Raw genomic sequence first — 111,402 nt, forward strand, 5'->3', positions numbered from 1 at the left:
TTGAAAGAAAAACAATTTTGGAATCGTATATTAGAATTTGCTCAAGAAAGACTGACTCGATCCATGTATGATTTCTATGCTATTCAAGCTGAACTCATCAAGGTAGAGGAAAATGTTGCCACTATATTTTTACCACGATCTGAAATGGAAATGGTCTGGGAAAAACAACTAAAAGATATTATTGTAGTTGCCGGATTTGAAATTTATGATGCTGAGATAACTCCCCACTATATTTTCACTAAACCTCAAGATACGGCTAGCTCACAAGTTGAAGAAGCTACAAATTTAACTCTTTATGACTATAGTCCAAAGTTAGTATCTATTCCTTATTCAGATACGGGATTAAAAGAAAAGTATACCTTTGATAACTTTATTCAAGGGGATGGAAACGTTTGGGCTGTATCAGCTGCTTTGGCTGTCTCTGAAGATTTGGCTCTGACCTATAACCCTCTTTTTATCTATGGAGGACCTGGGCTTGGTAAGACTCACCTGTTAAACGCTATTGGAAATGAAATTCTAAAAAATATTCCAAATGCGCGTGTTAAATACATTCCTGCAGAAAGCTTTATCAATGACTTTCTGGATCACCTAAGACTTGGGGAAATGGAAAAGTTTAAAAAAACCTATCGTAGTCTTGATCTTTTGTTAATCGATGATATCCAGTCACTCAGCGGAAAAAAAGTTGCAACTCAGGAAGAATTTTTCAATACCTTTAACGCCCTTCATGACAAGCAAAAACAGATTGTCCTAACCAGTGATCGTAGTCCAAAGCATTTAGAAGGGCTCGAAGAAAGGCTTGTCACGCGCTTTAGTTGGGGATTGACACAAACTATCACCCCCCCTGACTTTGAAACACGTATTGCCATTTTACAAAGTAAAACGGAACATTTAGACTACAATTTCCAAAGTGATACTCTAGAATACCTAGCTGGGCAATTTGATTCAAATGTTCGAGATCTTGAGGGAGCTATCAACGACATCACTTTAATTGCCAGAGTAAAAAACATCAAGGATATCACTATTGATATTGCTGCAGAAGCTATTAGAGCTCGAAAACAAGATGTTAGCCAAATTCTCGTCATCCCAATTGACAAAATCCAAAATGAAGTTGGTAACTTTTATGGTGTCAGCGTCAAAGAAATGAAGGGAAGTAGACGCCTTCAAAATATTGTGTTAGCCCGTCAAGTAGCCATGTATTTATCTAGAGAACTAACAGATAATAGTCTTCCAAAAATTGGTAAGGAATTTGGTGGTAAAGATCACACAACAGTTATTCATGCCTATGCTAAAATTAAATCTTTGATTGATGAAGACGATAATTTACGCTTAGAAATTGAATCAATCAAAAAGAAAATCAAATAAGTTGTGGATAACTTTTACTTTATTATCTTTTTTATCCACATTTTTTAAACAAGCCCAAAAACTTGATATGACTTGTTTAAAGTCTGTTTTCCACAGATTTCACAGACTCTATTATTACTATTATCCTTCTAATACTAAAAATAAATAAAGGAGAATCCATGATTCATTTTTCAATTAATAAAAATTTATTTCTACAAGCATTAAATATTACTAAGAGAGCTATTAGTTCTAAAAATGCCATTCCTATTTTATCAACTGTCAAAATTGACGTGACCAACGAAGGTGTTACTTTAATTGGTTCAAATGGTCAGATTTCAATTGAAAATTTTATTTCTCAAAAAAATGAAGATGCTGGTTTGTTAATTACTTCTTTAGGTTCTATCCTTCTTGAAGCTTCTTTCTTTATCAATGTGGTATCTAGCCTACCTGATGTAACTCTTGATTTTAAAGAAATTGAACAAAATCAAATTGTTTTAACCAGTGGAAAATCAGAAATTACCCTAAAAGGAAAAGATAGCGAACAGTACCCACGAATCCAAGAAATTTCAGCAAGTACTCCTTTAATTCTTGAAACAAAATTACTCAAGAAAATTATCAATGAAACAGCTTTTGCTGCAAGTACACAAGAGAGTCGTCCAATTTTGACAGGTGTTCATTTTGTATTGAATCAACACAAGGAGCTAAAAACAGTTGCAACAGACTCTCATCGCCTAAGCCAGAAAAAATTAACGCTTGAGAAAAATAGTGATGATTTTGATGTCGTAATTCCTAGCCGTTCTCTACGCGAATTTTCAGCGGTATTTACAGATGATATCGAAACTGTAGAGATTTTCTTTGCCAATAACCAAATCCTCTTTAGAAGCGAAAATATTAGCTTCTATACTCGTCTCCTAGAAGGAAACTATCCTGATACAGATCGCTTGATTCCAACAGACTTTAACACTACTATTACTTTTGATGTGGTAAACTTACGCCAGTCAATGGAACGTGCTCGTCTTTTATCAAGTGCTACTCAAAATGGTACTGTGAAACTTGAAATTAAAGATGGGGTTGTTAGCGCCCATGTTCACTCTCCAGAAGTTGGTAAAGTAAACGAAGAAATCGATACTGATCAGGTTACTGGTGAAGATTTGACTATTAGTTTCAACCCAACTTACTTGATTGATTCACTCAAGGCTTTAAATAGCGAAAAGGTGACCATTAGCTTTATCTCAGCTGTTCGTCCATTTACTCTTGTTCCAGCAGATACTGATGAAGACTTCATGCAGCTCATTACACCAGTTCGTACAAATTAAGTTAAAGAGGTTGAGCCTGGCTCGCCTCTTTTATGATATAATCGAAAAAGAAAAGGAGAGTAGTATGTATCAAGTTGGAAATTTTGTTGAAATGAAAAAACCACATGCTTGTACTATCAAGTCAACTGGTAAAAAAGCAAATCGTTGGGAAATTACACGTATAGGGGCAGATATCAAAATCCAATGCAGTAATTGTGACCATGTTGTCATGATGGGACGCTATGATTTTGATCGAAAAATGAATAAAATCATTGACTGAGAACCCTTAGTTAGGGGGTTAGCAAGTTTTACCTTTTTGTGTTATAATATTAGGGATTGAAATGAAAACGGAGAATGAGAAATATGGCTTTGACAGCAGGTATCGTTGGTTTGCCAAACGTTGGTAAATCAACACTATTTAATGCAATTACAAAAGCAGGAGCAGAGGCAGCAAACTACCCATTTGCGACGATTGATCCAAACGTTGGAATGGTTGAAGTTCCAGATGAACGCCTACAAAAACTAACTGAAATGATTACTCCTAAAAAGACAGTGCCAACAACATTTGAATTTACAGATATTGCAGGGATTGTAAAAGGAGCTTCAAAAGGAGAAGGGCTAGGGAATAAATTCTTGGCCAATATTCGTGAAGTAGATGCGATTGTTCACGTAGTTCGTGCTTTTGATGATGAAAATGTGATGCGCGAGCAAGGACGTGAAGACGCCTTTGTAGATCCACTTGCCGATATTGACACCATTAACCTAGAATTGATTCTTGCTGACTTAGAATCGGTGAACAAACGATATGCGCGTGTAGAAAAGATGGCACGTACGCAAAAAGATAAAGAATCAGTAGCTGAGTTTAATGTTCTTCAAAAGATTAAACCAGTCCTTGAAGATGGGAAATCAGCTCGAACTATTGAATTTACAGATGAGGAACAAAAGGTTGTAAAAGGTCTTTTCCTTTTGACGACTAAACCAGTGCTCTATGTTGCTAATGTTGACGAGGATGTGGTTTCAGAACCTGACTCTATCGACTATGTCAAACAAATTCGTGAATTTGCAGCGACAGAAAATGCTGAAGTAGTCGTCATTTCTGCGCGTGCTGAGGAAGAAATTTCTGAATTGGACGATGAAGATAAAAAAGAGTTTCTTGAAGCCATTGGTTTGACAGAATCAGGTGTAGATAAGTTGACGCGTGCAGCTTACCACTTGCTTGGATTGGGAACTTACTTCACAGCTGGTGAAAAAGAAGTTCGCGCTTGGACTTTCAAACGTAGTATGAAGGCTCCTCAAGCAGCTGGGATTATCCACTCAGACTTTGAAAAAGGATTTATTCGTGCAGTAACCATGTCATATGAGGATTTAGTGAAATACGGATCTGAAAAGGCCGTAAAAGAAGCTGGACGCTTGCGTGAAGAAGGAAAAGAATATATCGTTCAAGATGGCGATATCATGGAATTCCGCTTTAATGTCTAAAAAATTAATAAATGGTGTCAATTAGGTTGGAAAAAAATTCCAACCCTTTTGGCTTTTGAAAGGAAAAATAAATGACCAAATTACTTGTAGGCTTGGGAAATCCAGGAGATAAATATTTTGAAACAAAACACAATGTTGGATTTATGTTGATTGACCAACTAGCGAAAAAACAAAATGTCACTTTTACACATGATAAGATATTTCAAGCTGACCTAGCATCCTTTTTCCTAAATGGAGAAAAAATTTATCTTGTCAAACCAACGACATTTATGAATGAAAGTGGAAAAGCGGTTCATGCTTTATTGACTTATTATGGTTTGGATATTGAAGATTTACTCATCATTTACGATGATCTTGACATGGAAGTTGGAAAGATTCGTTTAAGAGCAAAAGGTTCAGCAGGTGGTCATAATGGTATCAAGTCTATTATTCAACATATTGGAACCCAAACCTTTAATCGTGTTAAGATTGGAATCGGAAGACCTAAAAATGGCATGTCAGTTGTTAACCATGTTTTGAGTACCTTTGACAAGGATGATTATATCGGTATTTTACAGTCTATTGACAAAGTTGACGACTCTGTAAACTACTATTTACAAGAGAAAAACTTTGAAAAAACGATGCAGAGGTATAACGGATAAATGGTGACCTTATTAGATTTATTCTCAGAAAATGATCAGATAAAAAAATGGCATCAAAATCTGACAGATAAGAAAAGACAATTAATGTTAGGTTTGTCAACTTCTACAAAAGCTTTAGCAATAGCTAGTAGTTTGAGACAGGAAGATAAGATTGTGTTATTGACGTCAACTTATGGAGAAGCAGAAGGACTTGTTAGTGATCTTCTATCTATCTTGGGTGAGGAATTTGTCTATCCATTTTTGGTAGATGACTCCCCTATGGTAGAATTTTTGATGTCTTCACAAGAAAAAATCATTTCACGGGTTGAAGCCTTGCGTTTTTTGACTGATTCATCTAAGAAAGGGATTTTAGTTTGTAATATCGCAGCAAGTCGATTGATTTTACCGTCTCCAAATGTATTCAAAGATAGTATTGTAAAAATCTCAATCGGTGAAGAATATGATCAACACGCGATTATCCATCAGTTGAAGGAAATTGGCTATCGAAAAGTTACACAAGTACAAACTCAAGGCGAATTTAGTCTTCGAGGAGATATTTTAGATATTTTTGAAATATCCCAGTTAGAACCTTGCCGAATTGAGTTTTTTGGTGATGAAATTGATGGTATCAGGTCATTTGAAGTAGAAACACAATTATCGAAAGAAAATAAGACAGAACTCACCATATTTCCAGCTAGCGACATAATTTTGAGAGAAAAGGATTATCAACGAGGTCAGTCAGCTTTAGAAAAACAGATTTCAAAAACGTTATCACCTATTTTAAAATCATACTTAGAAGAAATTCTTTCAAGTTTTCACCAAAAACAAATGCATTCTGATTCACGGAAATTTTTATCTTTATGCTATGATAAGACATGGACTGTATTTGATTATATTGAAAAAAACATACCAATATTCTTTGATGATTATCAAAAATTGATGAATCAGTATGAAGTCTTTGAAAGAGAATTAGCGCAGTACTTTACAGAAGAATTACAGAATAGTAAAGCATTTTCTGATATGCAGTATTTTGCTGATATTGAACAAATCTATAAAAAACAAAGTCCGGTGACTTTTTTCTCTAATCTTCAAAAGGGACTAGGAAATCTCAAGTTTGACCAAATTTATCAATTTAATCAATATCCTATGCAGGAGTTTTTCAATCAATTTTCTTTTTTAAAAGAAGAAATTGAACGATACAAAAAAATGGATTACACTATTATCCTGCAATCTAGCAATTCAATGGGAAGTAAAACATTGGAGGATATGTTAGAGGAATATCAGATTAAATTGGATTCCAGAGATAAGTCAAGAATCTATCAACAATCTGTAAACTTAATTGAGAGTAACCTAAGACATGGTTTTCATTTTGTAGATGAAAAGATTTTATTGATAACTGAACATGAGATTTTTCAAAAGAAATTGAAACGTCGTTTTCGAAGACAGCATGTTTCAAACGCAGAGAGATTAAAAGATTACAATGAACTTGAAAAAGGAGATTACGTTGTTCACCATATTCATGGGATTGGTCAATATCTAGGAATTGAAACAATTGAAATCAAGGGGATTCACCGTGATTATGTTAGTGTTCAATACCAAAACGGGGATCAAATCTCTATCCCAGTAGAACAGATTCATCTACTGTCTAAATATGTTTCAAGTGATGGGAAAGCTCCAAAGCTCAATAAATTAAATGACGGTCATTTTAAAAAGGCCAAGCAAAAGGTTAAGAACCAGGTAGAGGATATAGCTGACGATTTAATTAAACTCTACTCTGAACGTAACCAGTTGAAGGGTTTTGCTTTTTCAGCTGATAATGAAGATCAAGATGCCTTTGATGATGCTTTCCCTTATGTTGAAACGGATGATCAACTTCGTAGTATTGAGGAAATCAAGAGAGATATGCAGGCTTCTCAGCCAATGGATAGACTTTTAGTTGGGGATGTTGGTTTTGGAAAGACTGAAGTTGCTATGCGTGCAGCCTTTAAGGCAGTCAATGATCACAAACAGGCTGTCGTCTTAGTTCCGACGACGGTTTTAGCGCAACAGCACTATACAAATTTTAAGGAACGATTCCAAAATTTTGCAGTTAATATTGATGTATTGAGTCGCTTTAGAAGTAAAAAAGAGCAGACTGAAACACTTGAAAAATTAAAAAACGGTCAAGTTGATATTTTGATTGGAACCCATCGTGTTTTGTCAAAAGATGTTGTGTTTGCTGATTTGGGCTTGATGATTATTGATGAAGAACAACGATTTGGTGTCAAGCACAAGGAAACCTTGAAAGAGTTGAAGAAACAAGTGGATGTCCTAACTTTGACCGCTACTCCAATCCCTCGTACCCTCCATATGTCTATGTTGGGAATCAGAGATTTGTCTGTTATTGAAACTCCGCCGACTAATCGTTATCCTGTTCAGACATATGTTTTGGAAAAGAATGATAGTGTCATTCGTGATGCTGTTTTGCGTGAAATGGAGCGTGGAGGTCAAGTTTACTACCTTTACAACAAAGTTGACACGATTGACCAGAAGGTTTCAGAATTACAGGAGTTGATTCCAGAGGCTTCGATTGGTTATGTTCATGGTAGAATGAGTGAAATCCAGTTGGAAAATACTCTACTAGACTTTATTGAGGGACAATACGATATCTTGGTGACGACTACCATTATTGAGACAGGGGTGGACATTCCAAATGCCAATACTTTGTTTATTGAAAATGCGGACCATATGGGTTTGTCAACCTTGTATCAGTTAAGAGGAAGAGTCGGTCGTAGTAATCGTATTGCTTATGCCTATCTCATGTATCGTCCAGAAAAATCAATCAGTGAAGTCTCTGAAAAGAGATTAGAGGCAATCAAAGGATTTACAGAATTGGGCTCTGGATTTAAGATTGCTATGCGAGATCTTTCGATTCGTGGAGCAGGGAATCTCCTAGGAAAATCCCAGTCTGGTTTCATTGATTCTGTTGGTTTTGAATTGTATTCACAGTTACTAGAGGAAGCTATTGCTAAACGAAACGGTAATGCTAACGCTAACACAAGAACCAAAGGGAATGCTGAGTTGATTTTGCAAATTGATGCCTATCTTCCTGATACTTATATTTCTGACCAACGACATAAGATTGAAATTTACAAGAAAATTCGTCAAATTGACAGCTGTGTCAATTATGAAGAGTTACAAGAGGAGTTGATAGACCGTTTTGGAGAATACCCAGATGTAGTTGCTTATCTTTTAGAGATTGGTTTAGTCAAGTCATATTTGGACAAGGTCTTTGTTCAACGTGTGGAAAGAAAAGATAATAAAATTACAATTCAATTTGAAAAAGTCACTCAACGACTGTTTTTAGCTCAAGATTATTTTAAATCTTTATCCGCAACGAACTTAAAAGCAGGCATCGCTGAGAATAAGGGATCAATGGAGCTTGTATTTGATGTCCGAAATAAGAAAGATTATGAAATTTTAGAAGGTCTGCTGATTTTTGGAGAAAGTTTATTAGAGATAAAAGAGTCTAAGAAAGAAAATTCCATTTGATATTTTTCTTCTATAAAGTAGATAAAAATGGTACAATAATAAGTTGAGGTAATAAGGATGAGATTAGACAAATATTTAAAAGTATCACGAATTATCAAGCGTCGTACAGTCGCAAAGGAAGTAGCAGATAAAGGCAGAATTAAGGTTAATGGAATCTTGGCCAAAAGTTCAACGGATTTGAAAGTTAATGACCAAGTTGAAATTCGCTTTGGCAATAAGTTGCTACTTGTAAAAGTACTGGAGATGAAAGATAGTACAAAAAAAGAAGATGCAGCAGGCATGTATGAAATTATCAGTGAAACACGGGTAGAAGAAAATGTCTAAAAATATTGTACAATTGAATAATTCTTTTATTCAAAATGAACACCAACGTCGTCGCTACCTGATGAAAGAACGACAAAAACGGAATCGTTTTATGGGGTGGGTATTGATTTTGATTATGCTATTATTTATCTTGCCAACTTTTAATTTAGCGCAGAGCTATCAGCAATTACTCCAAAGACGTCAGCAATTAGCAGACTTGCAAACTCAGTATCAAACCTTGAGTGATGAAAAGGATAAGGAGACAGCATTTGCTACCAAGTTGAAAGATGAGGATTATGCTGCCAAATATACACGAGCGAAGTACTATTATTCTAAGTCGAGGGAAATAGTTTATACGATTCCTGACTTGCTTCAAAGGTGATAAAATGGAAAATTTATTAGATGTAATTGAGCAATTTTTGAGTTTATCAGATGAAAAGCTGGAAGAATTGGCTGATAAAAATCAATTATTGCGTTTACAAGAAGAAAAGGAAAGGAAGAATGCGTAAATTCTTAATTATTTTGTTGCTACCGAGTTTTTTGACCATCTCAAAAGTCGTTAGCACAGAAAAAGAAGTCGTCTATACTTCGAAAGAAATTTATTACCTTTCACAATCTGACTTTGGTATTTATTTTAGAGAAAAGCTAAGTTCTCCTATGGTTTATGGAGAAGTTCCTGTCTATGCGAATGAAGATTTAGTAGTGGAATCTGGAAAATTGACTCCTAAAACAAGTTTTCAAATAACCGAGTGGCGCTTAAATAAACAAGGAATTCCGGTATTTAAGCTATCAAATCATCAATTTATAGCTGCGGACAAACGATTTTTATATGATCAGTCAGAGGTAACTTCAACAATAAAAAAAGTATGGTTAGAATCTGACTTTAAACTGTATAATAGCCCTTATGATTTAAAAGAAGTGAAATCATCCTTATCAGCTTATTCGCAAGTATCAATCGACAAAACCATGTTTGTAGAAGGAAGAGAATTTCTACATATTGATCAGGTTGGATGGGTAGCTAAAGAATCAACTTCTGAAGAAGATAATCGGATGAGTAAAGTCCAAGAAATGTTATCGGAAAAATATCAGAAGGATTCATTCTCTATTTATGTTAAGCAACTGACTACTGGAAAAGAAGCAGGTATCAATCAAGATGAAAAGATGTATGCAGCTAGCGTTTTGAAACTCCCTTATCTCTATTATGCGCAAGAAAAAATAAATGATGGTCTTTATCAGTTAGATACGACTGTAAAATACGTATCTGCAGTCAATGATTTTCCAGGTTCTTATAAACCAGAGGGAAGTGGTAGTCTTCCTAAAAAAGAGGATAATAAAGAGTATTCTCTCAAGGACTTAATCACAAAAGTATCTAAAGAATCTGATAATGTAGCTCATAATCTATTGGGTTATTACATTTCAAACCAATCTGATGCCACATTCAAATCCAAGATGTCTGCCATTATGGGAGATGATTGGAATCCAAAAGAAAAATTGATTTCTTCCAAGATGGCCGGGAAGGTCATGGAAGCTATTTATAATCAAAATGGATTTGTGCTAGAGTCTTTGACTAAAACAGATTTTGATAATCAGCGAATTGCCAAAGGTGTTTCTGTGAAGGTAGCTCATAAAATTGGGGATGCGGACGAATTTAAGCATGATACGGGTGTTATCTACGCAGATTTTCCATTTATTCTTTCTATTTTCACTAAGAATTCTGATTATGATACGATTTCTCAGATAGCCAAGGATGTTTATGAGGTTCTAAAATGAGAGAACAAGATTTTTTAAATCATTTTCTCAAGAGAGGATATTTTAAAAAGCATACTAAGGTGGTGCTAGCTCTTTCTGGTGGATTAGATTCTATGTTTCTATTTAAGGTATTGTTTACTTATCAAAAAGAGTTAGAGATTGAATTGATTCTGGCTCATGTGAATCATAAGCAGAGAATTGAATCAGATTGGGAAGAACAGGAATTAAGGAAGTTGGCTGCTGAATTTGGACTTCCTATTTATGTCAGCAATTTTTCAGGAGAATTTTCAGAAGCGCGTGCACGAAATTTTCGCTATGATTTTTTTCAAGAGGTCATGAAAAAGACAGGTGCGACAGCCTTAGTCACTGCCCACCATGCGGATGACCAGGTGGAAACGATTTTGATGCGCTTGATTCGAGGTACTCGCTTGCGCTATCTATCAGGAATTAAGGAGAAGCAAGTAGTCGGAGAGATAGAAATCATTCGTCCCTTCTTGCATTTTCAGAAAAAAGACTTTCCATCAATTTTTCACTTTGAAGATACATCAAATCAGGAGAATCATTATTTTCGAAATCGTATTCGAAACTCTTACTTACCAGAATTGGAAAAAGAAAATCCTCGATTTAGGGATGCAATCTTAGGCATTGGCAATGAAATTTTAGATTATGATTTGGCAATAGCTGAATTATCTAACAATATTAATGTGGAAGATTTACAGCAGTTATTTTCTTACTCTGAGTCTACACAAAGAGTTTTACTTCAAACTTATCTGAATCGTTTTCCAGATTTGAATCTTACAAAAGCTCAGTTTGCTGAAGTTCAGCAGATTTTAAAATCTAAAAGCCAGTATCGTCATCCGATTAAAAATGGCTATGAATTGATAAAAGAGTACCAACAGTTTCAGATTTGTAAAATCAGTCCGCAGGCTGATGAAAAGGAAGATGAACTTGTGTTACACTATCAAAATCAGGTAGCTTATCAAGGATATTTATTTTCTTTTGGACTTCCATTAGAAGGTGAATCAATTCAACAAATACCTGTTTCACGTGAAACATCCATACACATTCGTCATCGAAAAACAGGAGATGTTTTGATTCAAAATGGGCATAGAAAAAAACTCAGACGTTTATTTATTGATTTGAAAATCCCTATGGAAAAGCGAAAATCTGCTCTGATTATTGAGCAATTTGGTGAAATTGTCTCAATTTTGGGAATTGCGACCAGTAATTTGAGTAAAAACACGAAAAATGATATAATGAACACTGTACTTTATATAGAAAAAATAGATAGGTAAAAAAATGTTAGAAAACGATATTAAAAAAATTCTCGTTTCACACGATGAAATTACAGAAGCTGCTAAAAAATTAGGTGCTCAACTCACTAAAGACTATGCAGGAAAAAATCCAATCTTAGTCGGGATTTTAAAAGGATCTATTCCTTTTATGGCTGAATTGGTTAAACATATTGATACACATATTGAAATGGACTTCATGATGGTTTCTAGCTACCATGGTGGAACAGCAAGTAGTGGTGTTATCAATATTAAACAAGATGTGACTCAAGATATCAAAGGAAGACATGTTCTATTTGTAGAAGATATCATTGATACAGGTCAAACTTTGAAGAATTTGCGAGATATGTTTATTGCAAGAGAAGCAGCTTCTGTTAAGATTGCAACCTTGTTGGATAAACCAGAAGGACGTGTTGTAGAAATTGAGGCAGACTATACCTGCTTTACTATCCCAAATGAGTTTGTAGTAGGTTATGGTTTAGACTACAAAGAAAATTATCGTAATCTTCCTTATGTTGGAGTATTGAAAGAAGAAGTGTATTCAAATTAGAAAGAATAATTTTTAATGAAAAAACAAAATAATGGTTTAATTAAAAATCCATTTCTATGGTTATTACTTATTTTTTTCCTAGTTACAGCTTACCAGTATTTTAGTACAGGTAGTGTTGCAGGGAAAAGTGAGCAAATTAATTATACAGAATTGGTAAAAGAAATTACCGATGACAATGTAAAAGAATTAACCTACCAACCAAATGGCAGTGTTATCGAAGTTTCGGGTGTTTATAAAAATCCTAAAACAAGTAGAGAAGAAACAGGCATTCAGTTTTTCACGCCATCTGTTACTAAGGTAGAGAAATTTACCAGCACTATTCTTCCTGCAGATACTACCGTATCAGAATTGCAAAAACTTGCTACTGACCATAAAGCAGAAGTAACTGTTAAGCATGAAAGTTCAAGTGGTATGTGGATTAATCTACTCGTATCCATTGTGCCATTTGGAATTCTATTCTTCTTCCTATTCTCTATGATGGGAAATATGGGAGGAGGAAATGGCCGTAATCCAATGAGTTTTGGACGTAGTAAGGCTAAAGCTGCAAATAAAGAAGATATTAAAGTAAGATTTTCAGATGTTGCTGGAGCTGAGGAAGAAAAACAAGAACTAGTTGAAGTTGTTGAATTCTTAAAAGATCCAAAACGATTTACAAAACTTGGGGCTCGTATTCCAGCAGGTGTCCTTCTGGAGGGACCTCCGGGAACAGGTAAAACTTTGCTTGCTAAAGCAGTCGCCGGAGAAGCAGGTGTTCCATTCTTGAGTATCTCAGGTTCTGATTTTGTAGAAATGTTTGTCGGAGTTGGAGCTAGTCGTGTTCGTTCTCTTTTTGAAGATGCCAAAAAAGCAGCGCCAGCTATCATCTTTATCGATGAAATTGATGCTGTTGGTCGCCAACGTGGTGTCGGCCTCGGTGGAGGAAATGATGAACGTGAGCAAACCTTGAACCAACTCTTGATTGAGATGGATGGTTTTGAGGGAAATGAAGGGATTATCGTCATTGCTGCGACAAACCGTTCAGATGTACTAGACCCTGCCCTTTTACGTCCAGGACGTTTTGATAGAAAAGTATTGGTTGGTCGCCCTGATGTTAAAGGTCGTGAAGCAATCTTGAAAGTTCATGCTAAGAACAAGCCTTTAGCAGAAGATGTTGATTTGAAATTAGTGGCTCAACAAACTCCAGGCTTTGTTGGTGCTGATTTAGAGAATGTCTTGAATGAAGCAGCCTTGGTTGCTGCTCGTCGCAATAAATCGATAATTGATGCTTCAGATATTGATGAAGCAGAAGATAGAGTGATTGCTGGACCTTCTAAGAAAGATAAGACAGTTTCACAAAAAGAACGTGAATTGGTTGCCTACCATGAGGCAGGACATACCATTGTTGGCCTAGTCTTATCGAATGCCCGCGTTGTTCATAAGGTTACAATTGTACCAAGAGGCCGTGCAGGCGGATACATGATTGCACTTCCTAAAGAAGATCAAATGCTTCTATCTAAAGAAGATATGAAAGAGCAATTGGCTGGCTTAATGGGTGGACGTGTAGCTGAAGAAATTATCTTTAATGTCCAAACTACAGGAGCTTCAAACGACTTTGAACAGGCGACACAAATGGCGCGTGCAATGGTTACAGAGTACGGTATGAGTGAAAAACTTGGCCCAGTACAATATGAAGGAAATCATGCTATGTTTGGTGCACAGAGTCCTCAAAAATCAATTTCAGAACAAACAGCTTATGAAATTGACGAAGAGGTTCGTTTATTATTGAATGAAGCACGAAATAAAGCTGCTGAAATTATTCAGTCAAATCGTGAAACTCACAAGTTGATTGCAGAAGCACTATTGAAATACGAAACATTGGATAGTACACAAATTAAATCTCTCTATGAAACAGGAAAGATGCCTGAAGCAGTAGAAGAGGAATCTCATGCATTATCTTATGATGAAGTAAAGTCAAAAATGAATGATGAAAAATAACCCAAAGAGAGGCAAGACCTCTCTTTTTTGTGCAGTTGAGGAGCTAAAGGGTGCAGAATGGATGAAATGTACCAAAAGTGTTTCTAATCTGTTAGACTGTATCTAGAAAGGGGAAAATTATGATTAAAGAATTGTATGAAGAAGTCCAAGGGACTGTGTATAAGTGTAGAAATGAATATTACCTTCATTTATGGGAATTGTCGGATTGGGACCAAGAGGGAATGATATGTCTATATGAATTGATTAGTAAAGAAGAAGGATTAGTAGAAGATATCTCTCGTTTAAGGAAATATTTTAAGACTAAGTTTCGGAATCGAATTCTAGACTATATCCGTAAACAAGAAAGCTACAAACGAAGATATAATAAAGAACCATATGAAGAAGTAGGTGAGATTAGTCATCGTATAAGCGAGGGAGGTCTGTGGATAGATGACTATTATCTCTTTTATGAAACACTAAGAGATTATAGAAACAAACAAAGTAAAGAGAAACAAGAAGAGCTAGAACGCATTTTAAGAAATGAACGATTCCGAGGGCGTCAAAGAGTGTTAAGAGACTTACGTATTGTGTTTAAAGAGTTTGACATCCGTAGCCGGTAAGAAGCAATGCAAAAAAATGAAAAAAATAGGAAAAGGTGTGTCAATCGAAAGTGATGATGCCCCAAAAAATGGTGAGATTGAGGGCAATTATTTTGCTTTCATTTGACACGAGGAACCCTTGAAGCTGTTTTTTCAGCTAAACCAAGGCTAGTCTTAGCCTTGGCTCTCTAGCCTCACAACTCCAAGCCTCTTATCAAATGAAATGCTTGTCTTAGACTCCTTACTTTCTCTCTCCTAAATGTAAGGGATAGAGTGATTTCCTTTAAGGAACAGCTTCCCATTTAGCGAGAAATAGATTATACTTGTAGCTGAGGAGAATGAAGCTCCTCACTAGTAAACTCTTCATAATCCTTTTTATTTTTCTGAAGATATTGTTTGAAAGATGTGAGTTTCCACGGATGGGTTTGTGGAGGGACGTGGAGTGATGAGCCTTACGCTAAATAGCACAATTCGAGACTTAGTTTTGGCAATCGGAGAAGTTATCGTGGGTTCTGATGGTAAAACCACTACAGCGATACTGGAGATACCTGATCAAAGCTTTTACTTAGAGATTGAGCTTAAATTGAAGGAGGAGGTCATAGATTGAAACGATTCATAGCAATCTGGATTCTGGTATCTGCTGGACTAAACATCTGGCAGATGGACAGGATTCGAGATTTGGAAGAGAAGAAGCCGCTGGTTATCTATAAGGCGGATAACGCAGGCGCTGAGATTTTTGGTAAGGTCGTCGAGAAAGGACGACACGGCAAGCTATATACGCTTACTATTCGTGACTACGGCATTTTCGTAGTTACTAAGGACGTGTATGAGAAGATTAGAGTAGGGGATGAGGTACTACTATGAACACACTAGAAAAAGTCAAACAATGGTTTATTGACCGTGATTTAGAAAACGGTGGACGACTAGACAAGCAGTCATTAAAACTTAGCGAAGAGTTCGGTGAGTTGTGCGCAGGCTATCTCAAGAAGAATGAGAAGCTGACCAAGGATAGCATTGGAGATTGCGCAGTCGTGATTGTCGGTCTGGGATTGTTGAGCAAAGTGGATTTGGATAGTATTTTTGAAGAGTCGAAGAATGTTAGAAAGAACGATATTATGACATCATTCGCGTACGCAAATACATGTATTAGCAACATTCAAACAGAACAACATCTGAAACTTATGACCTTACGTATAAAATCATTGACTCTATTGATTGGTCATCTAAAATCAATCAGCAAGTCGCTAGGTTATGATTTTGAAGAGTGTTTTGAACTGGCATACCAAGAAATCAAAGATCGCAAGGGTCGTTGGATTGATGGCAGCTTTGTGAAGGAGGAGGATTTGGCATGACACCAAAATTTAGAGTGTGGGATAGCGTAGAAAAGAAATTCGTAGAACATTTTTTTATCACAGATAACGGCTTGATTTGCAACATGGAAAAACCAACATCGGACTCCAAACTTCTTATTCCTATCGAAAAGTCAGAATTGATCCTCATGCAATCAACAGGACTCAAGGATAAGAACGGGGTGGAGATTTTCGAGGAGGATGTGGTTTCTAGGAATAGTGGAATGCCCAGCGTAGTCAAATTTGGTAAATGGATTTATGAGGAAGATTTTGGATATAAAATAAAAAATATCGGGTTTCACCTTAATTCTAGTTATGATGATGAATGGTTTCAAGCTATGGACTATGAAGATATTCGCAAGAATTATGAAGTCATTGGCAATATCTACGAAAACCCAGAACTTTTGGAGGATAAGGAATGAACCCAGAAATAATTGACAATATAAACAAACCAAGCCACTACCAAGGTGCAAACGGTCTTGAGGCTATCGATGTTGTGCATAACTTCGTTGGGAGCCTTTCCGGAGCGTCTGCTTTCTTTTGGGGCAACGCAATCAAGTATATGCTACGGTTTCAAAAGAAAAACGGTCTGGAAGACCTGAAGAAAGCACGTAAGAACCTTGATTGGTTGATTGAGGAATTAGAGAAGAACTAAAAAAGCCCAATCCATAAGGACTAGGCTTCGAAGATGAAGTTGTAGAGTTGGACAACCTTCTGAAAACTGGTTGTATCCATGGTTGTGATTTTTTGAGCCTTGCGCTCTCTAAAGTCAAAAGTATAGAGTTGGAGTGGATTGACAGAGCCATCTACCTTATTGGAACGCACAGGAACGAGCAGGCCTTGTTCTTCTAGTCTGCTTTGACCGTGTGTAATAGGGCATACAGCAACAAATCCCGTCCGCTCCGAATATTCTCTACGCGAGACGACAATAGCAGGACGGCGTTTCTGAATCTCACGTCCAACAGACGGGTCGAAGTCAATCCAGATGATGTCCTGTTTTTCTGGAATGTAATCATATTTCGCTGTCAAGGAATTTTACCCCTTCAAAGTCATCTTCCATGCGTAGGTCTGCATCGCCGCTAAATGGGTCTGGAATTTTTGGAGCTAGGACAATGACATTATCTACACCCTTGTAGACAAACATTTCCTGACCTTCTGGAACATTGAGTGTTTTGGGAATGGTCACAGTGACAGAGTTCCCAACCTTACGAGTTTTAACAGTATTCATTTGTTTCTCCTTTATTTTGTATACATACAGTATACACCTAAAAAGGGAGCAAGGCAAGAAAAAAGCCAGCACAGCTGACTTCTTTGTGATATGTTCGCTAAAAATATTATATCATAAAGGAGCGATGTTGTGAGGTTATTAAAAAGCGTTGACGTGCAATTTACCAAAAAAAATGTATATGACGTTCTAGAGAGTTATCGCTCGTATGTCCGAATGGCAGGCGCTGAGTATTTGCCTAAAATTACAACGACCTACTCATTTGAACCAAAGACATTTACTGGTAAGAACACAGCTACTGAGAATATGGTTATCGAACATGTGGATGCAGAGGCAGAGGTTTTGGAGATTGAAAGAGCAGTGAATTGCATCATGGATCCATACGTTCGGCAGGTTATCGCAAAGAAGTACATGGATATGAAAATCCAATTATCAGACAAGGCTATCTATATGGACTTAGGCTATTCTGAAAGTGAGTTCTACCGCATGCTTAGCAGAGGTGCTTTGGAATTTGCGGAAGCCTATCGAAAAGGTAAGCTGATTGTCTTTCGTAAATTTTTGGGAGATATTTGCAAGTAAATTGCTAGGAAATGGCTTATTTTACATGGTAGAATAGTATTGTCAAGTGATAGGTCAATTGACGTCTCCTTTATAATTTATTATATTTTTCCGAGGTTTCGGCCTCTTAGACAGTAAGGACAGGTTAGCAGGTTGTTTGGGTCTCCTTGAAACTTTTACCAAACGTGCGTTTTACTGCTAGACCAGTTGGTTCGATTCCAGCTGCTGTCATTTGAGTGTTTGTGTCCCAGAATGGGGTAGGCAGTAGGCTTAGCATTCATATATCACTCATTAATTTACAAATGGTTGCGGAGCGACTAGACCTTGCATGATTGCGTAGCTAATTATACTCCGGATAAGTTATAAGCTAGAGGGTTTGATTCCTTCAGAGGTTGTAAAGACTACAAAAAATAAAAAAGAAGTCAAAATTTAATACACACGCAAGGTAGTAGTCGTCTTGCATTTAAAAAAAGGCTTTTAGTGTAGCGGTAACACAACAGTCTCCAAAACTGTTATCGCGGGTTCGATTCCTGCAAAGCCTGTGAGAGGTCTTGAAAAGGTCGCACATCGTGTGGCTTTTTTTGATTGTTTGAAAGGTGGTGATGGACATTGGGTTAAACCAAAGACAAAAGATGTTTGCAAGCGAGTATTTGAGGACTGGTAATGTCTATCAATCCGCAATATTCGCTGGTTATAGTGAAGCGTATGCTAAAACAACTGCTAGTAAATTGCTAGAAAATGCAAGCATTAAAACGTTTATACAAACCGAAACTGAAAAAATGCATGATGAAAATATTTTGAGTGCTAAAGAGGCTCTTTCAATTCTCTCAGACATCGCAAGAGGCCAGCGACTTGAGGAAGTTTTGATGATGAACCCTGTCACTGGTGAGGTGGATAGAGTTACGAAAAAGGCAGATAATAACACAGTTATTAAAGCGATAGCTGAAATATTGAAGCGTTATCCGACTGCTAAACAAGCTGAGAAACTAGAACTTGAAATCGAAAAACTTAAATCACAAATCGGTGTGGATAATGAACAAGACGATAAATTGATAGACTTCGCCAAGGCTTTGAGAGGTGCTTTTGATGACAAATAAATTTACAAAGCGACAAGAAGAAGTGCTTACACGAGTATTGAATGATGATTTTTTTATCTGTGGTCTCCATGGTGCAAAACGTTCAGGTAAAACTGTTCTAAACAACATGGTCTTCATGAATGAGATTGCACGAGTGAGAGAAACAGCGGATAGATTAAACATAGATGAGCCGATGTATATCTTAGCTGGAACATCTTCAACATCGATACAAAACAATATCATTCAGGAGCTGTATAACATGTTTGATATTGAACCTAAATACGATAAGCACGGAGCTTTTACCCTTTGCGGTGTCAAGGTAGTTCAAGTCTACACCGGTTCTATATCTGGTTTAAAACGCGCCCGTGGTTTTACTGCTTTTGGAGCTTATGTAAACGAGGCATCTCTTGCTAACGAACAAGTATTCAAGGAAATCATCTCACGTTGCTCAGGAGAGGGTGCTAGGATTGTTTGGGATAGCAACCCAGACATCCCGACACACTGGCTCAGACGGGATTATATCAACTCTGGAGACGATATGATCATCGACTTTCATTTTAAGTTAGATGATAATACATTCATGTCTGACAGATACCGAGAGAATATCAAGAATGCGACACCAGCTGGTGTATTTTATGACCGAGATATTCTTGGTCTGTGGGTGACTGGTGAGGGCGTCGTCTATCGTGATTTTAGCGAGAATATGGTTGTAGATAACGTACCAGAAGATATCACTAAAGTCTATGCTGGTGTTGACTGGGGATATGAACACTTTGGCTCTATTGTTGTCATTGGAGAAACATCTGGCGGTTCAGCTTATCTGTTAGAGGAACACGCTCATCAGTACAAAGAGATAGATTTTTGGGTAGACCTCGCTAAGAATATCAAGGAACGATACGGGAATATTACGTTCTGGGCAGACAGTGCACGACCTGAACACGTTGCTAGATTTCAAAGAGAGCAATTAAGAACATTCAACGCTAATAAAGCGGTATTGTCTGGTATTGAAGAAGTAGCCAAGCTGATGAAAGCTGGGCGTTTTTTTGTTGTATCAAACAAGGTCAGCAAGTTCAAAGATGAAGTCTACCAATACATCTGGAACGAAAAGACAGGCGAACCAGTGAAAGAGAATGACGACGTACTAGATGCGGTGCGTTATGCGATTTACTCGCAACATTCGCAACCAAAAGCAACCGTCCGCAGACGTTCTGATTATGGTCTATAGAGAGGAAAGACATGTACCAATATTTAACCTATCCACGGGATGGATATGATGAGGGTTCTTTGAAGAAAGACCTGATTTACAAATTGATAACGATGCATAACACTGAAAGCTCACATTTGAAGAAGCTTAAAAGCTACTATTTGGGTGAGCATGCTATCTTAGAACACACGAGACGCAACGTGAACGCACCTAATTACAAGACGGTAGCCAATCATGCCAAGGATATCGCAGACACGGCTACGGGCTATTTTATGGGCAATCCTATCAAGTATAACAATACTGCTGACGGTGATATCGATGAACTACTTACAGCCTTTGATGGTGCTGAAATTGACCAAGTAGATGCTCAGAATGCTTTGAACATGGCTATCTATGGTCGTGCTTACGAGTACATCTATGCTAAAGAGGGTATGGCTGAGTTGGATTCAACTAGTATTGATCCGGAGAATACTTTCATGGTCTACGATGATAGTATTGAGCGGAAGCCTTTGTTTGCGGTCTATTACTATGAAGTAAAAGACGATACGAAAGACACTACCAAGTACCAGGCTGAGGTTTTTACCGAAAATCTGCACTATCACATGGTGCTGAGAAGTACAGATTCAGGAACAACTCAGAATGAGCAGGTAACCCCTCACAACCTTGGGCAAATCCCAATTATCGAATATCGCAACAATCACTTTGCAATTGGTGACTATGAGCAACAAATTAGCTTGATAGACGCTTATAATTCCTTGATGGGGAATCGTGTCAATGATAAGGAACAGGCTGTAGAGTCTATACTTGTCTTGTATGGCACGCAGTTAGCAGACACTCCAGAAGACGCTAAGGTAGCAATGAAGATTCTTTCTGAAGAAGGTCTTTTGGAATTGCCGGGCGATAGTGCAAGGGCTGAGTTCTTGAAGAATACGCTGGACGAAAGTGCTACTGAAATCTTGCGTACAGCTCTTAAAGAGGACATCTACACATTTAGCCATGTGCCTAATTTGACTGATGAGAATTTCGCAGGGAATACTTCGGGGGTGAAATAGTTGCCCTCCTCAAAGGTAACTTTGAGGTAATAAATCGGGTTAAAATTGGAAGGCGCAAAACAGTAATAACCTAGATATTTATATTCTGTTATGGTATAATAAGAGTATAATAATCTAGGAGAAGATGAATGATAAAAGATAAAATGCACAAACATCTAAATCAAGTTTATTACTCTATGTTAGCAAGGTGTTATGATGAAAAACATTGGGCTTATAAATGGTATGGGAAACGTGGAATAGGTGTTTCTGATGAATTTAGTGATGTAGCTAAGTTCAGAAGTTGGGCAATGCAAAACGGAGTAGAATTTGGTTTGCAATTAGATAGGATAGATAATGACAAAGACTACTCACCAAGTAATTGTAGGTGGGTTCCTGAACATACAAATAAACGTAATCGTTCTGATAACGTTAAGTATAAGGGATATATCTTGAGAGACTATCTAAAAAAATTATCTGAAGAAAACAACATTTCTTTTTCAACTCTTGTCTACAGATATTATCGTTCCATAAAACGAGATGATATAATCGTTAATGATGAAACAATAGATGATATCTTATTGAATTATAAAAAATACGATTTAAGACAATTTTCAAAAGGTGTGGACATGTCTGGTAAGACAATTGTTCGAGATGAAAAAGGGAGATTTGTGACATATTACTGAAGCTAATCAATTACCACTGCTGGTAGAAATATCAGTAAGGTTTAACGACTAGATAGAGTAAGCTAAGTGAGAAACGGTACATAGTATCGTTTTTTTTATATGCAGAAATATCCACGAAATCCGACACCCTGATAAGGGTGAAGAGATAGTCTGAACTTACGGGAAACCGTAAGAAGTAGAGGATAAAGAGCCTCTACGGTAACAAAATTGAGCTATGGAATTCAAGCTAATGGGCCTTGAGATGATTACCAAGACCAAGGAAGCGAACTACAAGCGTGGATTAAGACAGCGTATTGCGATTTTTGCTCATTACTTGGGTATGAAACAGATTGCACTAGAGTCTCATTCAATCGTTCCACAATTCAGCCGTGGTTTGCCTAAAAACTTGCTGGAAATCTCTCAGATTGTGAACAATTTGGAAGGTAAAGTGACCAATAGGCAGCTTATTTCTCTCTTGCCGTTTGTGGAAGACCCTGACGCTGAACTGGAAGCCTTGGAAGAAGAAAAAAAAGAACATGGAAGACATGCCGATGTTCAACAAAGACAACACGAAACCCGAAGACGAGGTAGAGGATGAAGAATCAGGAGTATTGGGCGAAGAGGAAAGCCAATCTGATTTACCAGCAGATGGACAAGGCCGAAAAGCAGGCAGACCAGTTCGATAAGGTCTATCAGGAAGCCAAGACTTACTTGGATAAGGAAGTCAATAAGATTTTTGATAAGTTCCAACGTGATTATGGTCTAAGTCAGGTAGATGCTAGACAAGTCTTGAAGAACATGAAAGACAAGAAAAATCTGAATGAACTTCGTAAAGTACTTGAAGCAAGACCGAATGACCCGAACATCCAAAGATTACTAGCTGACTTAGACAGCCCAGCTTATTCTTTTCGTATGAAGCGCCTAGAGCGTTTGAGTGATGATTTAGATCGTATGCGTGAATCTATCTATCATTCAGAGAAGACAGGCTCAGACGCCTTTTATAGCGACTTGATGAAGGATAGTTACTACAAGGCTACCTTTGACCTGCAGCAGCAGACAGGACTAGCATACGGCTTTTCTGGGCTTCCTGAGAGCGAGATTAAACATCTACAGTCTTTTAGTTGGGTAGGAGATGGAAGTACCTACTCAACAAACATCTGGAAGAATACGGGGAAGCTTACTTCTAGCATAAAAGATGAACTACTCATGAGCCTCATGACAGGAAGAGGAACACGAGAAACGGCACAAGCAATTGCTGAGAGGTTCAATGTAGGTCAGAATGATGCAAGACGTTTGGTTCGGACAGAATCAGCCTTTTTTCACAACCAAATGGAACTACTCAGCTATGAGGAAGCAGACATAGAAAAGTATATCTTTGTGGCCGTCTTAGACAAGCGTACATCACGCATTTGTCAGGAGCATGACAATCAGGTCTATGATAGGGATAAGGCTGTCCCTGGTGTCAATTGTCCGCCTATGCACCCTTGGTGTAGGTCTACTACTGTCGCATACGACGAGGACGCAGACTACAGCAAGTTGAAGCGCAGAGCAAGGAATCCAGAGACAGGTAAGACCGAGCTAGTACCTGCTGATATGACTTATAAAGAGTGGTATAGCAAGTATGTTGCGAAAGATGTAAAAAATGAAATACAAGATTACAAGAAAAGTGACCAAACCGTTTCAAGATATAATACCCAAAAATTGTTTTCTGATGTTAGTAACGCATGGGATGAAATTGGGAAGGGTGGATTATCGAAAGAACAACTCGTAGGCTTACTAAAATCTGAATATGAATTAGGTAATTTTTCGAGTGATATAACCAAATTGATAGGAGTAAGTTCTGCTTATATAGATGTTAGCAGTTTAGCTACTTCATTAGTGAGACATGGACAACAGTATTCCTTAGATGAGTTTATGTTAATAAAAGAGGCAGTTCAAAAACCTTATTTGATTCTAGATAATTCAGAGAGGGTTGAAAAATCAATTATTTCATATGTAAAAATACCTAACAAAGATAAGGTCATTATGGAAGCGGTGATGGTGCCACGAGATGAAATGCTAGTCATTCACTTTAACAAGGTGGGGATTCGTCAAGTTAAAAAGAATGGAAAAAATATGTTGACGCTTTACAAAAAGGAAAAATAGTGCTATACTTTTGGTAAAGATAGAGGTTGAGAATCTGTCACCAACGCGCCACTTATAGTGGGTCGAGAAATGCAGGAGCCCCGACAGTCCTGCCTATCTTGCGCTTAGATAGTAATCTAGGCGCTTTTTTGTTGCAATAAACCACTATAAACCGCATCGAAATCGAGGCGGTTTTCTCATGCTCTAACCGTATGGAATCCCGTACGGTTTTAATATTGTCCAAGCATTGAAGACACTAAAAGCTATGGAAATTACAGTCGGGGACGACTTTAAAAATAGGAGGTTCGCAATGAACGAAGAAACACAAACAGTCGAAACGGTTGAAGAACAAAAGGTACCTGCAGAACCTGCACAACAACCGCAAGACGAGAAGAAGTACACGGACGCAGATGTCGATGCTATCATCGATAAGAAGTTTGCCAAGTGGAAGTCAGAGCAAGAAGCCAAGGAAAACGAAGCTAAGAAGCTTGCTAAGATGAACGCTGATGAAAAACAGAAATATCAGTTGGATCAGCGTGAGCAAGAACTAGCTGACCGTGAAAAGGCTATTGCTCGTAAGGAATTGACCGCAGAGGCTAAAGCAATGCTAAGTGAACGTGACTTACCTGTTGAGTTAGTGAATGTAGTTGATTTGACAAGCGCAGAGACGGTATCGCAGTCTGTCGCTGTATTACAGAAATCATGGGAACAAGCCGTGCAAAAAGGCGTACAAGAAAAGCTAAAAGGCGGAGCTCCAATGAAGCAAGCACCAGTCGATAGTGACGGTATCACAAAAGAAGAATTTGCTCGCATGGGTTATCAGAGTCGAAATGAACTCTATCAAAAGAACCCAGAACTCTATAAGAAATTGAAAGGTTAAAATAAATGACAGCAGGACAAACTAAACTAGCCACTATGGTTAACCCAGAAGTGATGGCGGACATGGTTTCCGCTAAACTACCTAAATTGATTAAATTTACTCCACTTGCTTATGTGGAAACAGCACTCCAAGGACAACCAGGGAACACTCTAACAGTTCCAGCATGGGAGTACGCAGGAGATGCGACTGAGGTTGGAGAAGGTCAAGCTATTTCTCCAGACAAATTGACTACTAAAAAGACTACTATGACCATCAAAAAGGCTGCTAAAGGTTATGAAATTACCGATGAAGCTCTTTTGTCAGGTCTTGGTGACCCACTAGGTCAAGCCACTTACCAGCTTGGTTTGGCTATTGCTAACAAGATTGATGATGATTTGGTAGCGGTGGCTAAGACTGCAACACAGCACGTTGCAGAAACTCCAACAACTCTTGAGGCAATTGATAAGGCTCTTGATATTTTTGAGGATGAAGAAGATGCACAGTATGTTGCTATCATCAACCCTAAAGATGCTACTAAGCTAAAAACTGACGTAGCAAAAGAATGGACTAAAGGTTCAGAGCTTGGAGCAAATATGGTTGTTTCTGGGACCTTTGGTGAAGTTGCTGGTGTGCAAATCGTCCGCTCTAAAAAAGTTGAAGAAGGTAAAGGTTTCCTTGTCAAAGTGTCTCCTAGCCAGACTCAGACAGATGATGCCAATAAATATGGTGCGTTTGTTATCATGCTAAAACGTGATGTGGCTATCGAAACAGACCGTGACATCCTTAAAAAGACAACGGTTATCACTGGTGACAAACACTATGGTGTTTACCTATACGACCCTACACGAGTTGTAAAATTCGGTGAGTAAGAGGTGATGATATGAGCTTATTGCTACGACGTCATTATATCCAAGAGGAGCAAGCTGGCCAGTATTCTGATTTAGAAAATAAGACTTTAGAAGAGTTGAAGAATCTAGCTAAAGAAGCTGGCATAACTGGTGCCTATAAGTTATCAAAAGCTGAAATTGTAGAGGTGTTGGAGGATTTAAAAAGTGAAATTTAAAATCAAACAAGATTTCTATGACTGGGAATTAAATGTGAAACGACTGGCAGGAGAGGAACTTGAGATTACTGAGGAGCGCTATGCCGAGCTGGCAGATAATTTCGCCAGCAATGGTGTCGCTATCTCAGACGTTCTTGAGGAAATTCTCCCTGAGCCTGAGTTTTTAGAAGAGGATTGATATGTCTATAGAGTTGCTGAAGAAAATGACAGGCGAAGAAGATACTCAGCTTCTCATGTTGCTCCAAACGAGGGCTACAAATCTTATCTTGTCAGAGACGAATCGCACATCTTTGACACCTGCTTTAAGTCGCTTAATACCTGAGGTTGCTATCGAACTCCACAACCGCTCAGGAGCGGAAGGAGAGCATTCCAGAACCGAGGGTGGTATAGCAGTAGTCTACGGAGAAAACGGCCTGTCTACGGGTCTTTTACAGCGTATACGCATGCACAGATTAGCAAGGGTGGCAGGTCATGTTTTTGAAGCAGAGTAGACTGAAACCTTATCCAATGCGACGGTTTGAAAAGACTGTCACAGAGGAAGGCGTCGTAAAAGAAGGATATGCCAAGGAAGCTGAGACAGTCCGCCTTGAGTTGTGGCCAGCTAGCAGTAAGCTACAATCTGAGATGTATGGTGAGCGTGTCAATGATATTTTGAACGCAAATGCCAACAAGTCAGCTACTATCAAAGTGAAAGATGGTGTGTGTATCGATAGCCCGACGGAAGTGACTCACAGGGTTATCTCTAAAAAGGTCTACACATATCATCAAGTTTTGGAGTTAGAGCGTGTCAGAGCTACGAGGGGCAGATAGGCTCATAGCTAAATGTAGACGATTGGCTAGTAAAAAAACTGGCGAGGATATCGTCTTACGTGCGGTACACAATGCTGCTATAAAGGTTGTCCAAGCTGATGCTAAAAGACTAGCACCAGGAAACAATGGAGAACTTAGAAACAGTATCAAGACTAGGGTTAAAATGGACGGAGATAAGGCTATAGGTGAGGTTTACACAAATCTACACTATGCTCCTTATGTTGAGTTTGGAACAGGACCCAAGGGTCAGGCTAGCCATTCTGGTATCTCTCCAGAAGTCAGCGTGACTTATCGCTCTAGTCCGTGGTATGTGCATGAAGACCAAATCAATGTAGGGCCTTACCACTTTCAAAAGATTGGGGAGTTCTACAAGATGTATGGTCAACCTGCTCAGCCTTATCTTTATCCAGCTTTGAGAGACAATCAAGAGCGTGTGTCTAAGAATATTTCGGATTATGTCCGTAGAAAGATAAGAGAACAAATAAAATGATTAATATCAAGCCTGTTATTTATAAAGAATTGCAAAAGGTTGCAGATAATGTGACTGATACGTATCCTAGCGATTGGGAGACTTTTCCAGTCGTTATTTTTTTGGAAGAACAAAACAAGCCGGGTGATTGGTTTGATGACCAGGAACAAAAATCCTCTATCCGCTACAAGGTGGATATCTTTGATGATACAAGCACTAGTGAGTTAGCTGTTAAAATCAATCAGATTTTTGAGTCTTTAGGTTTACGAAGAACCGACTGCCAAGACGTGCCAGACCCGTCCCATTTGAGACATAAGGTCATGCGTTTTGAAGGGGTTGTTGACTTACACTCAGAGCTTGTTTTTCAATTTAGAATGGAGAATTAAACATGTTAGCAAACGGAATTACGCTTTCTTATAGCGAAACCAAAGGTAGCTATACTAAGCTTGTTGGATTGAAAGAAGTACCAGAGTTTGGTATCGAACCTGAAAAAGTAGAGAACACTACTCTTGAAGATAAAGTTAAGAAGTACGAATTTGGTATTGGTGATGCAGGGGAATTGGAGTACAAGTTCTCTTATAACAATTCAAGCGAAACTGCTCCTTACCGTGTATTGCGTAAGGCAGCAGACGACAAGAAGAAACTCTACTTTGAACAAGCTTATCCAGACGGTACTAAGGTCAATTTTGAAGGCCAAGTATCTGTTAAACTGGGCGGTGGCGGTGTCAATGCCGTTATCGAGTTCACACTTAAGATTGCATTGCAGTCAGAATTGGAATTTACAGACGGTCTTGGAGGTTAATTAAATGGCGTTACCTTACTCAATTTGGAAGATTAGCGATGAGAAAGAGTTAAAACTACGACTTTCATCTCATCAAGCAGCAAAAGTTGAAGAAAAAATCGGTATGAACTTACTGAAAATCTTCATGCCTGAAGCTGGCGAAGAGTTTCCTTTGCCTCCTTTAAAAGTTGTATTGCTCTTGATTCATGGAGCTTTGCAAAAGTATGAGAATGGGTATTCTCTTGAGGATGTCTACGATCTATACGATGAATACGTGGATAATGGTGGAGACCAAACAACCTTCATGACAGAGGTTTTAATGCCACTCTTTGAAGTGTCGGGTTTTACTCCACGAGGAAGCAAGGGCAAGAAAACTTCCAAGAAGAAAATGACAGTAGTCGAGTAATCTTAACGGTAACGCAGATTATTGAGAGGCTTTATCCTATGTTTTTGGACATCGGGGGTAAGCCTCTTGATTTTTGGGATTTAACGGTGCTTGAAATCAGGGAAATGATTGAAAGCTACAACCGTGTCAAAATCCAAGAGCGTAAAGAGAAGATTATTGACTCGTACAGACTTTCGCAGATGATATCCAACCACGTTTCTTTATTCTTATCCAAGGATGCCAAGGTCTTTGAGTTCTGGGAATATGCGCCTGAGTTGTTTGTAGAAGAACAACAAGCGGTAGAACAGGAACGGCAGAGACAAGCGCTTTTGTTGCATAAGGAACGGATGCGTGAATTTGCAGAAAGACATAATCGCAAAAGGAAGGAGGAAATGAATGGCAACTCTTGACGAATTGAAAGTCATGATTGACGCTGAGATAGCGCCTTTCAGGAAGAAGATGAAAGAAGTCGAGAATCAGGTCAAAGGAACATCTGACCAAGTGAAGAATGCCACTGCCAAAATTCGTGAACAGTCGAGCTCAATCGGTAGCGCGTTTGGCAAGCTGGCTAAGTTTGCTGGTTTTGCAATCCTTGGTAAGAAATTGCTTGATGTTGGGATGTATTCAACGCAGACAGCTCTTGAAGTATCAGCGGCTATGAACCAAATTAAGCGCCAGATGGGTGAGAGTTCGCAATCTTTCTTAAAATGGGTTAACGATAACGCTAATGCCATGAATATGGGTGTGGGCGAGGCTACTAACTATGGTGCAGTCTACTCAAACTTATTTTCTGGATTTATCAAAGACACCAACAAGCTAAGCGCTTATACTGCTAAGATGTTGCAGACGTCGGCAGTTGTTGCTGAAGGTTCTGGGCGCACGATTACAGACGTTATGGAGCGGATTCGCTCAGGTTTGCTAGGGAATACGGAAGCGATAGACTTTTGTCGCACCGCTTAGAAATAGGCGGATTAAGAACTTACCAAAATCGGTAAAACTCTAAATTTTAAGTAATTAAAACATGACGATACCGAGGTAAACTAAGCAATTAAAAAGGCTTGGTCACCGTAGAGCATAGGGATTGAACCTGTGCTTTTTGTTTTGTCAAAAAGTATAGAATAAAATATCCCCACGAGTGGTGAGCACCTAGACAATTCGGTTGTAGGTGAAAATATATGCCGAACTTACAAGAAATTGTAAGAAGTATGGATAAAAAGCCATGCGATAACATTATTGAGAAGACCTAGGAATCAACGTTAATGTGGCTATGATTGAGTCTACTGAAGCCTTTAAGAAGTTCGCAAACGGACAGAGCTGGCAACAATTAGACTACCAAACCCAGCAACAAATCCGCCTTATGGCTATTCTGGAACAGGCTACAGCCAAGTATGGGAATACCTTGTCTAATTCTGTAAATGGTCGTATCAGCCTGTTTAAGTCGCTGATGAAGGACGCAGCATTGAACCTTGGTAACTCTATGTTGCCGATTATCAATGCCATTATGCCTGTCTTGAACTCTTTTGCTATGGTTTTGAAGAACGTGACGGCTAAACTCGCTGAGTTTATCGCTTTGATGTTCAACAAGAAAGCAACAGTGAAAGATGGTGTTGGTGGAGCGGTTGGAGACATGGGTAACGCCATGAAGGATGCTGCAGGAGGTGCAGGAGATCTTGCTGATGCAGTAGACGACGCTGGAGATTCAGCAGGAGGACTTGCTGATAATCTTGGAGACTCAGCCAAAAACGCTAAGAAGGCCGCTAAAGAGTTGCTAGGTCTTTTGGGATTTGATGAGATTAACATCTTACAAAAACCAAAAGACGATGATGCAGGCGGTTCTGGAGGCGGTGGCAAAGGTGGTAAAGGAAAGGGAGGCGGTGGCGGACCTTTCAAAGACATCTTGCCAGAAGTCGAGTTGACCGACATGGACAACCAGTTCAAGAGCATTTTTGATGGACTTGGAGATAAGCTCAAAGGGTTGTTTGACCTCTTCAAGAAAGGTTTTGATGCAGCATTTAGACCAGAAGGTATTGAACGCATTAAGACCGCCTTAGACCAAATAGCTAAGACAATGGGAGAAATCGCTACTGATCCAAGAGTTGTGAATGCCTTTAACCGAATGGCTGAGAAAATCGCTTATGCTTTAGGGCAAGTGACAGGCTCAATAGCTACTATCGGTCTAGGTATCGGTGTTTTCCTTGCCGAAAGTATTGCAAATGGTCTTGGAAGGCAAAAAGAACGCATTACCAGGACGCTAGTCGCTTTGTTTGATAATATTGGTAACATTGCAGAGGCTGTAGGAAACATCGCTCAGGCCTTTTCTAGTGCTTTCTACGACGTCATTACCTCAACCGGTGCGGTTCGTATCGGTAGCGCTATTGTGTCAACTCTATTAAGCTTGACATCTACCATTGTTGAAGTCGGTAGCAAACTAGCAGGAAGTTTGTTTAAAGGTTTTGAAAAAGTCGTTGTGACAAGCGCTCCTAAAATTTCATCAATGCTTCAAAGTCTTTTGGACATTGTAGCTCCGATATTTGAAACTATTGAGAGTGTTGTTGATAAGTTTGGCGATGGCTTAAGTCGTGTTTATGATGAACATGTAGCCCCTGCTATTGACTCTATTGCTAATGCTTTTAACGGACTAATTGATATTATTCAAATACTTTGGGAAGGAAGTTGGAAGCCTTTTGCAGAGTTCTTGTCTAACACATTCGGTATAAGTATTGAAACTGTCGCTGATTTAGTAGGTGGTATCATACTAGAGGCATTGAAGTTACTAGCTGATACAATCAAGCTAGTAGCTGATGGTTTTACTGCTTTTTCAGATTGGTGTAAAGAAAATAAAGAGATTATCTCCACGATCGCTAATGCGATTGGTACGCTTGCAACCGTGTGGCAAGGAATTAAGTTCTTGTCTTGGGCGGAACAAGCTGGAGGACTTGCAGGAGCATTCGAATTATTAAGTGGTAAGGTTTCATTTATTGTTAGCGGAATTAAAGATCTTGGACTAGCTTTAAAAGCTTTGACATTTGATAAATTGGTCAGCTTCGGAGAAACCATCTATTTGAATGCATTGTATGCAAAAGACTTTGTAGTCAATTCAGGTAAATTGATTGCCGAGTTAGGAAAAACCGCTTTAGAACTTGGTAAATCAGCGCTAGCTTGGGGTGTTCATGCAGCACAAATGGGACTTGCAGCAGCGGCAGAGATCGCTCAATCGATTGCAGCAGGAGTTGCAGCAGCTGCAACATGGGCACTCAATGGGGCTATTGCGGTATTGACCAGTCCGATAACTTTAGTTATTGCAGCAATTGCAGCCTTAATTGCTATTGGTGTCTTGCTTTACCAAAACTGGGACACTGTTGTTGAGTTTGCTAAAACAGCATGGCAAGGACTATGTGATTTTATCAGTGGTATTTGTCAAGCTATCGGCGAATTTTTCAGCGGTCTATGGACGAAACTCCAAGAAATCTTTGAGCCAATAGGTCAATGGTTTGGCGAGAAGTTCCAGCAAGGATGGGATGCAATAAGCAATACATTTAGCAAGTTGGGCTCTTGGTTTGGTGACCGTTGGAACGAATCTAAAGATGCGCTTGCCGAAGCAAACACTTGGTTAGGTGATAAATTCAAGTCCGGTAGGGATAAAGTGAACTCAGCTTTTGAAAAAGTTGGCTCTTGGTTCGGTGACCGTTGGAATGATATCAAAGATGGAGTAAAAGAAGCTGATACATGGTTTGGAGAGAAATTTGAGAGTGCAAAAAAGAAAACTCAGAATCCTTTCCAAAAAATCGGTTCTTGGTTTGGTGATAGATGGAAAAATATGCAAGATGCCTTGAAAGAAATCCCCAACTGGTTCAAGAATCTGTTTAATGATGCAATGGATAATGCTAAAAACATCGTTAAAAGTGGTATCGATAAACTAAAAAGCTTCTTTAACTTTGATTGGAGCTTACCAAAAATCAAACTCCCTCACTTTAATATATCTGGTAGCTTCAGCTTGATGCCTCCTAGAATTCCATCATTCTCTGTAGATTGGTATGCACGAGGCGGTGTATTCAACTCTCCTAGCATCATTGGGGTCGGAGAAGCTGGTCAAGAAGCGGTAATGCCTCTTGAACGGAATACAGGATGGATTTCTATCTTGGCTCAAAAACTGGCTGAAAGAATGCCTGCTAATAATGTACCTACAGGTTATTCATTACCGGCTGGCGACATCGTTATCCAAATCGCAGGCCATGAGTTCGGACGGGTAGCTATCCAAGAAATTAACAAGGAACATGAACGAGCAGGTCAAACCTTGCTCAAGATTTAGGAGGTTAAATGGCACAATTGACAATCAATGGGGTGGCTGTGAAGCCTCCCAAATCTTTTCAGGTCGGTATTCAAGATATCGATGGAGAAACAGGGCGTAATGCCAATGGCGACATGGTGCGTGACCGTATCACGACTAAGCGAAAACTAGACTGTGAATGGGGCATGCTGACTCAGGAAGAAATGAGTCAGCTTTTACATGCTGTATCATCTGAATTTTTTGAGGTATCTTATTCAGACCCCATGGATGGGCAAGTCACAAAGACTTTCTACGTCGGTGATAGGACAGCTCCTAGCTATAGCTTTACTGAGAAGTTTAAACCTTGGTCTGGCGCTAAATTTAATCTGGTAGAGAGGTAAGAAAATGGATGCTTTAACCAGACGACAATTTGACAGAGCCATGTTTGCCAAGGAAAGGACGCTGACTATTCGTGTTGGTGATTATACTTCACGGGATATCAAAGAGGCTAGTTTTGAGTATGGCTACATCAAGGGCGATACTTATAAGCCTGGTGGAACCTGCGCTGGTAGCGGTAAAATTACCTTTACCAGTATCATTACCACGTTCAATAAGCTGGATACCCTGCACCCTGAGATTGGTCTACTGGTTGGGGATACCTACCAGTGGGTCAAGATGGGGGAATACTTCATCAACGATATTGAGATTGACCGAAACCGCAACACAACCACACTTGAACTTATGGATGGTATGTTTAAGCTCAATCGTGAGTATGTGACAGATTTGCATTTCCCAGCTGAAGTACGAGAGGTTATTCAGGAAATCTGCCTGAAAACAGGCATTGAGTTAGCGAATGACTATTTCGGAATCAGCGCGATGCGTTACCATGTCGAGCAAGTTCCTGAAGGAAAGAAACTTTCCTTTAGGGATATGCTGAGCGCTATGACTCAGATGATAGGGATGTCTTGTTTCTTCAACCGAGAAGGGAAGATGGAAATCCGTGATTTAACTGAGTCAAATATCACGATAAACGCAGACAGTTACTTCCTACATGGTTTAACCAAGAGTGAGATTGAGTATCAGATAGCTGGTATTACTTGTAAGACAGATAAGAAGCCTCTTACGGTTGGTATGAAGACAGGTCGGTCTTTGGAACTAGACAATGTCTTCATGACCCAGAGCGCTTTAAATGACCTGTATTACAAGCTGAAAAACCTGACTTACTATCCGTATAATCTCAACTACCAAGGGCATTTACTGCTTGAGGTTGGGCAGTGGGTAACCATTCAGACCAACAAGAAAGAAACCTTTAAAGTTCCTGTCTTAAGTCAGAGCTTTACTTTCAAAGGTGGTCTAAGAGGTCGTATCAGCGCAGATAGTAAAGCTGGAAATGATACGCAGTATTCTTACGAGGGTACGATTACCAAGCAGATTAAGCAACAAGATGGCATTGAAGCCAAAATCCAAGCGCAGATTGAAGCAGCAGATAAAGATTTTGACCAAAAGGTCGACAAAATCAAAAAGGACTTTAACGATCAAGTAGAACTTGCCAAGGCTAAGGCGGAAGAAGTCAAGCAAGAAGTGTCTGACACTATCAATCAGCGTTTCAATAGCTTTCATGATGAACCTTTACGAGAATCAAGGCGCAAGGCTGAGGAAGCTTTGAGACAAGCTGGCGCAAGTAGCTCTCTTGCTCAGGAAGCCAAGCAGTCAGTATTGTAGAAGTACCACATTCCATTTTCTTTTTTCCAACCTCTCGTCATAGAACTATTACTGTTGAGGTAGTAGAATGAAGAGTTGCCGAATAAGAAACCTGTACCCATTGAACCGCCTGCTGGAGTTGCCATTGAATCTTCCGCTGGTTTAGATTCTGATGGTTGCTCTGGAGTTGCCATTGAATCTTCCGCTGGTTTAGATTCTGATGGTTGCTCTGGAGTTGCCATTGAATCTTCCGCTGGTTTAGATTCTGATGGTTGCTCTGGAGTTGCCATTGAATCTTCCGCTGGCTTAGATTCTGATGGTTGCTCTGGAGTTGCCATTGAATCTTCCGCTGGTTTAGATTCTGATGGTTGCTCTGGAGTTGCCATTGAATCTTCCGCTGGCTTAGATTCTGATGGTTGCTCTGGAGTTGCCATTGAATCTTCCGCTGGTTTAGATTCTGATGGTTGCTCTGGAGTTGCCATTGAATCTTCCGCTGGTTTAGCTGGTTCTTCTGGAGCTGGTTCCTGATTAGCTTTTTCTGCTTTTTCAAGCTCTTCAACTTTTGCTTTTGCTTTTTCAGCCTCAGCTTTAGCCTTCTCTAGTTCAGCTTCTGCAGCTGTTTGAGCTTGTTCAGCTTCAGCTTTTAAATTTTCAGCTTCTCTTGCTTCATTATTTTCTTTTTCAGCCTTAGCAGTCGCATCGTCAGCTGTTTTCTTCGATTCTGCTGCTTTTTGCTCTAACTCCGCAATTCTAGCATCTGCTTCTTCTTGGGGTTGAGCTGGAGTTTCTTCTTCCGATTTAGCTGGTTCTTTAGCTTTTGCTTCTTTTACTTCTTCAAGGGTCTTGTTGAAATCATCAACACGAGAATTAATATCGTCTGCGTAAGACTCAACAAGGGCATCCGCCTGGTTAAATTCAGCTTCTGCTGCTGCACGAGCTGCCTCTGCTTCTTTGAGTTTTCTTTTTTGTTCCTCAAGAGCTTTGGCTTTTTGCTCAAGGTCGGCTTTGGCTTTATTAGCTTGCTTGGTTAGAGAGTCAATTTCATCTTCCAATTGATCCGCCTTGTCTTGCAGTTTTTCTGACTCTGGACGTTTCTTGTCTGCTTCTTCGGCTTTTTCAATTACCTTTTTCAGATTTTCAGGGAGACTTTTAATACTACCAACCCTATCTCCAGTTTCAGAGGCAGGTTTAGCATCCTCTGTTGGTAATTCATTCACAACATCACTGGCCTTGATAACACCACTTTCAATTGCGTCTAGTAAATCTTCCTTACCAATTGCCGCTTTAGCTGCTTGAATAGCCGCTTCCTTATCAGTAATACTCTTATCTTCCCTAATTTTAGCTTCCGCTTCCTTTTCAAGCTCTGTCAAGGCTGCTTCAAGCTCAGCTTTAGCTTGATCTTCTTTTTTCTCTTCTGAACTCTTCTTTCCTTCTATCTGTTCAAGAGTATTGTTGAATTCTGCAGTAAGAGAATTAATTTCTGCTGCATAAGATTCCAGAACTTCATAACTCTTTTCAAATTCAGCTTTCCCATTTTGATATTCTGACGAAGATTCATCTTTTCCTTCAAGCTCTTTAGCTTTTTTATCAAGGTCAGCTTTGAGTTTATTGGCTTGCCTGGTTAGAGAATCAATCTGATCTTCCAATTGATATGCCTTGTCTTGCAGTTTTTCTGACTCTGAACGTTGCTTGTCTGCTTCTTTAGCTTGATTAACTTTTGTTTTTATTTCATCTGGAAGTCCCTCCATGTTACTGTACAGTTCACCGGTAGTAGTTGAAGTACTTTCATCTTCCTTTGTTGGCAAGTCTTGCAAAACTTGACTAGCCTTAATCGCACCACTTTCAATCGCTTTTAGTAAATCTTCCTTACCGATTACCTCTTTTGCTTTTTTAATAGCTGCTGCTTTGTTCTTAATTTGGTCGTTAGCATTAATTTCATCTTCTGCAGCCTTCTCAAATTGCGTCAAAGCATCTTCAAGGTCATATTTCGCTTTCGCTTCTGGATCGTTGTCTCTCGCTTCCTTTGCTTTTTTTAGAGTTTCATTGAAGTCGTCAACACGAGCATCAATATCTTCTTTATAAGACTCAGCCAGTGCTAAAGCCTTTTCAAATTCAGCTTGTGCCGCTTCATGAGCTGTTTTCGCTTCTTCTAGTTTTTTCTGCTCTTCTACCAGAGTTGCAGCTTTTTTCTCAGCTTCGGCTTTAGCCTTATTAGCTTGCTTGGTTAGAGAGTCAATTTCATCCCCCAATTGATCCGCCTTGTCTTGCAGTTTTTCGGATTGTGGACGTTTGGCATCATCCTCCTGAGCTTTTTGAATTTTAGCTTTTATCTCTTCAGGAAGAGAAGAATCTTTGCTAGTAATAACTGAATTTTCATCTTCCTTTGTTGGCAATTCCTTTACAACATCACTGGCCTTGATTTGACCACTTTCAATTGCTTTCAGTAAATCTTCTTTACCGATTCTCTCTTTTGCTTTTTTAATAGCTGCTGCTTTGTCAGTAATCTTGTCATCTGCCTTAATTTTAGCTTCGGCATCCTTTTCAAGTTCTGTCAAGGCCTTCATCACTGCTTCTTTAGCATCAGCTTCTTCCTTTTTAGCAGCAGCTAGCTCAGCATCAGCAGCCTGTTTAGCTTTTTCAGCTTTGGCTTTTGCCTCTTCTGCAGCTTTAGCATCATCTGCTTCGGATTTTGCTTTCTTAGCAGCTTCTTCAGCTTTGGCTTTCGCTTCCTCTACTTTTTTCTGTAGTTCAGCAACTTTAGCTTCAGCTTCTTTTCTAGCTGCTTCCGCTTTTTCAAGATCCTTTTTAGATTTTTCGGATGCTTTGCTAGTGTTAGTAGTATTTGATTCATCAGCTTTTACAGCCAATTGCTGAACGCTAGTAAGACTAGCCCCTAAAACTACCGCACTGGCTAGGCTGGCAAAAATCATCTTTTTCTTCCCCATTTAGGTCACCTCTTTATTATTGTTTTTAATCACCTGAATCACCTGAATCACCTGAATCACCTGAATCACCTGAATCACCTGAATCACCATCATTATACTCCTCTACAACATATATGTCAAGTATTTTCCCAATGTTTACCCAATATTTATCTAAAATGATGATTCGGACAACTCCCACTTATCTGGTCAAAGTGGAAATTGGTCTAAAACAGATTTTTATGGTGGAATTTAGTGTGAGATGTTTAAGTTAGAAATGAGCTCTACTATGACAAAACATAAATACCTTACCCTTTCAGACTCTCATGAGTTCTCTAGGCTGGAGATTTTGGCTCTATAATATTTGTAGTAGGTAAATCCCCTATGGATATTATGGAGCCGTTTTGGTTGTAGAAAAAAGTCCCATAAGATCTATAATGAAAAGCAACCAAACCATCATTAGAAAGAATCATATAGAACAATTACATTTTATCACAAAACTACTCGATATCAAAGACCCTAATGCCCAAATTATAGATATCATCAATAAGGATTCCCACAAAGAAATAATTGCTAAACTGGATTATGAGGCTCCATCTTTCCCAATTTGATTCAGAAGAAGTTCATCATCGCTTAGAGGACTGCATGTATTGGGCTGGATTCTGTTGCTAGACTTGAAGCGTTTAAGTCGCAGACTAGGAGTGCTCAGACGGCTTTGTCGGGTGATTTGAATCTTCTAAAGCAGACAGTTACCAATGATATAAGCTCCAAGCAAAGGCAACTTAAAACTGACATTTCCAAACAAGTTCAAGCTCTCGGTCAGATAAAGAATGACTTGGCTGGAGTCAGAAGCTCTCAGGCAAGATATGAAGAGACGACTAAAGGCAGGCTAACTGCACTGACGAACAGAATGGAAGGGAAAGCTAACAAATCAGAAGTCAGGCAAACAGCAGAGACTCTGACGAGTCAGATAGACCGTATACAAGAAGAGAGCTCTACTCGTATTTCAACAATGACCTCTCGTTTTAATCAGCGCGCTGATGCGCTTGATGCTGGAGTGAGGCGTTTGACTGAAGGTCTCAGAACCAAAGCGGATATCAGCTCCCTCAACGTGACTGCTGAGAATATTAGGCAGTCTGTGAGGAGTCTTGAGACAGACACGCAGACAACTAAATCAGAAGTTGAGTCAGGCTGAATTTGAGGTGCGAGCTGGCTCTATCCGCCAGGAAATCCTGAACGCAACCAAGGACAAGGCAGATAAGACCTTAGTTGTGGCTGAAGCTGGAAAATTGCGAGAAGAATTTTCAAATATGCAAGTTGGTGGTCGGAACTATTATCGTGATTCCGAGAAAATTCAACAGTCTCCTTTTAGTTTTGGTTTTGTGTTTGATAATCTAGATCCCTATCTTTCAAAGTCCGATATTGGGACAACTTGGACTCTCTCGTTTGATTGTAAACTCGATGAAGTTGATGGTTCTTTTCCTTTCCACATGATGCATAATGGTGGGAATGGCTTTGGTATAGAGGGACAAACAAAGTCCACTGCGACTAGGGAGTGGCAGCGATTTAGGCTTACAGGTCCGGTATTTTTTAAAGAGGATGCGCCCTCTGAATCCAAGCTACAGATGATCCTATTCAATTCAGATTTAGGATACGGAGGAACTATTTTCATTCGTAGGATTAAACTTGAAAAAGGTACCCTAGCGACAGACTGGAGTCCAGCGCTTGAAGACACCAATGGTCTCATCACACAAGCTAAGGCTAGCTTTGAGCGAACAGCGCAGGAATTGCGAACGGATTTGTCGGCTGTTCAGGCCTATGTTGCTCAAGATGGTCAAAGACAGGAAAGCTTACAGCGCTATACTCGTGAGGAGAGCGCGAGACAAGCAAGAGCAGTTCGTGAGCAGATATCCAGAGATTATGTAGGGAAATCAAGCTATCAAGAAGACGTGGAGGGGATTCATAGGAGAATTGAAGGAGTTAAAACGAGTGCGAATAGAGAAATAACTAGCCAAATAGCTAGCTATCGTCAATCTGCCGACGGGACATTTAGGGATATTTCAAGCCGAATAACAACTTATAAGCAGGATATGACCAGGAACATTGCGAACCTATCCCATCAACTGGCAGGTAAGGTAGAGACTACTGACTTCCAGCGTGTGAGGGAGAGTAGTCAACTCTATGAGCGGATTCTGGGTAATACTGAAAATGGAATTGCGGATAAGGTTGCTCGCATGGCTATGACCAATCAACTGTTTCAGGTTGAGGTTGGGAAATATAGTGTAAGCGGCCCTAACCTCATTAAGAATAGTGATTTTAAAAATGATACGAATAAATGGGTCTCAACTCAAAATTTAGGAAGATTGGTTAAGCATAGCTTTTATCACAACGGGCAGAAAGACCTTATGCGTTTAAGCAATGCAACTAAAAACAAAAACTTTTTGTCTAGTCACCGTTTTAATCTTGAACGAAATACTGACTATGTACTGAATTTTAGAGGATTTAACAACAGTGCTCTAGCAAGCTATGATGTTTATATTTTGGGACGAAGAGCAGGCGAGAGCGATGGATTCACAATCTTTAAGAAAGTTGTTAGTAGCAAGAAACTATCTACCTCTAGATGCGAAGATGTCTCAGTAACTTTTAATTCCGGAGAAATGGATAATGCTTACATTCGTTTTGAGAACAATGGCTCATCATCAGAAACAGCTGATTTGTATATTACAGAAGTTGACTTGTACAAAGGTTATAAACCTAGAACATGGCAACCACATCCAGAAGATGCAGTCGCAGATGCGAATAAGAAGCTTGAAGCAACGCAAACAAAAATGACTCAACTAGCTGGCTCCTGGTTGGTTCAAAACATCAACAGTGCAGGTGATTTGATTTCGGGTATCAATCTAGGAGCCAATGGTCATAATCGTCTTTCTGGGAAATTAACCCATATAACAGGCGAGACCCTGATTGACAGAGCAGTCATCAAGTCTGCCATGGTTGATAAGTTGAAGACAGCTAATTTTGAATCAGGTTCAGTAACGACAGCTGTTTTAGCTGCCGAAGCGGTCACAGCTGATAAGGTAAAGTTTGATCATGCCTTTATTCGAAAACTTATTGCCAACGACGCCTTTATTGGAGAACTAACTTCTAAACGTATCTTTGCGACTAAGATTGAATCAGTTGTGAATCGCTCGACTTTCTTAGAAGCTTATCAGGGTCAAATAGGAGGGTTTACAATTGGTCGTTTTGCTCAAGGAAGAGGTCGCTGGATTTCTGGTGTCAACCAATTCTCGGTCGGCATGGGAAACGGCGAAGGCGGAAGCTACAATGGCGAAAATACCGCATTTTGGGCGAACTGGGGTTACAATTGGAACAGTCCTGGCCCCAATGCTTGGTATGTGACAACGTTAGGAAACATGCATTGCCGAAACGGAGCAAATTTCCACGGTAGGGTTGACTTTTCGAATTCATCGAGAGCAAACTTCTATGGGAATACTACTTTTTCTCGTTCTCCTGTGTTTTTAAATGGTATCGAACTTGGAAGTAAAGACGTCTTTGGTGATGGTTGGAATCCCAAAGGCGGAAGGAATGCGGTTGTTTGGTGGAATCAGGTCGGTAGTGGTAGCGTGAAGTATTGGATGGAACAAAAATCAGACAGACGCTTAAAAGAGAACATCACAGATACAGCTGTGAAAGCCTTGGACAAAATCAACAGATTAAGAATGGTTGCATTTGATTTCATCGAAAGTAAGAAACATGAGGAGATTGGTCTAATAGCTCAAGAGGCTGAAACCATCGTTCCAAGAATTGTCTCACGAGATCCTGAGAATCCAGATGGCTATCTACATATAGACTATACCGCTTTAGTTCCTTACTTAATCAAGGCCATTCAAGAATTAAATCAAAAAATAGAAAAAATGGAGAACAGACATGGATAATCACACAATCGACAAGCTAGTCGCTGAGTCACTCGTCGACCGTTTGGCTGATATCGAATTGAACTATGCGCATTTAAATGTACACCATAGGCTGGCTTTGGCTGAATTACAGGCCTTTAAGGCGGTGCTGGAATATGACCCAGCGCTTAAAGAACTTTTTGACGAAACGCAAGCTAAAATGAAAGGAAATAAGGAATGAATTACGAAGTAGCAATCAATCCCTACTTGAAAGGTGGGGAAAATGTAACAGTTGTCGCAATCAAGATGGAAAACAAGGGGCGCTATTCTTATGAGCAGTGCGAATTGCCAGGTGACCATACACAGGATAGTGAGGACGCCCTTATCCAAGCGGTTTTGGAATTGGTTCGCACCGAACTGGACCCAACAAGCGCCATTGTCAAGAACCAAGAACAACTGGCTAAGACGACGGAAGCGCTGGAGAGAGCCAACCAGCTCATGGATGGCATGCAGAAGGTCAATCTCCAGAATGCTCAGGATATTGAGGATATCTTAGCGCGATTGGAAGAGCTGGAAGCTCAAGGAGAGCCTGACCAGGGGGAGAAAGAGGAGACCGACGAGGACACCCCTCAGGTTACGGACACAGAAAACCAAGCTGAAGAAGCACAACCAACCCCAGCGGTAGAAGATAAGAAAGAAAGCGAGAAAGAAGATGACATTTCTGAAACGACAAACCAAGAGAGCCCTAGTGAAGACAATGGAGGTAGCAGCAATGAGTAAGATTACACTAGATCAAGCAAAAATCGACATGTACATCAACCTACTGGAACGTGGAGCAGTTGACTTTTCATGGGTACATAAACGCTGGAAAGACCGTGTGCGCAAGGAATTGAAGCGACGTGGTTTGAGCCATCTGGCAAACTAGCGAGGTGTTTATGACAGAGATTGAGCACTTATTGATTCGGTTTCTCTTTTCTCTGATTCCTGTGGTTGTCTTGTACTTTTCCATGAAGGACAGGGCAACCAAGCAGGAAAATCGCATGACAGCCATAGAAAAAGACATTGAGAACTTACGCGAATTTCGAATGTCGGCTAACAAAAGATTGGATAACCATGACGAACAAAATAAGGCTATTCTGGTGCTGGCTGAACAGGTCAAATCGCTAGGTGAAGATGTGAGAGAACTGAAAACCTTGATACAAAGTAAACAGTAAAGAAAGAGGTGCAGAATGGTCTGTAATCTCAATATGACCAATCTCGCACAGATTGACGGTGGTCACCTGATTAAGCAAGGGGACTTGGCTTCCACCTTTGGTTTTGCCCTCTTAGACGAAGACTACCAAGTGATTTCCTCTCTGGAAGGGGAGGAGGCACTGATCAGTCTGACCAAGGAGGGCTACCAGTGGAAGAAGCAGGTAACCGTTACCGGTCAAGGTGTGAGTTTTCATCTGGACGCTATCTTGCCCATTGGGAGTTATCGCTTGGAAATCACGGCTGGAGGCTATGTTTTCCCCAGTGATAAATCTGTCCATATCAAGATAGTCGCCTCAGATAAAGAATTGGTCACAGAGGAAGTCCATGCTTTAAAAGAGCTGGATATTGCAAAAGAAGTTGAGAAACAGCTTGCAGGTAGAACTGTAGGCGAGAGCCCAGTAGGTCAGGAATTGCCAGACCTGCTCTTTTATTACAATTTAGGAAAGGTGTAACACAAAATGGATACTACAAAATTAACAGCATTTGCGCAGGCAGTGGGGGAAGATAACAAAAAGGTAAACGAAGAGCTGAAAACGAAAGTCAGCACGTCTGACATGAACCAAGCAATCGCCCAAGCTAAATCTGAAGTTAAGGCTGAAATCTTGGGTGAGGGGACGCCTGAAAATCTTGACACACTGAAAGAAATCGCGGAAAAAATCACAAGTATGGGACAAGATGAAAATAGCGCACTTCTTGGCAAAGTAACTGAAGTCAGCGGACGTGTAGACCAGATTGCCAACCTTGACTTGGTCGCAATCTATAACGCAGCGAAAGCGTGAGTGCTATGAGTAACCTTGAAAATCTAGCAAGAGCAATCGGTGAGGATGTCAAGGCTATCAAAGAAGACTCAGAGCTAAAGGATAGGGAGGTTAAGAAAAGACTGGACACCCTTGAGAGTAGACCGAAAGTCCATCCAGAAACCCTCGTTACAAAAGCGGAGCTGGAAGAGAAAGGCTACTTGACCTCCCACCAAGACTTGTCTACTTATGCCCAAAAATGGGAGTTGTACAATGATATCCCCATCAAGGCTAGGATTTCCGCCTTAGAAAATCGTCCATCATTCGATACGCTGACACCGACTCAACGGGATAGCTTAAAAGGGGATAATGGGCATAGTTTGAATGCCAGCGTTCGTATTGAGGGTTCTTATAAGAATGGCTCTACTAGCCGATTGAATTTGTTTGCGGATGTATTCTACGATGGCGAAGCAGTCACGAGCGGCTATACTCTTGATTATTACTACCGTGGTTTTGGCTATACAAACTGGCGTTCTTTGAGAAATCAGACCCCTGATTCAGCAGGAAAATTTGGCACATGGAGTGCTTCTCAGCGTTCTGGTGGTTGGTTTGAAGTTCGCATTGAAGTGAATTACAGAGGATTGAGAGCCTCTGCTTTTACCCATTTGGATAATGTCAACGATGGTGAACAAGGGCGAAGTGGAGTTCCAGGTCAGAACATTGTCAATCAGAACGGTTCGCAGGCACTCAACTATTGGGCCGGTACGCAAGAGCAGTACGATGCTATTACTACCAAAGACCCTCACACGATTTACGATATTTTTAAGTAGGTGAAGCTATGAGAGATAGAGTAAGAATCATGTTAGGAAGTAGAGAGATTGTCAAGCGCTATATTGGCGATAGGTTGGTGTGGTCGAGTGGACCGTCATTATTATTGGAAGTGTTAAACACAAGAATGTGGCAGTACTGGGGTGGGTACAATATTGATATTAAAGGTAATGATATTAAGGTTGCTGCTATACGATATGTACAACTCAATAATAGCAGATTAATAAGAATTCAGGCTGATATGTATAACCGAGGAGTCATATATCTAACTGGTACAAACTTAAGGGAGTATATAGGTACCGTTAATGTTAAGTTTTATAGAGAATAGAAAGGAAACAACACATGACACTTGGAAGATGATGGAAGATTTAAAGCAAAAAGTTAATGAAGTATACAACTGGACGGTAGAAGACGGGAAGCCGCAACCTCCCAAGCAAGATTTACCACAAGCGGTGAAAGACCGGGCGGACTATTTTTGGGAAATGGCAGAAGATGGTATGACGTTTATGGGAGCGATGGAATGCATCTTCGCTGATGAAAAGCCTACCGACTATGATTTGGGAGCTACTAAGGGTTGGTTGCCAAAATCTAAGGAGTTTGATGATTGGATTGGCTATTCACCAGGCATGTCTCAGGTAGTTATTGCAGTTTATTTGATTTATGGAGGAAACTAAGATGAATATTAAGGCATTGATTAAGAAGTACGAAGCGGTTGAATGTGTTGTAGGTATTGTTAGCGGAAAAACTATTCTAAAAACCGTTCTAAGAGACTTGAAACAACTAGACGAACAAAAATCAGTCAAAGTTCCGCAGTTTGTGGCTGAATGGATTGAGGAAGCTAGAAAAGCTTGTAAAGACGTGGCAGAATTATTCGAATTTGATTTCACGAACGATGAAGTTAGGAAATGGTTTATGCAAGAAAGACCATTTGATTTAGTTGCTCGTGCATGGCTTGACGGCTACGAGGTCGAGGAAGAGAAGCGGTATATTGTTAGTCTGAATAATGGGCAACCTTTGACTAAAACGCAATCAGGGAAGGTTCTTTATTTTAACCAAAATATAATTACTGGAAATTATAAATTCACCCGCAAAGAACTTGAAGAAGCTGGTTTCGGCTGGGTGTTCGATTGCCCAGGGATTGAGATTGAGGAGGTGGAGTGATGATACAAACGCTTGAAGAAGGAATGAAGAATCAAAGTAAACGCATAAAAATCCCAATGGAAATTAGACCGTTTGATGTTGGTTATCGAATAGTAAATAAACACGGTCAAGCGCTTGCCCTAAAAAACGGAGCAAGTATATTCGCTTTACCATCACTAGCTGAAAAAGCCATTAAGAAAAAGTTTAGTAAAGATGACCCAGACTTTGACATTGAAAACATTTCGTTGAAGAGGTCGCTATTGTCAATTTAAGTAAATTTCATAGTTATTTTGAGGAGGTGGAATAATGGGAGATATACGAATACTAGACGCTTGTTGTGGCAGTCGTATGTTTTGGTTTGATAAAAATGAGAGTCATACAACTTTCATGGACATCAGACAAGAAAAATTTGAAATACATGGGAAAAAGGTAAACGTAAACCCTGACGTTGTCGGAGATTTTCGTGATATGCCATTCGATGATGAAACATTTAATCTAGTAGTATTCGATCCGCCACATTTGAAATGGGCAGGTCAAAACTCAATTATGCGATCACAATATGGCGAGCTGGATAAAGTTACCTGGCCGGAAGATTTAGCCAAGGGTTTTGAAGAATGCATGAGAGTTCTAAAAGTTGGAGGTACTCTAGTTTTTAAATGGTCTGATTGTCAAATCAACGTTAAAGAGGTTCTTAAATCTGTACCTTTTAAACCATTGTTTGGACAACAAAGAGGTACTACGCATTGGATGACGTTTATGAAATTTGAGGAGGTCACAGATTGAAACGATTCATAGCTATCTGGATTCTGGTATCTGCTGGACTAAACATCTGGCAGATGGACAGGATTGCAGAACTAGAAAAGAAAAAGCCGATGGTTATCTACAAGGCGGATAACGCAGGCGCTGAGATTTTCGGTAAAGTCGTCGAGAAAGGACGACACGGCAAATTATACACGCTTACGATTCGTGACTACGGGGTGTTTGTGGTTACGAAGGACGTGTATGAGAAAGTGAAAGTTGGGGATGAGGTGATGTTATGATACCAAAATTTAGAGCGTGGGATAGACTGCGAAAAGAAATGAATTACAAAGTCATGGTAGGCAATTGTGATCTAAGTGATGAAAACTGGACTTGTCCTATCATTTGGATTGAAGAGAAAAAAGATTGGTTACATTTTGATGATTATGAATGTATCATGCAATCAACAGGACTCAAGGATAAGAACGGCAAGGAAATCTTTGAGGGGGATGTTCTTGAAATTCAAGATGAAGGAGAAGTCCTTGGGAATGCAAAATTGACTTGGGATAATGAGCAAGCTGTCTTTATGATAGAAGCAATAAGTGTAGATGATATTGCGCCCTTTCATGAAATTCTTAGCGATGAAAGTTACTCTTATAGAGTCGTTGGCAACATCTACGAAAACAAGGAGTTACTAGATGCCTGACGTAGAATGGATTATGGAGAATTGCCATATGATGCGTGACAATGGTATCTGGGCAGGAGAGAAGCAGATTTCCTACGCTAGTCCAGATGGGCAATATACGTATTACGTAAACAAGCGTAAAGATGGCACTTATTATTTACATGGAGCGTATAAACATTATGGCAGGACGTAGATGGACAGAAGATGAGGTTGATTATATTTTACTAGCCCACAACGATAATGAAAGTACGGTTGAAGAGGTCGCTGATTTTTTAGGTCGTACAGTTAGTTCTGTCCGATGTAAGTCTGAGATAATCAACAAAGGAAAAGGTCAGTTTACAAAACGCCATTGGCAGGATGAAGAAATAAGAATTTTACGGCGCTATTATCAAAAAGTTCAAGATTTAAACCAGCTAGCTAAAATATTAAATCGAAGTTTAGACGCAGTGATTATAAAAGCGAACAGGCTCGGACTGCCTCGCAGAAAAAAGAAATGGGATATTTCAAAATACGATATAGAAACACTTGGAAAAATGGGCATGAGCTGTAGACAAATAGCATGCCAATTAGACAGACCACTTCGTCTGATTAGAGCGGTGGTTTATCATTATAAAATACCTGTCGGAAAAGAAGAAATTCAACAGCATCCTTGGAGTTTTGACAATGATATGATTTTTATGAGGAGGACTTAACATGACAGACAACATAAACAAACCAAGCCACTACCAAGGTGCAAACGGTCTGGAAGACCTGAAGAAAGCCAGAAAGAACCTTGACTGGCTTATCGAGGAGATGGAGCATGAATGAGTACGCATTATATCAAGGTGAAACGTTCGTGACGATAGGAACGCTTGAGGAAATCAGCAAAGAAACAGGAATTGCCGAGAGGATGTTGAAGTATTACACTTTTGCATCTACACAAAAACGCCATCCGAATGGTAGGGCAGTCATAAAGATTGAGGTGGATGATGAAGGATAAATTAAATCCAAGACAAGCAAGTAGGTTTGCTTTCTTGCTAAAGCAAAAACGTAAGGAAAGGAAGTTGTCACAAGAAAAGTTAGCAGCTAAACTAGGCTATAGTCGCTACCTGATTGCTAAATGGGAGAAGGAGGAAAGTGTACCGAATATTTATAATGTAGAAGATATCTGTACTTACTTTGCTTTTCCTGCTGATATTATTCTCGGGAGTAGGGCATGAAAAAAGCCAGCACAGCTGACTCCTCATGGTATGGTTTCGCATAACTATTATATCATGAGGAGGAGTTCGTGTGCAAATAGAGTTATTGGATATTATCGATGAAAAGAAGACAAGAAAGGAAGCTATCAAAGTCCTTAAAAAATACAGTCGTCTGAGACGGATAGCTGGAGAAGAATACGCCCCCAAAATAACAATATCCTACTCACTTGAACCAAGGTCATCAAGTGGTCAGACAAGCAAGCAGGTAGAAAGCATGGTCTTGCGTAGAGTATCAGCTCAGCAGGACCTGGAACTCATCGCTAAAGCAATCAACAATCTTTCCGATATGGAATACACACGTATCCTAATCGAACGATATTGCAGGAAGAAAAGGAGGGAAGACTACAGTATTTATTCAGAACTAGGCTACTCATCCAGTGAATATTATCGGATATTGAACAAAGCTCTATTAGAGTTTGCGGAGTCCTATCAAGCAAGCAACCTTCTGGTTTACAAGTGATTTCTGGGAAAAATCTGGGAAAATCTTGGGAGAATTGGAACGAAAAAAGGTGCTAAAATAGTATTATCCAATGATTGGGTAACGAACAGTCATGAGGACTCCTAAAAATACAGAGGTTTCGGCCTCTTAGACAGTAAGGACAGGTTAGCAGGTTGTTTGGGTCTCCTTGAAACTTTTACCAAGCGTGCGTTTTACTGCTAGACCAGCTGGTTCAATTCCAGCTACTGTCATATTCAATGCCACGACCAGTGGCTTTTTTTGATTATTTGAAAGGTGGTGATACTTGTTTTGAATATTGTAGAACCAATCAGGGATAAAGATGATATACAGGCTATGAAAGATTATCTGAGAGAATGGAATGAGCGTAATTATATTTTATTTCTTTTTGGTATCAATTCAGGTTTGCGAGTTGGTGACATTTTAAAAATTCGAGTAAAGGATGTTCAAGGTTGGTATATCAAACTGAAAGAACAAAAGACTGGGAAGAAGAAAAAGATTAAAATGACTAAAACTCTCAAACGTGAGGTTAGAGAGTATATACAAAATAAACCTCATCATCATTTTTTATTTCAAAGTAGAGTCGGAAAAAATAAACCACTTGATCGTAGGACTGTGGATTGGATTTTAAAAGTTGCTGCATCTGAGTGTGGTATTGAAAATATAGGAACTCATTCAATGAGGAAGACATTTGGATATCATTATTATAAAAAGACAAAAGATATAGCAATGTTGATGAGTTTGTTTAATCATTCATCACCAGCTATTACCTTAAGATATATAGGTATTCGTCAAGATCAACAGGACAAAGCGATGTCAAATTTTGGATTGTAGTTAACCAATTAGACATAACGAGTCAAACGCTAATTCATTTAGTGGATTACTGTATATCCTTATTGTGTTAGGCTTTTTGGCGACTGTTTGAATTAGACAGAATATAAGATATGTCTAATTGAACGCTAGAAAATATAGAGTAACAGCAATTTAAAATAAGTATCTTTAAGATAATTATTGACGAAAGATGTAATGGACAAAGAATATTAAACAATGATTGAAGTTTCAACTCGAGAAGAACGAAACCAGTTTTACAATTCCAGCGAGTGGAGAACGATAAGAAGGCAAGCACTTAAACGAGATCATTACGAATGTGTATGGTGCAGGGATGAAGGCAAGGTCACGACTACTAATTTAGAAGTTGACCATATCAAGGAGCTAGAGTTCTATCCAGAGTTCGCGCTTGATATCGATAACCTACGAACATTGTGCAAAGCATGTCATAATAAAAGGCATGATCGTTTTGATAAGAATGACAGAAATTTCCGAAAAGATGAATGGTGGGGTTAGGTTAAAGAATCTTAAACACCCCCCGGTCAAAAAAATCAGGAAATTTCAAAGGAGCCAGTAAGCGGTCTGCACTCGACTGTCCAAATTTTTAACAAAAAATTAAAGGGGGTGGGGGGTAATGGAAGAATACTCGGAAAAAAATATAAAAGAATTAGAAAATCAGCTACTTTCTAAAATTGGCTATTTCAGTCCTAGAAAAAAGGATGCGATTCAGTATGAAAAAGTCAATCGCTATCTTTATCTTGTCCGGCTGCTTTATGAGCTGAAAGCTAAACTTCATGAAGACGGACTGGTCATCACTGTTCACAATGGACAACAAAGATTCCAAAAAGCGAATTCTCTCATCAAGGAAATCAACACAACCAGCAATCAGCTTTTGGCTATTGAGCGGTCGTTTGATTTTGATGTTGAAAATTCTCCTGTCGAGAAAGCTACGTCTGGAGCTGATCTGTTATGATTTCTCATCCGCTGGTTGATGACTACATCAAAATGGTCGAGTGTGGAGATATTGTCGTCAACAAGGAAAGGAAGTTGCTGTTTAAAATCATCAAGGAGAAAATCTATCCTCGTGATGATTTGTATTTTGATAATGACTTAATTGACAAGTTCATTCGGTTTGCGGAAAAGAATTTTTTCCCTCTGGCTAAGTATCAACTTTTCTTGACACCGTTCATTTTTCTTTTTCGGAAGGTAGACGAGGAACCACACTTTGACGAGTATCTATACACACTTGCTCGTGGGGGTGGTAAGAATGGTTTTATGTCAGCAAGGTCATCGTTTTTTATCAGCCCTATCTACCCTATCAGAGATTACGATGTGACTATCACTGCTAACTCTGAGAAACAGGGTAAGGTTTCGTTTGAGGAAGTTTATGAGACTATCCAAAGGCGTGGTCTTGAGGACCATTTCTATCTGACTAAAATGTCTATCACAGGTCGAGCGAACAACTCGGTCTTTTCTTTTCGGACGAATAATCCGAAGACTATGGACTCTGCTCGTGATGGTTGTCTTGAGTTTGATGAGATTCACCAATTTGAAAATGATAAGGCTGTGAAGGTTCAAAGGTCTGGTCTTGGTAAGATTGCTCATGTCAGGACTTTCTACAACGGTACGAATGGGTATGTGCGCGAGGGGTTCTATGACAAGCTGATAGAGAAGTCTATGCAAATCTTGAATGGAGAGGTTGATGATTTCAGACTCTTCCCTTTTATCTGCAAGCTTGATAGTGCGGATGAGGTGGATGACATGAAGAATTGGCCGAAAGCAAATCCGATGTTGGATGAAAGCACGCCTTACGCTAAGAGGTTGCTTGCTAGAACTAAGGCTGACTATGATGACCTTGAGCTGGAGCCGTCTGGTCGTCAGGAGTTCATGACTAAACGGATGAATCTTCCTGAAGCAGACCTTGAGAAAGATGTGACGACTCGTGAAAGATTACTTGCTTGTTTACGTTCGCCTGGTATTGACTTGTTGGGTAAGTCCTGTGTCGCAGGATTTGACTATGCTAGCATTCGAGATTTTGCGAGTGTTGGTTTGTTGTTTAAGAACGGAGATGAGTTTATCTGGAAACAACATTCATTTGCTCGTAAAGCATTTTTGAAAGCTTTTAAACTTAAAGCTCCTATTCAGGAATGGGCAGATAGAGGCTTATTTACAATTGTGGACGGCCCTAGTATTGACCCTCGTTTATTGGTCGAAAAATTGAATGAATGGAGTAAGTTTTATCAGATTGAGCTTGTATGTGCAGATGGTTTCAGAATGGACTTGTTAAAACCTCTTTTGGAAGAGGCTGGTTTTGAATATGAGTTCTTGAGAAATCCTGGGGCGATTCAATCCAAGGTTGCGCCAATCATCGAAGATGGATTTGCTAATGAACGATTTATCTTTGAGAATGATAATTCTATGATTTGGTATACGGATAATACCTACGTCAAAGAGGACAAGGATGGCAATAAGCGTTTCTTGAAGAAAGAGCCCGTCAGAAGAAAGACGGATGGTTTCCATGCCTTGATTGCTGCTCTATACAAACGTGAGCTTGTACATGAGTCGAACGTTGGGGAATTCCTCGATATGTTAGAGGATTGGGAGTTTTAATCTAAGAATAAATTTTGGGTGGTAGGTTGGTAATTGGATAGGAAGGAGGGGAAGCATGGGGTTCTTAAATTTATTTAAGCGTGATGCGCCTGATGTTGGTTTTGATTTTGAAGAGTTGGAACGAATGTTGGGGTGTTTGCAGTTAAAGAGTTTAGCGATTGATAAGTCGGCGGAGTTTGTGGCTCGTATCTTTGCTAAGTCGGAATTTCGGTATATGGTGGAGAATCATCATGTGACGTCAGACTGGGATTATATTTTAAATGTGCGTCCCAATAAGAATGAGTCGGCCTCGGAGTTCTGGCAGAAGGTCATTTATCGCTTATTGACGAAAAACGAAGTACTCATTGTTTTGTCTGATGATAAGCAGTTACTGGTAGCTGATGCTTTTACTCGTAGGCGTTATGCTCTGTATGATGACACCTTTGAGATGGTGTCTGTCGGGGATTATACATTTCAGAGGAAGTTTGCTATGAGTGATGTCATCTTTCTTCAGTATAATAACAATCGCTTGCAAGAATATGTATCTGACTTGTTTTCTGATTATGAAAAACTACATACTCGTCTGGTGGAAGCCTTAGCTAGAAATAATCAGATCCGTGGGGTTCTGGCTACAAAAGCGAATGGAACTTTTGATGAGGATAAGAGAAAGAAACTGCAGAGATATGCGGACAATCTTTTTAAGTCCTTTACGTCTAAGACGGTTGCCATTGTACCGACAATGGATGGTGTGGAGTATTCGGAGTTGACCAATACGGTAGGAACTACAAATCTATCAGTTGAAGAGTTGAAGAAACTGAGACGTCAATTTGATGACGAGGTTGCGGATATATTAGGTTTGCCGACGGCTTTGATGCATGGAGATATGGCTGATTTGTCTAATAGCCAGAAGATGTTTAACAGTTATTGTTATGAATCGCTGGTTAAAAAAGTGGGTGACGCTCTAAACCATGCTATGGTGAGTTCGGCTGGATACGCTAATCAGAAAAAATTTGTGATTTTTGGTGAGGGGGGACTGGATAAGTTTGCTCTGGCTGAGAACATAGATAAACTCATCTCATCTGGGGCTATGACTCGAAATGAGGTGAGATTGGAACTTGGTCTTGAGGCTGTTCCTGGTGGGGATTCTTTCCTTATCACTAAGAACTATCAGGGTGAAAACGAAATAGAGAAAGGAGGAAATGAGGATGACAATCATTCAGATTAAGGGAGCGATTGTATCCAATGATGACCGCTGGTTTTATGATTGGCTAGACATGGATGCAACTGCTCCTAAGGATATTGTATTGCCGACGACGGGAGAAGATGTGGAGGTGCACATCAATTCTGGTGGTGGTGATGTGTATGCTGGTAGTGAAATCTATACAGCATTGCGTGCTTATCAGGGGCATGTGACGGTGAAAATCGTGGGGATTGCTGCTAGTGCTGCGAGTGTTATCGCTATGGCTGGTGATCAGGTGGAAATTAGTCCTACAGCGCAAATCATGATCCATAATGTATCTGCTGGTGTACGTGGTGACCATAAGGCGCTCTTGCATGAGGCTGGTGTGTTAGAAGGGTTTAATAAGTCCATCGCATATGCCTATATTGATAAGACTGGTAAGGCATTAGATGATTTACTGGATCTAATGGAGGGTGAAACGTGGTTTGATGCTCGTTCTGCTGTTAATCATGGCTTCGCAGATAAGGTCATGTTTGAAAGTCAGGAAGCTCCTGTCTTGGTAGCTAGTCAGACACCTGTGATTCCTCGTGATTTTATCGAAAAAATCCGATCTGCGATGACCCCAGATGTGGAGTTATTGGCGGACTTGGTTCGTGATAGGTTGAATAACAGTTTACCTATCCCAGAAGATAAGAAAAAAGAAGACAAGACGGCTGAACCTGTGGGGTTGGGTCGTTTCCCATTTTAAGAAAGGAAATAAAAAACAATGATGAAACTTGGTAATGAATTTACAACTGCTCGTCAGAACTTTATGAATGCAGTAGAAACTGGTGCTCCTATGGAGGAGCAAAATAAGCTCTATAACGAGATGATTGAGGCATTGACAGATAAGTTGCAAGATGATGCTCGAGAAGCTGCTCGTAAAGAAATCGCAACTATGAATCCATACGATGCACAGTTGACTGCTGAAGCTCGCGAATTTTTCAACAACATTGAGAAACTTCCTCCCAAAGGAATTGAGAAATTGTTCCCTCAGGAAACAATTGACCGTATTTTTGAGGATATGGTGGCAGCCCGTCCACTTCTTCAACACATCGGCTTGCGTAATGCTGGTATTCGTTTGAAATTCCTCAAGTCTAGTCGTACAGGTCAAGCGGTTTGGGGTAAAATCAATGCTGAAATTCAAGGACAATTGAAACAAGAATTTGCTGAAGAAGAAGCGATTCAGTCTAAATTGACTGCTTTTGTTGTAATCCCTAAAGACTCTGAAAAGTTTGGTCCTGCTTGGCTACAGTCTTACGTATCCATTCAAATTACAGAGGCCTTTGCAGCTGCTCTTGAAGCTGGTTATTTAAATGGTGATGGGGACAACAAGCCTATCGGGTTGTCTCGTACTCTTACAGGGACTGCAGAAAGTGAAAAAGTAACTTATGCTGAGAAACAAGCTCAGAAAAAACCATTGACTTTCGCAGACTCTGCTACCGTGGTAAAAGAGTTGACGGAGGTTTATAAATACCATTCTACAAAAGCTGACAATACCACTCCTGTTGCAGTAGAAGGTAATTTGGTTATGGTAGTGAACCCTGTAGATGCCTGGGATGTGAAGAAGCAATATACGTCTCTCAATGCTCAGGGTGTATATGTAACAGCTATGCCTTATAACCTCATCTTGGTTGAGTCGGTTGCTCAAGCGTCTGGTAAGGTGACTACATTTGTCAAAGGTCGCTACGATGCCTTTGTAGGTGGGGGGATTGAATTTGGACGATTTACCGAAACCTATGCTTTAGAAGACTTGAATCTCTACACTGCTAAGCAATTTGCTTATGGTAAAGCGCATGATGAAAAGACTGCTGCTGTGTGGACACTGAGTATTGCAAAATAAAAGGTGACGAAGGATGGAGATTGAAGCTAAACTTCATTCCCTCCTTATTCCTTTTAAGGAGCGGATGAGAATTTTTCATAGCGGAGAAGATGCGAATCTCTCACGGATGTTAGAAAGTTCTCAAATGGTTATTACCCGCTTGGTAGGAAGTGGGAATATACACGATCATCAAATAAGGGAACTTATCTTAGAACGTGCTCGCTATGTCTATAATGACCAAGTTGAATTTTTTTACGAAAATTTCAAAGCGGATATTTTAGCATTATCGTTAGATAAGATAGAAATGGAGGATAGTGATGATTAAGGTATTAAAAGAGTTTTATGACCTCAAGGAGGGAGTCCTTAGGCAAGTCGGAGAAAGGTTTGAAGCGACAGAAGAACGATTTGCTGAGCTAAAGGAACATTTACCTGACTATGTCGAGTTGGAAAAGTCGTCCAGAAGTCGTAGCTCTAAGGAAGTAGTGAGTGTAAATGAAGAGGAGTGAGGGACCAAGCTATCGTTACAAAAAGCCTGAGTCTCAAAATGGAGACCTAAGAACTCCCCTGACTTTCTATACCTCTAAAATAAAAAAAGGGGTTGATGGTCGTGATGTGAGTTACGAGAAGGCTTTTTATACGATGGGGCAAACTTATTCTCCAAGTATGAAAGACGTTGAGATTGCAACTGGAAAAGCGATGAAAGCTAAGATGACTTTGAAGATTCGTGACCCTCTGACAGATTATCAGCCTGAAAATCGGCATTTTGTCGAAGTGGGGGATATCCGTCTAGTTGGTAAGAAATGGCAAATCATTGATGTCCGTCCTGATTTTGCTAATCGGGATTTTTTGATTGTCCTTATCGGAGGTGGTCGTGATGTCTAGTGGAGCTAATCTAAAAGGATTTGATGATATTTTGAGGAATATTGAGGCTCGACTAGGAGAGCCGGTAGTTCGTAGAAAGGTCAACAGAGCCTTGAAGGAGACGGTTGAGGAGTTTGAGCCAACTTTCAAACGGGCTATGGCGGTGTACGCTGACACTGGGAAGACGGTTGGTGCGGTCGTTCATGGGAATGTGACTGGTACATCCAGCGGAGTTCCAATGGTTAAATTAGGTTTTAAAAGTCCTCGTTGGACTATTATTCACTTAAATGAATTTGGCTATGCAAAGAATGGGCATCCTCGTGGTTTCGGAGTCATGCGCCGCTTTTTTGAAGCGAGTAAGCCGGTCTTTAAGTCTAAAGTCGGCATGAAGTTAAAACAGGAGTTTTTGTAATGATTAAAGACAAATTAACTGAACTCTACGATGCTTTGGAAGAGGATGAGTCTTTATCTGGTATTAGTATCAAGTCTTTTGAGCGTCCTGAGAGCTTGGGAGATGGTGAGACCAGTATTGTCATTATCCCTGTAGGGCCTCCAATGCAGACGGCTCACGGTAGTAATACTAGTTTGGCTAAGACTTTTCTCTATCAAATCAATGTAGAGTCTACTAATCGAGTGGAGTGTAAAGAACTCCAAGGAAGAATTGAAAAAATAATGGAAGAACAGGGATTTTATCAGACTGAAGGTGGTTTGGAACAATGGATTCCTGATATTAAGCGCTATGTAGACGTTCGGACTTATCGTGGTATGAGCGCTCTATATGAGAAATACTAGAAAGAAGGAAAAAGAAATGACAGTAAAAGGAACTGCACTTATCGGACTTAAATCAGTCACCATTCGTGTGCATGATGGACAGACTCCAACGGTTGGACAGAACCTCTTCACGCTAGAAGGTAAAGATAATGAAGGGGCTACACAGACCGCTAGAGTAACTGGATTATCTAGTGACCCTGTAAAGACTTATGGTAGTAATGTGGCTTATCACGTCTCCAATCGAGGAGTCGGTGATGTTAAGGTAGAGATGGGCTTGCTTGATGTCCCATTAGCTTTATATACGAATGCTTTGGGGTATGGCGATGATGATGGTATCTATTACTTCGGTGCAGACACAGTTGCCAAGAATGTTTCCATTCTCATTGAAAGTAATACTGCTGATGGGGAACCTGTTTACTATGGTTTTTATAAAGGTCAGCTTTCTATGGATGCTATTGATTTTGAAACGCTCAAGGATAAGGCGAATGAGTTAGCTACTACTAGTGTGAATTTCACTGCGACAGCTAGTTCAGACGTTGCAACTAAGGGGCGTTATGGTGCTATTGTTTATGGTTCAGATGCTGAAAAGTTGAAGAAATTGAAAGGTCAACTAAACATAACCGCTGCGGGGTAGAAGGAGGGCGAAAGCTCTCTTTTACTTTTTTAGAAAGGAAAGTATATGGCTAAGGTTCAATTTACAATTAAAAATGACAAGGGAGAAGATGTCCTAAAAAAGAGCAAAGAAATCACAACTCGTGATTATCGTGACTATTTGGTCATGAACGAATCCTTGACAAGTGATTTATCTGAGGTAGAGAAGCTTGATAAGCAGTTGGGATTTATTGCTAGTTTGTTTGATGATGTGACAGTAGAACAATTACTAGAATACACAGATTTTGCGAAAGTGATTTCTATTTTTACAGCAATTTATGCTCATCTGGTAGGTGATGTAGACCCAAAGGAAAAGAGCTAGCACCTGGGCAAGCGATCAAACGTTTTTATGGTTTTGTCAAGCAAGTTACAGAGGGTCCTTATGGAATGAGCATTCGCGATGTGATGGATACGAGTTGGGAGGACTTGATGGGGGTCTTGGGAAGTCTGGAAACGAGTGAACAAGAAGAAGTGCTTGACTTGGCAGATTTTTTAGAAAGTCTCTAGGTCAAGACTTTACAAATCAAAGGCTTAGGAATATAATAGAGATATGTAAGGGAGGTGGAAGAAATGTCTCGAAAAGAAAAAGCATGTAGAAGATATTGGTTTTGGTTTACCATTTTTATCCTTTATCTTGCTTTTGGCTTGTATTGTATTTGTACAAATTTTGTAGATATCTTTGGTATGCTCTTGCTATCACCCTTTATCTTTGCTTCCCTGCCACTCTATGCTTATCTATTTCTTGGTATGTTTATCTGGGCTTTTATGAACATGGCAATGGATGATTTTTATAAAGAATGATGAAAAGTCCGTAAGGGCTTTTTTCTTTGCTCTGAGGAGTTAGGAAGGAGAACAAGATGGCAAGCGGTACGCCGTTAGGTCAGATGTATATCGAGCTAGGGTTGGACGTGTCAAAGTTCAGTCCTACTCTAACTGGTGCAAAAAACGCTGTAAAGTACTTTCAAAATAATGTCCGTTCTTTGGACAGTACTTTAAAAGGCAATGAAAAAAATGCTAGCTTACTTCAAGCAAAATACAAGACTTTAGGACAAGCCATTGATTCACAACGTAAAGTTTTGGATGAGATGAAGAAAAGTTTTGATAAACTTGAACCGGGGACAGCTAAATTTGACAAGGCTGCTGCTGATATTCAGCGTGAGAATGCTAAGTTGGCAGTAATGGAAGGTCAGCTACGCGGTGTTGAAAAAGCTTTGCAAGATGTGGGGCGTGAAAATAGTTGGTCTGGTAAGATAGATGCCTTGAGCGAAAAATTTGCTAAAGGTGGAGAAAAATTGCGGGCTATGGGCGATGCAATGAAGCCTGTGTCTGCTGCTTTATTAGCTGGTTTTACGCTTTCTACTAAGAAAGCTATTGACTTTGAAAGCCAGATGAATACAACTAAATCTCTGTTAGCAGATACTATTCCAACAGCGGATGAACTGAACAGTACCACACAAAAGCTGGGTGAAAGTTCAAAAAATTGGGCGAAGCAGTATGGGATTTCTACTGCATCTATCAATGAAGGGATGCAAGAAATTATCAAGAAAGGTTTTGATGCCAATCAAACAATCGAAGCCATGCCTGCTATCCTAGACGCTGCAAAGGCGTCTGGTGAGGACTTCAATACGGTTATGAACGCCACTACGAATATTTTGCAACAATTTGGGCTATCTACTCAGGATACAGAGCGAGTAACCAATAGCTTAACCTTTGTCGCCAATAAAACGGCTGCTGGTTTTGCTGATATGGGGGCTGCAATGGAGTATGTTGGTCCCGTTGCTAAAAACGTTGGTATGAACTTGGAAGAGACTGCCGCTGCTGTTGGTCTTTTGTCCAACAATGGTATTGCTGGTGAAAAGGCTGGTACGGCTCTGCGTGGAGCTTTAACAAGGCTACTGAAACCATCAGAGCAAAATGCAAATGCAATGGAGAAGCTTGGTTTTTCTGCAGAAGAATTTCGTAGCGGCGCGATTAAGCTACCTGATATTTTGGATCGTATCAAAAAGAATACGGAAGGGATGACAGATGCTCAGAAATCGGCCTTGATTGCTACAGCCTTTGGTACAGAAGCTCAGACAGCGATGAATATCTTGGTTGACCAAGGTGGAGATGCGTTGCGTAATCTTGCTAACGAAACCAAGGGGGCGACAACTTATACCAAGGATTTAGCAAATGAATTATCTAAGTCTTCTAAAAATGGTGTGGAACGTTTTAAATCTAGTTTAGAAGTTTTACAGATTAACATTGGTCAGAAATTATTACCATTACTAACTCCTGTGATTGATAAGGTGAACCAATTTATCGACTGGCTAAGTAAGGCTCCTCCAGCCGTACAGAGCTTGGCGGTTGGTATTGGTGGTTTTTTGGCTCTGGGCTACCCTTTCTTGAACTTTCTAGGCAATGGGGCGACGGCTCTTAGTATTTTGATAAAACATGCCGGTAAATTAGAAGGACTATTAAAGGGCGGTCTCGGTCTTGCTAAATTGACAGAGCGTGCTGGTAAATTAAAAGGACTTTTACAAGGTGGTCTCGGTCTTGCTAAGGTAGGAAGCGAAGCTACTGTTTTAGCGGAAGGAGCTGGCGCTGCTGCATCTAGTTCTAGTCTCTTGTCTGGAGCCATTGGGGCTTTGACAAATCCTATTGGTTTGCTGGTGGGTGGTGCTGCTTTACTAGCTGGAGGATTGGTCTATCTAGGACATAAGAAAGACGAGGCTCGCATTAAGGCGGAGGAATTTGGGTCTCAGTTGAGTGATACTGCAAGGAAAGAGTTAAGAGATTTCCAAAGTAAGGTAGATGATACCAGTACAGCAGTAGCCAACTTTGGAACCCACGCTGGCGATGCTGAAAAAGTTTCTGAAGCTTTTCGAAAACTTCATGAAGAGGTAGCAGCAGGTGCTGAAAAAGCTAATCAACGTATGGAAGAATTAGCTAAAAAGTTGGGGTTTAGCGATGAAGAAATCGCTAAAATGAAAGTAAAAAATGACCAAGTTGTTTCAAATACCGATGCAATGGCTAATCAGGTCAGTGAAATCTACAAACGTCATAATGGAGACGCTAGCAAGTTTTCTCAAGAAGAAAAAGAAATCGTCTTAAACAACCAAAGAGAGATGATCAAAGCTAGAATCGAAATGATGGAATTATCTGGCGAACAACAAAAGGCTGCGCTTCAGGCTCTGAATGGAGAGATTGGTAGTTTAAATGAAACGCAATTAAAGCACACAAGAGATGTTTTGAAGAAGGCTCTGGATGAAGAAAATCAGTTATACAAAACCTCAAAAGATGGATTGAAACAACTCTTAGATGCCAAACGTATCGATCAAGAAACTTACAATAAAAAAATTCAAGAACTTGAAACAAACCACCAGCAAACCATGGAAGCCTTAGGTACTAAGTATTACCAGGTTATGCAAAACCTTGACGCTAAGGTAAAAGCTCGAACTGGACAAAGCTGGAACTACTGGGAAGAAGCTAAAAAGGTTCTGGAAGAATATGGTTTGTCTTATGAAGTAATCGGTCAAAAGGCAGCAGAAGCTTCTCAAAAAATGGGTGATTCCCATAGCATTCTTGCTAAGTATACTAGTGATATGAGCAAGGAAACGAGAGAAGCGAATGATGCTTGGTCTTTGCTCGTCGGAAACATTGATGAAAACAACAATTTTGTCATTAAATCAAACGTAAAAGAAGTGATTGGGGAAGCGACTAAATCTGCTGAGGGTTGGGAGCAATTGCAATTTATTGTTAAAAATGCGAATATCAACTCAAATGTTCGGGTAACGATTGCTGAAGCTCTCGTTGAGTCTGGTAAGTGGTCAACTATGACACTGGAAGAAAAACAGTTGATTGTCCAAAATCAAGCAGGACTGCAAGCTATCTTTGATAGTGAAAACCATCTTAGAATCTGGAACAGTATGCCTGCTGAAGTCAAGCAACTGCTTTTGGAAAATACAGATGTGATGAATAAGGCTGAGGAGGCTTCCAAAGCGCTCTATAACTATGATGCCTTGACTCCTAAGCAGAAAGAGTTGCTGGCTACGGATGAGAATTTCAGAAAGGCTGTTGCGCGTTCGACTGACACGCTAACGACTTGGAATGCGATTACTCCATTCACAAAAGATTTGAAACTAGATCCTACAAATGTTTTGAACAACGGGCAATTGTCAATCGATAAAATCATAGCTTGGAATCTATCTAATCCAGAGAATAAGTCATTAAATGCTATTGACAATACTAGTGAAGCAGTTGCTAGTGCAAAAGCGAGTGTGAACTCTCCGAAACAGGAAAAACCAATTGATTTACTTGCGAAAGATCAGACTGCAGGCGTTAGAAATGAGACGAGTGCGGCTATTAATGCGATTAAGCAACATAATCCAGTAGATATCCTTGCTAAAAATAGCACTTCCAGTACTGTCAGCGAGGTCAAAAGCGTCGTTAATAGCATTCAAGACAAAACGGTTACAATCAACGCTCAAGATAATGCGTCTGGCGTGCTTGCAGGCATTAGGACTTGGATTACTAGGGTAACTGGTGATTTCTTTACCAATGTTTTTGCTAGTCGGCATGCCCACGGTACCAACTATCACCCTGGTGGTCTTGCTATGGTCAATGACCAACGCAATAGTACCTACAAGGAATTGGTTACTCTTCCAGATGGTAGGAGCTTCATTCCTGAGGGGAGGGATGTTCTTCTTCCTCTTCCTAAAGGGGCTAAAGTTTTGCGGGCGGATAAGACCAAACGCTTGATGCGTGAGATGGGGGTTCCTAAATATGCTGCAGGAGTTGGCATTCCGAGTGATGCTAAATTCCTTCGTGAGATGGAAGAAGCACAAGCTAAAATAGTGGTGCAAACAAAAGGAGATACAAATAGTAAAGACAGCGATAAAGTCGTGTCTGAGATAGCGATTCTGAGAGCAAGTATGGAGAAGATCCTTACTGCTATCCTTGAAAAGCCGTCAGATACTTACCTGGACGCTGATAAAATTTCAATGAGCGTCTACCAACGTCAAGGTGCGATTTACGCTAGGGAGGGAATGTAATGTTTTATATGATTATCAATGGTTTTAACACATCAACTATCCCTCACTGCGTGGTGACGGATTTTGGTCAGGTGGAGGCTGCTAAGCCTAGGGTGGCTGAAGATGCTAACCTCTACGGAGCCAACGGAAGTTATCGAGTGCTGGATGGTGGCTATGAGAGTTATGAACGGACTTTTTCGTTCTATATTCCTAAGTTACTGGATGTTTCGACTATCGTGGAGAAATTTCAGCCTAAGGACAATGTGCTGGAGTTTAGCTACCAGTTGGGTTCTGTCTTTTATGCGGATTTTATTGGTGCAACCTATAGCCCTCATGGGATGCATGCCTGGAAGCTAGAGCTTAAGCTGAGTATGCAACCGTTCCGCTATCAGAAAAATCTTGCTCCTCTTATTTTTACCGCAAGCGGTAATGTCAACAATCCAGGCTCTGTCTATAGTGAGCCTGTGATTGAGATTGAGGGGGACGGAGATATTTCTTTGACTATCGGACGGACAACCATGCACTTGACCATTAGACGAAAAGTGACCATTGATTGTAGGCATAAGAAGCAGAATATCTACAACGCAGATGGTGTGGTTCAAAATACGCTACGAAAGCGTGGAGGCTTCTTTGAATTGGCTGTTGGCAATAACGGTCTGGTCTTTACTGGTGCGGTTCGTAAGGTCACAGTTCGGCCGAATTGGAGGTATATTTTATGATTTATCTTACAGAGGGAAATAGGCCTTTAAACGAGTCCTACAATGATGAAATTGTCCATTTGGGGAACAATACCTATCAACTGACCTTTCGTTTTCCTACATCGGATCCCAAGTGGGAATTGCTGAAAGAGGAAACCTTTCTGACTGCAGATGACCTGCATGGTGAGCAGGATTTTTATATTTTTGAGGTTGAAAAGCAACAAGGATATATTCAAGTCTATGCCAATCAGGTTATCAGTTTGTTAAATAATTACATCGTTAGCTCTATCGAGGTTGACCGTGTCAGTGGGACAAGGGTGTTGAGTGCTTTTGCTGGTAGTATTACCAGAGCCAATCCTTTTTCTTTCTTCTCTGATATTGATGATAGGCATACGCTCAATATCAAGGACAAGAATGCCATGGAGGTCTTGGCCAAAGACAAGCATTCTATCCTAGGTCAGTGGGGCGGAGATATGGTGCGAAACGGTTACAACTTACGCTTGCTGAAGAATGGCGGTTCTGAAAATGAATCGCTTTTTATGTACAAGAAAAACTTGTCCAGCTACCAGCATAAGACCTCAATGAAGTCTTTAAAAACTCGGATAACCTTTAAAACGACTGTTAAGGGCGAGGGAGAAAATGCGGTTGACCATGATTATATGGTGGTGATTGACAGCCCCTTACTTGGGAACTACAGCCAAATCTATGAAGATGTCGTGGAGGTCAATGACCAAGACGTGACAGATGAGGCTAGCTTGATTGCATATGGTAAGCAGTATTTTCGGACAAGTATGTGCGACATGCTAGAAGATAACCTTGAAATCTCGGTTGTCGGTCAGAGTGATGTTGCGGTGCAGATGTTTGATGTGGTCAGTATCTACCATGAGTGGTACGGTCTTGATGTTCGTAAGAAAATCACCAAATATACCTATTCGCCAATGGCAAAACGCCTAAAATCAATAGGTTTTGGGACCTTCCAGTCCAGTCTTGCAAATGCGATCGGTGGGATTGTAAATGATGCCGTTTTGAATGAAAGCCGAAATCTGCATCAGATTTTTGAAGAACGTTTGAAAAAGGAAATCGCCAACGCTGACCGTGCTTTTGACGCTGAATTTACTAAGCGTGAGAAAGCTATTACGGATGCCATCGAACTTGCCAAGGCTAAGGCGGAAGAAGTCAAGCAAGAAGTGTCTGACACTATCAATCAGCGTTTCAATAGCTTTCATGATGAACCTTTACGAGAATCAAGGCGTAAGGCTGAGGAAGCTTTGAGACAAGCTGGCGCAAGTAGCTCTCTTGCTCAGGAAGCCAAGCGGCTATGCGTTTTTCTTATTTTAAGATTTTTACCTCAACTCTCTTTTAGTATTTAACGCAGTTAATAAGGTCTATAATAGTCTAATTTAGGTAGTAAATTTGTTCCTATTCTGTCAACTTTTCCTATTTTTTATCTTATTGAGGTTGGTATTTGTACAATTCAGGAATTATTAATGATTAATTAAAATTTTTTGTTAGAATAAGTTCATAAAAAAGAAAAGGAGTATTTGATCATGTTACAAAAAATTTATGAGCAGATGGCGGATTTTTATAGAAATATTGAAGAAGAGTATGGTACTGTATTTGGTGATAATTTTGACTGGGAACATTTTCATTTTAAATTTTTAATTTATTATTTAGTGAGATATGGTATTGGGTGTCGTAGGGATTTTATCGTTTACCATTATCGTGTTGCTTATCGTTTGTATCTTGAAAAGATGATAATGAAACAAGGTTTTATTTCTTGTTGAGATAGTCTGAGTTAATTTCCGAACAAATTTACTTTTTTATGGAAAGATAATAATAAATAGCTGCTTATTTTTCTAAATCATTTTTTAATAGTTGGAAATAGCAAATCTTTCTATTGTTTCTTCTTGATAAAAAGGCGATTTTTTCTTATAATAAATTGTAAGATATAATTGCAGGTGAGAGTCCTGCCATGTATGTGAGAAAGGAAGAGCCTGAGGGCTCAGACAAGATTATGACTTCAGTTGTTGTTGTAGGTACCCAATGGGGTGATGAAGGTAAAGGGAAGATTACAGACTTCCTTTCAGCGAATGCAGAAGTGATTGCACGTTACCAAGGTGGTGATAATGCAGGTCACACGATTGTGATTGATGGTAAGAAGTTTAAATTGCACTTGATTCCATCTGGGATTTTCTTCCCTGAAAAAATCTCTGTTATTGGGAATGGTATGGTTGTAAATCCTAAATCTCTTGTAAAAGAGTTGAGCTATCTTCATGAGGAAGGTGTTACAACTGATAACTTGCGTATTTCTGATCGCGCGCATGTCATTTTGCCTTATCATATCGAGTTAGATCGTTTGCAAGAAGAAGCTAAGGGCGACAATAAGATTGGGACTACAATCAAGGGAATTGGTCCAGCTTATATGGACAAGGCTGCTCGTGTGGGAATTCGTATCGCCGATCTTTTGGATAAAGACATTTTCCGTGAGCGTTTAGAACGTAACCTTGCTGAAAAGAATCGTCTTTTTGAAAAATTGTATGATAGTAAAGCTATCGTCTTCGATGATATTTTTGAAGAATATTACGAATATGGTCAACAAATCAAGAAATATGTGACAGACACGTCCGTCATTTTGAATGATGCGCTTGATAATGGTAAACGTGTGCTTTTTGAAGGTGCACAAGGTGTTATGCTAGATATTGACCAAGGGACCTATCCATTTGTTACTTCTTCAAACCCTGTGGCTGGTGGTGTGACAATTGGTTCTGGTGTCGGTCCAAGCAAGATTGACAAGGTTGTAGGTGTATGTAAAGCCTATACGAGTCGTGTAGGAGACGGTCCTTTCCCAACTGAGTTGTTTGATGAAGTGGGAGAACGTATCCGTGAAGTAGGTCATGAATATGGTACAACAACTGGTCGTCCACGTCGTGTGGGATGGTTTGACTCAGTTGTGATGCGCCATAGTCGTCGTGTTTCTGGTATTACTAATCTTTCATTGAACTCTATCGATGTTTTGAGTGGTTTAGATACTGTGAAAATCTGTGTGGCCTATGATCTTGATGGTCAACGTATTGACTACTATCCAGCTAGTCTTGAGCAATTGAAGCGTTGCAAACCTATCTATGAAGAGTTGCCAGGTTGGTCAGAAGATATTACTGGAGTTCGTAATTTGGAGTATCTTCCTGAGAATGCGCGTAACTATGTTCGTCGTGTGAGTGAATTGGTTGGCGTTCGTATTTCTACTTTCTCAGTGGGTCCTGGTCGTGAACAAACAAATATTTTAGAAAGTGTTTGGTCCTAAGAGATTTTTAAGATTTGTTTAAGATAGGTCGGGTATACTATAGACAGTTACAAGAAGACCTCCTAACTTGTTGTAACGAATATCCTAAACTTTTCTTTTTCATAATAATCTCCCTATAAAGTCACCGCATTTGGTGGCTTTTTTTGTCTTGGGATTCATGATATAATAATAAAATCGATAAGTAGTAAAAGGGAAATTGATGAATTATACAGTTGAAGAAAAAGAAGTCTTTATGAGGGAAGCTTTGAGAGAGTCTGAGATTGCTCTTGAACACGATGAAATTCCAATTGGTTGTGTGATTGTCAAGGACGGAGAAATCATTGGCCGTGGGCATAATGCGCGTGAGGAACTGCAGCGAGCGGTTATGCATGCGGAGATTATGGCCATAGAGGATGCGAACTTGAGTGAGGAGAGCTGGCGCTTGCTGGACTGCACACTTTTTGTGACCATTGAGCCGTGTGTCATGTGTAGTGGGGCGATTGGGCTTGCCCGTATTCCAAACGTGGTCTATGGGGCTAAAAACCAGAAATTTGGCGCTGCTGGAAGTTTGTACGATATCTTGACAGATGAGCGTCTTAACCATCGTGTAGAGGTTGAAATAGGAATTTTGGAAGATGACTGCGCAGCTATCATGCAGGACTTTTTTAGAAATAGACGGAAAAAATAATTTTGCTTTTAAAATGAATAGGAATGTGATATAATAAATAGTGGAGCAACAGTTCTGCGTGAAGCGGGTCAGGGGAGGAATCCAGCAGCCCTAAGCGATTTGAATTGTGTGCTCTTTTTTTCGTGCTTTTTCCGAATAAATAAGATAGAATAATCTAGAATAAATGATAATAGAAAAGAGAAGATGATGAAAATTCGTGGTTTTGAATTGGTTTCTAGTTTTACAGATGAGAATTTATTGCCCAAGCGTGAGACAGCTCATGCGGCTGGTTACGACTTAAAGGTTGCTGTGCGTACGGTTATTGCGCCAGGAGAGATTGTATTGGTTCCGACAGGGGTTAAGGCTTATATGCAACCGACAGAGGTTCTCTACCTATATGATCGTTCTTCAAACCCTCGTAAGAAGGGCTTGGTTTTAATTAATTCAGTTGGCGTTATTGATGGGGATTATTATGGAAATCCTGGAAACGAGGGGCATATTTTTGCGCAGATGAAGAATATCACAGACCAAGAGGTTGTTCTTGAAGTTGGAGAACGTATTGTTCAGGCTGTCTTTGCTCCTTTCTTAATTGCAGATGGCGATGCGGCTGATGGCGTTCGAACTGGTGGATTTGGTTCAACAGGGCACTAGAATGAAGATTATCTTTGTACGTCACGGGGAGCCAGATTATCGTGAGTTAGAGGAGCGTTCTTATACGGGATTTGGGATAGATTTGGCGCCCTTATCTGAGAAGGGACGGCAGCAAGCTCAGGAACTGAGCACCAATCCTTTACTCTTTTCAGCTGAAATAATCGTATCTTCTGCAGTCACAAGAGCTTTAGAAACGGCTTCTTATGTGGTTTGTGCTACGGGACTTCCTTTGAGAGTGGAGCCATTATTACATGAATGGCAGGTCTATGAAACAGGAATAGAAAACTATGAAACAGCTAGAAGCCTGTTTTTAGAAAACAAGGGGGAGTTGCTTCCTAATAGTCCTATTCAATATGAGACAGCTGCGGAGATGAAGTCTCGTTTTCTAGAATGCATGGCTAAGTATCGAGATTACCAGACCGTGATAGTGGTAACTCACAACATGCTCATGCGTCAGTTTGTGCCAAATGAGAAGATTGATTTTTGCCAAGTGGTTGAGTGTGAATTAGAGATATAGAAAGAGGTTTATCATCGCAAAGAAAAAAGCGACATTTGTATGTCAAAATTGTGGGTATAATTCACCTAAATATCTGGGGCGTTGCCCCAACTGTGGGTCTTGGTCTTCTTTTGTAGAAGAGGTTGAGGTTGTCGAGGTCAAAAATGCGCGTGTGTCTTTAACAGGTGAGAAAACCAAGCCCATGAAACTGGCTGAAGTGACCTCCATCAATGTCAATCGAACCAAGACAGAGATGGAGGAATTCAACCGTGTACTTGGAGGCGGAGTGGTACCAGGAAGTCTCGTCCTCATAGGTGGGGATCCTGGAATTGGGAAATCAACCCTTCTCCTACAAGTCTCAACCCAGTTGTCCCAAGTGGGGACTGTTCTCTACGTCAGTGGGGAGGAGTCTGCTCAGCAAATCAAGCTACGAGCAGAGCGCTTGGGTGATATTGATAGTGAGTTTTATCTTTATGCAGAGACCAATATGCAGAGTGTTCGTGCTGAGGTGGAGCGTATCCAACCAGACTTTCTCATTATTGACTCCATCCAGACTATTATGTCTCCTGAGATTTCAGGGGTGCAGGGCTCTGTTTCTCAGGTGCGTGAGGTGACGGCTGAACTTATGCAGCTGGCTAAAACCAATAACATTGCCATCTTTATCGTAGGTCATGTGACCAAGGAAGGAACATTAGCTGGGCCTCGTATGTTGGAGCATATGGTGGATACGGTACTTTACTTTGAAGGGGAGCGTCACCATACCTTTCGTATTTTGAGAGCGGTCAAAAACCGTTTTGGCTCCACTAATGAGATTGGGATTTTTGAGATGCAGTCAGGTGGCTTGGTTGAGGTTCTTAATCCGAGTCAAGTTTTCCTAGAAGAGCGTTTGGATGGAGCGACTGGCTCATCAATCGTTGTGACCATGGAAGGGACGCGTCCTATTCTTGCAGAAGTGCAGGCCTTGGTGACACCGACCATGTTTGGAAATGCCAAGCGTACGACGACAGGACTTGATTTTAACCGTGCTAGCTTGATTATGGCTGTTTTGGAAAAGCGGGCAGGTCTTCTCTTGCAAAATCAGGACGCCTATCTTAAATCTGCTGGCGGTGTCAAATTGGATGAACCTGCCATTGACTTGGCCGTTGCTGTTGCTATTGCTTCGAGCTATAAGGACAAGCCAACTAATCCTCAGGAATGTTTTGTGGGAGAACTTGGTTTGACAGGAGAGATTCGGCGCGTGAATCGTATTGAGCAACGCATCAACGAAGCTGCTAAACTGGGCTTTACTAAGATTTATGTACCTAAGAATTCCTTGACAGGAATCACTCTGCCTAAGGAAATTCAGGTCATTGGCGTGACAACGATTCAGGAAGTTTTGAAAAAGGTCTTTGCATAATCCGTGACAAATTCTCTTAAAAATGATAAGATAGGAGAAATATTTGACTATCAAATTTTCAAGGAGGGAATCGTGTCGTATTTTGAACAGTTTATGCAAGCTAATCAGGCTTATGTTGCCTTACATGGGCAGTTAAATCTGCCACTTAAACCCAAAACAAGAGTAGCTATTGTGACCTGTATGGACTCACGTTTGCACGTTGCGCAAGCTCTAGGTTTGGCACTTGGGGATGCTCATATTTTGCGGAATGCAGGTGGTCGAGTGACTGAAGACATGATTCGTTCGCTAGTTATTTCCCAGCAACAAATGGGGACAAGAGAGATTGTGGTATTGCACCATACAGACTGTGGTGCTCAGACCTTTGAAAATGAACCTTTTCAGGAGTATTTAAAAGAGGAATTAGGTGTAGATGTGTCAGACCAGGATTTCTTGCCCTTCCAAGATATAGAAGAGAGTGTACGCGAGGATATGCAACTGCTTATCGAGTCTCCCCTAATACCAGACGATGTCATTATCTCTGGTGCCATTTACAATGTTGATACAGGAAGTATGACAGTCGTAGAATTATAAATACTTCATTTAGAAAGAAAGTGTATGAAGAAAAGCAGTATTTTATTTTTATTTTATTGCTATGTATTGGTTTACAGTATGAAACCATCTACTATACGGACGGTTCGAGGTCAGGTGCGGAATATGGACTAATGGGAGTTTCTATCTTTCTACCTCTCTTTTACATGATTCCGGCTCTTTATTTTCTCTTCCGTATTGGGAAAAAATGGGAATTCCCAAAGAACGCCTTGATTTTGTCTTTATTGGGTGGGATGTTCCTTGCAGGATGGTTGTCTAGCTTTGCTAATACCTATATTCATGATTTACTGGGCGTTCTTTTCCCAGATAGTGCGTTTTTAAATGCCTTTGAAAGTGCTATTGTGGCTCCTTTGGTAGAAGAACCCTTGAAATTATTTCCACTTGTCTTTGTTTTAGCTTTGATTCCTGTGCGAAAATTAAAATCTTTGTTTTTATTAGGGATTGCTTCTGGTTTGGGATTCCAAATGATTGAGGATATTGGTTACATTCGTACGGATTTGCCAGAGGGCTTTGACTTTACTATTTCGCGAATTTTAGAGCGTATCATCTCAGGAATTGCCTCTCACTGGACTTTTTCAGATCTAGCTGTAGTAGGTGTTTACTTGCTTTACAGAGCCTATAAAGGGCAGAAGGTTGGCAAGAAACAGGGTCTTATTTTTCTAGGTTTAGCCTTGGGAACTCACTTCTTGTTTAACTCTCCTTTTGTTGAATTGGAGACAGAGTTGCCTTTAGCGATTCCAGTGGTTACGGCTATTGCTCTCTATGGTTTTTATCATGCTTATTGCTTTGTTGAGAAACACAATGAGTTGATGACCTAGAATATTTTTCAAAAGAATGATGCAAGGGTACAAATATGGTGCCCTTCTTTTATTTTTGATTGAAAAATAGTGCAAAAAGCGCTACAATGGTAGATGGAAAATCTTGTGAAAAGCACAAGCGATACATATATACCGGAGGAAATCATGTCTTTTTCTGATTTAAAGCTGTTTGCCCTTTCTTCTAATAAAGAATTGGCAGAACGTGTGGCGCAGGAGATTGGGATAGAGTTGGGGAAATCAAGTGTTCGCCAATTTTCAGATGGAGAGATTCAGGTCAACATCGAAGAATCAATCCGAGGGAAACACGTCTTTATCCTACAATCAACTAGCTCGCCTGTAAATGACAATCTGCTTGAAATTTTGATTATGGTGGATGCTTTGAAGCGTGCGAGTGCAGAATCTGTCAATGTTGTCATGCCTTACTATGGGTATGCACGTCAGGATAGAAAGGCGAGAGCGCGTGAGCCAATCACTTCAAAACTTGTCGCAAATATGCTTGAAGTAGCTGGAGTGGATCGTTTATTGACCATCGACTTGCATGCTGCGCAGATTCAAGGATTCTTTGATATTCCTGTGGATCATTTGATGGGAGCTCCTCTGATTGCGGATTATTTTGAGCGTCGTGGCATGGTTGGTTCGGACTATGTGGTTGTCAGCCCAGACCATGGAGGGGTGACTCGTGCTCGTAAGTTGGCAGAATTTTTGAAAACATCTATCGCTATCATTGATAAACGTCGTAGCGTTGATAAGATGAATACTAGTGAAGTCATGAACATCATCGGTAAGGTCGAAGGCAAGACTTGTATCTTGATTGATGATATGATTGATACGGCTGGAACGATTTGTCATGCGGCAGATGCTCTTGCGGAAGCTGGTGCTGTTGAAGTCTATGCAAGCTGTACGCACCCAGTGCTTTCTGGTCCTGCTATGGACAATATCCAAAATTCAGCTATTAAGAAATTGGTTGTTTTGGATACCATCTATCTGCCAGAAGAGCGTTTGATTGATAAGATTGAGCAAATTTCAATCGCTCATCTTCTAGGGGATGCTATCGTACGTATTCATGAAAAACGACCACTTTCTCCACTTTTCGGTATTGAGAAAAAAATTTAATGACCAAGCCTGAGATGGTTCTCAGGTTTTTTCGTCTTTTTTCCGAATAAATATAGTCAATTGAAACAAGAACAAGACAAAAGAGCCTCGTAAAAGGTATTGCAACTTGGTAATACCTTTTTGAGATGCTTTTTGATATGAGCCCATGTCTTCTCAATAGGATTGTACTCAGGTGAGTAGGGAGGAAGGGGTAAAAGTTTATGCCCAAACTCTTCACACAAGAATTCTATCCTAGCTATTCTATTGGAATCTTGCATTATCCATAATAATAACTGAGGGTGTATTTAATGTCGGTAAGAGAAATTTCTGAAACCAAGCTTCAAAAAAGTCGCTCGTCATTGTTTCTTGGTAAGTTATTGGAGCGATTAACTCACCATTTGTTAGCCCTGCAACCAAAGAAATCCCCTGATATCTTCTTCCAGAGACTTTACCTCCTATTAACTGACCTTTTGATGAGCGACCATATTCTCGATAAAAGTAAGTATCGAATCCTGTTTCATCAATATAAACAGGTGCTAAGTGCTTTAAACTATTAAAATTCTTAAGAAATAAGGCTATTTTTTCTGGGTCTTGTTCATAGTAGGTGTGGTTCTTTTTTTCGAGTGTACCCCATAAATTTGAGCGCATAGTGGATAGTAGTTGGATGACAGCCAAATTCAGAAGCTATTTCAGTCAAATAAGCGTCTGGATTGTCAGTAAGATAGTTTTTAAGTCTATCTCTATCAACTTTTCTTGGTTTTGTTCCTTTTACTTGATGGTTTAGCTCTTCTGTTCCCTCTTTTAGCCTTAACCAGCCATAAATGGTATTACGTGAGATTTGGAAAACCTGTGATGCTTTTGTTATACTACCTGTTCGCTCACAATAGCCGAGAACTTTTTTACGAAAATCTATTGAATATGCCATAAGAAGATTATACAACATTGTGTACTGTTTTTGGTTCATTTTACTATAGATAGAAGCAGTGAATCTAGCAAACCTAGATTTAAAAATGTGCTATAATGAAAGGAGAGAAAGAATGATTCTCAGACATCCGGGCATTAGCCCGACCAATGATTTGGTTGCTAAGAAGATTTTTAGCAATCCGGAAATCACTTGTCAATTTATTCGCGATATGCTGGATTTACCAGCAAAAAATGTGACCAATTTGGAGGGAAGTAATATTCATGTCTTGCCTTCCATGCCCTATTCGGCGCAAGATTTCTATACCAGTATAGATGTTTTGGCGGAGTTGGATAATGGTACGCAAGTTATCATCGAAATTCAGGTTCATCATCAGAATTTTTTCATCAATCGTTTATGGGCTTACCTTTGCAGTCAGGTCAATCAAAATCTTGAAAAAATTCGTCAACGAGAAGGTGATACTCACCAGAGTTATAAACACATCGCACCCGTTTATGCAATCGCAATCGTGGACAGCAATTACTTTTCAGATGACTTGGCTTTTCACAGTTTTAGTATGCGAGAGGATACGACAAGTGAGGTTTTAACTATCATAAATAACGGTCAGGAACATCATCTGGTCAAGATGGCGTTCTTGGAATTAAAAAAATACAGAGAAACCAGCAAAGACGAGGTTCGCAAGCCATGGTTGGAGTTTTTCGGCAACAAGCCCTTTACTCAAGACCCCGAACGAGCCATCAGCCAAGCAGACCAACTGCTGGACTACAAGAGCTGGTCCGAGGAGGACAGGGAGATGTTTAGTCAACTACGTATGCGAGAAGAACAAGCCTTATTAGCACAGGACTATGACTTGGAACAAGCTGAAGAAAAAGGGTTGGAGAGAGGTCGTGCAGAGGGGCTTGAACAGGGACTGGAGCGTGGTCTTGAACGTGGACGAGCTGAAGGGATTGAACAAGGGCGAGAAGAAGGCTTGGAACGTGGGAAACTTTTTGCCTTTCTGGATATGGTTCGCCAAGGACTTCTGACTTCCGAGGTTGCCAGCCATCAGCTGGGTATGAGCGTCGCTGAGTTTGAGTCCTTGCTATGAGGTCACATTTTTTTAATATAGTAGAAAGTTAATGAAATGGCGAGTTATTTCTAAAATACTTGTCATTTTTGCTTGACATTTGGAAGGGGGGATAGGATAATACCATAGAAGTGAGTTCTGTCCAACTATCGATATGGATTAGATATGTGAAGTTTGACTCAAAGTTTAAGAAATTTGTGAGATTTTCACTTGGGAGATACGGTATTTGAAGGGTATTTCATCTCACAAAGGTGTTTTTTCAACCTTTTTTGAAAAAAATGAAAGCTCTTCTAGGCATAAGAAAACACCTCTGTGTTATACTTGTTGTTCAACCACAAACACAAGAAAGGCACAGAGATGCAAGACAATTATACTACAAAAGCCAAACAAAAGAAGGAAAATCAAATAGAGAAATTGCCTCTTTGCTTGGAAAAGCTCCTCAAACTATCCACACTGAAATCAAGCGTGAGACAGTCTGACAATGTCTTGGAAAAGGGCGCTTCAAAGAGGTTTATTCTACCGACTATGCTCAACAGTCTTATGAAAACAATCGCAGGCGCTCGGTCAAGAAATCAAGCTTAACCAAAGAACTAAAGGAAAAGATTCTCCACTATCATAATCAAAAGTTTTCTCCTGAAATGATGGTTATGGCTAAAGGGGTTAACGTGGGAATTTCAACCATTTACTATTGTATTCATAATGGAAAATTGGGATTAATACTAGACTAAAATAAAAAAGCATTATATAATAGTAATATGAAATCAACTAAAGAAGAAATCCAAGCTATCAAAACACTTTTAAAAGACTCTAGTACAGCTAAATATCATAAACGCCTTCAAACCGTTCTATTTCGTCTGATGGGTAAATCTTATAAAGAGATTATAGAGCTTTTAGGCTGTAATCAAACAACGATTTGGCCAACTGTAAAAAAATATGAGGAGTTCGGACTCGACTCTCTCCTTCAAGAAACACGTGGTGGTCGTAACCACGCATATATGACAGTTGAGGAAGAGAAAGCCTTTCTTGCCCGTCATTTGAAGGCTGCAGAGGCAGGAGAATTTGTTACAATTGATGCCTTATTTCAGGCTTATACAAAGGAGTTAGGTTCTTCCTACACACGTGATGACTTTTATCAACTCTTGAAGCGCCATGGTTGGCGAAATATTAGGCCACGTCCAGAACATCCCAAGAAAGCAGACGTTCAAACCATTGTCGCGTCTAAAAATAAAATCTCAATTCAAGAAGACAAGAAAGCGCTTTAAAACCAGTAGGCATTTTCGTAAGGTTCGCTTGATGTACCAAGATGAGGCTGGTTTCGGTAGAATCAGTAAACTGGGATCTTGTTGGGCTCCAATGGGAGTAGGTTCACATGTCCATAGTCACTATATACGAGAATTTTGCTATTGTTATGGAGCTGTTGATGCCCATACAGGCGAATCATTTTTCTTAATCGCTGGTGGATGTCATACTGAGTGGATGAACGCCTTTTTAGAAGAGCTTTCACAAGCTTATTCAGATGATTATCTTTTACTCGTTATGGACAATGCCATATGGCATAATAAAAGCGCTGAATCGGTCAATCAGGCTTTAAAACTCATCTTAAAACAAGACAAGATTCTGTCCATCACGGCAGATAATGGTACAGAATTTAACCGCTTGTCTGATGTATTTTCTGAGGAACATATCTATTATGCGCACCCCTATGCCTCTTGGGAAAAGGGGAACTGATGAGAATCACAACAGGCTCATTCGGAGATGGTTACCTAAGGGAACTAAGAAAACGACTCCCAAAGAAGTCGCATTCATCTAAAATTGGATTAATAACTATCCTAAAAAATGCTTGAACTACAAATCACCCAGAGAAGACTTCTTCATGGCTAACTTGAACTTGAAATTTGGCTTTTTTGAAAAAATAGGTAAAAAGTTTAAAAACTCGAAGAAAACTCTTGACAAATCCTGCAAATATTTATATAATCTATGGTAGTAAGGTAGTCTTACGAAAAAATATTTTAAAGAAAAACAAAGGAGATAAAACGATGAAAAAAGTTTTATTGACAAGCGCAGTCGCTCTTGCAGCATTTGGTGCTGTACAAGCTGTTTCAGCTGATACAGCAACTTTTAGTGAGGCTAATGTTCAAACATTGCCAAATGCTAAACCTGCAGCTGATGAGAGAACAGAACCAAGTGCAGAAGTTTCTAAACTCTTTAAAGAAGCAGCAGAAGCAGCAGAAGCAGCAGCTAAACGTGGAGAAGAAGCAAGTGGTAAAGTTAATACTACTGAAAATGGTGATTTGACTATTGATGATATTAAGTCTCACCTTGCATCTCAACAATCTCAACAATCTAATAAACAAAGAGTTGTTACCGATAGATATGTTAAGGTTTATGATAAAGAAGGTAATGAACTGAAACTTGATGGTAAAGCAGTTGAGATTAAGTATGAAAAATCAGCTAATAGTACTGTTGAAGTTAAAACTAAACGTGGAACATATAAATTAACAGTTCGAGTACAAAATGGTAAAGCAACCCTTTTGAAAACTCCTCAATTAGTAGCTTCTGCTGAAAAACCAGCTGCTCAAGCAGCATGGGTTCAATCAGGTTCTCGCTGGTGGTACAAACACGCTGATGGTTCTTACACAACTAATGGTTGGGAAAAAATCAACGGAACTTGGTACTATTTCGACCAAGCTGGTTGGATGGCAACTGGTTGGGTTAAAGACAATGGTACTTGGTACTACCTAAACGACAACGGTTCAATGGCAACTGGTTGGGTTAAAGATAACGGTACTTGGTACTACTTGAAATCATCAGGTGCAATGGCAACTGGTTGGTATCAAGTTGGTGGTAAATGGTACTACTCATACGCGTCAGGAGCTCTTGCAGTTAATACAACTGTAGATGGTTACAAAGTAAACCACAACGGTGAGTGGGTTAAATAATCCAAGATAATTTAAAACTAGGAGAGTTCTCTCCTAGTTTTTTTGCTCTTTGTTAGCTATAGGGGTAGAGTTTTTGGCATTTTCCTTGCAACTCCGTCTATTGGTTAGAAGAAAATAAAAAGTGAACAAGACGATATTTCAGTCGTAACCGCCTAATAACGAAGTATATTGAAAAATCTCCAGCCTAGAGAACTCACGGATAGTTCCTAATCTGTAGATTTCTTATTTGCACTTTTCTTGTACAACTTTAGCCCATGGTAAATAAGTCTCTAAAACCTCTTTGTTTACGAGAGTTTCCTCGTTCGGAAGACATTCTAGAAGATAGGATAGCTATTTCTTGCTATGTAATTGATGACGTTTAGCTGTTTCCAACAAGCTCATAGTAATAGCTCTTGCTTTAGCTCCTTCAAAACTTTGAGAAAATAACCACCCTCGCTTTTTAAAATTTAGCTTAGGCTAAAAGAGTCCACTGGACTCTTTTACTCCGTCCCATAACCAATGATTTAATGGCGCGTTCAGCTAGATTATTGGAAAGGATCAGACGTCCGTCTTTCAAAATGGTCTTAAAGGTTTCTTCATACTTGAGGCTGTATTCAATAGCCCTTCCTAGTTTTGAACCTGCTAAAACTGACTGACATCGACACCAAGCAAAGAAATCTTCCATTAGGGGGTGGAGCTCTTCTTGACGTTTCTGTAGTCGTTCATCAGCTGGCAAAGCATGCAATCGCTTTTCACCTGCTTTTAAGGCCTAGTTTAAGACTAAGTTAGAACAAGGAAAACATTACAATGTAGCCATCATCCACCTTGCAAAAAAACTTATCCGAACCATGTTTTATCTCCTAAAAAAGAGCTACCATTTGACGAACAAAAAGTGATGTAATTTCTGAAATTAACACAAGATTACCTTTGAAAAAAATGGACTTTTTCAAGGGATTTTTGCCGTGCTCTAAAATCATCGCTAAATCATCAAATTGAAATAAGAAATATTTTAGATAAACTATTGACTTTTCTTATAGTTTGTCTTTCATTATAGCACATTTTTAAATCTAAGTTTACTAGTTTCAATGCTTCTATCTATTTATTCGGGAAAAAGTATGAAAAATACTTGCTCTGGCTCTTTCCAATGGTATTTTTTGGTGCTTTCCTTTATAATGGGTGTATGGATAAGAAAAAATTATTATTGATTGATGGGTCTTCTGTTGCTTTTCGGGCGTTTTTTGCGCTCTATCAGCAGTTGGACCGTTTTAAGAATGCTGCTGGTTTGCATACCAATGCGATTTATGGTTTCCAGTTGATGTTGAGCCATTTGTTGGAGCGGGTGGAGCCTAGTCATATTTTAGTAGCCTTTGATGCGGGAAAGACGACTTTCCGTACAGAGATGTATGCGGACTATAAGGGTGGTCGGGCTAAGACTCCGGATGAGTTTCGTGAGCAATTTCCTTTTATTCGTGAGTTGCTGGATCATATGGGGATTCGTCACTATGAGTTGGCTCAGTATGAGGCGGATGACATCATTGGGACACTGGATAAACTAGCAGAGCAGGATGGTTTTGATATTACCATTGTCAGTGGGGACAAGGATTTGATTCAGCTGACGGATGAGCATACGGTGGTTGAAATTTCCAAGAAAGGTGTGGCTGAGTTTGAGGCCTTTACGCCAGATTATCTCATGGAAAAGATGGGCATCACACCGACTCAGTTTATCGATCTCAAGGCGCTCATGGGTGATAAGTCGGATAATATCCCTGGGGTGACCAAAATTGGTGAAAAGACGGGTATCAAACTCTTGCTGGAGTATGGTTCGCTTGAGGGGATTTATGAAAATATCGATGGGATGAAGGCTTCTAAGATGAAGGAAAATCTCATTAATGATAAGGAACAGGCCTTTTTGTCTAAAACACTAGCGACCATTGATACCAAGGCACCGATTGCGATTGGTTTAGAGGACTTGGTCTATAGTGGTCCAGATGTTGAAAATCTTGGAAAATTCTACGATGAGATGGGCTTCAAACAGCTCAAGCAGGCTTTAAATGTGTCGTCAGCTGATGTGTCTGAGAGTTTGGATTTTACTATTGTTGACCAAATCAGTCAAGATATGCTGAGTGAAGAGTCTATCTTCCACTTTGAGCTTTTTGGTGAGAATTACCATACGGATAATTTGGTTGGATTTGCCTGGTCTTGTGGGGATAAGCTCTATGCCACAGACAAGATTGAGCTGTTGCAAGACCCGATTTTCAAGGATTTCTTAGAAAAAACATCTCTGAGAGTTTATGACTTTAAGAAGGTTAAAGTTCTTTTGCAACGTTTGGGTGTGGATTTGCAGGCGCCTGCTTTTGACATCCGTTTGGCTAAATACCTCCTTTCGACTGTGGAGGACAATGAAATTGCGACCATCGCTAGTCTTTATGGTCAGACTTACTTGGTTGATGATGAAACTTTCTACGGTAAGGGTGTTAAAAAGGCCATTCCTGAACGTGAGAAATTCTTGGAACACTTAGCTTGTAAACTTGCTGTTTTGGTTGAAACAGAGCCTATTTTGCTTGAAAAACTCAGCGAAAATGGGCAATTAGAGCTTCTTTATGAGATGGAGCAACCTCTGGCTTTTGTCCTTGCCAAGATGGAAATAGCTGGAATTAGGGTCAAGAAAGAGACTTTGTGTGAGATGCAGGCTGAAAATGAGCTTGTCATTGAAAAACTGACTCAAGAGATTTACGAGTTGGCTGGTGAGGAGTTTAATATCAACTCGCCTAAGCAGTTGGGCGTGCTTCTCTTTGAAAAATTGGGACTTCCTTTAGAATACACTAAAAAAACCAAGACAGGTTATTCGACAGCGGTGGATGTCTTGGAACGCTTGGCTCCTATTGCTCCGATTGTTAAGAAAATCCTAGACTACCGTCAAATTGCTAAGATTCAATCGACTTATGTAATTGGCTTGCAGGACTGGATTTTGGATGATGGCAAGATTCATACTCGTTATGTGCAGGATTTGACCCAAACAGGTCGTCTGTCTAGTGTGGATCCAAACCTGCAAAATATTCCTGCCCGTTTGGAGCAGGGTCGTCTCATTCGTAAGGCTTTTGTGCCTGAGTGGGAGGATAGTGTATTGCTCAGCTCGGACTATTCACAGATTGAATTGCGCGTTTTGGCGCATATTTCTAAGGATGAGCACTTGATTAAGGCCTTCCAAGAGGGAGCGGACATCCATACCTCGACAGCCATGCGGGTCTTTGGCATTGAGCGTCCTGAGGATGTGACTGCAAACGACCGTCGCAATGCCAAGGCGGTTAATTTTGGAGTGGTTTATGGAATTTCAGACTTTGGCTTGTCTAATAATCTGGGCATCAGCCGTAAGGAGGCCAAAGCCTACATTGATACCTACTTTGAACGCTTCCCAGGTATTAAAAATTACATGGATGAAGTGGTGCGTGAGGCGCGTGATAAGGGCTATGTGGAGACACTTTTCAAGCGTCGTCGTGAGTTGCCAGATATCAATTCGCGCAACTTTAATATTCGTGGTTTTGCAGAGCGGACTGCTATCAACTCTCCTATTCAGGGTTCGGCGGCAGATATTCTCAAGATTGCTATGATTCAGCTGGATAAAGCTTTGGTTGCAGGTGCTTATCAGACTAAGATGCTTCTGCAAGTGCACGATGAAATCGTCCTTGAAGTTCCTAAATCGGAGCTGGCAGAGATGAAAAAATTAGTCAAACAAACCATGGAAGAAGCCATTCAACTCAGTGTTCCCCTCATCGCAGATGAAAATGAAGGGGCGACCTGGTACGAGGCTAAATAAAAAGGGGGCTAGTCCTCCTTTTTTGTAGTAGAATTATGCAAGCCTTTTCAAATTGTGCTATACTGATGAAAAAGGAGGATTTCTATGAGTCAAGAATTTATCAATCCAAGTGATGGCGTGATTCGTCAGTATCTCGCAACGAGTAAAACCCTTGCTGTGGTGGGCTTGTCAGACCGTGAAGAAACAACTAGCAATCGAGTGACCAAGGAAATGCAGGCTCGGGGTTATAAAATCATCCCAGTCAATCCCAAAGCGGCAGGTGGTGAAATCTTGGGTGAAAAGGCTTATGCTAGTCTAGCAGAGATTCCTTTTCCTGTAGATATTGTCAATGTTTACCGTCGCAGTGAGTTTTTGCCAGATGTGGCGCGTGATTTTCTCAAGGCTGATGCCAAGATTTTTTGGGCACAGCTAGGACTTGAAAGTTTAGAAGCGAAAGAGATTTTGCGTGATGGTGGATGTGATGATATCGTGATGAATCGCTGTATCAAGAGAGAACATACTCGCTTGATTGAGGAAGCATAAGAAAAAGGTAGCTGATGGGCTACCTTTTGTGTTATACTCAATGAAAATCAAAGAGCAAACTAGGAAACTAGCTGCGGGTTGCTCAAAACACTGTTTTGAGGTTGTAGATACGACTGACGAAGTCAGCTCAAAACACCGTTTTGAGGTTGCAGATAGAACTGACGAAGTCAGCTCAAACACCGTTTTGAGGTTGCAGATAGAACTGACGAAGTCAGTAACATATACCTACGGCAAGGCGACGTTGACGTGGTTTGAAGAGATTTTCGAAGAGTATTAGAAAATGCCGATAAGGGTCTGCATACCAAGAGTGGTGAGGATGATGGCAATCCAGCAGATGGCTCCAAGAAGAATGGATTTTCCACTGGATTTGACCATAGCGACCAGATTGGTTTTGAGACCGATAGCACTCATGGCCATGACAATAAGGAATTTAGAGAGTTCTTTGAGAGGAGTAAAGAAACTACTGGACACACCTAGAGAGGTGAGTAGTGTAGTGAGGAGAGAGGCAAGGATAAAGTAAAGGATAAAAAGTGGGAAGACTTTTTTCAGTTGCAGGCTTTGCTTGTTTTCTTGTTGGCGACTTTGCCAGTAGGATAGAAAGAGCGTGATAGGGATAATGGCCAAAGTACGTGTGAGTTTAACAATGGTTGCAGACTCGAGGGTATTGCTTTGGTAAAGACTGTCCCAAGCGCTGGCGGCAGCCGTTACAGAGGAAGTGTCGTTGACCGCAGTCCCTGCAAAGAGGGCGAAGCCTTCATTGGATAGATGAAGCCAGGTGCCGAGGGTTGGAAAGATGAGCGCAGCCAAGACATTGAAGAAAAAGATAACGGAAATGGCTTGGGCTACTTCCTTTTCCTTAGCATCAATAACGGGCGCTGTCGCTGCAATGGCAGAACCCCCACAGATAGAAGAACCTACTCCAACCAAGGTAGCCAGTTTTGTATCCAGGGCAAAGAAACGCTGGAAGAGGTAGGCAATAATCAGAGCTATTGAGATAGTGGACAGGATGACAGGGAGTGAAGATTGGCCAACTGCGAAGACCTGCGAGATATTGAGACCAAAACCAAGCAAGACAACGGCATATTGGAGCAACTTCTTGGAACTAAAGGTCAAACCAGCATCCAGTTGTTTATAGGACGAGAGAAAGGGATGTAGGAGCATGCCTATGAAAATGGCAAAAACGGGCGCGCCAATCACAGGGAAGAATCCTCCTAAGTACCAAGATACGATAGAAATGAGAAGGCAGGCCAAGATACCTGCTCCATTTTTTGATAGAAATGACATAAAAACCTCCAAATAAAATCTATTACCATTATAGACCTATAAACAGGAAAAGTAAAATAGAAAGTGGAAAGCTATTCTCTAATGTATTTTTGCGGTCGGGGGGCTTTTGTAGTATAATAGAGATACGTTTTGAAAGTAGGAGGTATCTATGGACTTAACTAAGCGCTTTAATAAACAGTTAGATAAAATTCAAGTTTCGTTGATTCGTCAGTTTGACCAGGCTATTTCGGAGATTCCTGGGGTCTTGCGTTTGACCTTGGGGGAACCTGATTTTACAACGCCAGACCATGTCAAGGAGGCGGCCAAGCGAGCGATTGATCAGAACCAATCCTACTATACAGGGATGAGTGGTCTGCTGACTCTACGTCAGGCAGCTAGTGACTTTGTTAAGGAAAAGTACCAACTGGACTATGCTCCTGAAAATGAAATCTTGGTTACAATTGGGGCGACAGAGGCTTTATCTGCGACTTTGACGGCTATTTTGGAAGAGGGAGACAAGGTACTTTTGCCAGCTCCTGCTTATCCAGGCTATGAACCGATTGTTAACTTAGTTGGGGCAGAAATTGTTGAGATTGATACGACTGAAAATGGTTTTGTCTTGACTCCTGAGATGTTGGAGAAGGCCATTTTGGAGCAGGGTGATAAGCTCAAGGCGGTTATTCTCAACTATCCAGCCAATCCGACAGGAATTACCTACAGTCGAGAGCAGTTAGAGGCCTTGGCAGCTGTTTTACGCAAGTACGAAATTTTTGTTGTCTGTGATGAGGTTTACTCAGAATTGACCTACACAGGCGAAGCCCATGTGTCTCTAGGAACGATGTTGAGAGACCAGGCTATTATTATCAATGGTTTGTCTAAATCGCATGCCATGACAGGTTGGCGTTTGGGGCTGATTTTCGCTCCTGCGGCCTTCACAGCCCAGTTAATCAAGAGTCACCAATACTTGGTCACTGCCGCAAATACCATGGCGCAACATGCTGCGGTAGAAGCCTTGACGGCTGGTAAAAATGATGCGGAGCCCATGAAGAAGGAATATATCCAGCGTCGGGACTATATCATCGAAAAAATGACTGCTCTTGGTTTTGAGATTATCAAACCAGACGGTGCCTTCTATATTTTTGCTAAAATTCCAGCGGGCTACAATCAAGACTCCTTTGCTTTTCTGAAGGATTTTGCTCAGAAGAAGGCCGTTGCCTTTATCCCTGGTGCAGCCTTTGGACGTTACGGGGAAGGCTACGTCCGCCTATCTTATGCAGCCAGCATGGAGACTATCAAAGAAGCCATGAAACGACTTGAGGAGTACATGAGAGAAGCATGATTCAGTCTATCACGAGTCAAGGCTTGGTGCTTTACAATCGCAATTTTCGTGAGGATGACAAGCTCGTCAAAATTTTTACAGAGCAGGTTGGCAAACGCATGTTTTTTGTCAAACACGCTGGTCAGTCTAAGCTGGCGCCTGTTATTCAGCCCTTGGTGCTGGCACGATTTCTCTTGCGAATCAATGATGACGGACTCAGTTACATCGAAGACTATCATGAGGTCATGACTTTTCCCAAGATTAATAGTGACCTCTTTGTCATGGCCTATGCGACCTATGTGGCAGCTCTTGCAGATGCTAGTTTGCAGGACAATCAGCAGGATGCTCCCTTGTTTGCTTTTTTGCAAAAGACTTTGGAGTTGATGGAAGCAGGCTTGGATTATCAGGTTTTGACCAATATTTTTGAAATTCAAATTTTGACTCGATTTGGAATCAGCCTCAATTTTAATGAGTGTGTCTTCTGCCATCGGGTTGGTCAGGCTTTTGACTTTTCTTTCAAATATGGAGCCTGCCTCTGTCCAGAGCATTATCATGAGGATAAGAGACGTTGTCATCTCAATCCCAATATCCCCTATCTGCTCAATCAATTTCAAGCTATTGATTTTGAGACTTTGGAGACCATTTCGCTCAAGCCTGGAATCAAGCAAGAGCTACGCCAATTTATGGATCAATTATATGAAGAGTACGTTGGGATTCACCTAAAATCAAAGAAATTTATTGATTCCCTAGCAGACTGGGGACAATTACTAAAAGAGGAAAAGAAATGAAAAAAATCGCAGTAGATGCCATGGGGGGCGATTACGCACCTCAAGCCATCGTTGAGGGTGTCAATCAAGCTCTAGCTGACTTTTCAGATATCGAGGTTCAACTCTATGGAGATGAAGCTAAAATCAAGCAATATCTGACAGCGACAGAGCGCGTCAGCATAATCCATACGGATGAAAAGATTGATTCAGACGATGAACCTACGAGAGCTATTCGGAAGAAGAAAAATGCCAGTATGGTCTTGGCGGCCAAGGCTGTCAAAGAAGGTGAAGCAGACGCTGTTCTCTCGGCTGGGAATACAGGTGCTTTGTTGGCGGCTGGATTCTTCATCGTAGGTCGTATCAAGAACATCGATAGACCAGGGCTTATGTCGACTTTGCCGACTGTAGATGGGAAAGGTTTTGACATGCTAGACCTCGGAGCTAATGCGGAAAATACAGCCCAGCACCTTCATCAATACGCGATTCTAGGCTCCTTCTATGCTAAAAATGTCCGTGGCATTGCGCAACCACGCGTTGGCTTGCTCAACAACGGAACAGAGAGTAGTAAGGGCGACCCGCTTCGTAAGGAAACTTATGAATTACTAGCAGCTGATGAAAGTTTAAACTTTATCGGAAACGTGGAAGCGCGTGATTTGATGAATGGCGTTGCGGATGTTGTCGTGGCAGATGGTTTCACGGGAAACGCTGTGCTCAAATCCATTGAAGGGACAGCCATGGGAATCATGGGTTTGCTAAAGACCGCTATTACAGGTGGAGGTCTTCGAGCGAAACTAGGTGCCCTCCTTCTCAAGGATAGCCTCAGAGGTTTGAAAAAACAGCTCAACTATTCAGATGTTGGTGGAGCAGTCTTGTTTGGCGTCAAGGCACCAGTTGTCAAGACTCATGGCTCAAGCGATGCCAAGGCTGTTTATAGTACAATCCGCCAGATTCGTACCATGCTAGAAACAGACGTAGTTGCCCAGACTGCGCGTGAATTTTCAGGAGAATAAAAGAGATGACAGAAAAAGAAATTTTTGACCGTATTGTGACCATTATCCAAGAGCGACAGGGAGAGGACTTTGTAGTGACCGAAGCTTTGAGTCTGAAAGACGATTTGGATGCTGACTCAGTTGACTTGATGGAGTTTATCTTGACGCTGGAAGATGAATTTAATATCGAAATCAGCGATGAGGAAATTGACCAACTGCAAAGTGTAGAAGATGTGGTTAAAATCATTCAAGCAAAATAAAGATAAGAAGTTCCAAGGCATTTGCTTTGGAATTTTTTATTTGGCTTAATACTCTTCGAAAATCTCTTCAAACCATGTCAGCTCTATCTGCCACCTCAAAACAGTGTTTTGAGCAACCTGCGGCTAGCTTCCTAGTTTGCTCTTTGATTTTCATTGAGTATAAGTGACCGTTTAGGAACAGATTTAGTCTTTCTAGGGACAGTAGAAATCTGAGGAGAAATAAGGGATATAATGAAATTAGAAAAATCAATCTCCAAAAAGGAGAAAAAGAAAGGATTTTTATGATGAAAAAATATCTTTATTCTAGTTTGTTAGTTCTTGCAGGAGGCGTTCTCCTAGCAAATACTACGGTAGCCTATGCTGATTCTCCATCAGCAAGTGAGAAAGAAGCGATTGCTCAATTAGTTAATCAAGGCAAGATAAAAGCTGAAGAAGCTGATCAAGTAAAATTGATTGGTTTTGAAGATAAAGAAACCCAAGCAGAGGGCAATCAAGAGAAGAAAGCTTTCAATCAATATCGTGATCCGAAAGGAACATGGATGCAAACCAATGGTAAATGGTGGTTTAAATACGGTTCAGGTGGGTATGCTAAAAATTGGGAACAATTAGATGGCAAGTGGTACTATTTTGATGACCAAGGATGGATGAAAGAAAATACTTGGATTCAACCTGATGGTAATTATTACTACTTATCTGCTAGTGGTGCTATGGTCACTGGTTATCAACGTGTGAATGGTACACCATATTTCTTTAGAGAAAGTGGTGTATGGGTAGAAAATCGTGGGCAAGCTCTTGGTGAATACGCAAAGACATTTGTAGGAAAAATCCCATATGTTTGGGGTGGGGCAGATTTGAATAGTGGCGTAGATTGCTCAGGATTTACGATGGCTATTCATGCTAAGTTTGATATTAGTATTCCTAGAGTAACCTATGGTCAAGCGACAGGAGGAAGTTATGTAAGTAATGGCTCACAACTTCCTGGAGATTTAATATTGTACAATGGCGACCAAGGTTCAAATCAACATGTGGGTATTTATGTTGGTGGTGGCAAGGTAGTTCATGCTCCAGATAGAGGTCAAGATGTTTCTTATATGAATCAATATGGAATGGAACAAAATACAATTCGTAGATATTGGTAATATTGTCTAATTTTTCACAATATTATTGACTTTGACAATGAAAAGTATTAGAATATAGCTAAATAAAGAGGGGAAACCCTCTTATAGCTATTCAATAAAGGAGGAAATGGCTATGAAAAAATCTAAATTACTTACTCTTGGTTTGCTTGCAGGTGCTGGTCTGCTTTTGTCTATCAACCAAGCACAGGCTGCAGATACTTGGGTTAAAAATGGTGCTGACTGGAATCTTTCTCAAGATGGCAGCCTAGCTAAGGATAAATGGGTACAAAATGCTGGGTCATGGTATCACTTCGATAGCGCTGGTAAAATGCAGACAGGCTGGCTCAAAGACGGTGATACATGGTATTCTCTAGCAGATAGTGGTGCTATGCGCACTGGCTGGTACAAGGAAGGCAACACATGGTACTCACTAGCTAATAGTGGTGCCATGCGTACAGGTTGGTACAAAGAAGGGTCTACATGGTACTATCTTCATTTTAGTGGTTCTATGATGACAGGTTGGGTGTTCATAGATGGTAAATGGTCTTACTTTGAAAAATCAGGTGCTATGGTTGCAGATAGAGCTGTTCCAGCCAGTGATGGGGAAAGTTATGTCATTGGTAAGGATGGCTATCTAGCAAATAGAAAAGATGCTGGATACAGTATTCATGATATTGTCAAACTTGGAGATGGGCAAGAATATTTGCTAAATGCTAAAGGTGACGATGTTATTATTGAAAAAAATGCTTGGTATATCAGACCAGAGTTCAAGAAGTTCTCTAACAAATATGGGGATGAGGTTGCAAATACTACCTTAGCTTTAGTGGATAATAAAGAAGAAGGACAAGAAATTGATCCTAAGGCAGTTGTACAGAACTTCCAAAACTTACCAAATCGCTACTACTTTGATGAAAATGGACATCGTGTGATTAATATCCCAGCAATGACAACCTATTCAGAGATTAAAAAAGTTGGCAATGATGTCTATTTAGAAAATTCAGGTGCACGACTTCGTCTTGGAGCTACCCACTTTACAATCAATAACAATAAACTATACTATTTAGAAAATGAGCAAGGTAAGCTCAAAACAGGTTACTTTGTATTGATTGATGATGGTATGGCTACAACCCACTATCACATCCTAGCCTATGCGGATCAATCTGGTGAAATTCTTAAGATGAAACGCTTACCATCAGGAGTTTCAGATTATCTGGATAAAGAAATCGATGGTTTATATGGTGAAAAAATTAAAATTGAATCTCCACACTCAAACGAATATTATAAAGTGGTTGTGGTTAAATAAAAATAACATCTTCACAACTAATCGTTAACGCTCTAACCAATATACCATTTTCAGGAGGCTTTAGATTTCTTGTATTTTAAAAGGAAACTAAAGCCTTTTGTAGATGGAGCAGGGGATAGAGTTATCTATAAAATAATGAAAAGGAGTCTGTCATGGAAATGAAAAATACATTTGTAGAATTAGAACAATTTGAAGAGTTAACCCCAGAGGTATTGGAGGAAGTGAATGGTGGAGGGATTTTTGAAGATGCCGTAAAATGGTGCGATAAGTTATTTAGTACGGGTAGACACTTTGCTTAAATTCACAGTATTCGTTAGAGATTAGATTTATTTATGATTATTTTAGAATTCTTAGTTTCTGTGCTATATATACTGTTGGTAGTCGTTTCAACCATGGTTCCTACTATTTATTTGGGTGCTCAAATTTCCCCAGAATTTTATAAAAAACGTTATTGGGTCCTTGTATTTTTAATTAGTTTATCTGCTCGCCAAACATTTGGAGAATTATTTCATATAGGAATCATTCTCTTCTTTTACTGTATTTTTTTACTAGTATTGCACAAGGGAAAAGGGGAAGCTTTTTTTCTTTCTCTGTATCTTTTTCTCTTCTTTCAAAGTATTCGTTATTTATTTTTGACAATTTGGATTCGTGTATTATCTGGTGAGCCTTGTTGTTTTGTAGATTCGTTTTCCACTTTATATAGATCTGTATTTGATTTATTATCAATATTTCTATGTTCTACAATTATGAAACGTTGTTCTTTGGATTTGGATTTATTCTTTTCAGATGCTTTCAAAACCCACTATTATAAGAGTTTTTTCATTATCCTACCTCTGACTGGATTTAGGATATTCTCTTCGTTTATGACCAATAGAAATAGTTCGTTCTACGTTCGTTTTGATACGACCATTTCTCTCCTGATTTTCATTCTCTTTTTCTCTTGGCTCTTTTACATCAAGCATTTGGAGCAGGTTTATCGTGATGAGCAGACCATTCAGAGACAGGAAGATGAAAATCGTTCCTTGCAAGGAATGGTGGATAAGTTGGGACATCTCTATGATGAGGTTCGAGGTTTCCGTCATGATTTTGCGGGAATTGTCGCCAGCATGGAGCCTGCCATAGCAAATCAAGACATGGCTGAGGTATCTACCATTTATCAAGATGTCTTTCTAAAGACTAATGAAAAGCTGAGGAAGGCGGATTACACGGCCTTTAATCTTCACAATATCCATGATATAGCTATTCGCAATACCTTGGCAAAAGCCATGATTGTGGCAGATAAGCAGGGAATTCATTTTAGTTTGGAGACGGTGGGGGTTGTCGAAGAGCTGGCATTGCCTATGTTGGAGGCTATCCGTATCCTCTCTATCCTCACGACAAATGCTTTAGAAGCAGCCAGTGAGGCTGAAAATCCGCAGATTCGGGTTGCTTTATTGGCAGGTGATAGGAGTGTCCGTTTTATCATTGAAAACACTCGTAAGAAAGAAGAACTGAATCCCAGTATTCTCAGTCAAAAGGGTTACTCTACCAAGGATAACCACAGTGGACTGGGCTTGGCAACCTTGGAGGACATGGTTTTTCATTATGATTTAAACTTAGATACCCAGCTAGGAGAGACGACTTTTAGACAAGATTTAGAATTGCCATTTAAGGATGAGAAACGAGGGGGAGAGGAATGAGAATTTTAGTTTTGGAAGACGATAGAGTCCAGCAAGGACGGATAGAGCAGACTTTACTAGATATCGGTCGCTCTCGCAATTTAAGATTGGAAATTGATATTGCCAAAAACTATGGGGATGTTGAAAAGTATTCTCAGTATTTTGACCATTACCAGCTCTATTTATTAGATTTAGAGATTGATGGAGAGCGTGAACGGGGCTTTCAGGTTGCTCAACAGGTTCGGGAGCGGGATCCTTTTACAAGCATTGTCTTTGTGTCCACGCACTCGGAGGCCTTACCTCTAGCTTTTCGCTACCACTTGTCTGCCTTGGATTTTATTTCCAAGGATCAGCCAGAGGCGGACTACTGTCATCAGCTGGAGCGCTGTCTGGACTATGTACTGGCAGTAGATAAGAGGGAAAATATGCGTCTCTTTACCTATAGTTTTGAGGGAAGACGGGGCTTCACTCTGCCCTACCATGAAATTTTAGCCTTTGAAACTTCAGTGGAATCCCATCGTATCAAGGTCTATTATGCCAATCATTCTATCAAGACCATTTATGGCAGTCTCAAGGATATCGCTGCCAAGGCTGAAAAAGATTACTTTGTCTATGCCAATCGCAATACGTTAGTCAGTTTACAGGCTATTGAAGAGATGACTGCCACAGAAGTGACCTTGTTAGAAGGCTTGCATTTCCCCGTATCACGAACAGCCAGAAGAACCCTTAAAAAATATCTTAATGTCTAATATCTGTTAGATTTGAATGAGTTTATCAATAAGAATATCGGAAAATTTTCTGATATTCTTATTTTTTGACTTCTTTTTCGAATAGATAAGTAAGAGGAAAAGAAAAGGAGTTTGCTTCATGTATCTACCGATTTTCTATTCATGGTATATTAAATTATTTTTCAAATAAAATTTAATTTAGTTGTACATTTTCGAAATTTTTTTCGAATAGATAAGTAAGAGGAAAAAGAAAGGAGTTTGCTTTATGTATCTACCAATTTTCTATTCATGGTTCATTAAATTATTTTTTAAATAAAATTTAATTTAGTTGTACATTTTTGAAATTTTTTTCGAATAGATAAGTGAGAAGAAAAAGAAAGGAATAAAATAATGAAAGAACATTATTACGGATTTGTTGAGCTAACTTCGGAAGAATTGACCGATATTCAAGGTGGAGAAAATTGGACGAAGACCCTTGTAGATTGGTACATTGGATTTCGTAGAGGTTTTGGTTTTTAGGAGGATAAGAGATGAATGAAATGAATGATAAGTATACTATTGAAGTATTAAAGGAAAGCGACTTAGCCTTGCTGGTGGGTGGTAGTGAGGCAAGTTACCAACATGGTTTAATGGTGGGGTTCATTTTACGTCGTGCGTTATTTGGATTCTAAGATAATATTTAGAGAGTGAAGCTTACCTACAACAATGAACAGAATATATGAAAAAGGAAATACAAATAACTACCTTTTTCAATTGTTAAGAATCAAAAAAGGAGAATAAGATGGAACAAATTAAAAATATGGAAAATAATTTTCATGTAATGAGTCATGAGGAATTGGCCGATGTAGAAGGAGGCTTGCTATTTGGTCTGGTAGTAGTTGGAGGAGTCGCAATTGCAGGAACATTTTTATTGGGTGCGGTAGATGGTGCTTCAGGAGCACATGCTAAGCGTCGTGGACGTTAACAGGGAAGGAAGAGCGCTGATGGAACGCATAATAGAAAGTTGGATTACTAGGGTAGAGAATTTTTACAGTTTGCAGTCAATTCCTGTGAAAGTATTCATTTTCATAGTTGGAGTAGTTGGGATTTATGCTTTAGGGACATTACTTTTAGGACCGGTTTATTGGGCGGGGCAGAAGTTTGGCGAAACAATTTACAATTATTTGTTTCAATAAAAAATTATAGATAAAGAGGAACAGACATAATGAATATGATAAAAATTGAAGAAAAATTTACAAGTCTTACAGAAAAAGATTTGGCAACAGTAGAGGGTGGTCGAGTGTCATGGAGAGGTAATATTAACATCGATGTCCACAAAGTGATTGATAGTACGGGAAGATTTTTCGGTGGTATCTATAATGCTGGTAGATCATTTGGGCGAAATGTTTACAATGCATTTTATTAATATAGTTTATTAAAATGAATATCATATATTATATTTTTGAATTCGTTTTCGAATAGATAAATAAGAGGAATACAGGGAATGATTATTTCAGTAATTCAAGATTTGGATGAAACAATTTAATAAACACTGCTATACCAAACTTGTCAAGTTTGCAACAAGACAAGCATTAAAATAAAAAAGGAGGCATTCGTTATGAATACAAAAACGATGTCACAATTTGAAATTATGGATACTGAGATACTTGCTTGCCTTGAAGGTGGCGGATGCAATTGGGGAGATTTTGCCAAAGCAGGTGTTGGAGGAGGAGCAGCACGAGGTCTTCAGCTAGGAATTAAAACAGGAACATGGCAAGGTGCAGCAACTGGTGCTGCGGGAGGAGCTATATTTGGAGGTGTGGCCTATGCAGCGACATGTTGGTGGTAATTATGGATTTTAAAAGTTTTATTATTGGTTTAGTAGTTGGTATATTTGGTCCCTATATGGATGATCTAATTAGAAAAAAATTTTTAAAGTCTTCGGAGAAGAAAACAGAAAAATTTGTCAAAAAATAATCAAAACGATAAATGATGAATCTGATTCAAAATTATCTTGCACATGTAAAGAGGACCATCTCTCCTCTTATCAGGTAAATAGGAATCTTGCAGTAGCGAATCAAAAAAGGAGTAACTATGAATCGTAATTTAGAACGGTGTTATCTATTCTGACTATGAATAGATCATACCAGAGGTGGCTTATAAATAGCGGGGACATTAGAAATTGAAGTAACTTTAAATAGGATGTCGTAAATGTTACTATCAATGATTTATTTGTCCCAAGCTTGCCTAGGGTGTCAGAAAAAAATCATTTTCCTTTCAATAGCATATTTTTAGTAGGTAGGACGTTTGTTCTGCCTATTTTTTATCCAAAAAGTGCAGTTGAAGTGTCTATTTGCATCATTTGGAGTTTTACATGTATTTTTGATAAAAAATAGGTATAGAAATTAGGAAAGTTGAAGAAAAGGAATGAAGAAGGTCTTAGTTTGTGATTTTTTACATACTTTTAAGGCTTGATGAACCAGTTTGAACTAATATATAATTGCTAGAAATTGAATACACTACTCCTTGAGGGCATTTTGCCCTTTTTTATATTTTACAATAAGTGTAAAAAGGAGAGTTTTTATGCGTTACGGTTATGTTCGAGTATCTACAAGAGAACAAAATATTGATAGGCAATTTTCAGCCTTAGTAGAAAACAAATTATCAAAAGAAAATATTTTTATTGATTACGTTTCAGGAAAAGATTTTGACAGAATGGAATATCAAAAATTATTAGCTACCTTGCAAGAGAATGATGAATTGGTTATTAAATCAATTGATAGGTTGGGAAGAAACTATGATGAAATTTTAGAACAATGGCAAGCAATTACTAAGAAAAAGAAAGTAAATATAACTGTTTTAGATTTCCCCTTATTAAATACAAAGAATAGCAATGATAATATCACAGGAAAACTAATCTCCGATATCGTTTTACAAGTCCTATCTTATGTGGCACAGTTTGAAAGAGAACAAATCAAACAAAGACAAATGGAAGGAATACGGGAAGCACAGAAAAAAGGGAAGAAATTCGGTAGACCAAAATTGGTTGTCCCGAATAATTTCCCTGATGTGATAGCTCAATATAAGAAAAAAGAAATAACCTTACGAGAAGGTGCAGACATCTTAGGAGTATCAAAAAGCACCTTTCATAATTGGATAAAAAATTCATAGTTCCTGTCAAAAAACCTAGGATTTTTTGACAGGAAATACACTCTATTCTAGAGCCGTTTTCGTTAGAAAAAAAGGTTCTAAAATCAAGCATTTTGACCGATTATTATTACACTTCCATTTTATCAAGTTTGTCCAAAAAAGTCTAGGTTTTAGGACAAACTGATTACTTTACAATAAATAAAAATAGGGGGACACGAAATGGACACCAAAGCTAAAAAGTTCACACTTGCAACGATTTCAGCTCTATCACTTCTTGGGGTAGGAATTGTTACATCACAATCAGTAGCTGCTAATGATAGGCTGGTTTCCACTCAAGCAATCAATGGTCAATCCTACAATATCTTAAACTCTGAGGTTACTAGTACTTCTTCTGGTACTACTCTGGTTGGGATTGAAGGGACTTTCTTAACGCCAGATAAACAGGCTATCTTAGACCGTATCAATGCCATTCGAAAAGAGGCAGCAGACGAAGGTCTAGTTACTAGCTATATTCCTATCAAATGGTCAACTGCGCTAGAAAAAACAGCCTTCGTTCGGGCAGCAGAAGCTTCTGTAACTAGGCATCATAAACGTTTATCTAATAAAGATATTTGGAGTGCCTGGCCTTCAGGGAATTTTTCACTAGCCGAAAACTTAGCTTGGAACTATGATGGATTTATGACAGCTATTAATCAATGGTATGACGAAAAAGCAGATTACGTCAAATCTCGTAGTGGGGCAAGTGTATCTGGTCAAACTGGACACTACGAATCCTTAATCAATTCAGAATTGACCTATATGGGTTTGGCAGCCTTTGAAAACCCTGTCACTCAAAATGGATGGATTACCGTTGCACAAAGTTTCGGAACATCATCTGGTGGCTCTGAAGAATTAGCTGGTGGTTATGGAAAGGCCATTCAATATACAGAAGCAAATTCTTCTCAGATTCAAACATTTGCGACTAAGGCGAATCTTTTTGACAAAGACTTGAAGGCAATCGGAACTCATACCAGTAAGAAAACAAAACAAGGTAAGTCTAACGGGACTAATAAACCAGGTTTCTTTTTTCAAATGCAAGATATTGGTAGGGGTATGGGTTTTTGGCAACAATCGGGCTCTCGTTGGTGGTTTATGCAACTTGATGGGTCTTACCCTTACAATCAGTGGGCAAAATTAGATAATATCTGGTATCACTTCGATAGTTCAGGCTGGATGCAGACAGGTTGGTTGAAAGACGGTAAGGCTTGGTACTATCTCGACGGTTCAGGCGCTATGAAAACAGGCTGGTTTACAGTTTCTGGTAAATGGTACTATGCCTATAGCTCTGGTGCACTAGCAATCAATACGACTACACCTGACGGTTATCGTGTCAATGCCAACGGTGAGTGGGTATAGGATAAGATTATAAAAAATAGATAAAAAGAAAAGGAATACAAAAATTATGAAAAAAATCGTTTTAACGACTACAGCAGTTTTATCACTTGTAGCAACAGGAGCTACAATTTCAAGTGTCAATGCTGCAGACATTCCAATGGTCAAAGTATGGTCTCCAGCAGCCAATGCTTATGTTGAAGTCCCTGCTATTGGTTATCGTGATACAGATTTAGTCGCAACAGATGTGACGCTTGTAGAAAAAAGAAAAGCACAACTCGGAGCATTTTCTAAAGGTAATAGTGAATTTATAACGGTTGATTATGTAGACAAAGCTTATAGACAAGAATTTTCTAAGCAATTTGCAAGTTTTGAATCCAATGGTATCGCCACATTCAACGGTAAAACAATTGTCTTTAAAGCAACAGACTATGGTATCTATACCATGAAGTTTGAGCTAAATGGTACTCGCTATAAGTTAACTGCTGATGTCAGAGAAAATCTGGGAAAAGGTGGTCCTTTTTACACTTATGTAACCAAACTAGAAGTCTTATCAAATAATCAAGCAAATACTATCTCGAATACGAGTACTGAAAAACAAATAGAAGCAACAATTACAAAGGTTGAAATTGATTATTTTGGACTTAGCTTCGAAGGAAAAATTTCAGAGCCACTACAACACGGGGGAGATAAAGCCGCCAAAGGAAATATTACTTTAATTGATAAGGATAGTGGAAAAGTTGTATATCAAAGTCATAATGCGGTAATTTTTAGTGGTTTAACTAAAGACGTTAGTGACCAATTTCTACTCCCCTTAATTTATAGCAATAAATTTAAAGGTGATATTTTTGTTTCAAAACAGTTTCCTGCTGGAACATATATCTTGGAGATGTCTGGGGAAGCTGGTTCACCTTATGATCACTTAACTGATACAAGAAAACGTGTCTTTAAAGTTAGAAAAGAGGTGACTATCGGAAATCCTTCGAGAAATTCAAATATTAACACGACTACTCAATCAGGTTCGAATTCATCTAGCTCGTCAACTTCTACAAGTTCGTCATCTGGAAACTATTCTAACACGGATACAACCATGACGACCCATCAGTCTAAATCTACTTGGATGTATTCGAATGGTCGCTGGTGGTATAAACACGAAGATGGCACTTATACAACTAATGACTGGGAAAAAATCAATGGTGTTTGGTATCGTTTTGATAACTCTGGTTGGATGCAAACTGGCTGGGTAAAAGACAACGGCACGTGGTACTATCTCGACGGCTCAGGTGCTATGAAAACAGGCTGGTTTACAGTTTCTGGCAAATGGTACTATGCCTATAGCTCTGGTGTACTCGCAATCAATACAACTACACCTGATGGCTACCGTGTCAATTACAACGGTGAGTGGGTATAAAAACAATTTCAAATTGTAAGATTAAACATATGAAAAAATTATTTCTATTCAGTATTAGTATATTAGCTATCTCTATTTTAACGGCTTGCCAACATCAGAGTGAAAACACTTCTGCAACAAGTTCTGAAGCAATTGCTTCAAGTACTAGTTCAACTTCTTCTACATCGGAAGAGAAGAAACCTGATTACACCCTATATAATCCTGTTCTTAAAGAATATGCCAAAGTATTAGATGGTTCGTCAACTTCACATACAGAGATCAATTCAAAAGCAAACTTAAAAAACACTTATCCTAAAGAATATTCTGGATTACAGTATAGCTTGTATGATTTAGACCAAGACGGTACGGACGAACTTTTGATTGCCCTAAAAATGGATTCTAACTATTACGATTTATTAGATATTCGAACTCTTAAAAATGGTGAAGTTATTCGACTGACCAATGCAGAAAACAATCTGGACTTTATTGGAGAGCGAGTACATTTTAATCCTTTAGAAAATGGTTATTTTCAATTATCTACCCGAGTATCTACTAATCAAATCCAACTTAAACTATACAAGTTGAATCAGGATGGAACACGGTTAGAACTAGTCATTGAATCAGATACAGAAGAGGGACTGGGGACAAAACCACCTTCCCTTGACATAAGATCTTTCTTTTGGAAATCTGTCACAAGTCTTATAAATGGAGAAACAAGCCTTCCGTCAGAAAGTAAAGGGATGGATATTACTGCAATTCAAAATGGAGATTTTTCTAGTGTCGCAGGCACTTGGAGGAATCGTACAGGTATTGAATTTACTTTCGACAAAAATGGTTTAGTAAGTGATCATTCCAAGATTTCAATTGAACATGCTAAGGAAATTGACCACTATCTCAAGGCAAGTTCTGTTTCTAAAGATGGAGGTGCTGGTGCAGCTATTGCCTTTTTACCAGCAGGAATCCCTATAACCATGTCTGTCACCTCTTCTTCAGATAATGGCTATACTGACTCGTCTGATATTACACAAGACCGCTTATGGTTTGGACACCAACTTATCAATGGTAGTACCGAGGGATTTTTTTACAAGGTAGAATAGTTTTAATAGACTTACAAATTTATCAATAAGAATGTCGGAAAATTTTCTGATATTCTTATTTTTTTGACTTCCTTTTCGAATAGATAAGTGAGAAGAAAAAGAAAGGAATAAAATAATGAAAGAACATTATTACGGATTTGTTGAGCTAACTTCGGAAGAATTGACCGATATTCAAGGTGGAGAAAGTTGGGTGAAGACCCTTGCAGATTGGTACATTGGATTTCGTAGAGGTTTTGGTTTTTAGGAGGATAAGAGATGAATGAAATGAATGATAAGTATACTATTGAAGTATTAAAGGAGAGCGACTTAGCTTTGCTGGTGGGTGGTAGCAAGGAAAGTTATCAACGGGGTCTAATTACAGGTCTATTGTTACGCGGTATATTTATTGGAACCCCATTTTTTAGAAGATAAGATTTAGAAAAAATAGAACAAGAGGAGAAAAAAGATGACAAATTTTGACAAAATGGAACAGAACTTTGTAGCTCTTACAGAAGAAGAGTTGATGGATGTGGATGGGGGAGCATTGCCTCTTGTAATCGCCGGAGTGTCTATCTGGAAGATAGGTGCAGCAGTAGCAGGTGGAGCAGCAGCGCTTTTTGCTGGAGGAGCAGCTTTGGGGTATTATGCGAATAGACCATAATCTGATTGTAGTCAGAGAGGCATTTCTATGTTTTTAAAAAAAGAAGTGATATTATTAGGGGTATTGTTATCGCTACGTATTATTTTTACTATCGTTCAAATTTTAATTGATTATAAAATATTATCTGGACAGTATAGTATAAATTTTATGGATATTTCAGAAGTATTTACTTATCCAATACTCATTTTAATCATTTACATAGCAATAAAATATAATACAAAGGAGTAATGACGAATATGAACTTAGAACAATTTTATCAATTATCTGACGATGAATTAGTGGGAACAAAAGGTGGTTTTGGTCTTGCGGAAGCAGTTGGGATTGCAGGAGTACTGAATGCTGCTGTACAAATTTTTAATGCTGGTTACAAATTTGGTTCAGATTTTGCTCGTCGTGGGCGTTAGATAATGAATAATCGCAACCTTAATCTCAATACATTGTTACCTAAACTAGCCACTATATTTCCTTTGTTGGGAATAATTCTTAATGTCGCGCTTCATGTGATTCGTACAGGTTCGTTAGTATACTTTAATTGGCAATGGACTTTGGTTGGTTTGCTTTTCTCAGCATATTTTGGTATTTTTCGCAAAGATTTGTCAAAAAATAATCAAAACTATAAATGAAGAACATGAATCAAAAGGATTTTGTGTATATGAATGGTAGCGTTTTTCCGCCATTCTTGTCAGGTAAATAGGAGCTTTCTATGAAAACATTTTTATTAGGCTTTACTGAGGGTTATTTTACCGTATCGCTCATAATCTACATCGCAACGTATTTGATTTTGAGAAATCCAATCAATACCCTATTTTATCCAGAAATTTACCCTGTTTTATTTGGGCTCTTTTATCTAGGATATAAGGTCAATAAAAAGCGAGTAGAGTAAACAGTTAAGAATGACTTGTTAGTCTGCGCTAAAATGGCTAGGCTAGAATCTAGGAATGCATCACATTGGAGTTTAATATGAAATTTATTAAATCAATACTGAAAGTTTGGCCTGAAATTATGGTATTACTTAGTTCAATGTCTTATATCATCATCAGATTAGTAGCTGACATGAATAAAGTATCTTTACTTACTTGGTTTGATAGTTTCAATATACCAACGATTGCATTATTTATGATGGTCTTCCTTCTTTTATATAGAAGTAAAGAAAAAAAGAATGTATAAATTTGAGGTAGTAGACGCTCTATAGGGAATAGGTGTCTTATAGTAACGAATCAAAAAAAGGAGTAACTATGAATCGTAATTTAGAACGGTGTTATCTATTCTGACTAGGAATAGATTATACCAGAGGTGGCTTAGAAATAGCAGGGACATTAAAAATTGAAGTAACTTTAAATAGGATGTCGTAAAGGTTACTATCAATGATTTATTTGTCCCAAGCTTGCCTAGGGTGTCAGAAAAAAATCATTTTCCTTTCAATAGCATATTTTTAGTAGGTAGGACGTTTGTTCTGCCTATTTTTTGCCAAAAAAGTGTATTTGAGCTGTTTATTTGGAGTTTTACATGTATTTTTTGATAAAATTTGATAAAATAGGTATAGAAATTAGGAGAGTTGAAGAAAAGAAATGAAGAAGGTTTTAAGATATTTTTTAGTATTTGTTTTTCTATTTTTGATGAATATTTTCATCTTTAAGATACTAGCAACTCTGGGATTTCAGCTGACAATGAGTGAAAAGAGTTATATTGTACCACCGCTGTTTTCGATTATCGTTTTGTACATGATTGACAAAAGAATTAGGAAGAAAAAGAAATCTTTGTAATCAACTTAAGGAGTATTACTATGGATGAGTTGAAACGTGAAATTGGTTATAAAATCAAAACTATTAGGCGATCTTGTGGAAAAACTCAGATAGATATTTGTGGTGATGAATCAGAGTTGACGATTCGTCAGCTAGCACGTATTGAAAATGGGCAAGCTTTAGCAACACTTCCTAAATTATTATTGATTGCGGATAAACTTGGAGTATCATTACAGAATATTGTGGATGTTAAGGTTATAGAGATTCCAAAAGGATTCCTAAAACTCAAAGATGAGCTGATTCATTCTCAAACCTACGCTGATAAGGGAAGAATCGAACGAAAAGAAGCTATACTTGAGGAAATATATGAAAACTATTATGAGAATTTGCCTGAGGAAGAGCAGTTAATTGTGGATGTGACACAAGCTCGTTTTGATATTTATGGTAGTTCAGATGTGACCTACGGTTTAGGGTTAGTGGAAGAATATTTCCAGCAGTTATTAAAAAAGAAATATTTTTCTGTAAATGATTTGTTGATTATTGAATTGTATTTCTTTTGTTGTGCTATGGGATTAGAAGATAAAGAACATTTTGAGGAGTTAGCTCAAAAAGTATTGCTATGTTCAGAATATGAAGATAAGGCTAGCCTAGCTCAGATGGAAAAAGTTCTTCTGAGCCTATTTATCCAAATTCAGACAGAAGATAGTCTGATATATATTCAAACATTTGAGAAAATTATTGCTAAAACAAGACATGTTTTTTACCGACCTCATCTATTTTTGCTAAAGGCAAAATATGCTTTATTTGTAGACAAGAATATTTTAGAGGCAGAAAGTTTCTATGAAAAGGCAATTTCTCTAGCAGAATTGCTAGATGATCAGATATTAGTTCAGAGAATCTTAGAAGAAAAACAAATAGATTTCCCAACAACCTGACTTCTAAGTCATGTTGTTTTTTCATGTTTTTGTTATACTAAACCTATAAAGAAAACGCTCTCAAAAAGAAAGGAGGTTTATTATGGTTGGAACGTTATTTGTCCCTTTAAGTATAAGAGTTTGGTTCTATCTATAATATCAGGTAGAGATTAATGGAATAAAGTATTCTTATATTGGATTAAAGGAATGTTTTAATAGGTTTCCTACATTAGTATAGAGGATGAAACTCAATTTTCAATGATATAAAAGAGTGATTTGGAGATTGTGAGGGTTGAGTATGTTTATTTATGATGTAGGAAGTGTAAACTAAAAAGGAGGTAGTAATCGTATAAAAGTTAAATAGACATTATCTTTTATTGAGTCTTAGTGATATAAAAGTAATTTGATAATCTAGGAAAATGTAGTAGTAATTTATTTATTATAGATATGTTAATAAAAGTAGTATAAAATATAGACGAACATTTGAAGAGAGTTAGGAATACAACATGTGCGAATTAACTCTCAATAAAACATACATAATATACAAAAGGAGTACACTAAAATGAAATCTAAAAGAATGGAATTTCATAATAAATTTCTCATTGTTTCAGCAATGTTAGCAGTCATTAGTTGGTTAAGCTTAGGTGTTGTTTCTTTTCCTATGTTGGCTGGGACATTAGGAATTTCGACAAAAGCTGCTGCTACTGTAGTCAATTTGATTAGTGCTTATAGTACAGTTACAGCAGTAATTTCAATTGTAGGTGCAATCACAGGAGTAGGTTCTATTGGTTCGGGTATTGCAGCAACAGTTCTTTATATATTGAAAAAGAAGAGTGCTGCTCAAGCAGCTCTATGGTAGAACTAGATGAAAATACTTTCTAAAAAAGAATGTGAAAGTATTTTAGGTTATCTTAATTTTATTGGGATAACCCTTTTGTTTTTTGTTATCATAAGTTTGTCAATCTATTTTAAAAGCTATCTTCCTTTTCAAGGGAAATTATTTTTACTTTTTTTGGTAGTAGATTACGCTACTTTGAATCGTTATAATATGAAACTGCCTATCCAAAGTAAAAAAATAAATACTTTCTATATAAGGAAAAACTATATTTTTCTCTATCTTCTTGCCATTGTCAAGAAATATTATTCTTTCCAAATTTTACAATCATTCATTTATTTATTTATTTTGTATTTTCTAGATATTATTGGATATTTTTATTTATACATTACTCTTTGTTTGATAGTTATTCAAATTATTTCTTTAATTCTACCTAGTTTGTTTTCAATTATAAGTAAATTGTTCTTATTTTTATCTATAGGACTATTGTCTATAGAACAAGGACAAGTTGTAATTTATGTCATACTACTCAATTATTTTATTTTAGTCATGGGGATATTAGATAATCATGCGAGTAATTTCTATTTTAAAAGCAGTCGAATGAGCCAAAAAAGATTTCGTAGCAGTCTATTTATATTGCTTCGTTTTTGTTGGTTAAATAAAGGGTTAACTTTTTCTTTTATTTTGATTAGTATTCTTCTTTCCTATCTATTTTGGTATATGATGACGATGTTATCAATTGATGGTACAAAAATACCAATATTGTTTCTTTATACCTCAATATATATCACATTAATGGAGGCAATAATAGGGAATCATAAATCCTCAATTGGGGTAGATCTAGCTTTACTTCAATTATCTGCTCTTAATCATTCTAAAATGAATTTCTTTTTTAAGAATGCACAACTAATGATGTTGACGCATTTAATCTCTTTCTTACAATTTTCATTGTTGTTATGTTTGATTCCGGTGACAAGTTATAGTAATGATATAAAAAGTATTTTGTTGAATTTGTTATTGATTCCATTCAATTATTTTATAGCCTATGTCTATTATAAGAAAGCTCTATTTTTAATTAAAGGTACAATTAGTTTATTGAGATGGAGTTTTCTGGTTTTATATTGTTTTCTGATATTATTTGTAACTTTAGTAGGGGGCATTAGATGAGAAAAAGTGGTTTTCTGATTTACTATGTGTTATTTTGTACGGTCTGTTTTTCACTAGGTTTACTTTTAAGCTTTATATTAAAAAGTGAGACTTTTGCTACTATACCTCCGAAACTGGAATTACAATTTACATTGACAGTTTTACAGGCAAATTCTACAAATTTTTTGCTATATCTATTCTGTTTTCCGATTTCGCCCTTATTGCAACTTTTTGATTTGCTATCTTTAGGAATACAATTGGGTATATCTGGTCAGATGATTGGAATAGTAGCTACAATAAAAGGAATATTACCTCATGGTCTTATTGAAATACCGAATTTTATTTGGTATCAAGGTATGAGTCAGTATCTTTTATACCGATTATTGAAGGATAGGGGAATTGAAAATATACTTATTTATATAAAAAGTAATTTAAAATGGTATATCATTTCTTATATTTTATTAATTTTAGCAGCGTTGATAGAGGGAATTAAATTATGAAAATTGAAAATGAATCTAAAAGTTATGATAAATGTATACTGAAAAATATATCACTAGAGATTGATAAGGGAATTTACAGAGTTGAAGGAGAGAATGGTTCAGGAAAGAGCACCCTTCTACAACTTTTAGCTGGGCTAGAGACTTTTGATAGTGGTTTAAAGAATTGTGTCTCCAAAGATGTACTATACCTTGATACCAATCAGCTTGGGGTTATTCCATTTACTATAGAAGAAAATTTGCAGTTGTTGTGTGATTCTTTTCAAATCCATCTATCATTTGAGGATAAAGAACAAATTAATACTTTTTTTGATAATAAAATCGGAGATAACTATATGACAGCATCTACTGGAACAAAATTCAAATTAGGCTTATCCTTAATTTTTGCTAAAAATTGGGATTATATTTTTATTGATGAGACCTTATCAACAGTGGATGCAAGAAGTATTGATATGATTGCTAAACGTTTAATTTCCATGAAAGAAAGCTCTACTATTATATATGTATCTCATAATTTATTGAATCAAGAATTGATTAGCAAATCTCAAAGGATTTTAATAGAGGAAGGACGGGTTTATGAAATTTCAAACAAATAATAGTTTATACAAATTAATGAATCTGATTATTTATCTTTTTCTTTTATATTTGTTTATTGATTTACTGATGAAGTCGGGAATTTTAGATGAACAAATTGATAAATTATCTGAACTATCTAATCTTTTTACAATTAAAATAGAAACAATATTGACAGTGATTTCTGTTGTTTTCACATTTATAGCAACTCTTATTGAATATGGATTTTCTCTCTTTCTGATTACATTATTTTTTGATAAGGATAAGAGGAACTTTGGAGATATTCTTTTATCTAAAAATATAACCTTAAGTTTTAGCATTTTACTTTGTTACTTATTTAATCCATCGGATATAAAGTTTGCTTATTTCAGCATATTGACAGTATTACTAATTGGGATAACAAATTATGCGAGATTTAAAAATTTAAGATTGACAGTAGTATTTTCTGTACCATTTTTATTTAATGCTATAGTGTCTATTATAAATAGTTTTTAGAAATACTAAAATTTCTTTTCTTTACTTAATAATGACACGAAATCATTTCGGTTTTATTAACTTGGAATTCTTATATTTTCTAGGTAGAACGTTTGTTCTGCCTATTTTCTTTATCCAAAAAGTGCAGTTGGGAGGGAGATAGGCGCATTTGGGGAGGAAGTCCAGTTTTTGTTTGAGGATTGGGGTAAGATAGTTGTTATCAGATGAGTTTATACTCTTCGAAAATCAAATTCAAACCACGTCAACGTCGCCTTGCCGTATATATGTGACTGACTTCGTCAGTCCTATCTACAACCTCAAAACAGTGTTTTGAGCAGCCTGCGGCTAGTTTCCTAGTTTGCTCTTTGATTTTCATTGAGTATTAGGAAAAAGGAGATGAAGATGAAATTTGGGAAACGTCACTATCGTCCGCAGGTGGATCAGATGGACTGCGGTGTAGCTTCATTAGCTATGGTTTTTGGCTACTATGGTAGTTATTATTCTTTGGCTCACTTGCGAGAATTGGCTAAGACGACTATGGATGGGACGACGGCTTTGGGCTTGGTCAAGGTGGCAGAGGAAATTGGTTTTGAGACGCGAGCCATTAAGGCGGATATGACGCTCTTTGACTTGCCAGATTTGACTTTTCCTTTTGTTGCCCATGTTCTTAAGGAAGGAAAATTGCTCCACTACTATGTGGTGACTGGGCAGGATAAGGATAGCATTCATATTGCCGATCCAGATCCTGGGGTGAAATTGACCAAACTGCCACGTGAGCGTTTTGCGGAAGAATGGACAGGAGTGACTCTTTTTATGGCACCTAGTCCAGACTACAAGCCTCATAAGGATCAAAAGAATGGTCTGCTCTCTTTTATCCCTATATTAGTGAAGCAGCGTGGCTTGATTGCCAATATCGTTTTGGCAACACTCTTGGTAACCTTGATTAACATTGTGGGTTCTTATTATCTGCAGTCTATCATTGATACCTATGTGCCAGATCAGATGCGTTCGACGCTTGGGATTATTTCTATTGGGCTGGTTATCGTCTATATTCTCCAGCAGATTTTGTCTTACGCTCAGGAGTATCTCTTACTTGTTTTGGGGCAACGCTTGTCGATTGATGTGATTTTGTCCTATATCAAGCATGTTTTTCACTTGCCCATGTCCTTTTTTGCGACACGTCGGACAGGGGAAATCGTTTCTCGTTTTACAGATGCTAACAGTATTATCGATGCGCTGGCTTCGACCATCCTTTCGATTTTCCTAGATGTGTCAACGGTTGTCATTATTTCCCTTGTTTTATTTTCACAAAATACCAATCTCTTTTTCATGACCTTATTGGCGCTGCCTATCTACACAGTGATTATCTTTGCTTTTATGAAGCCGTTTGAAAAGATGAATCGGGACACCATGGAAGCCAATGCGGTTCTGTCTTCTTCTATCATTGAGGACATCAACGGTATTGAGACTATCAAGTCTTTGACCAGTGAAAGTCAGCGTTACCAAAAGATTGACAAAGAATTTGTGGATTATCTGAAGAAATCCTTTACCTATAGTCGGGCAGAGAGTCAGCAAAAGGCTCTGAAAAAAGTTGCCCATCTCTTACTCAATGTCGGCATTCTCTGGATGGGGGCTGTTCTGGTTATGGATGGCAAGATGAGTTTGGGGCAGTTGATTACCTATAATACCTTGCTGGTTTACTTTACCAATCCTTTGGAAAACATCATCAATCTGCAAACCAAGCTTCAGACAGCGCAGGTTGCCAATAACCGTCTGAATGAAGTTTATCTGGTAGCTTCTGAGTTTGAGGAGAAGAAAACAGTTGAGGATCTGAGCTTGATGAAGGGAGATATGACCTTCAAGCAGGTTTCCTACAAGTATGGCTATGGTCGAGATGTCTTGTCAGATATCAATTTGACCGTTCCCCAAGGGTCTAAGGTGGCTTTTGTGGGGATTTCAGGGTCAGGTAAGACGACCTTGGCCAAGATGATGGTTAATTTTTACGACCCAAGTCAGGGAGAGATTAGTCTGGGTGGTGTCAATCTCAATCAGATTGATAAAAAGGCTCTGCGCCAGTATATTAACTATCTGCCTCAACAGCCCTATGTCTTTAACGGAACGATTTTGGAGAATCTTCTCCTTGGAGCCAAGGAAGGGACGACTCAAGAGGATATCTTACGGGCGGTCGAATTGGCAGAGATTCGGGAGGATATCGAGCGCATGCCACTGAATTACCAGACAGAATTGACTTCGGATGGGGCAGGGATTTCAGGTGGTCAACGTCAGAGAATTGCTCTGGCGCGTGCTCTCTTGACAGATGCGCCGGTCTTGATTTTGGATGAGGCGACTAGCAGTTTGGATATTTTGACAGAGAAGCGAATTGTCGATAATCTCATGGCTTTAGACAAGACCTTGATTTTCATCGCCCACCGCTTGACCATTGCTGAGCGGACAGAGAAGGTGGTTGTCTTGGATCAAGGCAAGATTGTTGAAGAAGGAAAGCATGCTGATTTGCTTGCACAGGGTGGATTTTACGCCCATTTGGTGAATAGCTAGAAAGAGGAGAGGATGAAACCAGAATTTTTAGAAAGTGCGGAGTTTTATAATCGTCGTTACCATAATTTTTCCAGTCGGGTGATTGTACCCATGGCCCTTCTGCTCGTATTTTTGCTTGGATTTGCAACATTTGCAGAGAAGGAGATGAGTTTGTCTACTAGAGCTACTGTCGAACCTAGTCGTATCCTTGCAAATATCCAGTCAACTAGCAACAATCGCATTCTTGTCAATCATTTGGAAGAAAATAAGCTGGTAAAAAAGGGAGAACTGTTGGTTCAATACCAAGAAGGGGCAGAGGGTGTCCAAGCGGAGGCCTATGCCAGTCAGTTGGACATGCTCAAGGATCAAAAAAAGCAATTGGAGTATTTGCAAAAGAGCCTGCAAGAAGAGGAGAACCACTTTCCAGAGGAGGATAAATTTGGCTACCAAGCCACCTTTCGCGACTACCTCAGCCAAGCAGGCAGTCTTAGGGCTAGTACATCGCAACAAAATGAGACCATCGCGTCCCAGAATGCAGCAGCTAGTCAGACTCAAGCCGAAATCGGCAACCTCATCAGTCAAACAGAGGCTAAAATTCGCGATTACCAGACAGCTAAGTCAGCTATTGAAACAGGTGCTTCCTTGGCCAGTCAGAATCTAGCCTACTCTCTCTACCAGTCCTACAAGTCTCAGGGTGAGGAAAATCCGCAAGCTAAGGCCCAGGCAGTGGCGCAGGTTGAAGCGCAGCTTTCTCAGTTAGAATCTAGTCTTGCTACTTACCGTGTCCAGTATGCAGGTTCAGGTACCCAGCAAGCCTATGCGTCAGGTTTAAGCAGTCAATTGGAATCTCTCAAATCCCAACACTTGGCAAAGGTTGGTCAGGAATTGACCCTTCTAGACCAGAAAATCTTGGAAGCAGAGTCAGGCAAGAAGGTTCAGGGAAGTCTTCTAGACAAGGGGAAAATTACGGCGAGTGAGGATGGGGTGCTTCACCTTAATCCTGAGACTAGTGATTCTAGCATGGTTGCAGAAGGTGCCCTACTAGCCCAACTCTATCCATCCTTGGAAAAAGAAGGGAAAGCCAAACTTACAGCTTATCTAAGTTCAAAAGATGTAGCAAGAATCAAGGTCGGTGATTCTGTTCGCTATACTACGACTCATGATGCCAAGAATCAACTTTTCCTAGATTCTACTATTACCAGCATAGATGCTACAGCTACCAAGACTGAAAAAGGGAATTTCTTTAAAATTGAAGCGGAGACTAATCTAACTTCTGAGCAGGCTGAAAAACTTCGGTACGGGGTGGAAGGCCGTCTACAGATGATTACGGGGAAGAAAAGTTATCTGCGTTATTATTTGGATCAATTTTTGAACAAAGAGTAATGTTCGTGTTTTTAGAGTTAAATAATTTTTAAACTGTGAGAAAGATTCTTCTTGCAGTTTTTTCTTTACAATTTTTGAAAAATATCTGCCGTTTATTCGGTTAAATTCTTGTAATTTTAGGTTTTTTATGGTAGAATGTGCTCAAGTAATACGAAAGGCGAACTTTAAAATGTCAAAACAATTGATCTATTCGGGAAAAGCTAAAGATATCTATACAACTGAGGATGAAAATCTTATTATTTCAACTTACAAGGACCAGGCAACCGCTTTCAATGGTGTTAAGAAGGAGCAGATTGCGGGCAAGGGAGTGTTGAATAATCAGATTTCATCTTTTATTTTTGAGAAATTAAATGCGGCTGGTGTGGCGACTCACTTTGTGGAGAAGCTTTCAGACACGGAACAACTCAATAAAAAGGTTAAGATTATTCCTTTGGAAGTCGTGCTCCGCAACTATACTGCTGGTTCCTTTTCAAAACGTTTTGGTGTAGACGAAGGTATCGCATTTGAGATTCCGATTGTCGAATTTTACTACAAAAATGATGATTTGGATGATCCATTTATCAATGATGAGCATGTGAAGTTTCTAAAGATTGCGGATGACCAGCAGATTGCCTACTTGAAGGAAGAAACTCGCCGTATCAATGAACTTTTGAAAGCCTGGTTTGCTGAGATTGGCCTCAAGTTGATTGACTTTAAGCTAGAGTTCGGTTTTGACAAGGATGGCAAGATTATCTTGGCAGATGAATTTTCACCAGATAACTGTCGCTTGTGGGATGCGGATGGCAACCACATGGATAAGGATGTTTTCCGTAGAGGATTGGGAGAACTAACAGACGTTTACGAAGTGGTCTGGGAGAAGTTGCAAGGTTTGAAATAATCTGTTTGCAACGGAAAACCTTCGTCTCTCAACTAAAAGGACTCAGTTTGAAAAGGTTCCCCAGACCTTTTCACTCCGTAGGGGATTGGGAGAACTAACAGACGTTTACGAGATTGTCTGGGAAAAGTTGCAGGAATTGAAATAACAGCCTCAAGGCTGTTTGGGAACATTGCAAGAGCTTAAATAAAGGAATAAGAATTGATGGATAAACGTATTTTTGTTGAAAAAAAGGCTGATTTTCAGGTCAAGTCAGAGAGTTTGGTGAGAGAACTCCAGCATAGCTTGGGACTTTCAAGCTTGAAAAGTATTCGTATTGTGCAAGTGTATGATGTATTTGATTTGTCAGAGGACCTGTTTGCACCTGCAGAGAAACACATTTTCTCTGAGCAGGTGACAGACCATGTTTTGGACGAAGCGGCTGTGCAGGCGGATCTTGCCAACTATGCTTTCTTTGCGATTGAAAGCCTACCAGGGCAGTTTGACCAGCGTGCAGCATCTTCACAGGAAGCCTTGCTTTTACTAGGAAGTTCGAGTGATGTAACGGTTAATACAGCCCAACTTTACTTGGTGAATAAAGATATTGATGCGACTGAGTTGGAAGCGGTCAAGAACTATCTGCTCAACCCAGTTGATTCTCGTTTCAAGGACATCACGACAGGGATTGCCAAGCAGGAATTTTCTGAGTCAGACAAGACCATTCCTAAATTGACTTTCTTTGAAAGCTATAGGGCAGAAGACTTTGCTCGCTACAAGGCCGAGCAAGGGATGGCCATGGAAGTGGATGATTTGCTCTTTATCCAAGACTACTTTAAGTCAATCGGGCGCGTGCCGACGGAAACAGAACTCAAGGTTTTGGATACTTACTGGTCTGACCACTGCCGTCACACGACTTTTGAGACAGAGTTGAAACAGATTGATTTCTCAGCTTCTAAATTCCAAAAGCAATTGCAGTCAACCTATGACAAATATATCGCTATGCGTGATGAGTTGGGACGTACGGAAAAACCGCAAACCTTGATGGATATGGCAACTATTTTCGGTCGTTATGAGCGTGCCAATGGACGTTTGGACGACATGGAAGTGTCAGATGAAATCAATGCTTGCTCAGTAGAAATCGAAGTGGACGTTGATGGTGTGAAAGAACCATGGCTCCTAATGTTCAAGAATGAAACTCACAACCACCCAACGGAAATTGAGCCATTTGGTGGGGCTGCTACCTGTATCGGTGGAGCCATTCGTGACCCATTGTCAGGTCGCTCATATGTTTACCAAGCCATGCGGATCTCAGGTGCTGGTGATATTACAGCACCGATTTCAGAAACTCGCGCTGGGAAACTGCCACAACAAGTCATTTCTAAAACAGCGGCTCATGGTTATTCTTCATACGGTAACCAGATTGGGCTTGCAACAACCTACGTTCGTGAATATTTCCACCCAGGTTTCGTTGCTAAACGTATGGAACTTGGTGCCGTTGTTGGTGCGGCTCCCAAGGGCAATGTTGTCCGTGAAAAACCGGAAGCGGGCGATGTCATTATCCTCCTCGGTGGTAAGACTGGACGTGACGGTGTCGGTGGTGCGACAGGTTCTTCTAAAGTTCAAACGGTTGAGTCTGTAGAGACTGCTGGTGCTGAGGTTCAAAAAGGGAATGCCATCGAAGAACGCAAGATTCAACGTCTGTTCCGTAATGGCGATGTCACTCGTCTTATCAAGAAGTCTAATGACTTTGGTGCTGGTGGTGTCTGTGTAGCTATCGGTGAATTGGCAGACGGTCTTGAAATCGACCTTAATAAGGTGCCTCTTAAATACCAAGGATTGAATGGTACCGAAATTGCCATCTCTGAATCTCAAGAACGGATGGCAGTCGTGGTTCGTCCTGAGGATGTAGATGCCTTCGTTGCTGAATGTAACAAAGAAAATATTGACGCTGTTGTGGTGGCGACAGTGACGGAAAAACCAAATCTTGTCATGCACTGGAATGGTGAAACCATTGTCGACTTGGAACGCCGTTTCCTTGATACCAATGGTGTGCGCGTGGTCGTTGATGCAAAGGTTGTAGATAAGGATGTCAAACTCCCAGAAGAACGCACAACAAGCGCTGACACACTGGAATCAGATACCCTTACGGTTCTATCTGACCTCAACCATGCAAGTCAAAAAGGATTACAGACTGTCTTTGACTGCTCTGTTGGACGCTCAACGGTTAATCACCCACTTGGTGGTCGTTACCAACTTACACCAACTGAGGCATCTGTGCAGAAATTGCCAGTTCAACACGGTGTGACTCATACTGCGTCGGTCATTGCTCAAGGTTTCAACCCATATGTAGCTGAATGGTCTCCATACCACGGTGCTGCTTATGCGGTTATCGAAGCAACTGCTCGTTTGGTGGCTGCTGGTGCCAAATGGTCTAAGGCTCGTTTCTCTTACCAAGAATATTTCGAGCGGATGGACAAGCAAGCAGAGCGTTTTGGTCAGCCAGTAGCCGCCCTTCTAGGCTCTATTGAAGCTCAGATTCAACTTGGCTTGCCATCTATCGGTGGGAAGGAC

Annotated in this window: 131 protein-coding genes, 1 tRNA gene, 1 other RNA gene and 11 pseudogenes (1 of these 144 only partly in view); 137 read left to right on the plus strand and 7 right to left on the minus strand. The window is 39.4% G+C overall.

Annotation, left to right across the window (positions count from 1 at the left end; all coding sequences use genetic code 11):
* From dnaA to SPPN_RS00090, 18 genes are all read left to right on the plus strand, one after another.
* Positions 1–1,362: a chromosomal replication initiator protein DnaA gene (gene dnaA, locus SPPN_RS00005; protein ID WP_014017163.1), complete on the plus strand. Its 1,362-nt coding sequence runs from the start codon at positions 1–3 to the stop codon at positions 1,360–1,362.
* Positions 1,363–1,520: 158 nt separating this feature from the next.
* A complete protein-coding gene (gene dnaN / locus SPPN_RS00010) occupies positions 1,521–2,657 on the plus strand; it encodes a DNA polymerase III subunit beta (RefSeq protein WP_000581137.1) in 1,137 nt (378 codons plus the stop codon).
* Positions 2,658–2,721: 64 nt separating this feature from the next.
* Complete coding sequence (locus SPPN_RS00015) at positions 2,722–2,916, plus strand: DUF951 domain-containing protein (protein WP_000285182.1); 195 nt, start codon at positions 2,722–2,724, stop codon at positions 2,914–2,916.
* Between the two features lie 83 nt (positions 2,917–2,999).
* Positions 3,000–4,115 (plus strand): redox-regulated ATPase YchF, encoded by a 1,116-nt coding sequence (gene ychF, locus SPPN_RS00020; RefSeq protein WP_001218709.1) that lies wholly within the window; start codon positions 3,000–3,002, stop codon positions 4,113–4,115.
* Between the two features lie 71 nt (positions 4,116–4,186).
* A complete protein-coding gene (pth, locus tag SPPN_RS00025; protein ID WP_000163938.1) occupies positions 4,187–4,756 on the plus strand; it encodes an aminoacyl-tRNA hydrolase in 570 nt (189 codons plus the stop codon).
* A complete protein-coding gene (gene mfd, locus SPPN_RS00030) occupies positions 4,757–8,266 on the plus strand; it encodes a transcription-repair coupling factor (RefSeq protein ID WP_000258126.1) in 3,510 nt (1,169 codons plus the stop codon). It begins immediately after the preceding gene.
* 57 nt (positions 8,267–8,323) lie between these two features.
* Positions 8,324–8,590, plus strand: a complete 267-nt coding sequence (locus SPPN_RS00035; RefSeq protein ID WP_001234978.1) for an RNA-binding S4 domain-containing protein — start codon at positions 8,324–8,326, stop codon at positions 8,588–8,590.
* Entirely contained in the window at positions 8,583–8,951 is a 369-nt protein-coding gene (locus SPPN_RS00040) for a septum formation initiator family protein (RefSeq protein ID WP_000041903.1), read from the plus strand. The genes SPPN_RS00035 and SPPN_RS00040 overlap by 8 nt, the downstream gene beginning before the upstream one ends.
* 4 nt (positions 8,952–8,955) lie before the next feature.
* The gene (locus SPPN_RS14115; protein ID WP_000429334.1) at positions 8,956–9,078 is read left to right on the plus strand and encodes an SP_0009 family protein; all 123 of its coding nucleotides are present in this window, start codon (positions 8,956–8,958) and stop codon (positions 9,076–9,078) included.
* Complete coding sequence (locus SPPN_RS00050) at positions 9,071–10,339, plus strand: serine hydrolase (protein ID WP_001224763.1); 1,269 nt, start codon at positions 9,071–9,073, stop codon at positions 10,337–10,339. The genes SPPN_RS14115 and SPPN_RS00050 overlap by 8 nt, the downstream gene beginning before the upstream one ends.
* On the plus strand, positions 10,336–11,613 hold the full coding sequence (tilS, locus tag SPPN_RS00055; RefSeq protein ID WP_001209058.1) for a tRNA lysidine(34) synthetase TilS: 1,278 nt from the start codon (positions 10,336–10,338) through the stop codon (positions 11,611–11,613). The genes SPPN_RS00050 and tilS overlap by 4 nt, the downstream gene beginning before the upstream one ends.
* Positions 11,614–11,617: 4 nt before the next feature.
* Positions 11,618–12,160, plus strand: coding sequence for a hypoxanthine phosphoribosyltransferase (hpt, locus tag SPPN_RS00060; protein WP_000892175.1), 543 nt, complete (start codon positions 11,618–11,620; stop codon positions 12,158–12,160).
* A gap of 15 nt (positions 12,161–12,175) precedes the next feature.
* Positions 12,176–14,134, plus strand: a complete 1,959-nt coding sequence (gene ftsH / locus SPPN_RS00065; protein WP_000744568.1) for an ATP-dependent zinc metalloprotease FtsH — start codon at positions 12,176–12,178, stop codon at positions 14,132–14,134.
* A gap of 119 nt (positions 14,135–14,253) precedes the next feature.
* The gene (locus SPPN_RS00070) at positions 14,254–14,733 is read left to right on the plus strand and encodes a sigma-70 RNA polymerase sigma factor region 4 domain-containing protein (protein WP_000588858.1); all 480 of its coding nucleotides are present in this window, start codon (positions 14,254–14,256) and stop codon (positions 14,731–14,733) included.
* 582 nt (positions 14,734–15,315) lie between these two features.
* The gene (locus SPPN_RS00075; RefSeq protein WP_000819334.1) at positions 15,316–15,576 is read left to right on the plus strand and encodes a DUF1372 family protein; all 261 of its coding nucleotides are present in this window, start codon (positions 15,316–15,318) and stop codon (positions 15,574–15,576) included.
* Complete coding sequence (locus SPPN_RS00080) at positions 15,573–16,064, plus strand: MazG-like family protein (protein ID WP_001093849.1); 492 nt, start codon at positions 15,573–15,575, stop codon at positions 16,062–16,064. The genes SPPN_RS00075 and SPPN_RS00080 overlap by 4 nt, the downstream gene beginning before the upstream one ends.
* A complete protein-coding gene (locus SPPN_RS00085; RefSeq protein WP_000187974.1) occupies positions 16,061–16,483 on the plus strand; it encodes a YopX family protein in 423 nt (140 codons plus the stop codon). Before SPPN_RS00080 ends, SPPN_RS00085 begins: the two co-directional genes overlap by 4 nt.
* Positions 16,480–16,716 carry a DUF3310 domain-containing protein gene (locus SPPN_RS00090; protein ID WP_001067625.1) on the plus strand — a complete coding sequence of 79 codons (237 nt, stop codon included), beginning with the start codon at positions 16,480–16,482 and terminating at the stop codon, positions 16,714–16,716. Before SPPN_RS00085 ends, SPPN_RS00090 begins: the two co-directional genes overlap by 4 nt.
* 20 nt (positions 16,717–16,736) lie before the next feature.
* Here SPPN_RS00090 and SPPN_RS00095 read toward each other — a convergent pair whose 3' ends face one another.
* Complete coding sequence (locus tag SPPN_RS00095) at positions 16,737–17,090, minus strand: type II toxin-antitoxin system PemK/MazF family toxin (protein WP_000125658.1); 354 nt, start codon at positions 17,088–17,090, stop codon at positions 16,737–16,739.
* Positions 17,074–17,289, minus strand: a complete 216-nt coding sequence (gene mazE, locus SPPN_RS00100; RefSeq protein WP_001098945.1) for a type II toxin-antitoxin system PemI/MazE family antitoxin — start codon at positions 17,287–17,289, stop codon at positions 17,074–17,076. Before mazE ends, SPPN_RS00095 begins: the two co-directional genes overlap by 17 nt.
* 129 nt (positions 17,290–17,418) lie before the next feature.
* Between mazE and SPPN_RS00105 the strand changes: the two genes are divergently transcribed.
* The 23 genes and pseudogenes from SPPN_RS00105 to SPPN_RS00215 form a co-directional block, all read left to right on the plus strand.
* Positions 17,419–17,865 (plus strand): ArpU family phage packaging/lysis transcriptional regulator, encoded by a 447-nt coding sequence (locus SPPN_RS00105; protein WP_001237927.1) that lies wholly within the window; start codon positions 17,419–17,421, stop codon positions 17,863–17,865.
* Between the two features lie 450 nt (positions 17,866–18,315).
* Positions 18,316–18,386: transfer RNA gene (locus tag SPPN_RS00110), tRNA-Trp, on the plus strand.
* Positions 18,387–18,446: 60 nt separating this feature from the next.
* On the plus strand, positions 18,447–18,941 hold the full coding sequence (locus tag SPPN_RS00115; protein WP_000351059.1) for a terminase small subunit: 495 nt from the start codon (positions 18,447–18,449) through the stop codon (positions 18,939–18,941).
* Positions 18,931–20,145: a PBSX family phage terminase large subunit gene (locus SPPN_RS00120; RefSeq protein ID WP_000182319.1), complete on the plus strand. Its 1,215-nt coding sequence runs from the start codon at positions 18,931–18,933 to the stop codon at positions 20,143–20,145. The genes SPPN_RS00115 and SPPN_RS00120 overlap by 11 nt, the downstream gene beginning before the upstream one ends.
* 11 nt (positions 20,146–20,156) lie before the next feature.
* A pseudogene (locus SPPN_RS00125) lies at positions 20,157–21,170 on the plus strand (phage portal protein); the annotation flags it as partial.
* Positions 21,171–21,304: 134 nt separating this feature from the next.
* Complete coding sequence (locus SPPN_RS00130; RefSeq protein ID WP_000588570.1) at positions 21,305–21,838, plus strand: hypothetical protein; 534 nt, start codon at positions 21,305–21,307, stop codon at positions 21,836–21,838.
* Positions 21,839–22,049: 211 nt separating this feature from the next.
* Positions 22,050–22,503, plus strand: a pseudogene (locus SPPN_RS00135) (phage portal protein); the annotation flags it as partial.
* Entirely contained in the window at positions 22,412–23,962 is a 1,551-nt protein-coding gene (locus tag SPPN_RS00140; protein WP_000795721.1) for a minor capsid protein, read from the plus strand. The pseudogene SPPN_RS00135 and the gene SPPN_RS00140, both read left to right, overlap by 92 nt.
* Before the next feature lie 289 nt (positions 23,963–24,251).
* Positions 24,252–24,821, plus strand: coding sequence for a DUF4355 domain-containing protein (locus tag SPPN_RS00145; RefSeq protein WP_001001558.1), 570 nt, complete (start codon positions 24,252–24,254; stop codon positions 24,819–24,821).
* Positions 24,822–24,826: 5 nt separating this feature from the next.
* Positions 24,827–25,669: a N4-gp56 family major capsid protein gene (locus SPPN_RS00150; protein WP_000123891.1), complete on the plus strand. Its 843-nt coding sequence runs from the start codon at positions 24,827–24,829 to the stop codon at positions 25,667–25,669.
* Between the two features lie 11 nt (positions 25,670–25,680).
* Positions 25,681–25,863, plus strand: coding sequence for a Rho termination factor N-terminal domain-containing protein (locus tag SPPN_RS00155; RefSeq protein WP_000054933.1), 183 nt, complete (start codon positions 25,681–25,683; stop codon positions 25,861–25,863).
* The gene (locus SPPN_RS00160; protein ID WP_000669344.1) at positions 25,853–26,041 is read left to right on the plus strand and encodes a hypothetical protein; all 189 of its coding nucleotides are present in this window, start codon (positions 25,853–25,855) and stop codon (positions 26,039–26,041) included. Before SPPN_RS00155 ends, SPPN_RS00160 begins: the two co-directional genes overlap by 11 nt.
* Before the next feature lies 1 nt (position 26,042).
* Positions 26,043–26,354 carry a phage head-tail connector protein gene (locus tag SPPN_RS00165; protein ID WP_000021227.1) on the plus strand — a complete coding sequence of 104 codons (312 nt, stop codon included), beginning with the start codon at positions 26,043–26,045 and terminating at the stop codon, positions 26,352–26,354.
* Complete coding sequence (locus SPPN_RS00170; RefSeq protein ID WP_000478948.1) at positions 26,335–26,673, plus strand: hypothetical protein; 339 nt, start codon at positions 26,335–26,337, stop codon at positions 26,671–26,673. Before SPPN_RS00165 ends, SPPN_RS00170 begins: the two co-directional genes overlap by 20 nt.
* On the plus strand, positions 26,648–27,163 hold the full coding sequence (locus SPPN_RS11475) for an HK97-gp10 family putative phage morphogenesis protein (protein ID WP_007284942.1): 516 nt from the start codon (positions 26,648–26,650) through the stop codon (positions 27,161–27,163). The genes SPPN_RS00170 and SPPN_RS11475 overlap by 26 nt, the downstream gene beginning before the upstream one ends.
* On the plus strand, positions 27,160–27,528 hold the full coding sequence (locus SPPN_RS00180) for a hypothetical protein (RefSeq protein WP_000608236.1): 369 nt from the start codon (positions 27,160–27,162) through the stop codon (positions 27,526–27,528). The genes SPPN_RS11475 and SPPN_RS00180 overlap by 4 nt, the downstream gene beginning before the upstream one ends.
* 2 nt (positions 27,529–27,530) lie before the next feature.
* On the plus strand, positions 27,531–27,944 hold the full coding sequence (locus SPPN_RS00185) for a phage tail tube protein (protein ID WP_000880679.1): 414 nt from the start codon (positions 27,531–27,533) through the stop codon (positions 27,942–27,944).
* Positions 27,945–27,948: 4 nt separating this feature from the next.
* Positions 27,949–28,329, plus strand: coding sequence for a DUF6096 family protein (locus tag SPPN_RS00190; protein ID WP_001207822.1), 381 nt, complete (start codon positions 27,949–27,951; stop codon positions 28,327–28,329).
* Positions 28,330–28,367: 38 nt separating this feature from the next.
* Positions 28,368–28,718, plus strand: a complete 351-nt coding sequence (locus SPPN_RS00195) for a hypothetical protein (RefSeq protein ID WP_000478009.1) — start codon at positions 28,368–28,370, stop codon at positions 28,716–28,718.
* Positions 28,705–29,247 (plus strand): annotated as a pseudogene (locus tag SPPN_RS11360) (hypothetical protein); the annotation flags it as partial. The gene SPPN_RS00195 and the pseudogene SPPN_RS11360, both read left to right, overlap by 14 nt.
* A 1,321-nt stretch (positions 29,248–30,568) precedes the next feature.
* Complete coding sequence (locus SPPN_RS00205) at positions 30,569–32,617, plus strand: phage tail protein (protein WP_080564703.1); 2,049 nt, start codon at positions 30,569–30,571, stop codon at positions 32,615–32,617.
* Between the two features lie 8 nt (positions 32,618–32,625).
* On the plus strand, positions 32,626–32,976 hold the full coding sequence (locus SPPN_RS00210) for a DUF6711 family protein (protein ID WP_000068022.1): 351 nt from the start codon (positions 32,626–32,628) through the stop codon (positions 32,974–32,976).
* Positions 32,977–32,980: 4 nt separating this feature from the next.
* A pseudogene (locus tag SPPN_RS00215) lies at positions 32,981–34,285 on the plus strand (pblB); the annotation flags it as partial.
* Here the strand turns inward: SPPN_RS00215 and SPPN_RS00220 are convergent.
* Both SPPN_RS00220 and SPPN_RS13070 read right to left on the minus strand, forming a co-directional pair.
* Positions 34,270–37,221, minus strand: a complete 2,952-nt coding sequence (locus tag SPPN_RS00220; protein WP_000516765.1) for a hypothetical protein — start codon at positions 37,219–37,221, stop codon at positions 34,270–34,272. The pseudogene SPPN_RS00215 and the gene SPPN_RS00220 overlap by 16 nt on opposite strands.
* 25 nt (positions 37,222–37,246) lie before the next feature.
* The gene (locus SPPN_RS13070; protein ID WP_158306297.1) at positions 37,247–37,399 is read right to left on the minus strand and encodes a hypothetical protein; all 153 of its coding nucleotides are present in this window, start codon (positions 37,397–37,399) and stop codon (positions 37,247–37,249) included.
* 271 nt (positions 37,400–37,670) lie between these two features.
* Between SPPN_RS13070 and SPPN_RS13535 the strand changes: the two are divergent.
* The 49 genes and pseudogenes from SPPN_RS13535 to SPPN_RS00455 form a co-directional block, all read left to right on the plus strand.
* A pseudogene (locus SPPN_RS13535) lies at positions 37,671–37,802 on the plus strand (ISL3 family transposase); the annotation flags it as partial.
* A gap of 122 nt (positions 37,803–37,924) precedes the next feature.
* Positions 37,925–38,392 (plus strand): hypothetical protein, encoded by a 468-nt coding sequence (locus SPPN_RS14370; RefSeq protein WP_237701459.1) that lies wholly within the window; start codon positions 37,925–37,927, stop codon positions 38,390–38,392.
* Positions 38,346–41,132 (plus strand): tail fiber domain-containing protein, encoded by a 2,787-nt coding sequence (locus SPPN_RS00230; RefSeq protein WP_237701460.1) that lies wholly within the window; start codon positions 38,346–38,348, stop codon positions 41,130–41,132. The genes SPPN_RS14370 and SPPN_RS00230 overlap by 47 nt, the downstream gene beginning before the upstream one ends.
* On the plus strand, positions 41,125–41,331 hold the full coding sequence (locus SPPN_RS00235) for a hypothetical protein (protein WP_000368698.1): 207 nt from the start codon (positions 41,125–41,127) through the stop codon (positions 41,329–41,331). Before SPPN_RS00230 ends, SPPN_RS00235 begins: the two co-directional genes overlap by 8 nt.
* Positions 41,328–41,870 (plus strand): hypothetical protein, encoded by a 543-nt coding sequence (locus SPPN_RS00240; protein WP_001105678.1) that lies wholly within the window; start codon positions 41,328–41,330, stop codon positions 41,868–41,870. Before SPPN_RS00235 ends, SPPN_RS00240 begins: the two co-directional genes overlap by 4 nt.
* Positions 41,863–42,015 (plus strand): hypothetical protein, encoded by a 153-nt coding sequence (locus SPPN_RS13335; protein ID WP_000036642.1) that lies wholly within the window; start codon positions 41,863–41,865, stop codon positions 42,013–42,015. Before SPPN_RS00240 ends, SPPN_RS13335 begins: the two co-directional genes overlap by 8 nt.
* Positions 42,016–42,025: 10 nt before the next feature.
* Complete coding sequence (locus SPPN_RS00245; protein WP_000134981.1) at positions 42,026–42,304, plus strand: DUF7365 family protein; 279 nt, start codon at positions 42,026–42,028, stop codon at positions 42,302–42,304.
* A gap of 15 nt (positions 42,305–42,319) precedes the next feature.
* A complete protein-coding gene (locus tag SPPN_RS00250; RefSeq protein ID WP_000227060.1) occupies positions 42,320–42,796 on the plus strand; it encodes a hypothetical protein in 477 nt (158 codons plus the stop codon).
* 6 nt (positions 42,797–42,802) lie between these two features.
* On the plus strand, positions 42,803–43,123 hold the full coding sequence (locus SPPN_RS00255; RefSeq protein WP_000381729.1) for a hypothetical protein: 321 nt from the start codon (positions 42,803–42,805) through the stop codon (positions 43,121–43,123).
* A gap of 5 nt (positions 43,124–43,128) precedes the next feature.
* Positions 43,129–43,911 carry a phage upper tail fiber protein gene (locus tag SPPN_RS00260; protein WP_000067166.1) on the plus strand — a complete coding sequence of 261 codons (783 nt, stop codon included), beginning with the start codon at positions 43,129–43,131 and terminating at the stop codon, positions 43,909–43,911.
* Positions 43,912–44,265: 354 nt separating this feature from the next.
* Positions 44,266–44,583, plus strand: a complete 318-nt coding sequence (locus SPPN_RS00270) for a hypothetical protein (RefSeq protein WP_000969625.1) — start codon at positions 44,266–44,268, stop codon at positions 44,581–44,583.
* 1 nt (position 44,584) lies between these two features.
* Positions 44,585–45,070, plus strand: coding sequence for a DUF1642 domain-containing protein (locus tag SPPN_RS00275; protein WP_001021761.1), 486 nt, complete (start codon positions 44,585–44,587; stop codon positions 45,068–45,070).
* Positions 45,070–45,356 (plus strand): annotated as a pseudogene (locus tag SPPN_RS00280) (hypothetical protein). The gene SPPN_RS00275 and the pseudogene SPPN_RS00280 overlap by 1 nt, the downstream one beginning before the upstream one ends.
* A complete protein-coding gene (locus SPPN_RS00285; protein WP_000502463.1) occupies positions 45,356–45,832 on the plus strand; it encodes a class I SAM-dependent methyltransferase in 477 nt (158 codons plus the stop codon). Before SPPN_RS00280 ends, SPPN_RS00285 begins: the two are co-directional and overlap by 1 nt.
* Complete coding sequence (locus SPPN_RS00290; protein ID WP_000819332.1) at positions 45,829–46,089, plus strand: DUF1372 family protein; 261 nt, start codon at positions 45,829–45,831, stop codon at positions 46,087–46,089. The genes SPPN_RS00285 and SPPN_RS00290 overlap by 4 nt, the downstream gene beginning before the upstream one ends.
* A gap of 38 nt (positions 46,090–46,127) precedes the next feature.
* Positions 46,128–46,493: a YopX family protein gene (locus SPPN_RS00295; RefSeq protein WP_230558124.1), complete on the plus strand. Its 366-nt coding sequence runs from the start codon at positions 46,128–46,130 to the stop codon at positions 46,491–46,493.
* Complete coding sequence (locus SPPN_RS00300) at positions 46,486–46,665, plus strand: hypothetical protein (RefSeq protein ID WP_001113499.1); 180 nt, start codon at positions 46,486–46,488, stop codon at positions 46,663–46,665. Before SPPN_RS00295 ends, SPPN_RS00300 begins: the two co-directional genes overlap by 8 nt.
* Positions 46,652–47,164: a GcrA cell cycle regulator domain protein gene (locus SPPN_RS00305; protein WP_007284829.1), complete on the plus strand. Its 513-nt coding sequence runs from the start codon at positions 46,652–46,654 to the stop codon at positions 47,162–47,164. Before SPPN_RS00300 ends, SPPN_RS00305 begins: the two co-directional genes overlap by 14 nt.
* A gap of 107 nt (positions 47,165–47,271) precedes the next feature.
* Positions 47,272–47,451 (plus strand): hypothetical protein, encoded by a 180-nt coding sequence (locus tag SPPN_RS00310; RefSeq protein WP_001007110.1) that lies wholly within the window; start codon positions 47,272–47,274, stop codon positions 47,449–47,451.
* Entirely contained in the window at positions 47,441–47,671 is a 231-nt protein-coding gene (locus SPPN_RS00315) for a helix-turn-helix domain-containing protein (RefSeq protein ID WP_000653363.1), read from the plus strand. The genes SPPN_RS00310 and SPPN_RS00315 overlap by 11 nt, the downstream gene beginning before the upstream one ends.
* A 70-nt stretch (positions 47,672–47,741) precedes the next feature.
* A complete protein-coding gene (locus SPPN_RS00320; protein ID WP_001165368.1) occupies positions 47,742–48,170 on the plus strand; it encodes an ArpU family phage packaging/lysis transcriptional regulator in 429 nt (142 codons plus the stop codon).
* 288 nt (positions 48,171–48,458) lie between these two features.
* Complete coding sequence (locus tag SPPN_RS00325) at positions 48,459–49,001, plus strand: site-specific integrase (RefSeq protein ID WP_001028145.1); 543 nt, start codon at positions 48,459–48,461, stop codon at positions 48,999–49,001.
* 213 nt (positions 49,002–49,214) lie between these two features.
* Positions 49,215–49,511 (plus strand): HNH endonuclease, encoded by a 297-nt coding sequence (locus SPPN_RS00330; RefSeq protein WP_000573817.1) that lies wholly within the window; start codon positions 49,215–49,217, stop codon positions 49,509–49,511.
* Positions 49,512–49,629: 118 nt separating this feature from the next.
* On the plus strand, positions 49,630–49,968 hold the full coding sequence (locus tag SPPN_RS00335) for a hypothetical protein (RefSeq protein WP_000393458.1): 339 nt from the start codon (positions 49,630–49,632) through the stop codon (positions 49,966–49,968).
* Positions 49,965–51,605: a terminase TerL endonuclease subunit gene (locus SPPN_RS00340; RefSeq protein WP_000623346.1), complete on the plus strand. Its 1,641-nt coding sequence runs from the start codon at positions 49,965–49,967 to the stop codon at positions 51,603–51,605. The genes SPPN_RS00335 and SPPN_RS00340 overlap by 4 nt, the downstream gene beginning before the upstream one ends.
* Positions 51,606–51,660: 55 nt before the next feature.
* Complete coding sequence (locus SPPN_RS00345) at positions 51,661–52,809, plus strand: phage portal protein (RefSeq protein WP_000506468.1); 1,149 nt, start codon at positions 51,661–51,663, stop codon at positions 52,807–52,809.
* Positions 52,790–53,512, plus strand: coding sequence for a head maturation protease, ClpP-related (locus SPPN_RS00350; RefSeq protein ID WP_000152604.1), 723 nt, complete (start codon positions 52,790–52,792; stop codon positions 53,510–53,512). Before SPPN_RS00345 ends, SPPN_RS00350 begins: the two co-directional genes overlap by 20 nt.
* An 18-nt stretch (positions 53,513–53,530) precedes the next feature.
* A complete protein-coding gene (locus tag SPPN_RS00355) occupies positions 53,531–54,646 on the plus strand; it encodes a phage major capsid protein (RefSeq protein WP_000976937.1) in 1,116 nt (371 codons plus the stop codon).
* A 13-nt stretch (positions 54,647–54,659) separates the two neighbouring features.
* The gene (locus tag SPPN_RS00360) at positions 54,660–54,950 is read left to right on the plus strand and encodes a hypothetical protein (protein ID WP_000401889.1); all 291 of its coding nucleotides are present in this window, start codon (positions 54,660–54,662) and stop codon (positions 54,948–54,950) included.
* Entirely contained in the window at positions 54,943–55,131 is a 189-nt protein-coding gene (locus SPPN_RS00365; protein ID WP_000598693.1) for a hypothetical protein, read from the plus strand. The genes SPPN_RS00360 and SPPN_RS00365 overlap by 8 nt, the downstream gene beginning before the upstream one ends.
* Positions 55,118–55,507, plus strand: a complete 390-nt coding sequence (locus tag SPPN_RS00370; protein ID WP_000830391.1) for a hypothetical protein — start codon at positions 55,118–55,120, stop codon at positions 55,505–55,507. Before SPPN_RS00365 ends, SPPN_RS00370 begins: the two co-directional genes overlap by 14 nt.
* The gene (locus tag SPPN_RS00375) at positions 55,500–55,898 is read left to right on the plus strand and encodes a hypothetical protein (protein ID WP_000094295.1); all 399 of its coding nucleotides are present in this window, start codon (positions 55,500–55,502) and stop codon (positions 55,896–55,898) included. The genes SPPN_RS00370 and SPPN_RS00375 overlap by 8 nt, the downstream gene beginning before the upstream one ends.
* The gene (locus SPPN_RS00380; protein WP_000588569.1) at positions 55,898–56,278 is read left to right on the plus strand and encodes an uS13 family ribosomal protein; all 381 of its coding nucleotides are present in this window, start codon (positions 55,898–55,900) and stop codon (positions 56,276–56,278) included. The genes SPPN_RS00375 and SPPN_RS00380 overlap by 1 nt, the downstream gene beginning before the upstream one ends.
* Positions 56,279–56,294: 16 nt before the next feature.
* Complete coding sequence (locus tag SPPN_RS00385; protein WP_000216339.1) at positions 56,295–56,891, plus strand: major tail protein; 597 nt, start codon at positions 56,295–56,297, stop codon at positions 56,889–56,891.
* Between the two features lie 45 nt (positions 56,892–56,936).
* The gene (gpG, locus tag SPPN_RS00390) at positions 56,937–57,230 is read left to right on the plus strand and encodes a phage tail assembly chaperone G (RefSeq protein ID WP_001151571.1); all 294 of its coding nucleotides are present in this window, start codon (positions 56,937–56,939) and stop codon (positions 57,228–57,230) included.
* Between the two features lie 248 nt (positions 57,231–57,478).
* Entirely contained in the window at positions 57,479–57,709 is a 231-nt protein-coding gene (locus SPPN_RS00395; protein ID WP_000087358.1) for a hypothetical protein, read from the plus strand.
* Positions 57,710–57,765: 56 nt separating this feature from the next.
* Positions 57,766–61,941: a phage tail tape measure protein gene (locus SPPN_RS00400; RefSeq protein WP_000146321.1), complete on the plus strand. Its 4,176-nt coding sequence runs from the start codon at positions 57,766–57,768 to the stop codon at positions 61,939–61,941.
* On the plus strand, positions 61,941–62,639 hold the full coding sequence (locus tag SPPN_RS00405; protein ID WP_000499603.1) for an adenylosuccinate synthetase: 699 nt from the start codon (positions 61,941–61,943) through the stop codon (positions 62,637–62,639). The genes SPPN_RS00400 and SPPN_RS00405 overlap by 1 nt, the downstream gene beginning before the upstream one ends.
* Positions 62,636–63,937, plus strand: a pseudogene (locus SPPN_RS00410) (phage tail spike protein); the annotation flags it as partial. The gene SPPN_RS00405 and the pseudogene SPPN_RS00410, both read left to right, overlap by 4 nt.
* Positions 63,938–64,165: 228 nt before the next feature.
* Positions 64,166–64,402, plus strand: coding sequence for a sigma(X)-activator ComW (gene comW, locus SPPN_RS00415; RefSeq protein WP_000939541.1), 237 nt, complete (start codon positions 64,166–64,168; stop codon positions 64,400–64,402).
* A 230-nt stretch (positions 64,403–64,632) separates the two neighbouring features.
* Positions 64,633–65,919, plus strand: coding sequence for an adenylosuccinate synthase (locus tag SPPN_RS00420; RefSeq protein WP_014017167.1), 1,287 nt, complete (start codon positions 64,633–64,635; stop codon positions 65,917–65,919).
* A gap of 199 nt (positions 65,920–66,118) precedes the next feature.
* Entirely contained in the window at positions 66,119–66,586 is a 468-nt protein-coding gene (tadA, locus tag SPPN_RS00425) for a tRNA adenosine(34) deaminase TadA (RefSeq protein ID WP_001110115.1), read from the plus strand.
* A 32-nt stretch (positions 66,587–66,618) separates the two neighbouring features.
* Positions 66,619–66,716, plus strand: an RNA gene (ffs, locus tag SPPN_RS11485) — signal recognition particle sRNA small type.
* 56 nt (positions 66,717–66,772) lie between these two features.
* Positions 66,773–67,216 (plus strand): dUTP diphosphatase, encoded by a 444-nt coding sequence (locus tag SPPN_RS00430; protein WP_000701986.1) that lies wholly within the window; start codon positions 66,773–66,775, stop codon positions 67,214–67,216.
* Positions 67,176–67,733: a histidine phosphatase family protein gene (locus SPPN_RS00435; RefSeq protein ID WP_014017168.1), complete on the plus strand. Its 558-nt coding sequence runs from the start codon at positions 67,176–67,178 to the stop codon at positions 67,731–67,733. The genes SPPN_RS00430 and SPPN_RS00435 overlap by 41 nt, the downstream gene beginning before the upstream one ends.
* Positions 67,734–67,746: 13 nt before the next feature.
* Complete coding sequence (radA, locus tag SPPN_RS00440) at positions 67,747–69,108, plus strand: DNA repair protein RadA (RefSeq protein ID WP_080564643.1); 1,362 nt, start codon at positions 67,747–67,749, stop codon at positions 69,106–69,108.
* 72 nt (positions 69,109–69,180) lie between these two features.
* Positions 69,181–69,678, plus strand: a complete 498-nt coding sequence (locus tag SPPN_RS00445) for a beta-class carbonic anhydrase (protein WP_001809263.1) — start codon at positions 69,181–69,183, stop codon at positions 69,676–69,678.
* A gap of 20 nt (positions 69,679–69,698) precedes the next feature.
* Positions 69,699–70,514 carry a PrsW family intramembrane metalloprotease gene (locus SPPN_RS00450; RefSeq protein WP_000272774.1) on the plus strand — a complete coding sequence of 272 codons (816 nt, stop codon included), beginning with the start codon at positions 69,699–69,701 and terminating at the stop codon, positions 70,512–70,514.
* A 144-nt stretch (positions 70,515–70,658) separates the two neighbouring features.
* A complete protein-coding gene (locus tag SPPN_RS00455) occupies positions 70,659–71,627 on the plus strand; it encodes a ribose-phosphate diphosphokinase (protein ID WP_000010159.1) in 969 nt (322 codons plus the stop codon).
* 56 nt (positions 71,628–71,683) lie between these two features.
* Here SPPN_RS00455 and SPPN_RS11490 read toward each other — a convergent pair.
* Positions 71,684–72,531, minus strand: a pseudogene (locus SPPN_RS11490) (IS630 family transposase).
* 112 nt (positions 72,532–72,643) lie between these two features.
* On the opposite strand from SPPN_RS11490, the gene SPPN_RS00475 reads away from it, so the two are divergent.
* The 4 genes and pseudogenes from SPPN_RS00475 to SPPN_RS00500 all read left to right on the plus strand — a co-directional run bounded on the left by SPPN_RS00475 (position 72,644) and on the right by SPPN_RS00500 (position 76,533).
* Positions 72,644–73,615, plus strand: a complete 972-nt coding sequence (locus SPPN_RS00475) for an Rpn family recombination-promoting nuclease/putative transposase (RefSeq protein WP_000603351.1) — start codon at positions 72,644–72,646, stop codon at positions 73,613–73,615.
* Between the two features lie 336 nt (positions 73,616–73,951).
* Positions 73,952–74,310, plus strand: a pseudogene (locus SPPN_RS11500) (helix-turn-helix domain-containing protein); the annotation flags it as partial.
* A gap of 39 nt (positions 74,311–74,349) precedes the next feature.
* Positions 74,350–75,578: pseudogene (locus SPPN_RS11505) on the plus strand (IS630 family transposase).
* A gap of 52 nt (positions 75,579–75,630) precedes the next feature.
* The gene (locus tag SPPN_RS00500) at positions 75,631–76,533 is read left to right on the plus strand and encodes an N-acetylmuramoyl-L-alanine amidase family protein (RefSeq protein ID WP_000757033.1); all 903 of its coding nucleotides are present in this window, start codon (positions 75,631–75,633) and stop codon (positions 76,531–76,533) included.
* Positions 76,534–76,755: 222 nt separating this feature from the next.
* Here SPPN_RS00500 and SPPN_RS14260 read toward each other — a convergent pair.
* Positions 76,756–77,251, minus strand: a pseudogene (locus tag SPPN_RS14260) (IS66 family transposase); the annotation flags it as partial.
* A gap of 441 nt (positions 77,252–77,692) precedes the next feature.
* On the opposite strand from SPPN_RS14260, the gene polA reads away from it, so the two are divergent.
* The 3 genes from polA to SPPN_RS13655 all read left to right on the plus strand — a co-directional run bounded on the left by polA (position 77,693) and on the right by SPPN_RS13655 (position 81,125).
* On the plus strand, positions 77,693–80,326 hold the full coding sequence (polA, locus tag SPPN_RS00510) for a DNA polymerase I (protein WP_014017175.1): 2,634 nt from the start codon (positions 77,693–77,695) through the stop codon (positions 80,324–80,326).
* A gap of 84 nt (positions 80,327–80,410) precedes the next feature.
* Positions 80,411–80,848, plus strand: coding sequence for a CoA-binding protein (locus SPPN_RS00515; protein ID WP_000076479.1), 438 nt, complete (start codon positions 80,411–80,413; stop codon positions 80,846–80,848).
* 40 nt (positions 80,849–80,888) lie between these two features.
* Positions 80,889–81,125 carry a hypothetical protein gene (locus SPPN_RS13655; protein WP_014017176.1) on the plus strand — a complete coding sequence of 79 codons (237 nt, stop codon included), beginning with the start codon at positions 80,889–80,891 and terminating at the stop codon, positions 81,123–81,125.
* Here the strand turns inward: SPPN_RS13655 and SPPN_RS00525 are convergent.
* Complete coding sequence (locus tag SPPN_RS00525; RefSeq protein ID WP_000009157.1) at positions 81,122–82,132, minus strand: YeiH family protein; 1,011 nt, start codon at positions 82,130–82,132, stop codon at positions 81,122–81,124. The genes SPPN_RS13655 and SPPN_RS00525 overlap by 4 nt on opposite strands.
* Positions 82,133–82,280: 148 nt before the next feature.
* Here SPPN_RS00525 and SPPN_RS00530 point away from each other — a divergent pair, with 148 nt between their 5' ends.
* From SPPN_RS00530 to SPPN_RS00720, 40 genes are all read left to right on the plus strand, one after another.
* Positions 82,281–83,450: a pyridoxal phosphate-dependent aminotransferase gene (locus SPPN_RS00530; RefSeq protein WP_000366342.1), complete on the plus strand. Its 1,170-nt coding sequence runs from the start codon at positions 82,281–82,283 to the stop codon at positions 83,448–83,450.
* Positions 83,447–84,217 carry a DNA repair protein RecO gene (gene recO / locus SPPN_RS00535; RefSeq protein WP_000616164.1) on the plus strand — a complete coding sequence of 257 codons (771 nt, stop codon included), beginning with the start codon at positions 83,447–83,449 and terminating at the stop codon, positions 84,215–84,217. Before SPPN_RS00530 ends, recO begins: the two co-directional genes overlap by 4 nt.
* Positions 84,214–85,206 carry a phosphate acyltransferase PlsX gene (plsX, locus tag SPPN_RS00540; RefSeq protein ID WP_000717438.1) on the plus strand — a complete coding sequence of 331 codons (993 nt, stop codon included), beginning with the start codon at positions 84,214–84,216 and terminating at the stop codon, positions 85,204–85,206. The genes recO and plsX overlap by 4 nt, the downstream gene beginning before the upstream one ends.
* A gap of 5 nt (positions 85,207–85,211) precedes the next feature.
* On the plus strand, positions 85,212–85,445 hold the full coding sequence (locus SPPN_RS00545; protein WP_000136437.1) for an acyl carrier protein: 234 nt from the start codon (positions 85,212–85,214) through the stop codon (positions 85,443–85,445).
* 281 nt (positions 85,446–85,726) lie between these two features.
* On the plus strand, positions 85,727–86,584 hold the full coding sequence (locus tag SPPN_RS00550; RefSeq protein WP_000976808.1) for a C40 family peptidase: 858 nt from the start codon (positions 85,727–85,729) through the stop codon (positions 86,582–86,584).
* 112 nt (positions 86,585–86,696) lie between these two features.
* The gene (locus SPPN_RS00555) at positions 86,697–87,866 is read left to right on the plus strand and encodes a PspC-like choline-binding domain-containing protein (RefSeq protein WP_000748695.1); all 1,170 of its coding nucleotides are present in this window, start codon (positions 86,697–86,699) and stop codon (positions 87,864–87,866) included.
* A gap of 152 nt (positions 87,867–88,018) precedes the next feature.
* Entirely contained in the window at positions 88,019–88,165 is a 147-nt protein-coding gene (locus SPPN_RS00560) for a smi_0057.1 family bacteriocin-like peptide (RefSeq protein ID WP_000425301.1), read from the plus strand.
* A gap of 564 nt (positions 88,166–88,729) precedes the next feature.
* On the plus strand, positions 88,730–89,545 hold the full coding sequence (locus tag SPPN_RS13660; RefSeq protein ID WP_007285090.1) for a GHKL domain-containing protein: 816 nt from the start codon (positions 88,730–88,732) through the stop codon (positions 89,543–89,545).
* Positions 89,542–90,273: a response regulator transcription factor gene (locus SPPN_RS00570; protein WP_001221866.1), complete on the plus strand. Its 732-nt coding sequence runs from the start codon at positions 89,542–89,544 to the stop codon at positions 90,271–90,273. The genes SPPN_RS13660 and SPPN_RS00570 overlap by 4 nt, the downstream gene beginning before the upstream one ends.
* A 369-nt stretch (positions 90,274–90,642) precedes the next feature.
* Complete coding sequence (locus SPPN_RS00575) at positions 90,643–90,771, plus strand: smi_0059.1 family bacteriocin-like peptide (protein ID WP_000658221.1); 129 nt, start codon at positions 90,643–90,645, stop codon at positions 90,769–90,771.
* 11 nt (positions 90,772–90,782) lie between these two features.
* Entirely contained in the window at positions 90,783–90,923 is a 141-nt protein-coding gene (locus tag SPPN_RS13340) for a hypothetical protein (RefSeq protein WP_001004581.1), read from the plus strand.
* Positions 90,924–91,033: 110 nt separating this feature from the next.
* Entirely contained in the window at positions 91,034–91,216 is a 183-nt protein-coding gene (locus SPPN_RS00585) for a class IIb bacteriocin, lactobin A/cerein 7B family (protein ID WP_000435077.1), read from the plus strand.
* 19 nt (positions 91,217–91,235) lie between these two features.
* Positions 91,236–91,427 carry a hypothetical protein gene (locus tag SPPN_RS00590; protein WP_000439598.1) on the plus strand — a complete coding sequence of 64 codons (192 nt, stop codon included), beginning with the start codon at positions 91,236–91,238 and terminating at the stop codon, positions 91,425–91,427.
* Positions 91,428–91,456: 29 nt separating this feature from the next.
* Positions 91,457–91,657, plus strand: coding sequence for an SPPN_00645 family bacteriocin-like peptide (locus SPPN_RS00595; RefSeq protein WP_001055966.1), 201 nt, complete (start codon positions 91,457–91,459; stop codon positions 91,655–91,657).
* 192 nt (positions 91,658–91,849) lie between these two features.
* Entirely contained in the window at positions 91,850–92,080 is a 231-nt protein-coding gene (blpU, locus tag SPPN_RS00600; RefSeq protein ID WP_001093485.1) for a bacteriocin-like peptide BlpU, read from the plus strand.
* A 2-nt stretch (positions 92,081–92,082) separates the two neighbouring features.
* The gene (locus tag SPPN_RS14265) at positions 92,083–92,208 is read left to right on the plus strand and encodes a PncF family bacteriocin immunity protein (RefSeq protein WP_007284823.1); all 126 of its coding nucleotides are present in this window, start codon (positions 92,083–92,085) and stop codon (positions 92,206–92,208) included.
* Positions 92,209–92,814: 606 nt separating this feature from the next.
* On the plus strand, positions 92,815–93,402 hold the full coding sequence (locus tag SPPN_RS00610; RefSeq protein WP_001268845.1) for a recombinase family protein: 588 nt from the start codon (positions 92,815–92,817) through the stop codon (positions 93,400–93,402).
* Between the two features lie 198 nt (positions 93,403–93,600).
* On the plus strand, positions 93,601–94,776 hold the full coding sequence (locus tag SPPN_RS00615) for an N-acetylmuramoyl-L-alanine amidase family protein (RefSeq protein WP_000379811.1): 1,176 nt from the start codon (positions 93,601–93,603) through the stop codon (positions 94,774–94,776).
* Positions 94,777–95,326: 550 nt separating this feature from the next.
* Positions 95,327–96,163, plus strand: a complete 837-nt coding sequence (locus tag SPPN_RS14375; RefSeq protein ID WP_233053351.1) for an N-acetylmuramoyl-L-alanine amidase family protein — start codon at positions 95,327–95,329, stop codon at positions 96,161–96,163.
* Positions 96,164–96,192: 29 nt separating this feature from the next.
* The gene (locus SPPN_RS00625) at positions 96,193–97,239 is read left to right on the plus strand and encodes a DUF6287 domain-containing protein (protein ID WP_000732624.1); all 1,047 of its coding nucleotides are present in this window, start codon (positions 96,193–96,195) and stop codon (positions 97,237–97,239) included.
* 115 nt (positions 97,240–97,354) lie between these two features.
* A complete protein-coding gene (locus SPPN_RS00630) occupies positions 97,355–97,483 on the plus strand; it encodes a smi_0059.1 family bacteriocin-like peptide (RefSeq protein ID WP_000658224.1) in 129 nt (42 codons plus the stop codon).
* Positions 97,484–97,494: 11 nt separating this feature from the next.
* Entirely contained in the window at positions 97,495–97,650 is a 156-nt protein-coding gene (locus SPPN_RS13345; protein ID WP_001004584.1) for a hypothetical protein, read from the plus strand.
* 34 nt (positions 97,651–97,684) lie between these two features.
* Positions 97,685–97,879: a class IIb bacteriocin, lactobin A/cerein 7B family gene (locus SPPN_RS00640; protein ID WP_000180815.1), complete on the plus strand. Its 195-nt coding sequence runs from the start codon at positions 97,685–97,687 to the stop codon at positions 97,877–97,879.
* Between the two features lie 27 nt (positions 97,880–97,906).
* Positions 97,907–98,107 carry a hypothetical protein gene (locus tag SPPN_RS00645; protein ID WP_000478865.1) on the plus strand — a complete coding sequence of 67 codons (201 nt, stop codon included), beginning with the start codon at positions 97,907–97,909 and terminating at the stop codon, positions 98,105–98,107.
* Between the two features lie 8 nt (positions 98,108–98,115).
* Positions 98,116–98,283 carry a class IIb bacteriocin, lactobin A/cerein 7B family gene (locus tag SPPN_RS00650; RefSeq protein WP_001047582.1) on the plus strand — a complete coding sequence of 56 codons (168 nt, stop codon included), beginning with the start codon at positions 98,116–98,118 and terminating at the stop codon, positions 98,281–98,283.
* Between the two features lie 3 nt (positions 98,284–98,286).
* Entirely contained in the window at positions 98,287–98,502 is a 216-nt protein-coding gene (locus SPPN_RS13665) for a bacteriocin immunity protein (RefSeq protein ID WP_079247587.1), read from the plus strand.
* An 80-nt stretch (positions 98,503–98,582) separates the two neighbouring features.
* Positions 98,583–98,762, plus strand: a complete 180-nt coding sequence (locus SPPN_RS00655) for a hypothetical protein (protein WP_000846995.1) — start codon at positions 98,583–98,585, stop codon at positions 98,760–98,762.
* A gap of 77 nt (positions 98,763–98,839) precedes the next feature.
* Positions 98,840–99,046: a hypothetical protein gene (locus SPPN_RS00660; protein WP_000668751.1), complete on the plus strand. Its 207-nt coding sequence runs from the start codon at positions 98,840–98,842 to the stop codon at positions 99,044–99,046.
* Positions 99,047–99,447: 401 nt separating this feature from the next.
* Complete coding sequence (locus SPPN_RS13670; protein WP_000757185.1) at positions 99,448–99,642, plus strand: hypothetical protein; 195 nt, start codon at positions 99,448–99,450, stop codon at positions 99,640–99,642.
* Between the two features lie 20 nt (positions 99,643–99,662).
* Positions 99,663–100,556 (plus strand): helix-turn-helix domain-containing protein, encoded by an 894-nt coding sequence (locus SPPN_RS00670; protein ID WP_000343887.1) that lies wholly within the window; start codon positions 99,663–99,665, stop codon positions 100,554–100,556.
* A gap of 541 nt (positions 100,557–101,097) precedes the next feature.
* A complete protein-coding gene (locus tag SPPN_RS00675) occupies positions 101,098–101,394 on the plus strand; it encodes an uberolysin/carnocyclin family circular bacteriocin (protein ID WP_000837727.1) in 297 nt (98 codons plus the stop codon).
* Positions 101,395–101,400: 6 nt separating this feature from the next.
* Complete coding sequence (locus tag SPPN_RS00680; RefSeq protein WP_000698830.1) at positions 101,401–102,537, plus strand: hypothetical protein; 1,137 nt, start codon at positions 101,401–101,403, stop codon at positions 102,535–102,537.
* Positions 102,534–103,016 carry a stage II sporulation protein M gene (locus SPPN_RS11525; RefSeq protein ID WP_001232096.1) on the plus strand — a complete coding sequence of 161 codons (483 nt, stop codon included), beginning with the start codon at positions 102,534–102,536 and terminating at the stop codon, positions 103,014–103,016. Before SPPN_RS00680 ends, SPPN_RS11525 begins: the two co-directional genes overlap by 4 nt.
* Positions 103,013–103,609, plus strand: a complete 597-nt coding sequence (locus SPPN_RS00690; RefSeq protein ID WP_000687786.1) for an ATP-binding cassette domain-containing protein — start codon at positions 103,013–103,015, stop codon at positions 103,607–103,609. The genes SPPN_RS11525 and SPPN_RS00690 overlap by 4 nt, the downstream gene beginning before the upstream one ends.
* Complete coding sequence (locus SPPN_RS00695; RefSeq protein WP_000671988.1) at positions 103,590–104,081, plus strand: hypothetical protein; 492 nt, start codon at positions 103,590–103,592, stop codon at positions 104,079–104,081. Before SPPN_RS00690 ends, SPPN_RS00695 begins: the two co-directional genes overlap by 20 nt.
* Before the next feature lie 381 nt (positions 104,082–104,462).
* On the plus strand, positions 104,463–106,616 hold the full coding sequence (gene comA / locus SPPN_RS00705; RefSeq protein WP_000668316.1) for a peptide cleavage/export ABC transporter ComA: 2,154 nt from the start codon (positions 104,463–104,465) through the stop codon (positions 106,614–106,616).
* Positions 106,617–106,628: 12 nt separating this feature from the next.
* Positions 106,629–107,978 carry a competence pheromone export protein ComB gene (gene comB / locus SPPN_RS00710; RefSeq protein WP_000801586.1) on the plus strand — a complete coding sequence of 450 codons (1,350 nt, stop codon included), beginning with the start codon at positions 106,629–106,631 and terminating at the stop codon, positions 107,976–107,978.
* A 169-nt stretch (positions 107,979–108,147) separates the two neighbouring features.
* The gene (purC, locus tag SPPN_RS00715) at positions 108,148–108,855 is read left to right on the plus strand and encodes a phosphoribosylaminoimidazolesuccinocarboxamide synthase (RefSeq protein WP_000043293.1); all 708 of its coding nucleotides are present in this window, start codon (positions 108,148–108,150) and stop codon (positions 108,853–108,855) included.
* Position 108,856: 1 nt separating this feature from the next.
* The gene (locus SPPN_RS14270) at positions 108,857–109,000 is read left to right on the plus strand and encodes a phosphoribosylaminoimidazolesuccinocarboxamide synthase (RefSeq protein ID WP_078374291.1); all 144 of its coding nucleotides are present in this window, start codon (positions 108,857–108,859) and stop codon (positions 108,998–109,000) included.
* Positions 109,001–109,056: 56 nt separating this feature from the next.
* Positions 109,057–111,402, plus strand: the 5' portion of a protein-coding gene (locus tag SPPN_RS00720) for a phosphoribosylformylglycinamidine synthase (RefSeq protein WP_000361236.1). The gene runs 1,380 nt beyond the window's last position; 2,346 of the gene's 3,726 nt are visible here — the first part of the coding sequence; the start codon lies at positions 109,057–109,059; its stop codon lies beyond the right edge, outside the window.

The organism is Streptococcus pseudopneumoniae IS7493, assembly GCF_000221985.1.
Lineage (GTDB): Bacteria > Bacillota > Bacilli > Lactobacillales > Streptococcaceae > Streptococcus > Streptococcus pseudopneumoniae.

What these genes read in the sequence shown, in the direction of transcription:
- dnaN (WP_000581137.1), top strand. Translation starts at nt 1,521, where the DNA reads ATGATTCATTTTTCAATTAATAAAAATTTATTTCTACAAGCATTAAAT.
- SPPN_RS00015 (WP_000285182.1), top strand. Translation starts at nt 2,722, where the DNA reads ATGTATCAAGTTGGAAATTTTGTTGAAATGAAAAAACCACATGCTTGT.
- ychF (WP_001218709.1), top strand. Translation starts at nt 3,000, where the DNA reads ATGGCTTTGACAGCAGGTATCGTTGGTTTGCCAAACGTTGGTAAATCA.
- pth (WP_000163938.1), top strand. Translation starts at nt 4,187, where the DNA reads ATGACCAAATTACTTGTAGGCTTGGGAAATCCAGGAGATAAATATTTT.
- mfd (WP_000258126.1), top strand. Translation starts at nt 4,757, where the DNA reads ATGGTGACCTTATTAGATTTATTCTCAGAAAATGATCAGATAAAAAAA.
- SPPN_RS00035 (WP_001234978.1), top strand. Translation starts at nt 8,324, where the DNA reads ATGAGATTAGACAAATATTTAAAAGTATCACGAATTATCAAGCGTCGT.
- SPPN_RS00040 (WP_000041903.1), top strand. Translation starts at nt 8,583, where the DNA reads ATGTCTAAAAATATTGTACAATTGAATAATTCTTTTATTCAAAATGAA.
- SPPN_RS14115 (WP_000429334.1), top strand. Translation starts at nt 8,956, where the DNA reads ATGGAAAATTTATTAGATGTAATTGAGCAATTTTTGAGTTTATCAGAT.
- SPPN_RS00050 (WP_001224763.1), top strand. Translation starts at nt 9,071, where the DNA reads ATGCGTAAATTCTTAATTATTTTGTTGCTACCGAGTTTTTTGACCATC.
- tilS (WP_001209058.1), top strand. Translation starts at nt 10,336, where the DNA reads ATGAGAGAACAAGATTTTTTAAATCATTTTCTCAAGAGAGGATATTTT.
- hpt (WP_000892175.1), top strand. Translation starts at nt 11,618, where the DNA reads ATGTTAGAAAACGATATTAAAAAAATTCTCGTTTCACACGATGAAATT.
- ftsH (WP_000744568.1), top strand. Translation starts at nt 12,176, where the DNA reads ATGAAAAAACAAAATAATGGTTTAATTAAAAATCCATTTCTATGGTTA.
- SPPN_RS00070 (WP_000588858.1), top strand. Translation starts at nt 14,254, where the DNA reads ATGATTAAAGAATTGTATGAAGAAGTCCAAGGGACTGTGTATAAGTGT.
- SPPN_RS00080 (WP_001093849.1), top strand. Translation starts at nt 15,573, where the DNA reads ATGAACACACTAGAAAAAGTCAAACAATGGTTTATTGACCGTGATTTA.
- SPPN_RS00085 (WP_000187974.1), top strand. Translation starts at nt 16,061, where the DNA reads ATGACACCAAAATTTAGAGTGTGGGATAGCGTAGAAAAGAAATTCGTA.
- SPPN_RS00090 (WP_001067625.1), top strand. Translation starts at nt 16,480, where the DNA reads ATGAACCCAGAAATAATTGACAATATAAACAAACCAAGCCACTACCAA.
- mazE (WP_001098945.1), bottom strand. Translation starts at nt 17,289, where the DNA reads ATGAATACTGTTAAAACTCGTAAGGTTGGGAACTCTGTCACTGTGACC.
- SPPN_RS00115 (WP_000351059.1), top strand. Translation starts at nt 18,447, where the DNA reads ATGGACATTGGGTTAAACCAAAGACAAAAGATGTTTGCAAGCGAGTAT.
- SPPN_RS00120 (WP_000182319.1), top strand. Translation starts at nt 18,931, where the DNA reads ATGACAAATAAATTTACAAAGCGACAAGAAGAAGTGCTTACACGAGTA.
- SPPN_RS00130 (WP_000588570.1), top strand. Translation starts at nt 21,305, where the DNA reads ATGATAAAAGATAAAATGCACAAACATCTAAATCAAGTTTATTACTCT.
- SPPN_RS00140 (WP_000795721.1), top strand. Translation starts at nt 22,412, where the DNA reads ATGAAGAATCAGGAGTATTGGGCGAAGAGGAAAGCCAATCTGATTTAC.
- SPPN_RS00145 (WP_001001558.1), top strand. Translation starts at nt 24,252, where the DNA reads ATGAACGAAGAAACACAAACAGTCGAAACGGTTGAAGAACAAAAGGTA.
- SPPN_RS00150 (WP_000123891.1), top strand. Translation starts at nt 24,827, where the DNA reads ATGACAGCAGGACAAACTAAACTAGCCACTATGGTTAACCCAGAAGTG.
- SPPN_RS00155 (WP_000054933.1), top strand. Translation starts at nt 25,681, where the DNA reads ATGAGCTTATTGCTACGACGTCATTATATCCAAGAGGAGCAAGCTGGC.
- SPPN_RS00165 (WP_000021227.1), top strand. Translation starts at nt 26,043, where the DNA reads ATGTCTATAGAGTTGCTGAAGAAAATGACAGGCGAAGAAGATACTCAG.
- SPPN_RS00170 (WP_000478948.1), top strand. Translation starts at nt 26,335, where the DNA reads ATGTTTTTGAAGCAGAGTAGACTGAAACCTTATCCAATGCGACGGTTT.
- SPPN_RS00180 (WP_000608236.1), top strand. Translation starts at nt 27,160, where the DNA reads ATGATTAATATCAAGCCTGTTATTTATAAAGAATTGCAAAAGGTTGCA.
- SPPN_RS00185 (WP_000880679.1), top strand. Translation starts at nt 27,531, where the DNA reads ATGTTAGCAAACGGAATTACGCTTTCTTATAGCGAAACCAAAGGTAGC.
- SPPN_RS00190 (WP_001207822.1), top strand. Translation starts at nt 27,949, where the DNA reads ATGGCGTTACCTTACTCAATTTGGAAGATTAGCGATGAGAAAGAGTTA.
- SPPN_RS00195 (WP_000478009.1), top strand. Translation starts at nt 28,368, where the DNA reads ATGTTTTTGGACATCGGGGGTAAGCCTCTTGATTTTTGGGATTTAACG.
- SPPN_RS00210 (WP_000068022.1), top strand. Translation starts at nt 32,626, where the DNA reads ATGGCACAATTGACAATCAATGGGGTGGCTGTGAAGCCTCCCAAATCT.
- SPPN_RS00220 (WP_000516765.1), bottom strand. Translation starts at nt 37,221, where the DNA reads ATGGGGAAGAAAAAGATGATTTTTGCCAGCCTAGCCAGTGCGGTAGTT.
- SPPN_RS00235 (WP_000368698.1), top strand. Translation starts at nt 41,125, where the DNA reads ATGGATAATCACACAATCGACAAGCTAGTCGCTGAGTCACTCGTCGAC.
- SPPN_RS00240 (WP_001105678.1), top strand. Translation starts at nt 41,328, where the DNA reads ATGAATTACGAAGTAGCAATCAATCCCTACTTGAAAGGTGGGGAAAAT.
- SPPN_RS13335 (WP_000036642.1), top strand. Translation starts at nt 41,863, where the DNA reads ATGAGTAAGATTACACTAGATCAAGCAAAAATCGACATGTACATCAAC.
- SPPN_RS00245 (WP_000134981.1), top strand. Translation starts at nt 42,026, where the DNA reads ATGACAGAGATTGAGCACTTATTGATTCGGTTTCTCTTTTCTCTGATT.
- SPPN_RS00250 (WP_000227060.1), top strand. Translation starts at nt 42,320, where the DNA reads ATGGTCTGTAATCTCAATATGACCAATCTCGCACAGATTGACGGTGGT.
- SPPN_RS00255 (WP_000381729.1), top strand. Translation starts at nt 42,803, where the DNA reads ATGGATACTACAAAATTAACAGCATTTGCGCAGGCAGTGGGGGAAGAT.
- SPPN_RS00260 (WP_000067166.1), top strand. Translation starts at nt 43,129, where the DNA reads ATGAGTAACCTTGAAAATCTAGCAAGAGCAATCGGTGAGGATGTCAAG.
- SPPN_RS00270 (WP_000969625.1), top strand. Translation starts at nt 44,266, where the DNA reads ATGATGGAAGATTTAAAGCAAAAAGTTAATGAAGTATACAACTGGACG.
- SPPN_RS00275 (WP_001021761.1), top strand. Translation starts at nt 44,585, where the DNA reads ATGAATATTAAGGCATTGATTAAGAAGTACGAAGCGGTTGAATGTGTT.
- SPPN_RS00285 (WP_000502463.1), top strand. Translation starts at nt 45,356, where the DNA reads ATGGGAGATATACGAATACTAGACGCTTGTTGTGGCAGTCGTATGTTT.
- SPPN_RS00295 (WP_230558124.1), top strand. Translation starts at nt 46,128, where the DNA reads ATGAATTACAAAGTCATGGTAGGCAATTGTGATCTAAGTGATGAAAAC.
- SPPN_RS00300 (WP_001113499.1), top strand. Translation starts at nt 46,486, where the DNA reads ATGCCTGACGTAGAATGGATTATGGAGAATTGCCATATGATGCGTGAC.
- SPPN_RS00305 (WP_007284829.1), top strand. Translation starts at nt 46,652, where the DNA reads ATGGCAGGACGTAGATGGACAGAAGATGAGGTTGATTATATTTTACTA.
- SPPN_RS00310 (WP_001007110.1), top strand. Translation starts at nt 47,272, where the DNA reads ATGAATGAGTACGCATTATATCAAGGTGAAACGTTCGTGACGATAGGA.
- SPPN_RS00315 (WP_000653363.1), top strand. Translation starts at nt 47,441, where the DNA reads ATGAAGGATAAATTAAATCCAAGACAAGCAAGTAGGTTTGCTTTCTTG.
- SPPN_RS00330 (WP_000573817.1), top strand. Translation starts at nt 49,215, where the DNA reads ATGATTGAAGTTTCAACTCGAGAAGAACGAAACCAGTTTTACAATTCC.
- SPPN_RS00335 (WP_000393458.1), top strand. Translation starts at nt 49,630, where the DNA reads ATGGAAGAATACTCGGAAAAAAATATAAAAGAATTAGAAAATCAGCTA.
- SPPN_RS00340 (WP_000623346.1), top strand. Translation starts at nt 49,965, where the DNA reads ATGATTTCTCATCCGCTGGTTGATGACTACATCAAAATGGTCGAGTGT.
- SPPN_RS00345 (WP_000506468.1), top strand. Translation starts at nt 51,661, where the DNA reads ATGGGGTTCTTAAATTTATTTAAGCGTGATGCGCCTGATGTTGGTTTT.
- SPPN_RS00350 (WP_000152604.1), top strand. Translation starts at nt 52,790, where the DNA reads ATGACAATCATTCAGATTAAGGGAGCGATTGTATCCAATGATGACCGC.
- SPPN_RS00355 (WP_000976937.1), top strand. Translation starts at nt 53,531, where the DNA reads ATGATGAAACTTGGTAATGAATTTACAACTGCTCGTCAGAACTTTATG.
- SPPN_RS00360 (WP_000401889.1), top strand. Translation starts at nt 54,660, where the DNA reads ATGGAGATTGAAGCTAAACTTCATTCCCTCCTTATTCCTTTTAAGGAG.
- SPPN_RS00365 (WP_000598693.1), top strand. Translation starts at nt 54,943, where the DNA reads ATGATTAAGGTATTAAAAGAGTTTTATGACCTCAAGGAGGGAGTCCTT.
- SPPN_RS00370 (WP_000830391.1), top strand. Translation starts at nt 55,118, where the DNA reads ATGAAGAGGAGTGAGGGACCAAGCTATCGTTACAAAAAGCCTGAGTCT.
- SPPN_RS00375 (WP_000094295.1), top strand. Translation starts at nt 55,500, where the DNA reads ATGTCTAGTGGAGCTAATCTAAAAGGATTTGATGATATTTTGAGGAAT.
- SPPN_RS00380 (WP_000588569.1), top strand. Translation starts at nt 55,898, where the DNA reads ATGATTAAAGACAAATTAACTGAACTCTACGATGCTTTGGAAGAGGAT.
- SPPN_RS00385 (WP_000216339.1), top strand. Translation starts at nt 56,295, where the DNA reads ATGACAGTAAAAGGAACTGCACTTATCGGACTTAAATCAGTCACCATT.
- gpG (WP_001151571.1), top strand. Translation starts at nt 56,937, where the DNA reads ATGGCTAAGGTTCAATTTACAATTAAAAATGACAAGGGAGAAGATGTC.
- SPPN_RS00395 (WP_000087358.1), top strand. Translation starts at nt 57,479, where the DNA reads ATGTCTCGAAAAGAAAAAGCATGTAGAAGATATTGGTTTTGGTTTACC.
- SPPN_RS00400 (WP_000146321.1), top strand. Translation starts at nt 57,766, where the DNA reads ATGGCAAGCGGTACGCCGTTAGGTCAGATGTATATCGAGCTAGGGTTG.
- SPPN_RS00405 (WP_000499603.1), top strand. Translation starts at nt 61,941, where the DNA reads ATGTTTTATATGATTATCAATGGTTTTAACACATCAACTATCCCTCAC.
- comW (WP_000939541.1), top strand. Translation starts at nt 64,166, where the DNA reads ATGTTACAAAAAATTTATGAGCAGATGGCGGATTTTTATAGAAATATT.
- SPPN_RS00420 (WP_014017167.1), top strand. Translation starts at nt 64,633, where the DNA reads ATGACTTCAGTTGTTGTTGTAGGTACCCAATGGGGTGATGAAGGTAAA.
- tadA (WP_001110115.1), top strand. Translation starts at nt 66,119, where the DNA reads ATGAATTATACAGTTGAAGAAAAAGAAGTCTTTATGAGGGAAGCTTTG.
- SPPN_RS00430 (WP_000701986.1), top strand. Translation starts at nt 66,773, where the DNA reads ATGAAAATTCGTGGTTTTGAATTGGTTTCTAGTTTTACAGATGAGAAT.
- SPPN_RS00435 (WP_014017168.1), top strand. Translation starts at nt 67,176, where the DNA reads ATGGCGTTCGAACTGGTGGATTTGGTTCAACAGGGCACTAGAATGAAG.
- SPPN_RS00455 (WP_000010159.1), top strand. Translation starts at nt 70,659, where the DNA reads ATGTCTTTTTCTGATTTAAAGCTGTTTGCCCTTTCTTCTAATAAAGAA.
- SPPN_RS00475 (WP_000603351.1), top strand. Translation starts at nt 72,644, where the DNA reads ATGATTCTCAGACATCCGGGCATTAGCCCGACCAATGATTTGGTTGCT.
- SPPN_RS00500 (WP_000757033.1), top strand. Translation starts at nt 75,631, where the DNA reads ATGAAAAAAGTTTTATTGACAAGCGCAGTCGCTCTTGCAGCATTTGGT.
- polA (WP_014017175.1), top strand. Translation starts at nt 77,693, where the DNA reads ATGGATAAGAAAAAATTATTATTGATTGATGGGTCTTCTGTTGCTTTT.
- SPPN_RS00515 (WP_000076479.1), top strand. Translation starts at nt 80,411, where the DNA reads ATGAGTCAAGAATTTATCAATCCAAGTGATGGCGTGATTCGTCAGTAT.
- SPPN_RS13655 (WP_014017176.1), top strand. Translation starts at nt 80,889, where the DNA reads ATGAAAATCAAAGAGCAAACTAGGAAACTAGCTGCGGGTTGCTCAAAA.
- SPPN_RS00525 (WP_000009157.1), bottom strand. Translation starts at nt 82,132, where the DNA reads ATGTCATTTCTATCAAAAAATGGAGCAGGTATCTTGGCCTGCCTTCTC.
- SPPN_RS00530 (WP_000366342.1), top strand. Translation starts at nt 82,281, where the DNA reads ATGGACTTAACTAAGCGCTTTAATAAACAGTTAGATAAAATTCAAGTT.
- recO (WP_000616164.1), top strand. Translation starts at nt 83,447, where the DNA reads ATGATTCAGTCTATCACGAGTCAAGGCTTGGTGCTTTACAATCGCAAT.
- plsX (WP_000717438.1), top strand. Translation starts at nt 84,214, where the DNA reads ATGAAAAAAATCGCAGTAGATGCCATGGGGGGCGATTACGCACCTCAA.
- SPPN_RS00545 (WP_000136437.1), top strand. Translation starts at nt 85,212, where the DNA reads ATGACAGAAAAAGAAATTTTTGACCGTATTGTGACCATTATCCAAGAG.
- SPPN_RS00550 (WP_000976808.1), top strand. Translation starts at nt 85,727, where the DNA reads ATGATGAAAAAATATCTTTATTCTAGTTTGTTAGTTCTTGCAGGAGGC.
- SPPN_RS00555 (WP_000748695.1), top strand. Translation starts at nt 86,697, where the DNA reads ATGAAAAAATCTAAATTACTTACTCTTGGTTTGCTTGCAGGTGCTGGT.
- SPPN_RS00560 (WP_000425301.1), top strand. Translation starts at nt 88,019, where the DNA reads ATGGAAATGAAAAATACATTTGTAGAATTAGAACAATTTGAAGAGTTA.
- SPPN_RS13660 (WP_007285090.1), top strand. Translation starts at nt 88,730, where the DNA reads ATGACCAATAGAAATAGTTCGTTCTACGTTCGTTTTGATACGACCATT.
- SPPN_RS00570 (WP_001221866.1), top strand. Translation starts at nt 89,542, where the DNA reads ATGAGAATTTTAGTTTTGGAAGACGATAGAGTCCAGCAAGGACGGATA.
- SPPN_RS00575 (WP_000658221.1), top strand. Translation starts at nt 90,643, where the DNA reads ATGAAAGAACATTATTACGGATTTGTTGAGCTAACTTCGGAAGAATTG.
- SPPN_RS13340 (WP_001004581.1), top strand. Translation starts at nt 90,783, where the DNA reads ATGAATGAAATGAATGATAAGTATACTATTGAAGTATTAAAGGAAAGC.
- SPPN_RS00585 (WP_000435077.1), top strand. Translation starts at nt 91,034, where the DNA reads ATGGAACAAATTAAAAATATGGAAAATAATTTTCATGTAATGAGTCAT.
- SPPN_RS00590 (WP_000439598.1), top strand. Translation starts at nt 91,236, where the DNA reads ATGGAACGCATAATAGAAAGTTGGATTACTAGGGTAGAGAATTTTTAC.
- SPPN_RS00595 (WP_001055966.1), top strand. Translation starts at nt 91,457, where the DNA reads ATGAATATGATAAAAATTGAAGAAAAATTTACAAGTCTTACAGAAAAA.
- blpU (WP_001093485.1), top strand. Translation starts at nt 91,850, where the DNA reads ATGAATACAAAAACGATGTCACAATTTGAAATTATGGATACTGAGATA.
- SPPN_RS14265 (WP_007284823.1), top strand. Translation starts at nt 92,083, where the DNA reads ATGGATTTTAAAAGTTTTATTATTGGTTTAGTAGTTGGTATATTTGGT.
- SPPN_RS00610 (WP_001268845.1), top strand. Translation starts at nt 92,815, where the DNA reads ATGCGTTACGGTTATGTTCGAGTATCTACAAGAGAACAAAATATTGAT.
- SPPN_RS00615 (WP_000379811.1), top strand. Translation starts at nt 93,601, where the DNA reads ATGGACACCAAAGCTAAAAAGTTCACACTTGCAACGATTTCAGCTCTA.
- SPPN_RS00625 (WP_000732624.1), top strand. Translation starts at nt 96,193, where the DNA reads ATGAAAAAATTATTTCTATTCAGTATTAGTATATTAGCTATCTCTATT.
- SPPN_RS00630 (WP_000658224.1), top strand. Translation starts at nt 97,355, where the DNA reads ATGAAAGAACATTATTACGGATTTGTTGAGCTAACTTCGGAAGAATTG.
- SPPN_RS13345 (WP_001004584.1), top strand. Translation starts at nt 97,495, where the DNA reads ATGAATGAAATGAATGATAAGTATACTATTGAAGTATTAAAGGAGAGC.
- SPPN_RS00640 (WP_000180815.1), top strand. Translation starts at nt 97,685, where the DNA reads ATGACAAATTTTGACAAAATGGAACAGAACTTTGTAGCTCTTACAGAA.
- SPPN_RS00645 (WP_000478865.1), top strand. Translation starts at nt 97,907, where the DNA reads ATGTTTTTAAAAAAAGAAGTGATATTATTAGGGGTATTGTTATCGCTA.
- SPPN_RS00650 (WP_001047582.1), top strand. Translation starts at nt 98,116, where the DNA reads ATGAACTTAGAACAATTTTATCAATTATCTGACGATGAATTAGTGGGA.
- SPPN_RS13665 (WP_079247587.1), top strand. Translation starts at nt 98,287, where the DNA reads ATGAATAATCGCAACCTTAATCTCAATACATTGTTACCTAAACTAGCC.
- SPPN_RS00655 (WP_000846995.1), top strand. Translation starts at nt 98,583, where the DNA reads ATGAAAACATTTTTATTAGGCTTTACTGAGGGTTATTTTACCGTATCG.
- SPPN_RS00660 (WP_000668751.1), top strand. Translation starts at nt 98,840, where the DNA reads ATGAAATTTATTAAATCAATACTGAAAGTTTGGCCTGAAATTATGGTA.
- SPPN_RS13670 (WP_000757185.1), top strand. Translation starts at nt 99,448, where the DNA reads ATGAAGAAGGTTTTAAGATATTTTTTAGTATTTGTTTTTCTATTTTTG.
- SPPN_RS00670 (WP_000343887.1), top strand. Translation starts at nt 99,663, where the DNA reads ATGGATGAGTTGAAACGTGAAATTGGTTATAAAATCAAAACTATTAGG.
- SPPN_RS00675 (WP_000837727.1), top strand. Translation starts at nt 101,098, where the DNA reads ATGAAATCTAAAAGAATGGAATTTCATAATAAATTTCTCATTGTTTCA.
- SPPN_RS00680 (WP_000698830.1), top strand. Translation starts at nt 101,401, where the DNA reads ATGAAAATACTTTCTAAAAAAGAATGTGAAAGTATTTTAGGTTATCTT.
- SPPN_RS11525 (WP_001232096.1), top strand. Translation starts at nt 102,534, where the DNA reads ATGAGAAAAAGTGGTTTTCTGATTTACTATGTGTTATTTTGTACGGTC.
- SPPN_RS00690 (WP_000687786.1), top strand. Translation starts at nt 103,013, where the DNA reads ATGAAAATTGAAAATGAATCTAAAAGTTATGATAAATGTATACTGAAA.
- SPPN_RS00695 (WP_000671988.1), top strand. Translation starts at nt 103,590, where the DNA reads ATGAAATTTCAAACAAATAATAGTTTATACAAATTAATGAATCTGATT.
- comA (WP_000668316.1), top strand. Translation starts at nt 104,463, where the DNA reads ATGAAATTTGGGAAACGTCACTATCGTCCGCAGGTGGATCAGATGGAC.
- comB (WP_000801586.1), top strand. Translation starts at nt 106,629, where the DNA reads ATGAAACCAGAATTTTTAGAAAGTGCGGAGTTTTATAATCGTCGTTAC.
- purC (WP_000043293.1), top strand. Translation starts at nt 108,148, where the DNA reads ATGTCAAAACAATTGATCTATTCGGGAAAAGCTAAAGATATCTATACA.